The sequence below is a fragment of the Catenulispora sp. EB89 genome (genome assembly GCF_041261445.1).
Lineage (GTDB): Bacteria > Actinomycetota > Actinomycetes > Streptomycetales > Catenulisporaceae > Catenulispora.
Genome location: NZ_JBGCCU010000001.1, coordinates 507453 through 621929, shown reverse-complemented (window position 1 = coordinate 621929; position 114477 = coordinate 507453). Strand labels below are relative to the sequence as shown.

The 114477-nt window shown below is 70.7% G+C and carries 98 protein-coding genes and 1 tRNA gene (2 of these 99 running past the window's edge); 47 read left to right on the top strand and 52 right to left on the bottom strand.

What is annotated here, in order from left to right; all coding sequences use genetic code 11:
* Both ABH920_RS02875 and ABH920_RS02870 read left to right on the top strand, forming a co-directional pair.
* Positions 1 to 830, top strand: partial view of a cytochrome d ubiquinol oxidase subunit II gene (locus ABH920_RS02875; RefSeq protein WP_370346411.1) — the 3' portion only. The gene continues 187 nt to the left of window position 1, outside the view; the window shows 830 of its 1017 coding nt (coding positions 188–1017); the start codon falls outside the window, past its left edge; it ends in the stop codon at positions 828 to 830.
* Between the two features lie 154 nt (positions 831 to 984).
* On the top strand, positions 985 to 2541 hold the full coding sequence (locus ABH920_RS02870) for a cellulose binding domain-containing protein (protein ID WP_370346409.1): 1557 nt from the start codon (positions 985 to 987) through the stop codon (positions 2539 to 2541).
* A gap of 367 nt (positions 2542 to 2908) precedes the next feature.
* Here ABH920_RS02870 and bldC read toward each other — a convergent pair whose 3' ends face one another.
* Together bldC and ABH920_RS02860 are read right to left on the bottom strand one after the other, a co-directional pair.
* Positions 2909 to 3112, bottom strand: a complete 204-nt coding sequence (gene bldC / locus ABH920_RS02865) for a developmental transcriptional regulator BldC (RefSeq protein ID WP_012784549.1) — start codon at positions 3110 to 3112, stop codon at positions 2909 to 2911.
* Between the two features lie 429 nt (positions 3113 to 3541).
* A complete protein-coding gene (locus tag ABH920_RS02860; RefSeq protein ID WP_370346406.1) occupies positions 3542 to 4468 on the bottom strand; it encodes a hypothetical protein in 927 nt (308 codons plus the stop codon).
* A gap of 242 nt (positions 4469 to 4710) precedes the next feature.
* On the opposite strand from ABH920_RS02860, the gene ABH920_RS02855 reads away from it, so the two are divergent.
* Both ABH920_RS02855 and ABH920_RS02850 read left to right on the top strand, forming a co-directional pair.
* Positions 4711 to 5799, top strand: a complete 1089-nt coding sequence (locus tag ABH920_RS02855; protein ID WP_370346404.1) for a Glu/Leu/Phe/Val dehydrogenase — start codon at positions 4711 to 4713, stop codon at positions 5797 to 5799.
* A gap of 242 nt (positions 5800 to 6041) precedes the next feature.
* Entirely contained in the window at positions 6042 to 6314 is a 273-nt protein-coding gene (locus tag ABH920_RS02850) for a DUF3073 domain-containing protein (RefSeq protein ID WP_370346402.1), read from the top strand.
* Between the two features lie 198 nt (positions 6315 to 6512).
* On the opposite strand, the gene purM is transcribed toward ABH920_RS02850, so the two are convergent.
* The 3 genes from purM to ABH920_RS02835 form a co-directional block, all read right to left on the bottom strand.
* Positions 6513 to 7616 carry a phosphoribosylformylglycinamidine cyclo-ligase gene (gene purM, locus ABH920_RS02845; RefSeq protein ID WP_370346400.1) on the bottom strand — a complete coding sequence of 368 codons (1104 nt, stop codon included), beginning with the start codon at positions 7614 to 7616 and terminating at the stop codon, positions 6513 to 6515.
* Positions 7617 to 7657: 41 nt separating this feature from the next.
* Positions 7658 to 9175 carry an amidophosphoribosyltransferase gene (gene purF, locus ABH920_RS02840; RefSeq protein WP_370346398.1) on the bottom strand — a complete coding sequence of 506 codons (1518 nt, stop codon included), beginning with the start codon at positions 9173 to 9175 and terminating at the stop codon, positions 7658 to 7660.
* A gap of 160 nt (positions 9176 to 9335) precedes the next feature.
* Positions 9336 to 10103 (bottom strand): sterol carrier family protein, encoded by a 768-nt coding sequence (locus tag ABH920_RS02835; protein WP_370346396.1) that lies wholly within the window; start codon positions 10101 to 10103, stop codon positions 9336 to 9338.
* A 187-nt stretch (positions 10104 to 10290) separates the two neighbouring features.
* Here ABH920_RS02835 and ABH920_RS02830 point away from each other — a divergent pair, with 187 nt between their 5' ends.
* The 3 genes from ABH920_RS02830 (at position 10291) to ABH920_RS02820 (ending at position 12602) form a co-directional block, all read left to right on the top strand.
* Positions 10291 to 10818 carry a hypothetical protein gene (locus ABH920_RS02830; protein WP_370346394.1) on the top strand — a complete coding sequence of 176 codons (528 nt, stop codon included), beginning with the start codon at positions 10291 to 10293 and terminating at the stop codon, positions 10816 to 10818.
* A complete protein-coding gene (locus tag ABH920_RS02825) occupies positions 10815 to 11780 on the top strand; it encodes a hypothetical protein (RefSeq protein ID WP_370346392.1) in 966 nt (321 codons plus the stop codon). Before ABH920_RS02830 ends, ABH920_RS02825 begins: the two co-directional genes overlap by 4 nt.
* A 168-nt stretch (positions 11781 to 11948) precedes the next feature.
* Positions 11949 to 12602 carry a hypothetical protein gene (locus ABH920_RS02820; RefSeq protein WP_370346390.1) on the top strand — a complete coding sequence of 218 codons (654 nt, stop codon included), beginning with the start codon at positions 11949 to 11951 and terminating at the stop codon, positions 12600 to 12602.
* Between the two features lie 3 nt (positions 12603 to 12605).
* Here the strand turns inward: ABH920_RS02820 and ABH920_RS02815 are convergent, their stop codons facing one another.
* The 11 genes from ABH920_RS02815 to ABH920_RS02765 form a co-directional block, all read right to left on the bottom strand.
* A complete protein-coding gene (locus ABH920_RS02815; protein ID WP_370346388.1) occupies positions 12606 to 13637 on the bottom strand; it encodes a hypothetical protein in 1032 nt (343 codons plus the stop codon).
* A gap of 71 nt (positions 13638 to 13708) precedes the next feature.
* Positions 13709 to 16240, bottom strand: coding sequence for a cell wall-binding repeat-containing protein (locus ABH920_RS02810; protein WP_370346386.1), 2532 nt, complete (start codon positions 16238 to 16240; stop codon positions 13709 to 13711).
* 163 nt (positions 16241 to 16403) lie between these two features.
* Positions 16404 to 18767: a phosphoribosylformylglycinamidine synthase subunit PurL gene (gene purL / locus ABH920_RS02805; protein ID WP_370346384.1), complete on the bottom strand. Its 2364-nt coding sequence runs from the start codon at positions 18765 to 18767 to the stop codon at positions 16404 to 16406.
* The gene (gene purQ, locus ABH920_RS02800; RefSeq protein ID WP_370346382.1) at positions 18764 to 19468 is read right to left on the bottom strand and encodes a phosphoribosylformylglycinamidine synthase subunit PurQ; all 705 of its coding nucleotides are present in this window, start codon (positions 19466 to 19468) and stop codon (positions 18764 to 18766) included. Before purQ ends, purL begins: the two co-directional genes overlap by 4 nt.
* Complete coding sequence (gene purS, locus ABH920_RS02795; protein ID WP_370346380.1) at positions 19468 to 19740, bottom strand: phosphoribosylformylglycinamidine synthase subunit PurS; 273 nt, start codon at positions 19738 to 19740, stop codon at positions 19468 to 19470. The genes purQ and purS overlap by 1 nt, the downstream gene beginning before the upstream one ends.
* A 42-nt stretch (positions 19741 to 19782) precedes the next feature.
* Positions 19783 to 20967 (bottom strand): TDT family transporter, encoded by a 1185-nt coding sequence (locus tag ABH920_RS02790; RefSeq protein WP_370346378.1) that lies wholly within the window; start codon positions 20965 to 20967, stop codon positions 19783 to 19785.
* Between the two features lie 97 nt (positions 20968 to 21064).
* Positions 21065 to 21952: a phosphoribosylaminoimidazolesuccinocarboxamide synthase gene (locus tag ABH920_RS02785; RefSeq protein ID WP_370346376.1), complete on the bottom strand. Its 888-nt coding sequence runs from the start codon at positions 21950 to 21952 to the stop codon at positions 21065 to 21067.
* 20 nt (positions 21953 to 21972) lie between these two features.
* Positions 21973 to 22821: an ABC transporter permease gene (locus ABH920_RS02780; protein ID WP_370346374.1), complete on the bottom strand. Its 849-nt coding sequence runs from the start codon at positions 22819 to 22821 to the stop codon at positions 21973 to 21975.
* A 2-nt stretch (positions 22822 to 22823) separates the two neighbouring features.
* Complete coding sequence (locus ABH920_RS02775) at positions 22824 to 23822, bottom strand: ATP-binding cassette domain-containing protein (RefSeq protein WP_370346372.1); 999 nt, start codon at positions 23820 to 23822, stop codon at positions 22824 to 22826.
* Positions 23823 to 23827: 5 nt separating this feature from the next.
* Positions 23828 to 24718 (bottom strand): DUF4097 domain-containing protein, encoded by an 891-nt coding sequence (locus ABH920_RS02770; RefSeq protein WP_370346370.1) that lies wholly within the window; start codon positions 24716 to 24718, stop codon positions 23828 to 23830.
* A gap of 82 nt (positions 24719 to 24800) precedes the next feature.
* The gene (locus ABH920_RS02765) at positions 24801 to 25340 is read right to left on the bottom strand and encodes a DUF1778 domain-containing protein (protein WP_370346368.1); all 540 of its coding nucleotides are present in this window, start codon (positions 25338 to 25340) and stop codon (positions 24801 to 24803) included.
* 234 nt (positions 25341 to 25574) lie between these two features.
* On the opposite strand from ABH920_RS02765, the gene ABH920_RS02760 reads away from it, so the two are divergent.
* The gene (locus ABH920_RS02760; RefSeq protein WP_370346366.1) at positions 25575 to 27590 is read left to right on the top strand and encodes a cell wall-binding repeat-containing protein; all 2016 of its coding nucleotides are present in this window, start codon (positions 25575 to 25577) and stop codon (positions 27588 to 27590) included.
* A gap of 1230 nt (positions 27591 to 28820) precedes the next feature.
* Here ABH920_RS02760 and purB read toward each other — a convergent pair.
* From purB to purD, 4 genes are all read right to left on the bottom strand, one after another.
* Positions 28821 to 30131, bottom strand: coding sequence for an adenylosuccinate lyase (gene purB, locus ABH920_RS02755; RefSeq protein WP_370346364.1), 1311 nt, complete (start codon positions 30129 to 30131; stop codon positions 28821 to 28823).
* 177 nt (positions 30132 to 30308) lie between these two features.
* Complete coding sequence (locus tag ABH920_RS02750) at positions 30309 to 31985, bottom strand: hypothetical protein (RefSeq protein WP_370346362.1); 1677 nt, start codon at positions 31983 to 31985, stop codon at positions 30309 to 30311.
* Between the two features lie 182 nt (positions 31986 to 32167).
* Positions 32168 to 33565, bottom strand: coding sequence for a hypothetical protein (locus tag ABH920_RS02745; RefSeq protein WP_370346360.1), 1398 nt, complete (start codon positions 33563 to 33565; stop codon positions 32168 to 32170).
* Between the two features lie 178 nt (positions 33566 to 33743).
* Positions 33744 to 34997 (bottom strand): phosphoribosylamine--glycine ligase, encoded by a 1254-nt coding sequence (gene purD, locus ABH920_RS02740; RefSeq protein WP_370346358.1) that lies wholly within the window; start codon positions 34995 to 34997, stop codon positions 33744 to 33746.
* Between the two features lie 61 nt (positions 34998 to 35058).
* Between purD and ABH920_RS02735 the strand changes: the two genes are divergently transcribed.
* The 3 genes from ABH920_RS02735 to ABH920_RS02725 are packed head-to-tail and all read left to right on the top strand — an operon-like array spanning position 35059 to position 37580.
* On the top strand, positions 35059 to 35556 hold the full coding sequence (locus ABH920_RS02735) for a MarR family winged helix-turn-helix transcriptional regulator (protein ID WP_370346356.1): 498 nt from the start codon (positions 35059 to 35061) through the stop codon (positions 35554 to 35556).
* A complete protein-coding gene (locus tag ABH920_RS02730) occupies positions 35553 to 36971 on the top strand; it encodes an MFS transporter (protein WP_370346354.1) in 1419 nt (472 codons plus the stop codon). The genes ABH920_RS02735 and ABH920_RS02730 overlap by 4 nt, the downstream gene beginning before the upstream one ends.
* A gap of 12 nt (positions 36972 to 36983) precedes the next feature.
* On the top strand, positions 36984 to 37580 hold the full coding sequence (locus ABH920_RS02725) for an isochorismatase family protein (RefSeq protein ID WP_370346352.1): 597 nt from the start codon (positions 36984 to 36986) through the stop codon (positions 37578 to 37580).
* A gap of 8 nt (positions 37581 to 37588) precedes the next feature.
* On the opposite strand, the gene ABH920_RS02720 is transcribed toward ABH920_RS02725, so the two are convergent.
* The 11 genes from ABH920_RS02720 to ABH920_RS02670 form a co-directional block, all read right to left on the bottom strand.
* A complete protein-coding gene (locus tag ABH920_RS02720) occupies positions 37589 to 38164 on the bottom strand; it encodes a hypothetical protein (RefSeq protein WP_370346350.1) in 576 nt (191 codons plus the stop codon).
* Positions 38165 to 38198: 34 nt separating this feature from the next.
* Positions 38199 to 39824, bottom strand: a complete 1626-nt coding sequence (locus ABH920_RS02715) for a hypothetical protein (protein ID WP_370346348.1) — start codon at positions 39822 to 39824, stop codon at positions 38199 to 38201.
* Positions 39825 to 39998: 174 nt separating this feature from the next.
* Complete coding sequence (locus tag ABH920_RS02710; protein WP_370346346.1) at positions 39999 to 41372, bottom strand: aspartate aminotransferase family protein; 1374 nt, start codon at positions 41370 to 41372, stop codon at positions 39999 to 40001.
* Between the two features lie 96 nt (positions 41373 to 41468).
* Complete coding sequence (locus ABH920_RS02705; RefSeq protein ID WP_370346344.1) at positions 41469 to 42752, bottom strand: adenylosuccinate synthase; 1284 nt, start codon at positions 42750 to 42752, stop codon at positions 41469 to 41471.
* Between the two features lie 169 nt (positions 42753 to 42921).
* Positions 42922 to 44106: a hypothetical protein gene (locus tag ABH920_RS02700; protein WP_370346342.1), complete on the bottom strand. Its 1185-nt coding sequence runs from the start codon at positions 44104 to 44106 to the stop codon at positions 42922 to 42924.
* The gene (locus ABH920_RS02695; protein ID WP_370346340.1) at positions 44103 to 44630 is read right to left on the bottom strand and encodes a SigE family RNA polymerase sigma factor; all 528 of its coding nucleotides are present in this window, start codon (positions 44628 to 44630) and stop codon (positions 44103 to 44105) included. Before ABH920_RS02695 ends, ABH920_RS02700 begins: the two co-directional genes overlap by 4 nt.
* Positions 44631 to 44735: 105 nt before the next feature.
* Positions 44736 to 47813, bottom strand: coding sequence for a hypothetical protein (locus tag ABH920_RS02690; RefSeq protein WP_370346338.1), 3078 nt, complete (start codon positions 47811 to 47813; stop codon positions 44736 to 44738).
* 17 nt (positions 47814 to 47830) lie between these two features.
* Positions 47831 to 49828 carry an HSP90 family protein gene (locus ABH920_RS02685; protein WP_370346336.1) on the bottom strand — a complete coding sequence of 666 codons (1998 nt, stop codon included), beginning with the start codon at positions 49826 to 49828 and terminating at the stop codon, positions 47831 to 47833.
* 62 nt (positions 49829 to 49890) lie between these two features.
* On the bottom strand, positions 49891 to 50100 hold the full coding sequence (locus ABH920_RS02680; protein WP_370346334.1) for a DUF397 domain-containing protein: 210 nt from the start codon (positions 50098 to 50100) through the stop codon (positions 49891 to 49893).
* A 279-nt stretch (positions 50101 to 50379) separates the two neighbouring features.
* The gene (locus tag ABH920_RS02675) at positions 50380 to 50586 is read right to left on the bottom strand and encodes a DUF397 domain-containing protein (protein ID WP_370346332.1); all 207 of its coding nucleotides are present in this window, start codon (positions 50584 to 50586) and stop codon (positions 50380 to 50382) included.
* The gene (locus ABH920_RS02670; RefSeq protein ID WP_370346330.1) at positions 50583 to 51563 is read right to left on the bottom strand and encodes a helix-turn-helix domain-containing protein; all 981 of its coding nucleotides are present in this window, start codon (positions 51561 to 51563) and stop codon (positions 50583 to 50585) included. Before ABH920_RS02670 ends, ABH920_RS02675 begins: the two co-directional genes overlap by 4 nt.
* Before the next feature lie 267 nt (positions 51564 to 51830).
* On the opposite strand from ABH920_RS02670, the gene ABH920_RS02665 reads away from it, so the two are divergent.
* Positions 51831 to 52157: a hypothetical protein gene (locus ABH920_RS02665; RefSeq protein WP_370346328.1), complete on the top strand. Its 327-nt coding sequence runs from the start codon at positions 51831 to 51833 to the stop codon at positions 52155 to 52157.
* Between the two features lie 255 nt (positions 52158 to 52412).
* Here the strand turns inward: ABH920_RS02665 and ABH920_RS02660 are convergent, their stop codons facing one another.
* Together ABH920_RS02660 and ABH920_RS02655 are read right to left on the bottom strand one after the other, a co-directional pair.
* Entirely contained in the window at positions 52413 to 53393 is a 981-nt protein-coding gene (locus tag ABH920_RS02660) for a hypothetical protein (RefSeq protein ID WP_370346325.1), read from the bottom strand.
* A gap of 114 nt (positions 53394 to 53507) precedes the next feature.
* On the bottom strand, positions 53508 to 55736 hold the full coding sequence (locus ABH920_RS02655) for a (Fe-S)-binding protein (RefSeq protein WP_370346323.1): 2229 nt from the start codon (positions 55734 to 55736) through the stop codon (positions 53508 to 53510).
* A 219-nt stretch (positions 55737 to 55955) separates the two neighbouring features.
* Here ABH920_RS02655 and ABH920_RS02650 point away from each other — a divergent pair, with 219 nt between their 5' ends.
* The 3 genes from ABH920_RS02650 (at position 55956) to ABH920_RS02640 (ending at position 58785) form a co-directional block, all read left to right on the top strand.
* Positions 55956 to 56858 (top strand): MurR/RpiR family transcriptional regulator, encoded by a 903-nt coding sequence (locus ABH920_RS02650; protein ID WP_370346321.1) that lies wholly within the window; start codon positions 55956 to 55958, stop codon positions 56856 to 56858.
* A gap of 107 nt (positions 56859 to 56965) precedes the next feature.
* Positions 56966 to 57478, top strand: coding sequence for an ArsR/SmtB family transcription factor (locus tag ABH920_RS02645; RefSeq protein WP_370346319.1), 513 nt, complete (start codon positions 56966 to 56968; stop codon positions 57476 to 57478).
* Positions 57478 to 58785, top strand: coding sequence for an MFS transporter (locus ABH920_RS02640; RefSeq protein ID WP_370346317.1), 1308 nt, complete (start codon positions 57478 to 57480; stop codon positions 58783 to 58785). The genes ABH920_RS02645 and ABH920_RS02640 overlap by 1 nt, the downstream gene beginning before the upstream one ends.
* A gap of 20 nt (positions 58786 to 58805) precedes the next feature.
* Here the strand turns inward: ABH920_RS02640 and ABH920_RS02635 are convergent, their stop codons facing one another.
* Positions 58806 to 59228 (bottom strand): hypothetical protein, encoded by a 423-nt coding sequence (locus tag ABH920_RS02635; RefSeq protein WP_370346315.1) that lies wholly within the window; start codon positions 59226 to 59228, stop codon positions 58806 to 58808.
* Between the two features lie 154 nt (positions 59229 to 59382).
* Here ABH920_RS02635 and ABH920_RS02630 point away from each other — a divergent pair, with 154 nt between their 5' ends.
* The gene (locus ABH920_RS02630) at positions 59383 to 60129 is read left to right on the top strand and encodes a hypothetical protein (protein WP_370346313.1); all 747 of its coding nucleotides are present in this window, start codon (positions 59383 to 59385) and stop codon (positions 60127 to 60129) included.
* A gap of 78 nt (positions 60130 to 60207) precedes the next feature.
* Here the strand turns inward: ABH920_RS02630 and hutH are convergent, their stop codons facing one another.
* Complete coding sequence (hutH, locus tag ABH920_RS02625) at positions 60208 to 61761, bottom strand: histidine ammonia-lyase (RefSeq protein WP_370346311.1); 1554 nt, start codon at positions 61759 to 61761, stop codon at positions 60208 to 60210.
* 90 nt (positions 61762 to 61851) lie between these two features.
* Here hutH and hutU point away from each other — a divergent pair, with 90 nt between their 5' ends.
* The 4 genes from hutU to hutI all read left to right on the top strand — a co-directional run bounded on the left by hutU (position 61852) and on the right by hutI (position 67493).
* Complete coding sequence (gene hutU, locus ABH920_RS02620; protein WP_370346309.1) at positions 61852 to 63522, top strand: urocanate hydratase; 1671 nt, start codon at positions 61852 to 61854, stop codon at positions 63520 to 63522.
* Between the two features lie 65 nt (positions 63523 to 63587).
* A complete protein-coding gene (locus ABH920_RS02615; RefSeq protein ID WP_370346721.1) occupies positions 63588 to 64781 on the top strand; it encodes an allantoate amidohydrolase in 1194 nt (397 codons plus the stop codon).
* 2 nt (positions 64782 to 64783) lie between these two features.
* Positions 64784 to 66172 (top strand): formimidoylglutamate deiminase, encoded by a 1389-nt coding sequence (locus ABH920_RS02610; protein WP_370346719.1) that lies wholly within the window; start codon positions 64784 to 64786, stop codon positions 66170 to 66172.
* Between the two features lie 169 nt (positions 66173 to 66341).
* On the top strand, positions 66342 to 67493 hold the full coding sequence (hutI, locus tag ABH920_RS02605; RefSeq protein WP_370346307.1) for an imidazolonepropionase: 1152 nt from the start codon (positions 66342 to 66344) through the stop codon (positions 67491 to 67493).
* Positions 67494 to 67583: 90 nt separating this feature from the next.
* On the opposite strand, the gene ABH920_RS02600 is transcribed toward hutI, so the two are convergent.
* The gene (locus ABH920_RS02600) at positions 67584 to 68978 is read right to left on the bottom strand and encodes a cell wall-binding repeat-containing protein (RefSeq protein WP_370346305.1); all 1395 of its coding nucleotides are present in this window, start codon (positions 68976 to 68978) and stop codon (positions 67584 to 67586) included.
* A 328-nt stretch (positions 68979 to 69306) separates the two neighbouring features.
* Between ABH920_RS02600 and ABH920_RS02595 the strand changes: the two genes are divergently transcribed.
* From ABH920_RS02595 to ABH920_RS02585, 3 genes are all read left to right on the top strand, one after another.
* A complete protein-coding gene (locus tag ABH920_RS02595; protein WP_370346303.1) occupies positions 69307 to 69948 on the top strand; it encodes a hypothetical protein in 642 nt (213 codons plus the stop codon).
* 95 nt (positions 69949 to 70043) lie between these two features.
* Positions 70044 to 70604 carry a SigE family RNA polymerase sigma factor gene (locus tag ABH920_RS02590; RefSeq protein ID WP_370346301.1) on the top strand — a complete coding sequence of 187 codons (561 nt, stop codon included), beginning with the start codon at positions 70044 to 70046 and terminating at the stop codon, positions 70602 to 70604.
* On the top strand, positions 70594 to 71733 hold the full coding sequence (locus ABH920_RS02585) for a hypothetical protein (protein ID WP_370346299.1): 1140 nt from the start codon (positions 70594 to 70596) through the stop codon (positions 71731 to 71733). Before ABH920_RS02590 ends, ABH920_RS02585 begins: the two co-directional genes overlap by 11 nt.
* A 117-nt stretch (positions 71734 to 71850) precedes the next feature.
* On the opposite strand, the gene serS is transcribed toward ABH920_RS02585, so the two are convergent.
* Entirely contained in the window at positions 71851 to 73128 is a 1278-nt protein-coding gene (gene serS / locus ABH920_RS02580; protein WP_370346298.1) for a serine--tRNA ligase, read from the bottom strand.
* A 111-nt stretch (positions 73129 to 73239) separates the two neighbouring features.
* On the opposite strand from serS, the gene ABH920_RS02575 reads away from it, so the two are divergent.
* Positions 73240 to 73560, top strand: coding sequence for a rhodanese-like domain-containing protein (locus ABH920_RS02575; protein ID WP_370346717.1), 321 nt, complete (start codon positions 73240 to 73242; stop codon positions 73558 to 73560).
* On the opposite strand, the gene ABH920_RS02570 is transcribed toward ABH920_RS02575, so the two are convergent.
* The gene (locus ABH920_RS02570; protein WP_370346296.1) at positions 73526 to 74227 is read right to left on the bottom strand and encodes a glycosyltransferase; all 702 of its coding nucleotides are present in this window, start codon (positions 74225 to 74227) and stop codon (positions 73526 to 73528) included. The genes ABH920_RS02575 and ABH920_RS02570 overlap by 35 nt on opposite strands.
* 30 nt (positions 74228 to 74257) lie before the next feature.
* Here ABH920_RS02570 and ABH920_RS02565 point away from each other — a divergent pair, with 30 nt between their 5' ends.
* Both ABH920_RS02565 and ABH920_RS02560 read left to right on the top strand, forming a co-directional pair.
* The gene (locus ABH920_RS02565; RefSeq protein ID WP_370346294.1) at positions 74258 to 74863 is read left to right on the top strand and encodes a TetR/AcrR family transcriptional regulator; all 606 of its coding nucleotides are present in this window, start codon (positions 74258 to 74260) and stop codon (positions 74861 to 74863) included.
* 181 nt (positions 74864 to 75044) lie between these two features.
* The gene (locus ABH920_RS02560) at positions 75045 to 76220 is read left to right on the top strand and encodes a hypothetical protein (protein WP_370346292.1); all 1176 of its coding nucleotides are present in this window, start codon (positions 75045 to 75047) and stop codon (positions 76218 to 76220) included.
* A 147-nt stretch (positions 76221 to 76367) separates the two neighbouring features.
* Here ABH920_RS02560 and ABH920_RS02555 read toward each other — a convergent pair whose 3' ends face one another.
* Positions 76368 to 77351 carry a DUF5926 family protein gene (locus ABH920_RS02555; protein ID WP_370346290.1) on the bottom strand — a complete coding sequence of 328 codons (984 nt, stop codon included), beginning with the start codon at positions 77349 to 77351 and terminating at the stop codon, positions 76368 to 76370.
* 428 nt (positions 77352 to 77779) lie between these two features.
* Here ABH920_RS02555 and ABH920_RS02550 point away from each other — a divergent pair, with 428 nt between their 5' ends.
* A complete protein-coding gene (locus tag ABH920_RS02550; protein ID WP_370346288.1) occupies positions 77780 to 79531 on the top strand; it encodes an anthranilate synthase family protein in 1752 nt (583 codons plus the stop codon).
* Between the two features lie 453 nt (positions 79532 to 79984).
* Here ABH920_RS02550 and ABH920_RS02545 read toward each other — a convergent pair whose 3' ends face one another.
* Positions 79985 to 80761: an ATP-binding protein gene (locus ABH920_RS02545; RefSeq protein ID WP_370346286.1), complete on the bottom strand. Its 777-nt coding sequence runs from the start codon at positions 80759 to 80761 to the stop codon at positions 79985 to 79987.
* A gap of 175 nt (positions 80762 to 80936) precedes the next feature.
* Positions 80937 to 81791, bottom strand: a complete 855-nt coding sequence (locus tag ABH920_RS02540) for a glycerophosphodiester phosphodiesterase (RefSeq protein WP_370346715.1) — start codon at positions 81789 to 81791, stop codon at positions 80937 to 80939.
* A gap of 318 nt (positions 81792 to 82109) precedes the next feature.
* Between ABH920_RS02540 and ABH920_RS02535 the strand changes: the two genes are divergently transcribed.
* The 6 genes from ABH920_RS02535 to ABH920_RS02510 all read left to right on the top strand — a co-directional run bounded on the left by ABH920_RS02535 (position 82110) and on the right by ABH920_RS02510 (position 86110).
* Positions 82110 to 82538 carry a YbjQ family protein gene (locus ABH920_RS02535; protein WP_370346284.1) on the top strand — a complete coding sequence of 143 codons (429 nt, stop codon included), beginning with the start codon at positions 82110 to 82112 and terminating at the stop codon, positions 82536 to 82538.
* Positions 82539 to 82632: 94 nt separating this feature from the next.
* Positions 82633 to 82944, top strand: a complete 312-nt coding sequence (locus ABH920_RS02530; protein WP_370346282.1) for a hypothetical protein — start codon at positions 82633 to 82635, stop codon at positions 82942 to 82944.
* Between the two features lie 16 nt (positions 82945 to 82960).
* Positions 82961 to 83608 carry a thymidine kinase gene (locus ABH920_RS02525; protein ID WP_370346280.1) on the top strand — a complete coding sequence of 216 codons (648 nt, stop codon included), beginning with the start codon at positions 82961 to 82963 and terminating at the stop codon, positions 83606 to 83608.
* Positions 83609 to 83670: 62 nt separating this feature from the next.
* Positions 83671 to 83755: transfer RNA gene (locus tag ABH920_RS02520), tRNA-Ser, on the top strand.
* Between the two features lie 388 nt (positions 83756 to 84143).
* Positions 84144 to 85202, top strand: a complete 1059-nt coding sequence (locus ABH920_RS02515) for a serine hydrolase domain-containing protein (protein ID WP_370346278.1) — start codon at positions 84144 to 84146, stop codon at positions 85200 to 85202.
* Positions 85203 to 85333: 131 nt separating this feature from the next.
* Positions 85334 to 86110 (top strand): MBL fold metallo-hydrolase, encoded by a 777-nt coding sequence (locus tag ABH920_RS02510; protein ID WP_370346276.1) that lies wholly within the window; start codon positions 85334 to 85336, stop codon positions 86108 to 86110.
* 132 nt (positions 86111 to 86242) lie between these two features.
* Here the strand turns inward: ABH920_RS02510 and ABH920_RS02505 are convergent, their stop codons facing one another.
* Positions 86243 to 86917: a hypothetical protein gene (locus ABH920_RS02505; RefSeq protein WP_370346274.1), complete on the bottom strand. Its 675-nt coding sequence runs from the start codon at positions 86915 to 86917 to the stop codon at positions 86243 to 86245.
* A 155-nt stretch (positions 86918 to 87072) separates the two neighbouring features.
* Between ABH920_RS02505 and ABH920_RS02500 the strand changes: the two genes are divergently transcribed.
* From ABH920_RS02500 to ABH920_RS02475, 6 genes are all read left to right on the top strand, one after another.
* On the top strand, positions 87073 to 88737 hold the full coding sequence (locus ABH920_RS02500; protein WP_370346272.1) for an efflux RND transporter periplasmic adaptor subunit: 1665 nt from the start codon (positions 87073 to 87075) through the stop codon (positions 88735 to 88737).
* A gap of 5 nt (positions 88738 to 88742) precedes the next feature.
* Entirely contained in the window at positions 88743 to 89495 is a 753-nt protein-coding gene (locus ABH920_RS02495; protein ID WP_370346270.1) for an ABC transporter ATP-binding protein, read from the top strand.
* A complete protein-coding gene (locus tag ABH920_RS02490) occupies positions 89495 to 90724 on the top strand; it encodes an ABC transporter permease (RefSeq protein WP_370346268.1) in 1230 nt (409 codons plus the stop codon). Before ABH920_RS02495 ends, ABH920_RS02490 begins: the two co-directional genes overlap by 1 nt.
* A 52-nt stretch (positions 90725 to 90776) precedes the next feature.
* On the top strand, positions 90777 to 91424 hold the full coding sequence (locus ABH920_RS02485) for a hypothetical protein (protein WP_370346266.1): 648 nt from the start codon (positions 90777 to 90779) through the stop codon (positions 91422 to 91424).
* 11 nt (positions 91425 to 91435) lie between these two features.
* Positions 91436 to 92137, top strand: coding sequence for a response regulator transcription factor (locus ABH920_RS02480; protein ID WP_370346264.1), 702 nt, complete (start codon positions 91436 to 91438; stop codon positions 92135 to 92137).
* 113 nt (positions 92138 to 92250) lie between these two features.
* A complete protein-coding gene (locus ABH920_RS02475) occupies positions 92251 to 93804 on the top strand; it encodes a sensor histidine kinase (RefSeq protein WP_370346262.1) in 1554 nt (517 codons plus the stop codon).
* Between the two features lie 201 nt (positions 93805 to 94005).
* Here the strand turns inward: ABH920_RS02475 and ABH920_RS02470 are convergent, their stop codons facing one another.
* Positions 94006 to 95628: an AMP-binding protein gene (locus tag ABH920_RS02470; protein ID WP_370346260.1), complete on the bottom strand. Its 1623-nt coding sequence runs from the start codon at positions 95626 to 95628 to the stop codon at positions 94006 to 94008.
* Positions 95629 to 95681: 53 nt separating this feature from the next.
* On the opposite strand from ABH920_RS02470, the gene ABH920_RS02465 reads away from it, so the two are divergent.
* The 3 genes from ABH920_RS02465 (at position 95682) to ABH920_RS02455 (ending at position 98115) form a co-directional block, all read left to right on the top strand.
* A complete protein-coding gene (locus tag ABH920_RS02465) occupies positions 95682 to 95918 on the top strand; it encodes a hypothetical protein (protein ID WP_370346258.1) in 237 nt (78 codons plus the stop codon).
* 153 nt (positions 95919 to 96071) lie between these two features.
* Entirely contained in the window at positions 96072 to 97370 is a 1299-nt protein-coding gene (locus ABH920_RS02460; protein ID WP_370346256.1) for a sensor histidine kinase, read from the top strand.
* Between the two features lie 115 nt (positions 97371 to 97485).
* Positions 97486 to 98115, top strand: a complete 630-nt coding sequence (locus ABH920_RS02455) for a response regulator transcription factor (RefSeq protein ID WP_370346712.1) — start codon at positions 97486 to 97488, stop codon at positions 98113 to 98115.
* Between the two features lie 167 nt (positions 98116 to 98282).
* On the opposite strand, the gene ABH920_RS02450 is transcribed toward ABH920_RS02455, so the two are convergent.
* Together ABH920_RS02450 and eno are read right to left on the bottom strand one after the other, a co-directional pair.
* Positions 98283 to 98846 carry a septum formation initiator family protein gene (locus ABH920_RS02450; RefSeq protein WP_370346254.1) on the bottom strand — a complete coding sequence of 188 codons (564 nt, stop codon included), beginning with the start codon at positions 98844 to 98846 and terminating at the stop codon, positions 98283 to 98285.
* Between the two features lie 101 nt (positions 98847 to 98947).
* Entirely contained in the window at positions 98948 to 100234 is a 1287-nt protein-coding gene (gene eno, locus ABH920_RS02445) for a phosphopyruvate hydratase (protein ID WP_370346252.1), read from the bottom strand.
* Between the two features lie 271 nt (positions 100235 to 100505).
* Here eno and ABH920_RS02440 point away from each other — a divergent pair, with 271 nt between their 5' ends.
* Positions 100506 to 101864: a sensor histidine kinase gene (locus tag ABH920_RS02440; protein WP_370346250.1), complete on the top strand. Its 1359-nt coding sequence runs from the start codon at positions 100506 to 100508 to the stop codon at positions 101862 to 101864.
* The gene (locus tag ABH920_RS02435; RefSeq protein ID WP_370346248.1) at positions 101840 to 102496 is read left to right on the top strand and encodes a response regulator; all 657 of its coding nucleotides are present in this window, start codon (positions 101840 to 101842) and stop codon (positions 102494 to 102496) included. Before ABH920_RS02440 ends, ABH920_RS02435 begins: the two co-directional genes overlap by 25 nt.
* A gap of 26 nt (positions 102497 to 102522) precedes the next feature.
* Here ABH920_RS02435 and ABH920_RS02430 read toward each other — a convergent pair whose 3' ends face one another.
* Positions 102523 to 104241, bottom strand: a complete 1719-nt coding sequence (locus ABH920_RS02430; protein WP_370346246.1) for a DUF885 domain-containing protein — start codon at positions 104239 to 104241, stop codon at positions 102523 to 102525.
* Between the two features lie 82 nt (positions 104242 to 104323).
* Here ABH920_RS02430 and ABH920_RS02425 point away from each other — a divergent pair, with 82 nt between their 5' ends.
* Positions 104324 to 105400: a hypothetical protein gene (locus ABH920_RS02425; RefSeq protein ID WP_370346244.1), complete on the top strand. Its 1077-nt coding sequence runs from the start codon at positions 104324 to 104326 to the stop codon at positions 105398 to 105400.
* Positions 105401 to 105525: 125 nt separating this feature from the next.
* Here the strand turns inward: ABH920_RS02425 and tatA are convergent, their stop codons facing one another.
* The 3 genes from tatA to ABH920_RS02410 form a co-directional block, all read right to left on the bottom strand.
* Positions 105526 to 105792 carry a Sec-independent protein translocase subunit TatA gene (gene tatA / locus ABH920_RS02420; RefSeq protein WP_370346242.1) on the bottom strand — a complete coding sequence of 89 codons (267 nt, stop codon included), beginning with the start codon at positions 105790 to 105792 and terminating at the stop codon, positions 105526 to 105528.
* 90 nt (positions 105793 to 105882) lie between these two features.
* A complete protein-coding gene (locus tag ABH920_RS02415) occupies positions 105883 to 106929 on the bottom strand; it encodes a nucleoside triphosphate pyrophosphohydrolase (protein WP_370346240.1) in 1047 nt (348 codons plus the stop codon).
* Positions 106926 to 107573 carry a TetR/AcrR family transcriptional regulator gene (locus tag ABH920_RS02410; RefSeq protein WP_370346238.1) on the bottom strand — a complete coding sequence of 216 codons (648 nt, stop codon included), beginning with the start codon at positions 107571 to 107573 and terminating at the stop codon, positions 106926 to 106928. Before ABH920_RS02410 ends, ABH920_RS02415 begins: the two co-directional genes overlap by 4 nt.
* Positions 107574 to 107659: 86 nt before the next feature.
* Between ABH920_RS02410 and ABH920_RS02405 the strand changes: the two genes are divergently transcribed.
* Together ABH920_RS02405 and ABH920_RS02400 are read left to right on the top strand one after the other, a co-directional pair.
* Positions 107660 to 108487, top strand: coding sequence for a VC0807 family protein (locus tag ABH920_RS02405; protein ID WP_370346236.1), 828 nt, complete (start codon positions 107660 to 107662; stop codon positions 108485 to 108487).
* A 41-nt stretch (positions 108488 to 108528) separates the two neighbouring features.
* Positions 108529 to 109551 (top strand): hypothetical protein, encoded by a 1023-nt coding sequence (locus ABH920_RS02400; protein ID WP_370346234.1) that lies wholly within the window; start codon positions 108529 to 108531, stop codon positions 109549 to 109551.
* 42 nt (positions 109552 to 109593) lie between these two features.
* Here ABH920_RS02400 and ABH920_RS02395 read toward each other — a convergent pair whose 3' ends face one another.
* The 3 genes from ABH920_RS02395 to mfd form a co-directional block, all read right to left on the bottom strand.
* Positions 109594 to 110364, bottom strand: a complete 771-nt coding sequence (locus ABH920_RS02395; protein WP_370346232.1) for a hypothetical protein — start codon at positions 110362 to 110364, stop codon at positions 109594 to 109596.
* A 56-nt stretch (positions 110365 to 110420) separates the two neighbouring features.
* On the bottom strand, positions 110421 to 111716 hold the full coding sequence (locus ABH920_RS02390; RefSeq protein ID WP_370346230.1) for an MFS transporter: 1296 nt from the start codon (positions 111714 to 111716) through the stop codon (positions 110421 to 110423).
* A gap of 91 nt (positions 111717 to 111807) precedes the next feature.
* On the bottom strand, positions 111808 to 114477 hold the 3' portion of the coding sequence (gene mfd, locus ABH920_RS02385; RefSeq protein ID WP_370346228.1) for a transcription-repair coupling factor. 879 nt of this gene lie beyond the right edge of the window; only the last 2670 of its 3549 coding nucleotides appear in the window; the start codon falls outside the window, past its right edge; the stop codon is at positions 111808 to 111810.

Here is a 114477-nt window from a genome sequence, read left to right as displayed (position 1 = left end):
TCTTCGTGATCGTCGCGACGTTCAGCGGCTTCCCCTCCGCCTTCGGCATCATCGCGCGCGGCCTGGAACTGCCGCTGGCGCTGGCATTGGCCGGGATCGTGCTGCGCGGGGCGGCGTACGTCTACCGCGCCTACGGCGAAGGCGCCGCCGGACCCGACAGCCTGTGGAGCCGCGTCTTCGCGGTGGCCTCCTCGATCACCCCGTTCATGCTCGGCGTCAGCGGCGCGGCGCTGGCCACCGGCAAGATCACCCCGAGCTCCGGGCCCCTGACGCCCTTCGAGTCCCCGTTCACGCTGGTGGCCGGCGCGTTCGCGGTCGTCGTCACCGCGTTCCTGGCCGCCGTATATCTCTGCTACGACGCCGGCACCGACCCGGAAACCGAGGACCTGGTCCCCGCGTTCCGGCGCCGGGCCCTGGCCGCCGCCGCACTGGCCGGCGTGGTCAGCCTGGCCCTGCTCCCGCTGCTGTATCAGGACGCACCGACCGTCGCGCACCGCTTCACCGAGCGGTCGATCCCGTTCGTGGCCGTCGCAGTGGTCTGCGGTTTCGGCTCGATCGCGGTGATCTGGAAGCGGCACTACGTCCTGGCCCGCGCGACGGCGGCCACCGCCGTGATCGGCGTGCTGCTCGGCTGGGCGGCAGCTCAGTACCCGGATCTGGCCGTCGGCGCGGCGACCGCCCGCGACTCGGCCGCCGGATCCGCGAACCTGCACGCCCTGCTGATCGCGATGGCCTTCGGGATGGTGGTCATCCTGCCCGCTTTTTACATGCTTCTGAAGGTCTTCTCAGGGCCCGAAAGGGACGCGATCACTACAGAACCCGCAAACTAAGTAAAGGAGACACCAAGAACACCCGTGCGAGTGCCAAGACGGAGTCAAGATCCGGACCGGATCGTCCTAACCTCCTTCCGCCCCCGAACGTCCTTGCGGTTGGCTCGCTGTGCCACCACCTACTCGCACAACCGCAAGGAGACACCGCTCGATCATGGGACTGTCGAAGCGCGCCCGCGTCATAGGGATCTCACTAGCCACCGCTGCCGTCGTCGGCGCCGGATCCGTCGCCGCCTTCTCGGCCGGCGCCGCCGGAAGCAGCAGTGGAACCGTCACGGCCGCCTTCGCCAAGACCTCGGACTGGGGCACCGGTTTCCAGGGCCAGTACACGATCGCCAACGGCACCGGCCAGACGGTGCACGGCTGGACCGTCTCCTTCGACCTGCCGGCCGGGGAGCGCATCAGCTCCCTGTGGAACGGCACGATGACCGCCGCCGGGCAGCACATCACCGTCGCCAACCCGTCCTGGGCCGGGGACATCGCCACCGGGACGAGCGCCACGTTCGGCTTCGTGGTGGACGCCACCTCCGGGAGCGCCGAGCCGCTGAACTGTCTGGTCAACGGCGCCTCGTGCGGCGGCGGTCCCGGCGGCGGGACGTCCGGCGGCGGTCCGAGCTCGGCTCCCGGCAGCGGCCCCAGCACCGCGCCGGGCTCCAGCGCGTCTCCCAGCGGCGCGCCGTCGAGCAAGCCGAGCACCGTCCCGTCGTCGGGGCCGAGCAGCGCACCGTCCTCGGTGCCCTCCTCGGTGCCCTCCTCGGCCCCGTCGGTGCCGGCCCCGCCACCGTCCGGCGCGTCCTACACCTTCGCGCCCTACGTCGACACCAGCCAGCGCCAGGATCTCGGCGCGGTCGCGGCGGCGGCCGGCATGAAGTACGTCACCGCGGCGTTCATGCTGGCCGGGGGCAGCGGTTGCACCCCGGCGTGGAACGGCACCTCCGACCCGGCCTTCGAGGCGAGCCTGAAGGCCGGCCTGGCGGACCTGCGGTCCAAGGGCGGCGACGCCATCGCCTCCTTCGGCGGCGCCAACGGCACCGAGCTGGCCCGGGCCTGCACCGACGTGCCGAGCCTGAAGGCCGCGTACAAGTCGGTGATCGACGCTTACAACCTCAGCCACGTCGACTTCGACATCGAGGGCGCGGCGACCACCGATCAGGCCTCGATCACCCGCCGGGCGCAGGCGCTGGCCCAGCTCCAGTCCGACTACGCGGCGGCCGGCAAGACCCTGGACGTGTCGCTGACTTTGCCGGTCCTGCCCTCGGGCCTGACCCAGGACGGTGTGAACATCGTCACCGCGGCCGCCAAGAACAACCTGAAGGTCTCGGTCGTGAACGTGATGGCCATGGACTACGGCGACTGGGCCGCCCCGAGCCCGTCGGGGAAGATGGGCCAGTACGCCGACCAGTCGGCGCAGTCCGTGCACGACCAGCTCAGGACCGTCTACCCGAACGCCACCGACGCCCAGCTGTGGGCGATGGTCGGCATCACCCCGATGATCGGCGTCAACGACACCTCCGACGAGGTGTTCCAGGTCTCCGACGCCAAGGTCGTCGAACAGTTCGCCGCGCAGCACCACATCGGCCGGCTGGCCATGTGGTCCCTGACGCGGGACCAGGCGTGTGCGCAGCCGTCGTCGTGGGCCTCGCCCACCTGCTCCTCGGTCCAGCAGAACGCGTACGACTTCTCGCACACCTTCGAGGCCTTCACCGGCTGACCACCACCCCACCCCGGAGGGATGCCCCGGAGAAGGGACAGGTGCCGGTTCTGCCCACACAGGACCGGCACCTGTTCCGCCGTTCTCGTCCTGCTGTCTGCTCGTTCTCGCCGCGGTGGGGCCGTTCTCGATCTGTCGCGCGCACGACAACGCCCGCCTCCTGGGACATCGCCAGGTGGCGGGCGTTACGTTATTTCCCCACGTGGGCGCCAACGGGAGTTCGGGGCGGGGGCGCCGCATGCGGGTCGTGACCCGAGGTGGTGCACAGTCCGGGAGCTACTTAAGCGAAACGCTCCAAGGGGCCCGTCCCTTGGAGCGTCGCCGGTACGTCCCCCGTTGGGTACTGCGACGAGATTCCCTGGGCGGGTCAGCCCTCACGCTGCGGCGGGATGCCGTTCAGCAGAGCGCGGACCTCCTGCTCGCGGTAGCGGCGGTGGCCCCCCAGAGTGCGGATAGAGGTCAGCTTGCCGGCCTTGGCCCAGCGCGTGACCGTCTTGGGGTCGACGCGGAACATCGTGGCGACCTCGGCGGGCGTGAGCAGAGGCTCAGCGTCCGGCGTACGTGCGGTCATATGGACTCCTCCTGACGGAAACGGGCGCCCAGCGCGCCCGATTTCTCGTGGACCCTCCCCGATAGCCTCGCTTGCCCGGTCCCGGGAAGACCGTGCGGCCGTGTCGGTTATAGGACGAACGGCTTGTCGTTCACAGTACAAGTACACCATCCAACCGGGGCCGTGGGCGATATCTATGAAATCGATACACAAAACCCGCACCGGCCGACCGCGGACGTAGGGGCCGATATACGGACAGCTTCACCCCTGTAACGCTGTGTCGATCGAGGACGGCATCAGCTGGTTGCTTCACCCGCCATGCCCGGATTCGACCCCGGCGGGCGGGCGGCGAAACCGGTCCGGAACCGACCCGAGGGATGATCTTGCCACCGAGGACGGCCGGCGCGGAAGACCTCTGATCGTTGAACTGATCGTCAAACGCACTCGGCGCTAGTTGGCCCGCGCGAGCACCCGCACGGCATCCCACTTAGCGCGATAACGCAGATACGCAGCGGTCACCCCCGTATCGTCACCCTGAGCCAGGGCAGCGAGACCGTCCGCCACATACCGCACGGAACAATCCAGGACGACCCCGTCTACCCGCTCCTCGGCGCCCAACGCGCCCTGGGCCACCAGCAGCCCCATCAGGCCCCCGTAGTCGAGCTCGACGACCGACAGGGGGTGGAACTCCTCCAACCACATTCCCAGCGTCTCCACGGCCTCCACAAGGGGTCCCGCCCCGAGCGACCTCTTGAGGACTCGCAGCGCCCTGGCACAGCGCTTTCGCGCCTGGCTCATCGCGGTCCGGAACTGGAGCGTCACCGCCGCGACCTTCTCGTCGCCCTGGCCGCCGCCCCCACCGCTTCCGTTGCCGCCCTCGCTCCCGTCGCCGGGCACCGCGTCCTCCAGGCCGAACAGGACGAGCCAGCGGATCGGCACCTGCCAGGAAGCGGTCAGGATGTGCGGCAGGGCCTCCGGGTCCTCGGCCCACCACCGCTCGTACTCGGTGTCGGCGCGGTCGAGCACCGGCTGCGGCCAGAACAGCCGGACGCCGCCGTCGCCGTGGACCGCGCGCAGCTCGGTCAGCGCCAGCCAGGACCGCAGCCGCGACTGCCACGGGCACAGCAGCGGGTTCTCTCCGTTGTCCAGCACATAGGCGACCCGGGACTCGTTCTCCGGAACGGCGATCGGAGGGACCGCCACAAGGCCGCGCAGCGAGGTTCCCTGTTCCTCGGCGAGGGTCTTGGGCTCGGGGTTCCGCCGGAGCCAGGACTCCCACTCGGCGCGCTCTCCAGCCGGGAATGCGGCCAGCGGCTCATACACCCGCAGGTAGGCCATATAGGGCGCCGGAATCGCGCCGCCGGGGGATGCGCGCACGTAGTGATGCTCTCACCTATGGCGCCGCGGCGCGCCACGCATGTGCCCGAACGTTCGGTGAACCACCGATCCACGCCACTTATGCCCCACGCGCTCGTTCGCCGCCCACCGCGAATAGGCTTCCTCCATACTGCCTCCATCTTCAGGGGTTCAGACCGGGCGATCCCCGTGCGGCCCCGCCCGACGGAGGCCTCTACCACAGCAAGCCTCCCCGACCACCAGTCATCACCAGGAGCAACGCAGTGTCTGACAAGCCTGACAACGACGTCAGCGAGGTATTCGCCAACGACCACGAGCAGGTCGTGTACTGCCGCGACGAGGAGACCGGCCTGAAGGCCATCATCGCGGTCCACAACACCCTGCTCGGCCCCGGCCTCGGCGGTACCCGCTTCTTCCCCTACGCCAGCGAGCAGGACGCGCTGAAGGACGTCCTGCGCCTGTCCCGGGGCATGTCCTACAAGAACGCCCTCGCCGGTCTGGACCTCGGCGGCGGCAAGGCCGTCATCATCGGCGACCCGAACGAGATCAAGTCCGAGGCGCTGCTGCGCGCCTACGGCCGCTTCGTGCAGTCCCTCAACGGGCGCTACTACACCGCATGCGACGTCGGCACCTATGTGCAGGACATGGACGTCGTCTCCAGGGAGTCGACGTTCGTCACCGGCCGCTCGGTCGAGTCCGGCGGCGCCGGCGATTCCTCCGTGCTCACCGCGTACGGAGTGTTCCAGGGTATGCGCGCCTCCGCCGAATACCTGTGGGGCTCGTCCTCACTAGCCGGTAAGCGGGTCGGCATCTCCGGCGTCGGCAAGGTCGGGCGCTACCTGGTGGGGCACCTGATCGAGGACGGCGCGTCGATCGTGGCGACCGATCCCTACGAGGGCGCGATCCAGTGGCTGCGCGACAACTACGCGCAGGTTGAGATCGTCTCCACCACCGAGGAGCTCATCGCGGCAGACATAGACGTCTATGCCCCGTGCGCCCTCGGCGGGGCCCTGGACGACGCCACCGTCGCCGCACTGACCGCGAAGATCGTCTGCGGCGCCGCCAACAACCAGCTCGCGCACACCGGCGTGGAGAAGCAGCTGGAGGCGCGCGGCATCCTGTACGCGCCCGACTATCTGGTGAACTCCGGCGGTGTGATCCAGGTCGCAGACGAGATCCACGGCTTCGATTTCGAGCGTGCCAAGCGCCGTGCGTCGGGCATTTTCGACACCACGATGCGCATCTACTCCCTGGCGTCGGAGGAGGGTGTGCCCCCTTCGGTGGCCGCGGACCGGCTCGCCGAGCGGCGCATGCGCGACGTGGGTCGCTTGCGCGGCGTATACCTGCCGTAGGCCTCCCGATGGGACGCCTCGTCAGATACCCCCGGTGGCGCGTGGCATCGACGCGGGTATAAGCGCTATCGTGGGGTCGTGCCTGTGACACCCGAGTAACGCGGTCGGCTATGCCTGTTCGTGCCGATCAGCCGTATGGCTCGTACCGATCGGTTGGGGAAACAGGTACCGTGAATTCTCACGACTGACCGTATGACCGGAGCAGGGGCAGACCAGCCCCGATCGTTGAGGGGGTCGAGCCAATGGGGCGCGGCCGGGCCAAGGCCAAGCAGACGCGGGTCGCCCGAGACCTGAAGTATCGCGACGTGGGGACCGACCTGACGCAGCTCCAGCGTGAGCTGCAGCGGGACGGACACACGTCCAACGGGCATACCGCCGAGGCACCGTCGCAGCAGGACGACGACGACGCGGACGACGACGAGTTGTACGCGAAGTACGCCGATGATGACGGCGATGACGACTACGACAGCGCGGATGACGGCGGTTCGCACCGCAGTCACCACCGCCGCAGTTGAGGCTGGACCGGGCCGCCGAGCGCCGGTTGAGTAGGCCCGTCCCACTGGGACGGGCCTTCGTCACGCCCGAAACGGATTCGCACGCATGATGCGTGCGGGTCTCGTGGGACGCACGTAGCGCCCCAGCGGTCCGACCGCCGAGGCGCCTTTTTGGGTTTCCCGAAAATCGGGAAGCCCGACTTCCTGCTATCCCGCCTACTACCCGGCGTAGTCGCCGTGCAGGGACGCCGCGCCGTCGCCGCCCTTGGCGCCGCCGACGGTCGCCGCCCCCTCGGAAGCGACCACCTCGCCGCACACCCAGCTCGGCAGCCCTCGTTCGGCCAGCAGCGCCAGCGCCGGGTCGACCGCGGCCGGCGGCAGCACCGCGACCATCCCGACGCCCATGTTCAGCGTCTTCTCCAGCTCCAGCGTCGCCACCCCGCCGAGCCGCCCGACCGTGCCGAACACCGCCGGCGGGGTCCAGGTGCCGCGGTCCAGCCGGGCCTCCAGGCCCGCCGGGATGATCCGGGCGATGTTCGCCGCCACGCCGCCGCCGGTGATGTGCGAGAACGCGTGCACCTCGGCCCCGGCGATCAGGGCAAGGCAGTCCAGCGAGTAGATCCGGGTCGGCTCCAGCAGCTCCTCGCCGAGCGTGCGGCCGAACTCCGGCACGTCCCGGTCCAGCTCCCAGCCCGCGACCTCGAAGAACACGTGCCGCAGCAGCGAGTACCCGTTGGAGTGCGCGCCGGAGGAGGCCATCGCGACCAGCACGTCGCCCTCGCGGACCCGCTCGGCGCCGAGCACCTTGTCGGCCTCGACGACCCCGGTCCCGGCCCCGGCCACGTCGTACTCACCCGGCTTGAGCAGGCCCGGGTGCTCCGCGGTCTCGCCGCCGACCAGTGCGCAGCCGGCCAGCACGCAGCCCTCGGCGATGCCCTTGACGATCCCGGCGACCACCTCGGGCACCACCTTGCCGGTGGCGATGTAGTCGGTCATGAACAGCGGCTCGGCACCGCAGACCACCAGGTCGTCCACGACCATGCCGACCAGGTCGCGGCCGATGGAGTCGTGCTTGTCCATGCGCTGCGCGATCGCCACCTTGGTGCCCACGCCGTCGGTGGAGGTGGCCAGCAGCGGCCGCCGGTAGGCCTTCAGCGCGGAGGCGTCGAACAGACCGGCGAAGCCGCCGATGCCGCCGAGGACCTCCGGCCGGCGGGTCTTGGCGACCCACTCCTTCATCAGCTCGACCGCGCGGTCGCCGGCCTCGATGTCGACGCCGGCCGCGGCGTAGGTGGCTCCGGACGCGCCGGGGGCTCCAGACATGAGTGAAATTCCTTTGATGTCGGCGTCAGCCGCGCGCCGTTCTACGGCCGCGACAGGGCGTCGGTGTGGGCCAGCGGGTCGACCGCGATCTCCAGGAGGTGCTTGCCCAGCAGCTCCTCCTCGGGCAGCTCGATCGGGTACACCCCGTCGAAGCAGGCCCGGCACAGCCGGTCGGCCGGCTGGTGGGTGGCCTCGGTCATGCCGTCGAGGGTGATGTAGGCCAGCGAGTCGGCGCCTATCGACTTGGCGATCTCGTCGGTGCTCAGGCCGTTGGCGATCAGCTCGGCGCGGGTGGCGAAGTCGATGCCGTAGAAGCACGGCCACTTCACCGGCGGGGAGGAGATCCGCAGGTGGACCTCGGTGGCACCGGCCTCGCGCAGCATCTTGAGCACCGCGCGCTGGGTGTTGCCGCGCACGATCGAGTCGTCCACCACCACCAGGCGCTTGCCCTCGATGACCTCGCGCAGCGCGTTGAGCTTGAGCCGCACGCCGAGCTGGCGCAGGGTCTGGCTGGGCTGGATGAAGGTGCGGCCGACGTAGGCGTTCTTCACGAAGCCCTGGCCGAAGGGGATGCCGGACTCCTCGGCGAAGCCGATCGCGGCCGGGGTGCCGGACTCCGGCGTGGCGATCACCAGATCGGCCTCGACCGGCGCCTCGCGGGCCAGGGTGCGGCCCATCTCCACGCGCGCGGCGTGCACGTTGCGGCCGGCGATCGTGGCGTCCGGGCGGGCCAGGTAGACGTACTCGAAGACGCAGCCCTTGGGCTGGGGCTGGGCGAAGTGCCGGGAGCGCAGGCCATTCTCGTCGACCGCTATCAGCTCGCCGGGCTCAATCTCCCGGATGAAGCTGGCGCCGACGGTGTCCAGCGCGGCCTGCTCGGAGGCCACCACCCAGCCGCGGTCCAGGCGGCCGAGCATCAGCGGCCGCACACCCTGCGGGTCGCGCGCGGCGTAGAGCGTGGTCTCGTCCATGAACACCAGGGAGAAGGCCCCGCGCAGCTGCGGCAGCACCTCCACGGCCGCGTCCTCCAGGGAGCGGTCCGAGTAGGACGCCATCAGCTCGGTCATGAGCCCGGTGTCCGAGGTCATGGCGTGCTTGTCGGTGACGCCGGTCCTGGTCCGACGCTCGGCGGCCATGCGGCCCAGCTCGCCGGTGTTGGTCAGGTTGCCGTTGTGGCCCAGCGCCACGGCGCCGTGCGTGGTGGCGCGGAAGGTCGGCTGCGCGTTCTCCCACACCGAGGAGCCGGTGGTGGAGTAGCGGGCGTGGCCGATGGCCAGGTACCCCTGCAGGGACTGCAGGGTGGCCTCGTCGAAGACCTGGGAAACCAGGCCCATGTCCTTGTAGACCAGGATCTGCTTGCCGTTGGACACGGCGATGCCGGCGGATTCCTGGCCGCGGTGCTGCAGCGCGTACAGGCCGAAGTACGCGAGCTTCGCGACCTCTTCGCCGGGGGCCCAGACACCGAAGACTCCGCAGGCGTCCTGCGGGCCGGTGTCCTGGGGGTCGAGTTCGTGGGTGAGTCTGCCATCGCCGGGGCGGAAGCCGGAAGGGTGGATCACATGTCGAGTCTAAGCCACGGACTGTGATGATCCTCCCGGCCGATAGAGCCGCCTATCTGCATATGTGACGATCCGCGACCGCGACCGGCCCGACCCCGCCGCCCCCTCCGCGGCGGGGTGTCGCGACTCACATCGCGGCCGGGCACACCTTTCGTCCGCGTCATCCCATCAGCGGCAGGTACTCCTTCAGGTCCGCGCGCTGCCCCGAGGCCGAGACCAACGCCTGGTCCATCACCTCGTCCCACGTGCTCCGGCCGGCCGCGAGCCGGATCCAGGTCCGCGGCGCCATCTCGACCACGTTCGGCGGGGTGCCGCGGGTGTGGCGCGGCCCCGGGACGCACTGCACGGCGGCGAACGGCGGCACCCGCAGCTCCACGGAATTGCCCGGGACCTTGGCGGCCATCGCGTCGGCCAGCTGGCGGACCGTGATCGCCAGCGCCTCCCGGTCGTGCGGGAACTCGATGCCGGTGGAGCGCTCCAGGTCGTCGGCGTGCACGGTGGCCTCCACGATCCGCGAGACCAGGAAGTCGTCGAAGCGCATCGGCCCGAACCGCATCGCGATCAGGTCCTCGTCGCCGTAGCGCTCCATGAGCTTCTCGGCCTCGGCCACCTCGTCGGCCAGCACCACGCCGCCCTCGACCAGGTCCCGGGTGCCGGCGTCGACCGCGGCGCTGGCGGTCGGCGTCGAGGTCATCCAGTCGTAGACCTCGGCCTGCTCCCCGGCGACCGGCTCGGCGGCCCGCACCAGGACCGTGTGCACGGTGAAAGCCACGTGCCCGACCAGCGTCCGCACGTCCCAGCCGGTCAGCTTCGACGGCGCCGCGAGCTGCTCGGGCGTCAGGCGGGCGGCGTACTCGATGTGCGCCTGCCACTGGTTCACGACGGCTTGGCGGACCTTGGCGGGGGCGGGGCGGCGGGTCTTCGGCATGGCCGGAATATAACGGACCGTCGAGAGGGCCGGGCAGGGCCAATTCAGGTGCTTTGGCATGCGGAGGAGTTCTTGTGACGTCCTCCTTTCGGCGGCCCCGCGGACCTGAAGACAAACTCATCCATTGTGGTGAATCAGCGTCGTGTGTGCGGTGATCTGCCTGATTCGCGACTACCGTGCTGTCACCGTGATCACCGCCGAGAGCCCCGCCCCCGCACCCACCGACGCCGCCCCGACCCCCGAGCGCACCGCGCTGGCCGGTGCGATCGACGCGCAGGCGCGGCGGATGGACCAGCTGTCCGCGGCGATCGTGCGGGCCACGTCGCAGGTGACGTGGTCCGGGCGCGCCGCGGAGCGGTTCCGGGCCCGGGCGGCGGAGCGGTCGCGGGAGTGCTTGCAGCTGGCGGTGGCGCTGCGGGCTTCGGCCGAGCGGGTGCACGCGGCGGCTGTGGCGGCGGCGCAGGCGGCGCAGCAGGCGGCGCAAGCCGCGCAGCATGCTGCGGCCGGGCAACCCGGAGGCGCCGGTCGCGATGCCGAACCCGACGCCGGTCACGAGGGCAAGGGACACGCGGACATCGTCGGGACGATCAGCGGGATGGTCGGCGGCACCGTGAGTGGGCTGGCCAGCGGCGGCGCGGCGGGGTCGGCGGGTACATCTGGCGCGGCGGGCACGGCTCCGGGAGCCGGCGCCGGCACGCACGGACCGGCGCGATGAGCGCGGCGAGCCCTGAGGCGGCGTCGGCGGGCGCCAGCTTCTACGCGCTCGGGCCGGAGTTCGAGTGGCTGGCCGCCGCCTGGGACGGCTTCGCCCACGAGCTCGGCGAAGTCGGCAGCACGCTGCGGCACATCGTCGAGGCCGCCACGGCCGATCCCCAACTGGCGGCGGAGTCCTCGGGCCTCGCGGCGCTGGAGTCGGCGACCGAGCGGCTGGTCCGGGAACTGGTCGAGGACGCGGCCCGGATCCGCCACACGCAGACCACCTACGAGCAGGCCGACGCGGCGGTGCACGCGGCCGTGCCTCCGGGGCACTCTCCGTCGACGGTGTCGTCCGGGCACGGTTCCGCCGCCCCGAACACCCACGACATCCCCGTGTTCGGCGCCGGACAGGAGAACGTCACCGGATTGGCCGCGGCCGGGTCCTACGCCGGATCCGCAGATCTGGCCGGGCAGGGCGCGTCCGCATCCCCTCCGGCACCCGCATCCGCGCCCGACGGCTCAGGCCTCTGGCACCCGGCCGCCGCCGCCGGCCAGGACTTGTCCGAGACCGCGCTCGGCACCCTGAGCCGCATCCGCCGCCAGATGATCGCGCGCGCCGAGCGCTGGGTCGCGCAGCGCGTCCCCTACAACCAGGGGCTGTGGCACGAGGGCTATCGCACGGACTGCTCCGGCTTCATCTCCATGTGCTGGGGCCTGCGCGACTCCCTGGTGACGTCGACCATGCCGCACGTCGCGCACCGGATCGCCAAAGAGGACCTGCGCCCCGGCGACGTCCTGCTGAACACGGATGTCACCACCGGCCACGTCATCCTCTTCGACCGCTGGGCCGACTATGCGCACAACTCCTACGTGGGCTACGAGCTGTGTCCCCAGGGGACGCTGCACCACGTGATCCCGTATCCGTACTACAACGGATTCGGCGTATACGAGCCCTACCGCTACAACAATGCAGGTGACTGATCCGCGCCGCGCCCCTACCGTGGACGCACTATGGCCTGGTTCGTACATCTGACTCCGGAGAAGAACTCCGCGCGCGTCCGCCGCTCCGGCCTGTCGCCGGTGAGCCGTTCGCGCAGTGCCGACCCGCGCCCCGGCCTCTTCTGCACGCCACTCCTGGCGGATCACACGTTGACCTACCAGTGGTCCCGCGAGATCAAGCGCTGGAAGTCACCGCGCCTGGTCGGCGTCCACTTCCGGATACCTGACGACACCGCGGTGACCGTGGGCTACTACGGCGACATCCCGCAGGAAGTGACAGCGGCACAGGCAGTAGCGCGCTTCCTGTCGCTGTCTCCGGAAGAGATGCGCGGATACGAAGTCTTCCTCCCCCGCGGCGTCGACGCTAAGGAGATCAGACGCATCAGGTCTCTCCAGCGCCCCATCGGCTGGCGCTATAGGCCGAACGCACATGGCTTCAAGCCCTGCCCCTGCCCGGCGTGCATGAACTCCGGCGAGTACCGCATCTCCCGAATCCGCGACAAGTCCTCGTACTACGACCGGAGCTACATCCGACCCCGCCAAGAAGTCCTGGAGAAGCTCCGCACCGCACAGGACAGCACGGAGATCATCGACCTCCTCGACGAACTCCACGGCCGCGGCCAAGGCGACGCCTTCCGCATCGCCCACCTCGCCGACCACCCGGACCCAGCCGTCCGCGAAGCACTCGCCTACGCGCTCGACGGCTTCAACAAAAAGGTCGCTGCGGAGCTTCGGGAGAAGCTTCGCAGCGACCCGGTCAAGGACGTCCGCGAGGCCGCCGGAGCGGACGAGGACGCTGCCTAGACCTCAAGCCACCGGCTTGGATCCCGACATGACGAACGCCTCGCGCCGCAGCCTGATGAAGGCCACAACCTGATCCGCCTGGTACAGCCACGGCGAGACAGGGACCAGGCACCCGCCGAGGGCGAGCCAGACCTTGCACGCGTCGTCCCAGCGGTTCGCCAGCGTGAGTGCCCACGCGAGCCAGTTCCCGTCCACCACCGCCACTCCTCCGCCGGTGGGCACGGTCCCATCCCAGTGGTCGCCCAGTGCCTTGCGCAGTGCATCGCGACCTGAGCCCCGGCGGAAGTGCTCGGTCTGCCTGATCGTCCTCGCTGTAGGCAGCCAGATCTCCAGCTCGTTGCCGAGGCGGAGTTGGAGGGCGACCGCCGAACGCGGAGCCCGCGCGGCGGTGTCCTCGACGAAGCTCCGCGCCGCCGCCACCGACCCGAACCATTTCGGCTGCCAGTACTGGAGCGCCTGAATGTGGGCTCGCCGGTTCAGTGAGTCGCGAATCAGAAGTTCCTGCCAGATCCGCTCGAACTCGCTGTTGGAGAGTTGCAGGCCGCGAGCCGCCGTGACCATGGTCATCCACGGCGTCGGGTCCTCCGGCGCCAGCTCCGCGGCATTCATCGCCTCGTCGGCGCCTGTTCGCAGAAGCTCGTGGAAGCGCTGGAACTGCTGGCGAGTAGTGACCGCCGCGTATCCACCGCCTCGAGCGTTCCAAGCCTTCACCACCAGAGAGTGCGCGAAGACGACGGCGGCATCCGGCGAAGACGGTTCGGCGGCGCGCCACGAATGGAGCCACCTGGGACCAACCGCCGTCGTGCCACCGAGCGCCTGGACGTACAGGCCTCGCCGGTCCCAGTCCTTGCCGACCGCTGCGAGCGCGGCCTTTGCCGGCTTCCAATCGCCGACACGGCATGCTTCCAGCGCCGCGGCGAGGACGGGATCTGCGAGCGCGGCGTCCGATCTCACTTGGTCATCCGGCACGAGGCCGTATTTGGCGGGGTGAAAGGTCGCCGCCTTCAAAGGCTTCCGCAGGTTGTACTGGGCCATCGTTCTCGTCCTCTTCAGTGCGGCTCGTCCCTGCGGACCCGGAAGGCGGCGACCTCTGTCAGCTCGCGAGCTCAGCCCGCACGCGACACCGAAGACACCTCGCCGGCGTCCCCCACGCCGACCTTCGCCTCGCCGACCGCGTCACCCTTCGCGCCGCCCTGCGCCGCACCCTTCGCGTCGCTCTTCGCGCCGCTCTTCGCCCCGCCACCGAGCTCGGCAGCCGCCGCGAAGGCGCCGCCGATCCGGACGTGGCCGGGCAGCCCGATCACGCCGGCCGCCTGCTGGGCGATGCCGTTCGGCAGGGCCGCCGGGCCGCCCATCAGGAACAGGTCGTACAGGCTGGCCGACTGGCTGTTCAGGTAGGACAGCACCGCCGGGCTGATGCCGGTGGGCGCCGTGAGCAGCAGGGGGCCGCCGCGCAGGCCGATCATCGCGCCGCCGGAGAGGGCGTCCGGCCAGGTGCTGCCGGTGGCCAGGGCGATGTTGGTGTTGCCGCTGAAGTAGGTGCGGGCGACCAGCAGGGCCGTGGAGTAGCGGTCGGCGCCGGCCAGGACGCGGCGGCGGATCTCCGAGGGCCAGGACGGCATCTTGTACGCCTTGTACGCCGAGATCAGTGCCGCGTCGCCGGGGCCGCCGATGGTGACCAGTTCGGTGCCGCCGGAGGCCGGGTCCGGGTTCAGGGTGTTGAGGTAGGCCGCCGTCTCCTTCGGCATCGCGGCGCCGTCGGTCAGCAGGACCGGCTGGCCGGTCGCGCCGGCTGCCAGCGCGTCCGGGAACAGGGCTCCGGTCGCGATCATCACCGTGCTCGGGTGCGGGTTGACCGCCTTGGCGATGGCCACGGCGGTGCCGTAGCGGGTGTCGCCGGCCAGCCGCACGACGTGGTAGCGGGACAGCGCCGAGGCCACCGCCGGGGACAGCGCCTGCGTCCCGCCGAGCAGATAGACCGTTCCGCCGGGTGCGAGGACGCGGCCGATCTCGGTCTTCACCGCCGGGTTCAGCGCCGCCGAGCCGGTGATCAGCAGCGGCGCGTTCGTCCGCACCGCCAGCGCCGAGCCGCCGAGCGCGTCGGCGAAGGTGTCGCTGCGCGCCAGCACGACCGCGCCGGCCTGCGGCCGGGTCCGGTCGGCGGCGCCGTGGTCGGCGAAGTTCAGCTGCGAGGCCGCGACGGCGGTGCCGACGCGGTCGCTGCCGCCCTCTCGGACGATCTGCGAGTCCACGACCGGCGGGGTGAAGTCCGGGTCGTCGGCGTCGGGGATGCTGCCGACCGGCGCGCCGCCGCCCGAGGGGATCTCGAAGATCTCGTGGAACGTGGCGTTGGAGTACGCCAGGTACTTGCCATCCCCGGACCAGGCCGGCTTGCTCGCGCCGTTCCGGTCCTGCGACACCTGCGTGACGCCGCTGCCGTCGGCGTTCGCGGTGAAGATCTGCGCGATGCCGTGGCTGTCCGGCCGGACGAAGGCGATCTTCGTGCCGTCGTTGGAGAACGTGGGCTGCGCCGCGTTCGGGATCAACTGGGAAGAGCTGCCGCCGGCGAGCCGGTACGTCGCCGGGGCGCCGCCGTTGTCGCACTCGTAGATCAGCGACCCGTCGCCCCCGAAGCTCGGGCTGTGCTCCTGCTGGCAGGAGGCGCCGAGCGGGAGCCGGTAGGCGTCGCCGGCCATGGTCCCGTCGGTGTTCTCGGTGACCAGGTTGGCGATGCCCGCCCCGTCGCCCTGGACGAAAGCGACGACCGAACCGTCCCAGCTCTCGGCCGGCTCGGTGTCCTTCGGGCCCGCACCGGCCTTCTCGGTCAGCGGCGCGGCGCCGGTCCCGTCCGGGTGCACCGTGGACAGGCCGGGGTCGGAGCTGTAGAGCAGCCGTGTGCCCAGCGGGTTCCACGTGGTCCGGCCCTCAGACTCCGACGAGACGGTCGCCAGCGTCTGACCGTTCACCGCCCCGGTCGGCGCGGAGATGATCGCCGTGCCGCGCCGGAAGGTCAGCGGGGCGACCGTGCCCTGGCCGGCCGGCAGCGGCTGGCCCGTGGGCGCGCCGGGCGGGAGCGGGCCGGTGGCGTTGTACCTGATCACACCCTGGGACGCCAGGAGGCCGTTGCACGTCTCGGTGAAGACCGCTTCGAGCTGTGTCAGCGTACCGTTCGAGTAGGCAAGCTGATCAATGGTGAAACTGCCGCCGCTGGAATCGGGGCAGTCGTCCGTGGCACCCAACCCCCTGGTCGCCACATAAGGATCATCGGGATGACCGTTGTAGGTGTAGGTCTGGCCCGCAGCCAAGTCGACGCCGGGCGAAGACACCAACCAGCCCTGGAAATAGAGCCCGTTGGGACTGCTTACCGTCCCGGGCATTGTGGCCGTGAAGTAGATGCTCGTGCCGAGCGAAGGTGTTTGAGCGTGCTGGATACCCTGCGCCGTGATCGCCGACGGTGACGAGACGATGCCGGTGTACCCGGCGGTGGCAGCGTCGCCAGGCTGACCTTCAAGAATCAGCTCCGTCGCGGGCTCCGGCGTCGTGGCCGGTGCCGCCGCGGACATCGCAGCCGTAGCGGCCTGAGCCGGCACCGCCGTGTAAGGAACCGCCCCCAAGACGGCCAAGGCCCCCACAGCCATGACCGACAGTCTCTGCGCGCGCATAGGCGCACCCTCCCCGGATGAGAATGACGAGAAAACGCTCGAACGCTATAGCTAAAGGACCCCCGCTGAGCAGGGGTCCTTTGGCGTATCTTCCTACGTCAGACGTCTACCGTGAGAGGCCGACCGTCAGAGGTCTCCCTCAGGCGTCCACCACCGAGTGCCCGAACAGCTTCCGGAACGGCGCCTCGTGCGCCGCGCGCAGCTCGGCCATCGGCACCGTGAACTGCCCCTGCACCTCCAGGGTGTCGCCGTCCACGACGCCCACGCGCGCCACCGGCAGCCCGCGCGCCACGCACATGTCGGTGAACCGCAGCTCCTCGCTGCGCGGGACCGCGACCAGCGCGCGGCCGGCCGACTCGGAGAACAGCGCGACGAACGGGTCCAGCGCACCGCCGTCCGCGTCCGTCTCCGGCAGCACCAGGCGGGCGCCGTGGCCGCCGCGCAGGCAGCTCTCCACGACCGCCTGCGCCAGGCCGCCGTCGGACAGGTCGTGCGCCGCCGAGAGCATGCCGTCGCGCGAGCCGGCGATCAGCACCTCGCCGAGCACCTTCTCGCGGTTCAGGTCCAGGCGCGGGGGCAGGCCGCCGAGGTGGCCGTGGACCTCGTGCGCCCATTCCGAGCCGCCGAACTCGTCGCGGGTGTCGCCGAGCAGCAGCAGGATCTCGCCCTCGCGCTCGAAGGCGCTGCGGGTGCGGCGGTCGACGTCGTCGATGACGCCGAGCACGCCGACCACCGGGGTCGGGTGGATGTTCAGCTCGCCGGTCTGGTTGTAGAACGACACGTTGCCGCCGGTGACCGGGGTCCCCAGCTCCAGGCAGGCGTCGGCCAGGCCGCGGCAGGCCTCGGCGAACTGCCACATGACGTCCGGGTCCTCCGGCGAGCCGAAGTTCAGGCAGTCGGTGACGGCCAGCGGCTTGGCGCCGGTGGCGGCCACGTTGCGGTAGGCCTCGGCCAGCGCCAGCTGCGCGCCCTGGTACGGGTCGAGCTTGGTGAAGCGGCCGTTGCCGTCCGTGGACAGCGCCACGCCGAGCGAGGTGCCCGGCAGCGCGGCGTCCAGCCGGACCATCCCGGAGTCCTCGCCGTGCCCGAGGACGGTGTTGCCCTGGACGCGGTGGTCGTACTGCTCCACAGCCCAGGTCTTGTCGGCCAGGTTCGGCGAGCCGACCAGGCGCAGCAGCGTCTCGCGCAGTTCGGCCGCGTTCCCCGGCCGCTTCAGCCGAGAAGCGGTCGGCACGTCGGCCTGGAGCGCGTCCTGCCACTCCGGCCGCGCGAACGGCCGGTTGTACACCGGGCCCTCGTGCGCCAGGGTCCGCGGCGGCACGTCCACGATGATCTCGCCGTGCCACCACATGCGCAGCCGGCCGGTGTCGGTGACCTCGCCGAGCGCGGTCGCGGTGACGTCCCACTTCTCGCAGACCGCCAGGAACGCCTCGACCTTGGCCGGCTCGACCACGGCCATCATCCGCTCCTGCGACTCCGACATGAGGACTTCCTCAGGGGTCAGCGTCGAGTCGCGCAGCGGAGCCAGGTCCAGCCGCACGTCCATGCCGCCGGTGCCGGCCGCGGCCAGCTCGGTGGTGGAGCAGGTGAGCCCGGCCGCGCCCAGGTCCTGGATGCCCACGACCAGGTCGGCCGCGAAGATCTCCAGGCAGCACTCGATGAGCACCTTCTCCATGAACGGGTCGCCGACCTGGACGGAGGGCCGCTTGGCCGGCCCGTCCTCGTCGAAGGTGGCGCTGGCCAGCACCGAGGCGCCGCCGATGCCGTCGCCGCCGGTGCGGGCGCCGAACAGGATCACCTGGTTGCCCGGGCCCGGGGCCTTGGCGAGCTTGATCTCGTCGGCCCGCATGACGCCCACGCACAGCGCGTTCACCAGCGGGTTGCCCAGGTAGCAGGGGTCGAAGACGATCTCGCCGCCGATGTTCGGCACGCCCAGGCAGTTGCCGTAGCCGCCGATGCCGGCCACCACGCCGGGCAGCACCCGCGCGGTGTCCGGGGCGTCGGCGGGGCCGAAGCGCAGCGGGTCCATGACGCCGATCGGGCGGGCGCCCATGGTGAGGATGTCGCGCACGATGCCGCCGACCCCGGTCGCCGCGCCCTGGTAGGGCTCGACGTAGGAGGGGTGGTTGTGCGACTCCACCTTGAAGGTGACGGCCAGGCCCTCGCCGACGTCCACGACGCCGGCGTTCTCGCCCGGGCCGACCAGCAGCGCGGCGGTCTTCGGGGCCTTCTCGCCGAACTGCTTCAGGTGCACCCGGGAGGACTTGTAGGAACAGTGCTCGGACCACATGACCGAGTACATGGCCAGCTCCGAGGAGCTGGGGCGGCGGCCCAGGATCTCGCGGACGCGCAGGTACTCGTCCTCGGTCATGCCGAGCTCGCGGAACGGCTGCTTCACGTCGGGGGTCTCGGCGGCCTTGGCGACGGTGTCGAACGCGACCGCAGTGTCCACGAACACGTCAGTCGTGTCGAAGACGTTCTCGGAGGAGTTGCCGGTGCTCATGCGGAAACCAAGCTCTTGAGGATCGAGGTGAAGAACGGCAGGCCGTCGGTGCCCGGGACCCTGCGATTCTCAATGAACCCAGCGGGGCCGGTCAGGTCGTCGATGGCGTACTCGGGGTGCGGCATCAGGCCGACCACGTTCCCGGCGGCGTTGGTGATGCCGGCGATGTCCCGCGCGGCGCCGTTGGGGTTCGCCACATAGCGCGCCAGCACGCGGCCCTCGGCCTCCAGCGCGTCGAGGGTGTGCGCGTCGGCGACGAAGCGGCCGTCCACGTTCTTGATCGGGATGACGGCCTCGGCGCCGACCTCGTAGTCCGAGGTCCACGCCGTGCGGTTGTTCTCGATCCGCAGGGTCACGTCGCGGTTGATGAAGTGCAGGTCGCCGTTGCGGATCATCGCGCCTTCCAGCAGGTGCGCCTCGCACAGCACCTGGAAGCCGTTGCAGATGCCCAGGACCGGCAGCCCACCGCGGGCCGCGTCGATGATCGTGTCCATCACCGGGGAGAACCGGGCGATGGCGCCGGCGCGCAGGTAGTCGCCGTAGGAGAAGCCACCGGGAAGCACGACCGCGTCGACCTGGTGCAGGTTCTGCTCCTTGTGCCAGAGCGCCACCGGCTCGGCCCCGACCGCCGCGGCGGCGCGCAGCGCCTGCTGGTCGTCCAGGGTGCCGGGGAAGGTGACGACGCCGATGCGGGCGGGCATCAGGCGCTCTCGCCGGTCTCGCCGGCCTCGTCCAGCACGGTGACGTGGAAGTCCTCGATCACGGTGTTGGCGAGCAGCTTCTCGGCCATCTGCTCGGCGGTGGCCCGCAGGGTGGCCGGGTCGGCGTCGGCGAGGTCGAGCACGAAGCGCTTGCCCTGGCGGACGTTGGTGACGGAGTCGAAGCCCATGCGAGGAAGTGCGCGCTGCACCGCCTGGCCCTGGGGGTCGAGGATCTCGGGCTTGAGCATGACGTCGACGAGGACGCGGGCCACAGGTACTCCCATTGCTTCAGCCGCGGCACGTCCGCGCCGGGGCTATTGGATGGCGGTGATCCCGATTCTACCGGGGGTTATGCGTGCCTCCGGCCGCTTGAGCAGAAGCTCACCCGACACGGCCCCGCGCAGCGTACGTGCCGCGATCACGCCCCACGCGGCGACGAGCAGCGCATAGAGCCCGCAGGCCAGCCACGCGTAGGCGGCCAGACCGGTGTGGTGCCACAGCCCCGTGGCTCCGGTCACACAGGTGCCGATCGGGAAGGTGAACGCCCACCAGGTCAGCGCGAACGGCAGGCCGTCGCGCCGGGCTTCGAGGACCACCAGCAGGGCCAGCACCAGCCAGATCATCGCGAAGCCGAGCACCGGCACGCCGTAGAGCACCGCGAACGGCTTCAGGGCCGCGGCCAGTTGCGGGCTCACGACGCCCTGCCCGGCGTCGGCGAGGTTGTTCACCGCGGTCACCGACTGGCCCAGCGGGCCCAGCACCAGGAACAGGCCGGGCGCGGCCACGCTCCACCGGGGCTTGTGGTGCACCAGCCGGGAAACGACCACCGGCAGGATGATCATGGTGGCCAGCAGGCTGATGCCGAACATCGCATAGCAGCCGAGCAGCATCGTCTCGCGGAGCTGGCCGGCCGCGACGTGCGGGATCAGCTGCGGGCCGGTGGCGGCCGAGACCATCGGCGCGACGATCGGCAGCAGCCAGACCGGGGTGGCGCTGCCCTCGGCGATCTCGTGCCGGGTCATCATCAGGTACGGCACCACGGCCGTCGTGGCCAGCCCGATCAGCGTGCCGACCAGCCACAGCGTCCAGGCCAGACCGAGCGCCGCGCCGGTGCCGAGCCAGGCCCGGCCGACGATCATCGTCCCGGCCGAGACCGCGGTCAGCGCCATCGACAGGCAGCCGTAGAACGGCGCGACCGCCGGGTCGAGGAGGTCGCGGCGGGCCTGGTCGGCGTGCCAGCGCCAGTGCGCGGCGCGGGCCAGGAGGACCACCGCGAGCCAGAGGAGCGCCGCGGCCCAGACCACGGTCACGGCCACGCGCGGCCCGCCGCGCTCGAAGCCCGGGAGTCCGGCGCCGGCGTTGGCGATGATCGCCGTGCCCATCACCGAGGCGTACCAGTTCGGGCCGATGTGGCGGAACACGTCGCGCGCCGCCACGCCGGACCATCGAGAACTCGCCGAGACCGCGGGACTCACTGGAAGCTGGATCGTGTTCGCCATGGCTCCAGCCTCGCCCGCGAAGCCCGGCGCCACTAGACCCCGATTGGACATGAGGTCATAGAGGTCCTCTATGACCCAGCCTCGTGAGCTGCGGCTCCTAGTCGAACTTCACGCCGGTGAGCCGCTCGTAGGCCTCGACATAGCGGGCCCGGGTGGCCTGCACGACCTCCGGCGGCAGCAGCGGCGGCGGGGTGTCGGACGCCGGGTTCCAGCCGGAGGCCGGGGAGGTCAGCCAGTCGCGGACGTACTGCTTGTCGAAGGACGACTGCGTACGGCCCGGCTTCCACTCGTCAGCCGGCCAGAACCGGGAGGAGTCCGGGGTCAGCGCCTCGTCGGCCAGGACCAGGGTCCCGCCGCGCAGCCGCCCGAACTCGAACTTCGTGTCGGCCAGGATGATCCCGCGCTCCTCGGCGATCTCCCGGGCCCGCGAGTAGACCGCCAGCGTCAGGTCCTTGAGGTGCGCGGCCAGCTCCGGGTCGGCGATCCGCTCGGCCATCTCGTCGAAGGTGACGTTCTCGTCGTGTTCGCCGAGCTCGGCCTTCATCGCCGGAGTGAAGATCGGCCGGTCCAGCCGGGAGCCGTCGACCAGCCCGGGCGGCAGCGTCACGCCGTTCGCGGTGCGGGTCTTCTCGTACTCCGCCAGCCCGGAGCCGGTCAGGTAGCCGCGCGCCACGCACTCCACCGGCACCATGGCGAGCTTGCGGCAGAGCATCGAGCGCCCCCGCAGCTCCTCCTTGTAGGGCTGCAGCTCGGCCGGGAACTCCTCGACGTCGGCGCTGATCACGTGGTTCGGCACCAGGTCCGCGAGCTGCTTGAACCACCACATGGACAGCTGGGTCAGGATCCGGCCCTTGTCCGGGATCTCGGACTCCAGGACGTAGTCGAAGGCCGAGATCTTGTCCGAGGCGACCAGGAGCAGGTCGTCGCCGACCGCGTAGAGGTCACGGATCTTGCCGCTGGCGAGGTGGTTCAGGCCGGTGATCACGCGCTCAGAATACCGGCGGTTCAGCTCGCCTTCGGCTCCCGCTCATACAGCCGCCTCGACCAGGCGTACGACAGCACCGCCACGCCGAGGCACCAGGCGAGCGTGATCACCAGGTTGTCGCCGATCTTCGTACCGGTCAGCAGGCCGCGCAGCGTCTCGTTGACCGGGGTGAAGGGCTCGTACTGCGAGAACCAGCGCATCCCGGTGGGCAGCGAGGCGGTCGGGACGAAGCCGCTGCTCAGGAACGGCAGGAGCATGAGGAACATCGGCGAGTTGCTGGCGGTCTCCACGCTCTTGGCCGAGAGCCCGAGGCCCACGCACAGCCAGGTGACGGCGAAGGTGAGCAGGAGGACCACGCCGACGGCGGCGAACCACTCGGCGACGTTCGCGTGCGGTCGGAAGCCGACGGCGATGGCGGCCAGCGTCACGACGGTGACGCTCACCATGGTCTGGATCGCGGCGCCGACGACGTGTCCGGTCAGCACCGAGGAGCGGGCCACGGCCATGGTCCGGAACCGGGCGATGATGCCCTCGGTCATGTCCTGGGCCACCGCGATCGCCGTGCCCTGCGCGGCGGCGGCGACCGCCATCACGATGATCGCCGGGGCGACGTAGGCGGCGTACGCCTGACGGCCGCCGTGCATGCCGACCGGGGTGCCGCCGCCGAGTCCGGAGCCGAGGGTCCCGCCGAAGACGTAGACGAACATGAGCAGGAAAACCAGCGGCATCATGGTGACCATGAGGGTCAGCGACGGGTAGCGCAGCATGTGGCGCAGGTTGCGGCGCAGCATGATGCGGGCGTGGACCCAGGCGTGGGTCCGGGTGTCGAGGCCGCCGGGGCCGACGTCGGCCACTGTCAGAACGCTCATCATCAGGCCCTTTCCTGGTCGATCTTGGCGGCCTTATCTGCCTTGTCGGTCGTGCCGGTCAGCGCGAAGAACACGTCGTCGAGGTCGGGGGTGTGCACGGCCAGCGCCTCGACCTCGACCGAGGCGTCGTCCAGCCGCTGGAGCAGGGTCCGCAGGGTGCTGACCCGGCCGTCGCCGGCCAGCTGGAGCGTGAGCGCGTCGTCGTCGCGGCCGGTCGGGGCGAGCACCAGCGCGGCGGCGTCGAGTTCGGCGCGGTCGGCGAAGGTCAGCTCGATGTGCCCGCCGGAGATGCGCGTCTTGAGCTCGGCCGGCGTCCCCTCGGCGACCACGCGCCCGCCGTCGAGTACCGCGACCCGGTGCGCGAGTTGGTCGGCCTCGTCCAGGTACTGCGTCGTCAGCAGGATGGTCGTCCCCTCCGCGACCAGCCCGCGGATGATGTCCCACATGACCCGGCGGCTGCGCGGGTCCAGGCCCGTGGTCGGCTCGTCGAGGAAGATCACCTTCGGGTTCCCGACCAGCGTCATCGCCAGGTCGAGCTTGCGCTTCATCCCCCCGGAGTACGTCGCCGCCGTCTTGTCGGCCGCCTCGGTCAGCTCGAAGCGCGCCAGCAGGTCCTCGGCCCGCCGCCGCCCCTCCGCCCTCGGCAGCAGGTGCAGGTCGGCCATCAGCATCAGGTTCTCCCGACCCGTGAGATAGCCGTCGACCGCGGAGAACTGGCCGGTGACGCCGATCGCGCGGCGCACCGCCTGCGGATCCTTCGCCGGATCGTGGCCGGCGATCCGGATGTCGCCGGCGTCCGGCCGCAGGTAGGTGGTCAGCAGGTGCACGGCGGTGGTCTTGCCGGCCCCGTTCGGGCCGAGCAGCGCCAGGATCGTCCCGGCCGGCACGCTCAGGTCGATGCCGTCGAGCACGGTCTTCGCGCCGAAGGACTTGCGGAGGCCGCGGGCCGAGATCGCAGGGGCGGACTCGGCGGCGGCGCGGCGGGCACCGGGAACCGTCACGGCGATCACTCCTCGTCCAGGCGCGGCGCCCGGCGGACGGCGACCTCGCCGAGCTTGGTGCTGGCGTGGATCTCCACCTTGTCGACCGGCTCCCCGGCCGCCGGCTCGTCGGCGGCGTCGAGCTCGTTGTGGACCCGGCCGACGCCGGCGTTCAGGTCCAGCCAGGCGGCGCTGCCCTCGCGGACGCCGACCTCGACGTAGCCGTTCTTGGAGGTGGCGGTCACCTTGCCGCGCACGACCTCGCCGATCCGCACCTCGCCGTTGGAGGTGGTGGCGGTGAGGTCGGACAGCGCGCGGTCGACGTGGACGTCGCCGTTGGCAGAGCGGACCGTCGCCGCCCCGGTCACCACACCGACGATCGCCTTGCCGTTGCTGTTGGACACCTCGGCGACGCCGTCCACGGCACCGATCCGGATGACTCCGGAACCGCACGTCACCTCGGCCGCGCCGCTGACCTCCTCGACGGTGATCTCGCCGACGCCGGTGCGCACATTGACCGGCCCGGTCTGCGCCAGCCGCACACCGCCGATCTCGGTCTTGAGCGCGACGGTGCCGAGCACGCCGACGGACTGGAACTCGCCGATCACCGCCTCGGCCCGCAGGTCGGAGTCGGTCGGCACCTCGATGAGCAGGTCGATGGACTCCGGGCGCTTGCTGCTGAAGTTGACGAAACGGTTGCGCGGCCTACGGGTGACGACGGTCAGCGACCGCGTGGCCTCGTCGTACTCGACGCGCGTGTTCTCGGCGGCCTTGACGTCGGCGGCCTTGCCCGGGTCGCTGGGCCGCACCTCGACCACGGTGTCGGCGCGGTCGGAGGCGGCGATCCGGACGTCGGCGACGTAGAGGTCGAGGGTGACGGTGATCGCGGTCGGGGTGCTGAAAGTCGATGGAGACATGACGGATCCTTCGGTCGGCTTGGCCTGCAATGGGTTGCTCTGAACGGGTTGCGCTGAATCGCTGTGAACCGAGGCTGGGAAGTCAGCGGGCCCAGCCGGTGTAGCTCTCGCCGACAATCCGGTCGGACTTCGGCGACGATCCGGACCGCCCGGAGCGCCGACCCTCGTTGGCCAGCCCGGCGGCTGCGGCCCGGACGATCCAGGCATTGACGGACAGCCCGGACCCCGCGGCGGCGTCCTCGATCATGGCCTTGAGGCTGGACGACAGCCGCAGGTTGATCCGCACCATGGTGGCGTCGTCGCCCTCCCCGACCGGGAAGCGCACATCCCCGGGCGCGGAGCTGGAGCCGAAGCCGTCGTCGGCGGGAGGCGCCGGAGCGGGCGGCGGCGTCACGACGAACTTGGCGTCCCCGCCGCGCAGCCGCACGTCCACGGAACCCGGAGCAAGCTCCGCGGAGATCTCGTCGGCCGCCGCCGACAGCGCCTCCAACAGGGTGAGCCGCACCGCCGCATCAAGCGGGGGCAGCAGCCGGTCGGCGAGAGCCCGGGCTGCGTCGCCACCGACCTCGGCCGCGGTCGTCAGCTCCCGGCGGAGGGCTTCGACGTAGGGGGTGAGTTCCATGGCTCTACTTTGGCACCAAAGTGGTGCCATCGCAAGCCATCTTGGCTCACTCTTAGCGCTCTCGCTGGTCAGCAGTGGTGCCACGCGGCGGCTCGTGGCACCACACGACGTCATCCGGAGCCAAAGACGTAGATCGTCTGCGCTTGGAACGTGGCAGAATATGGATCACCCGCGCTTAGCATCAGTCCTCTGTCGGGTTCAGTGCCTGGGTGTACTCAGGGGAGGGGCGCGGAAATGACCCGTGTCTACAGAAGGTCTGCACGACGGCTGTCCATGGCGGCGGTTCTGACTGTCGGCACGCTCGCGCCGCTCGGCGCGGCGGTGGGCGCCGCCGGCCCGGTGCACGCCACGACCGCCGTCGCTGCGGCCACGGCGAGCAGCACGCCGGTGAACGGGCCGATCATCTTCAATGAGCGGCCCATGGGGTTCGGCGGCCGGGCCACCACTATGGCCGTCAACCAGGACGGCTCGGGGGATCGCCAGTTCGCCGACTGGCACGCCTGCGGCGACTCAATGGTCTATGAAGCCCCCGCAGTCGTCGTCTACTCCCCGGACGGGACGCAGGCCGCCCTCGGATGTGACTCCGACTTCTTGCGGATCGGCACCGCCGACCTTTCACGGACCCGGATCATCGCGCATGGCCCCAGCGCTGTGACCTACCCGGTCGGATGGTCGCCGGACGGCAGGACCCTCTACTTCAACCAGCGGTCGAAGGCCGGCGCGCAGCCGACGGCGTGGAGCGTCCGCGCCGACGGCTCGGGACGGGCTCCCGTGACCGGCATTCCCGCCGGATACAGCCTTCTCGCGGTAGCCTCGACCGGCACGCTGCTGCTGGGTTCCGGCGAAGGTCCGACCGCCTCGGTCTCCACCCTCGCTTCGGGATCGGCGACGCCGCGCCTGCTCTCCGACCACAACGCCAGCGCCGACGAAGCGGCCTTCTCCGCGGACGGCACCAAAGTCGTCGTTACGGAAGACAGCGGCACCGGCCGCAACCTCGTGGTCTACAACGCCGACGCGTCCGGGACGCCGCGGATCCTGGTCCCGGTGCCGACCCAGCAAGGCTCGCTCGGCGGCGCCGCGTGGTCGCCGGACGGCCGGGACGTCGCCTACGACCTGCTGGCCCAGACCGCGCCGAACTGGGCGGCCGCGCGCGGCCAGATCTGGACCGTCGCCGCCGACGGCAGCGCCGCGCCGGTCAAGATCGTCGACAGCCCCGACGGCCTGTCGGTCTCCGCTTGGCACGCGGCGCCGATCCCCCAGACCCCGCGCGGGGTCGTCCTCCGGCTGGCCGGGGCCGACCGCGTCGGGACCGCGGTGGCCGCCGCCGACGCCGCGTACAACCCGGGTCGGGCCGGGACCAGCCAGGCGCGGGTCGCGGTGATCTCCCGTGCCGACGCCTTCGCCGATGCCCTGCCCGGCAACGCCCTCGCCGCCGAGAAGCACGGTCCGCTGCTGCTCACCGGCACCGCCGCGCTCGACCCGGCCGTCGCGCACGAGCTCAAGGCGATCCTCGCCCCCGGCTCGACCGTCTATGTGCTGGGCGGTCCGCAGGCACTGTCGCCGCAGGTCGAGGCCGGCATCCGGGCCCTGGGCCTGACGCCTAAGCGGCTGGCCGGGGCGGACCGGTTCGGGACCGCGACCGCGATCGCCGGCGCCGTCTCCCCGCACCCGCACACCGTCCTGGTGGCGACCGGCGAGAACTACCCCGACGCACTGGCCGCCGGGGCCGCGGCGGCCGGCGACCCGAACGGGGGTGTGGTACTGCTGTCGGACGACAGGACCCTTTCCACCGCCACCCGGACCTATCTGGCCGGCGTGAACCCGGCCGCGACCGCCGTCTACGGCGTCGGCGTCCAGGGCGTCGCCGCCCTGAACACGATGCCCGGCCTCGCGGGCCGCTTCACCCCGCTGGCCGGCGCCGACCGCTACGCCACCGACATGGCGATCGCGAACAACGCGACGCTGTTCCCGACCGCCACCGCCGCCGGTATCGCCATCGGCGGGAACTGGCCGGACGCGCTCTCCGGCGGCGCCTACATCGGTGCGATGAAGGGCCCGTTGCTGCTCACCGGGGACGGCCTGGGCACCGGCTCGCACGATACGGACATCCCCATCGCCACCTGGTTCGGGGCACACTTCCTGACCGTGAACCAGGTGGCGGTGTTCGGCGGACACGCGGTGATCAGCGATGTCGAGGCCGAGGGGTTCGGATACGACGCGTTCGGCGCCGACGATTTCGACCTGCGCTGACCGGACGGACCTGGAACCCGTAGCGATGTTTCACGCGAAACATCTCTAACAAAATGGGCGCTGCTGACCTATGTGTGGGTGCTGGTGGCGGGTGCGGTTTGTTTGTGGGTTGACAGTCAAGGGCTTTTTTGACGGCTTCGCCTAAGGTTTGGTGACCTCGCTGGGGGACGCAGTTCGGTGGTGCCCCGCGGGTTGCGTTGGCGGCTGGCGGTTGTTCGTGTGCACGACCGCGCGCGGGTCCGAGTCACTGCGCATGCGTTGCGTTGGCGGCGATCGTGGGGCGTGGTGGGTGCCTGAGATCAAGAGCAGGCGCCTCCGGCGGGGGCCTCGAGACTCTGAGGGATCCCAACCCCCCGCCTCGGCGGCGGTCCGAATGTTGGTCGCCGTGTCCCGGATCCCTCGTCGCTGTCGTCGCCCGGAGGGAACCATCCCGGCCTGGCGGTGTCCAGCCGGATCGCACGCTGCTGTGGTCGGGTTGCGTTCGGCTGGACACCGCCAGTCCGGGCTGGTTGTGCAAGCACCGCCGACAGCGACGAGGGATCCGGGACAACCCCGCCTGTGGTGTGGACGGGGTCCACTCGGGGGGCACAGGTGTCGGTGAGTTGTCGTGCCGGGGGTGGGGGACCCGTTCCCACAGGCCGGGGTTGTCCCGGGTTCCCCGTCGCGTCGGCGGGCGCAGCCAAGCTGACCGGGCCGGTGGTGTCCAGCCGGACGAGACCGGACCACAGCAGCGTGTGATGCGGCTGGACACCACCGGACCGGTCTGCTTCCATCAGGCGACGACGCGACGGGGAACCCGGGACACAGGCGACCACAAGCAACGACCGGCAGCAGACAGCGCGGCCCCCCATCCCCGGAGCGAGGCCGCTCGCCGCGCAGGCGCCGCCGGAGGCCCTGCCCTTGACTTCAGGTGCCCACCAAACGCGGCCGCCACCCGCCTACCTAACGCGTGCGCAGTGACTCGGACCGGTGCGCGGTCGTGCACACGAACAACCGCCAGCCGCCAACGCGTCCCCAGGCACACCACCGAACTGCGCCACCCAGCGAGGTCACCAAACCTTAGGCGAAGCCGTAAAAAGCTCTTAAAACCCACCAACAAACCGCACCCACACATCAAGCAGGGGCGCCACAAAATGCCGAAGCGGCCGCCGGACCTCAGTCCGACGGCCGCTTCGGTCGCTTCGGCCGGTAAGCAGATGCCCCGCAGGTGTCCCCGCGGTCAGGTCAAGCTCAGCTCAGCTTCGCCAGCTTCTCGAACATCCCGTCCAGCCGCTCCACGAACCGCTCCGGCCGGGTGGCCTCGTCCAGCCGCGCCTCGTCGATGGCCAGCCCGGCGGCATCGGCCTCCGCGCGCAGCGTCTCGCGGAACGGCCGGCCGGTCTCCCAGGTCTTCATCGACGCGCGCTGGGTCAGCGGGTAGGCCTGGGTGTCGCGCTCCAGGCCCATCTCGACCAGTTCCAGCAGCACCGTGGAGCTGTAGACCAGACCGCCGGTGGAGTCCAGGTTGGCGCGCATGCGGTCGGCGTTGACCACCAGTCCGCTCATCAGACGAATGGTCAGGTTGAGCATGTAGTCCAGTGCGATCGAGGCGTCCGGCAGTGCGATGCGCTCGGTGGACGAGTGCGAGATGTCGCGCTCGTGCCACAGCGGGATGCCCTCCATCACCGGCACGATCTGCGCGCGGACGATGCGCGCCATCCCGGCCAGCCGCTCGGACATGATCGGGTTCTTCTTGTGGGGCATCGCCGAGGAGCCCTTCTGCCCCTTGCCGAACGGCTCCCACAGTTCGCGGACCTCGGTGCGCTGGCCGTGCCGCACCTCCAGCGCGATGGCCTCCAGCACCGTGGCCATGATCGCCAGCGCCGACACCCACTCGGAGACGCCGTCGCGCAGGATCACCTGGGTGGAGACGTCGGCGGCCCGCAGGCCCAGCTTGTCCGCGACGAAGGCCTCGATCGCCGGGTCGATGTTGGAGTAGGTGCCGACCGCGCCGGAGATCGCGATGACGCCGACCGCCTCGCGCGCCTGCCGCAGCCGGTCGCGCGAGCGGGCCACGCCGAAAGCGAAGTCGGCGACCCGGTGGCCCCAGACGTCCGGCTCGCCGTGGATCCCGTGGGTGCGGCCGACGCGCAGCGTGGCGCGGTGCGCCAGCGCGTGGTCGCGCAGCACCGCGACCAGCTTGTCCGCCTTCTCCAGCAGGATGTCGGTGGCCTCGGTGAGCTGCAGCGCGAGCGCGGTGTCCAGCAGGTCCGAGGAGGTCATCCCGAAGTGCACGTAGGCAGCGGCCTCGCGCGGCTCGGTGTTGTCGGCCCACGCGGACAGGAACGCGATCACGTCGTGCTGCGTGACGGCCTCGATCGCCTCCACGGCCTCCGGGGTCGGCGGCGCGGCGTTGCGCACCGGCTCCACCGCGGACTCCGGGATCGTCCCGGCCGCCGCGTGCGCCTCCACGACCAGCGTCTCGACCTTCGCCCACAACTCGTACTTGTGGGCCTCGGACCAGACACGGCCCATCTCGGGCAGGGTGTAGCGCTCGATCATGACGGCGGCCTTCCTGTGTGAGGTCCTGACACCCGATTCTCCCAGGAGGCGGCCGCCCTTTCTAACCGCCGCAGCTCAGCGCCGGTGTGATCTGGCTCCCAGCGCGGCGGATCGCGCCGGCGCCGGCCCGGCCGCCACACCCCGCCACACCCCGTCACACCGCGGCGGCCAGGACAGCTAGTGCAGAGCCAGCGGTTCACCGACCTCCAGCCGGTCCGAGCAGTCGCCGTCCGGCGTGCGCTGCTCGAACCGGGCCTGAGCGGGCAGCGCGGTGTCCGCGAAGGCCCGCAGCTTGGCCAGGTCCGAGGGGTCCTTGAGCGCCGACTTCCGGACCCAGTCGCTGCTGCCCCACGGAGACGCCGGAATCGGGCTCCGCGGGTAGATCTGGGCGTAGTCCCGGAGCATCCGCGGATCGAACCCGGAGCCGGCCATCAGGGTCGGCGACCAGTCGCCGTGGGTCTGGATGAAGGTCGGCTGCATCACGTCGAAGATGTAGTCCCGCAGCCCGTTCATGTCCTTGGCGTGCAGGTAGTCCGCGACCTTCGCGTCGACCAGCCCGGCCGTGTCCCGCAGCCGCAGCCGGCTGGTCAGCGCCGTCCCGCCGAGGTCGGGCAGCAGCAGGCTGCCGTTCTCGATGCCGGCCACGTCGGCGAAGGAGTTGAACAACTCGCCGTTCTCGTCGGCCACCACGCACAGCGGCACCACCGGCTGCGACACGCTGTCCCCGGGCATCGGCCCGGTGATCCCCTGCGCCAGATACACGGCCCCGGCGAGCGAGCCGAGCAGTCCGATCCGGCGCCGCAGCCCGGGCTTGACGACCAGCCGCGCCGCGCAGATCACCGTGACCAGCACGGCCAGCGGCCAGACCGGCGTGGAGAACCGCAGCTGCCCCATCCAGTCCGGGTTCAGCACGCAGTACGCGACCAGCGCCAGCGCGAGCGGCACGAGCAGCGCGGTCAGCGGACGCCGCAGCGCCGGCACGGCCACCACCGCGGCGACCACGACGCCGATCGCGACCAGCGAGATCACCAGGCCCGGATACTGCAGCACGTCGGAGATCCGGTTCAGGTCGCTCGCCGACGGACTGGCCTGGGCCTTGGCCACCGCGGTGTTCGGCAGCCAGCGTCCGAACTCGAAGCGGCGCCAGAGCACGTACAAGCCGTAGAGGCCGAACGCGGGCGCCGCGAAGAAGCCGACCGGACGGAGCGCGTCCCGGACCCGCCGCCGGTCCACCACCAGCAGCACGACGGCCGGATAGGCGGCGAAGTAGATCAGGCCGTCCGGCCTGGTGAGCGCGGCCAGCGCGACCAGTACGCCGGCGATGACCGCGGTCCGGCGGGACAACAACCGGTCGGTGCTGTCGGCCACCGAACGCACCAACAGAACCGCGACAGCGGTGACCAGCAACGCATAGAGCGAGTTCTCCAAGCCGGAGAACGTCCACAGGACGAACGTCGGCACGAAGGCCAGCGCCGTCCCGGCCACCGCGGTGACCCCCGCGGCCACCGCGCGGCTCGGCAGCACGGCCAGGCAGGCGGCATAGAAGCAGCCCAGGATGCCGATAACGCACAGCAGCCCCAAGGCCTTCGGATACAGGACGTAGTCCGGGACTCCGAACCACGCGCCGTGGTCGAAGAGACCGAGCAGCCTCCCGACCGCCAGGAGCCCGACCCACGTGGGGTCCGAGTAGCCCTCCACCGGGGGAGCCCCCGCCTGCACCACCGGGCCGTGGCCCTCGGCGATGTTCCTCGCGTACGCGAAGCTGATTCCGGCGTCGTCGACGATCCACCGCCCCAGCCGTGCCCCCTGGACGGCCACGACGAGCGCGGACCAGATGATCGCTGCGATGCCCAACCAGTGGGCTCGAACCTCGGCGGCGCCGTGTCGGCGCCACCCCCCAAATTTTTTCACGTGCGTGGACCCTCAAGAGGGTCCTGAGGTTCGTTCTGACGCAGGAAAGTTTTCGAATACTGCGTTCATGCTTCGAATACAGCGTTATCCCGCGTCCTGCTTGGAGCAGGTGACGTACCCGGGATTCAGCGAGTGATGTGCGCGAGCCAGTCCGAGAGCCGGGACACGTCGCCGGCGTCCGCGAGCGCCGCGGCCATGTCGTGGATCGGCACCGTGTCCCCGACGCGGTCGCGCAGGACCGGGCCGTCCAGCCAGTCCAGGCCCCAGGACGCCAGGCGCGCCTCGACGAGGCGGACCGCGAGGTAGGCGGCGAGGCTGTCGATGTCGGGCTCCGCGACGTCGCCGGACGGCATGTCGTCCGCTTCCCCCAGACGCGGGCCGGGGATCACCGCGCCCTGCAGACCGTCGCCACCCCGGGCCTCGGTCTCGCCGCGCCGCGCGCCGGGCACCCCGGCGTCGGCGATCAGGGTGCGTATCCGCTTCGCCGCCGGGTGCTCCTCCGGCACCGACTCGGCACGCCGCACCAGCTCCGGCTCGGTGACGGCGGTGACGTACCGCTCCCAGGTCACCGTCCGCTCGATCCGGCGGCCCTCGAACAGCTCCGCGGCCATCCGCGACGCGTGCGCGTCCACGTCGCCGGGCCGCTCCAGCAGGTCGCACGCCGGCCGCTCGCTCAGCCGGGTGGCCAGCGAGCCGGCCATCCGGTCCCGGCGGCCCAGCGAGGTCAGCGCGCCGACCAGCGCCACGTTCAGCCCCACCGGGCAGTAGCCCGACTCCCACGCCGGGTGGGCCAGCCGGGTCAGGACCCGGTCCCAGCCGGCGGCGGCCATGTTGATCTGTTCGTGCGCGTAGGCCCGGGCCGCGGGCTCGATCATCCGCGAGGCCGCCACCGCCTCCCAGGCCACGACCCGTTCCAGCGCCTCGGCGCGGGCCTCGAAGTAGCCGGCGACCCGGAGCCGGCAGCCGGGGAACACCCGGAGGGTCCGGCCCGGACGGCCGTGCAGCGCGCCGATGCTCCGGTTGGCGAAGGCCCGGGCCCGCACGATCCGCTCGTCCCCGGCCGCGGCCATCCCGGCGACCAGCGGCGCCAGCAGTCCCCGCAGCTCGCTGACCCGCAGCCACCACAGGAACGGCGCCCCGATGACCAGCACCGGGCCCCCGGGACGCGGATCGAGCCAGGCGTCGCAGTCCGGGGACAGCTCGATCCCGGCCGGGGTCGGCACCTGGAGTTGCAGCGCGAGCTGCCGGACCAGCAGTTCCAGTTCGGGGGCGGCCTCGCCACCGAGCGGGACGGTCTTCGGCGGTGCCACGGCGCTGCGGTGCAGCCGGACCGCGGGCAGTGCCCACAGCACGCAGACCACGGCGGCCGCCACGACCGCCACCTCGGGCCCGGCACCGTCCCAGCCGCGCACCCGCGCCAGGCCGATCAGGCCCGCGCTCGCCGCCGCAGCGCTGAGGGCGTAGGCCGCTATCACCCACGCGCGGACGCGCAGTAGCGCGCGGGCCGCCCTGTGGGCGCTCACCCGCGCCGTCGTCGCAGTCACCGTGCTGATGGATCCCCCAAGCGTCCAGGCCGCTTACGAGCCTGTTGCGAAGGCTAGCGCGAAACACCCACAGCGGTTAGCGGCCGTGGCGTGAATACACACTTTCGGATGGCGGGGTAAGGGATCCGTGCCTCACGGTGACTTGTCAGCCGGCGTATCAGCCAGCTGTTTTCGCGGCCTCCGCGGCGATGTCGGTGCGGTGCTGCTCGCCGTCGAAACCGACCACCGCGACGCCCTCGTACGCCTTGGCGCGCGCGGCACCGAGGCCGTCCGCCACGGCGGTCACCGCCAGCACCCGGCCGCCCGCGGTGACCAGGTCGCCGTCCGCGTTCCGCTGGGTCCCGGCCTGGTTCACCACGGTGCCCAGCTGCTCGGCGGCCGCGATCCCGGTGATCACGTCGCCGCCGCGCGGCGTGCCCGGATAGCCAGCGGCGGCCATCACGACGGTGACCGACGCGCCGTCCCGCCAGCGCGGCCCGGGCGCCTCGGCGAGGGTGCCGGTCGCAGCCGGATACAGCAGCTCGGACAGCGGGGACTCGAGCATGGCCAGCACACTCTGCGTCTCGGGGTCGCCGAAACGCGCGTTGAACTCCACGACGCGCAGGCCCTTGGAGGTCAGGGCGAGGCCGGCGTAGACCAGCCCGGCGAACGGGGTGCCGCGGCGGTGCATCTCGTCGACGAGCGGCTGCAGGACCGTCGCGACGACTTCGTCGGTCAGCCCCTCCGGCGCCCACGGCAGCGGGCAGTAGGCGCCCATCCCGCCGGTGTTGGGGCCGGCGTCGCCGTCGCCGATCCGCTTGAAGTCCTGCGAGGGCATCATCGGGATGACGGTGGTGCCGTCGGTGACGCCGAACAGCGAGACCTCGGGGCCGTCGAGGTACTCCTCGATGACGACGCGGCCGCAGGCGCGCGCGTGCTCCAGTGCGGCGGTGCGGTCCTCAGTGACGACGACGCCCTTGCCTGCGGCGAGCGCGTCGTCCTTCACCACGTAGGGGAAGCCGGCGAACTCGTCGAGCGCCTTGACGTACTCGGCCTCGCTCTCGCAGACGTAGGCCTTGGCGGTCGGGATGCCGGCGGCGGCCATGACCTCCTTGGCGAACGCCTTGGAGCCCTCCAGCAACGCGGCGGCCTTCGACGGCCCGAACACCGCGATCCCCGCTTCCCGCACCGGATCGGCGACCCCGGCCACCAGCGGCGCCTCCGGCCCCACGACGACCAGGTCCACGCCGAGCGCGACGGCCAGGTCCCGCACCGCCGCCGGGTCCTGCGCGTCGACCGGGCGCAGCTCGGCGATCTCCGCGATGCCGGGGTTGCCGGGCGCGCAGTAGAGCGCGGTGACGGCGGGGTCGGTGCTGAGGGCGCGGGCGAGGGCGTGCTCGCGGCCGCCGGTGCCGATGACGAGGACCTTCATGGTCGTTAGGGTACCGGCGAGGGAGATAGACAGTCTGGACTGCACAGTTTAGACTGAAGGTATGGCTGCTGGGATCGGGATGGATCGGCAGGGCAGCGGCGGCGCTGGCGGTAGCGGCAGCGAAGCCGGCGGCACCGCCACGGACGCCGCACGCGCGGCCCGCGAACTGCGCGTGCTGGTCGGCCGCCTGCGCCGCCGGCTGCGCGAGGTGGACGACGTCCACGAACTGACCGCCTCGCAGCTGGCGGTCCTGGGCCGCCTGGACCGCGACGGCCCGGCCTCGACCAGCGACCTGGCGAAGGCCGAGCGCGTGCGCCCGCAGTCGATGGCCACCACCGTGGCGGTGCTGGAGGAGCGCGGCATGATCGCCCGCCGCCAGGACCCGGACGACGGCCGCCGCCAGCTCATCGAGCTGACGCAGACGGCCGACCGGACGGTGAGCGGATCGCGGCGGGCCCGCGACGAATGGCTGGAGCAGGCGCTACGGGAGCGGTTCTCGGCGGACGAACTCGCGACGGTGGTCGAGGCCTTGGGGCTGTTGGAGCGGTTGAGCGAATGACGGCTACAGACACACCCCCGCAGACCTCCGCTCCGGCCGAGGTTCCGGACGCGGCACCGGCCCCCGCCTTCAACCGGCGCCTCACCGTCCCGCTCCTCCTCGGCGCGACCCTCAACCCGATCAACTCCTCGATGATCGCGATCGCGCTGGTGCCGATCGGCACGGCCTTCGGCGCCTCGCCGGCGGCGACGGCGTGGCTCGTGTCGGCGCTCTACCTCGCGACCGCTATAGGCCAGCCGGTGATCGGCCGGCTTGTGGACCGCTTCGGGGCGCGTCCGCTCTTCCTCGCCGGGGCCGGGATGGTCGGCATCGCCGGAGTGATCGGTGCTATAGCACCATCACTCGGGGTGTTGATCGTGGCGCGCGTGTTGTTGGGCTTCGGGACCAGCGCGCAGTTCCCCGCAGCGATGCACACGGTGCGCGGCGAGGCACAGCGCACCGGTATGAAGACGCCCAGCGGAATCCTCACAGCGCTCTCCATATCGGCGCAGAGCACGATGGTCATCGGCCCCACGCTCGGTGGCGCACTCATCGGCGTCGGCGGATGGCGCCTGGTGTTCGCCGTCAACATCCCTCTGGCGCTGGTCTGTATAACGCTCGGCGCGCGCAGGCTCCCCAAGAGCGCTCCAATAGGGACCGAGAGCCGCATCGATCTGGTGGGCATGGGCCTGTTCGCCGCGATGCTGACCAGCCTGCTGCTCTTCCTCATGGACCTGAGCGTCGGCCACCTCTACCTGCTCGTCATCGCAGCTGCGATTGCCATGGCGTTCGCTCGTGTAGAGCTCCGCATAGGGGAGCCCTTCATTGATCTGCGCATCTTCGGCGGGAACACTCCGCTGCTGATCACCTATCTGCGCCAGACACTCACCTACATCCTCACCTACTGTTTCATCTACGGATTCACGCAGTGGCTGGAAGAAGGACGCGGCCTCAGCGCCTCCGCAGCCGGTCTCGTCGTCCTGCCGACCTCGCTCACCGCGATCGTCGTGGCCTGGTTCACCGGACGGCGCAACGGGATCCGCAGCAAGCTCTTCGTCGGAACCGTGTCGATGATCGCGGCGTCTACAGCGCTGCTCGCCCTTAACCGGGGAACCGCTATATGGATCCTCATAGCCGTGGGCCTTCTGGCGGGCACCACGCAGGGCATGAACGGTCTCGCCAACCAGAACGCCCTGTTCCGTCAGGCGGATGCTTCACGCATGGGGACCGCCTCGGGACTGTTGCGCACGTTCCAGTACCTCGGCGCCATCCTGTCGTCGGCCGCGGTGGCGATCGTCTTCCGCACCGGGGCGTCTTCAGGCGGCCTCCATTCGCTCGCCGTCGTTATGATCGGCTGCGGTCTGCTGCTGCTCGCGGTGGTGCTCGTCGACCGCTCGCAGTCCCTTCGGACCGCGCAAGGCGAACAGAACGGATAAGGAACCCGCGACATGGCGCTGACCACGCTCGACCCGAAGACCGCGCTCGTCCTCATCGACCTCCAGCACGGCATCGTCGCCCCTCCCGCAGTTCCCTATAGCGGTACCGAGGTAGTGGCACGCGGCAAGGAACTGGCCGACGCCTTCCGCGCCCACGGTCTCCCGGTCGTCCTGGTGAACGTCTCCTTCTCCCCCGACTTCGCCGACGCCCCGAAGGGCCGGGACGACGAAGAGCCGGACGAGGACGGCGACGACGAGGGGATGCCCGCGGACTTCGCCGTCATCGTCGACGAGCTCGGCGCGCAGAGCACCGACATCCGGGTCACCAAGCACCAGTGGGGCGCCTTCCACGGCACCGACCTCGACACCCAGCTGCGCCGGCGCGGCGTCACGCAGATCGTCCTGGCCGGCCTGGTCACCAGCCGCGGCGTCGACACCACGGCGCGCGAGGCGTACGCGCACAACTACAGCGTGGCCTTCGCCACCGACGCCATGGCCGACCGCGGTATCGAAGTGCATGAGAACGCCGTCGAGCGCATCTTCCCGCAGATCGGCCAGCGCGCCTCAACTGCGGAGATCCTGCAGCTGCTCGCTAAGACGCACGGCTAGAAAGCGTTCTAAGCGGGTCCGTCCAGAGGCTCCGACACTTCCTGCAGAAGCCCGTAAACGAACCGGGCCCGGCGCCGCGCGACGACGCCGTGCCCGTCGTCGTACCCGTATTCACTGTGCCAGCGCGTCGGAGCGTCCTCGGGAAGGTGCCGCACCCGCGGATACATCCGCTCCAGGTCGCCGACCACGTACTCCCACGGCTCCAGCGCCTGATCCTCCGGCGCCGCCGGCGGCTTCGTCCCGGGCGCCCGCACCAGCCACTCCTGCCAGACCTGCCCGCCCGGCCCGACCACGATCTCGAAGCGCAGCTCCGGCCACAACGGCAGCACCCAGTGATAGAGCCGGCTGACCAGATCCCCGGTCCGCATGTCCATCTCGTTGTCCGGCGGACCGAGCACCGCTCTGAAGCGCTCCGGCCCGCGCGGTGAGGAGCGCGACCGCACATAGCGTTGCCACCAGGCGTTCGCTTCACGCATCTCAGTGATGGTGAAGCCGAGGCCCTGCCGAGCCTGTTCCACGAGGGCCGGTTGGTAGTCGGCCATCCGACGCAGGAGGACCAGCTGGAATTCCGAGCGCGAGATCATCACGGCAGAGCTTAGTGCGCAACTCCCATGCGCCCTAGAAGTCCGGAGGCTGGAAAGGCTCCTCACGCTGCGGCGGGCGCCGCGGCGGCGGCTCTCCGGTCCCCCACGGCTCGTCGCGCTGCGAAGCCCGACCGCCTTGTGGCGGCTGCCCCGAACGCGGCGCGCGACCGGGATCGGCGGGAGCACTCCCGCGCGGCTCCGGGCGGCGAGGATCGGAAGGCACGCCACCACGCGGCTCCGGACGCCCCGGACGCGGCACCCACTCGCTTCCAGGCGGCGCACCGTCCCGTTGGGGGTTCCGCGACCGCTGGGCCTGCTCAGCCTCCGCGCGCTCGCGGCGCGAGGCCTTTCTGGGTTCCGGCGCGCGTCCGGAGCGCTGCGCCTGCTCGGCCTCCGCACGTTCGCGGCGCGAGACCTTTCTGGGCTCCGCTGCTCTTCCGGATCGTTGTGTCTGCTCGGCCTCACGCTCGCCACGCCGAGGCACCCGGCTGATGTCTGCCGCGTCGCGTGGCCGTTGCACCCGCTCTGCGTCGGAAGGCTCCCGGCGCGGCGCCTTCCGAGGCTCGGCCACTCTCCCAGGCTGCTGCACCCGGCCCGAATCAGAGGGCTCACCTCGACGCGGCGCCTTCCCCGACCGCTGCGGCTGTTCGCCCCGCGCCGGTTTCCCGCGCCGGAACCAGCCCGAGCCGGCTATCGGACCCGAATCAGCAGCCTGCCGCGCCTCCGCGCCCTCACGCCGCCGCTCCGCGCCTTCGCGCCGCGCGGACGGTGTTCCCGCTCCGGGGACGTCGTCCCGAGCCGGCTTGCCGTCTCGCCGTATCCGGCCAGGATTCGCCGCCTGCCGCGGTCCCGGGGCCGGTCCCCGACCCGGCGTCCCGGCCGGCCGCAGCCGCCGCGCGTCGGTGGGCCCGACCGCATCGGCTCCCGAGCCCGCGCCGGACCCGCCTCCGGGCCGGACATCAGGGTTCTTCGGGCGCGGCCCCCTGCCGACCGCGTCATCGGTACGTCCTTGCGCCCCCGCCGGCCGCAGCCGTCGGGGATCCGTCGGCCGGCCCGCATCCGCCACGGGACGCGCGCCCGCCTCGCCGGCCCGCGCACCGCCGTCCGCAGCGCTTGAACCGGCCGCCGAGGGCCCCGCCGCCAACTCGCGCCGCGTCGCGCTCCGTCCGGTCGGCAGCGCGTGTCCGACCGGCACCGGGCCGCGCGCCTGCGTCTGTTCCAGCGCCCGCTCACGGCCGCGCAGGTATCCGGCGACGAACTTCTCCAGGCCCATCTCGGCCAGCGGCATGCGCTGCTGCGGGTCGTACGCCGCCAGGCCGGTGTCCGACTCCACCGCGTGCGCGAAGCGGAACGCCATCGTCGCCGCCATCCGGGCGACCGGGCCGTCGTACCAGTAGGGCAGCGCGATGACGCCGTCCTCGCCGAAGAACGTGAACCGCAGCCGGGTCACCGGATGCACCAGTTCACGCTGGCCCCGGCCGCGGAACTCCTCGATCTGGCCCAGGATCTGCGCGGCGTGGAGCACGAGGTCGGGCCACGGCTCCAGGCGCGCGGCCACTATCCTCGGGTCCTCCTCGCGGGCCGCCGTGCGCGCGGCGGCCAAGGCCTGGCCCCACGTCTGGCCCAGGATGTGCGGGAGGAAGACCACCTCGTGGCTCATGTGGCAACTTTAGTCGTGTTCGGACCTTGATCGATCTCAGGACGCGAACGCGACAGTCCCAAAAAAACGTGCGGTGACGCAGTTCCTTGAGGAGCGGGGAGATATCAGCAGATGACGCGCGCTGCCGGTCGGCAGCGCGCGTCGTCATCGTGTGCTTCCACCGCCGTGCGGACGTCAGCTCGCGTAGGCGTCCACGACGTCCAGCGCCTCGTCCAGCGCCGCCAGACCCTTGCGCGCGTCCTCCTCGGAGATGGTGCACGGCGGCACCACGTGCAGCCGGTTGAAGTTGATGAACGGCCACACGCCGCGCGCCTTCATCGCCGCCGCGAGCTCGTTCATCGGCGCCGCGTCCGCGCCGGCCGCGTTGTAGGGCACGAGCATCTCGCGCGTCTCCTTGGAGCGGACCAGGTCCAGCGCCCAGAACGCGCCGACGCCGCGCACCTCGCCGACGCTCGGGTGCTTCTCCGCGATCGCGCGCAGCTCCGGTCCGAAGACCTCCTCGCCGAGCCGCGCCGCGTGCTCGATGATGCCCTCCTCCTTCATCGCGTTGATGGTCGCGACGATGGAGGCGCACGCCAGTGGGTGCCCGGAGTAGGTCAGGCCGCCGGGGTAGACGCGGTCCTTGAAGGTCTCGCGGATCTTCTCGGAGATGATCACACCACCGACCGGGACGTAGCCGGAGTTGGAGCCCTTGGCGAAGGCGATCAGGTCCGGGGTGACGCCCCAGTGGTCGACGGCGAACCACGCGCCGGAGCGCGCGAAGCCGGCCATCACCTCGTCGGCGATGTAGACGATCCCGTACTTGTCGCACAGCTCCCGCACGCCCGCCAGGTAGCCGGCCGGCGGCAGCAGCACGCCGGCGGTGCCGACGATGCTCTCCAGGATGACCGCGGCGATCGTCGCCGGGCCCTCGTACTGGATGGTCTCCTCGAGGTGCTGGAGCGCGCGCTGGCACTCCTCGGCCTCGGTCGTGGCGTGGAAGTGCGAGCGGTACAGGTGCGGGCCGAAGAAGTGCACGGCGCCGCCGGTGGACTGGCCCACGGCATCGTTGGCCCAGCGGCGCGGGTCGCCGGTGAGGGAGATGGCCGTCGAGGTGGAGCCGTGGTAGCTGCGGTAGGTGGAGAGCACCTTGCTGCGGCCGGTGTGCAACCGCGCCATGCGGACCGCGTTCTCGACCGCCTCGGCGCCGCCGTTGGTGAAGAAGACGTAGTTCAGGTCGCCCGGAGCCAGCTCGGCGATCAGCCGCGCGGCCTCGCCGCGCACGTCGTTGGCGAACGACGGCGCGATGGTGCACAGCTTGCCGGCCTGCTCCTGGATCGCCGCGACGACCTTGGGGTGCTGGTGGCCGATGTTGGTGTTCACCAGCTGGGAGGAGAAGTCCAGGTAGCGGTTGCCGTCGTAGTCCCAGAAGTAGGAACCCTCCGCGCCGGCGACCGGGAGCGGGCTGATCGCCCCCTGCGCCGACCAGGAGTGGAACACGTGGGCGCGGTCGTTCGCGAAGACCTGCGCGCCAGCCGCCTTCAGGTCGTCGGAGGAGATGTCAGTCATAACCCCGAACGTACATGTTGCGGCCCCCCGCTCGGGAGGCCGCAACGTGTCAAGGAATCGTCCGGAGGCCCTTACACAGGGGGCCTACAGGGGGACCTACAGGAACGAGCGCAGCTGGATCGTGGCGTTGCGCTCCGGGCCGACGCCGATCGCCGAGATCGGGGCCCCGGACATCTCCTCCAGCGCCTTCACGTACGACTTCGCGTTCGCCGGCAGGTCCTCGAAGGACTTGCAGCCCGAGATGTCCTCGGTCCAGCCGGGGAACTCCTCGTAGATCGGGGTCGCGTGGTGGAAGTCGGTCTGGGTCATCGGGATCTCGTCGTGCCGGACGCCGTCCACGTCGTAGGCCACACAGACCGGGATCCGCTCGAAGCCGGTCAGCACGTCCAGCTTGGTGAGGAAGAAGTCGGTCAGGCCGTTCACCCGGGAGGCGTAACGCGCCACCGGCGCGTCGAACCAGCCGCAGCGCCGGTCCCGGCCGGTGGTGACGCCGTACTCGTGGCCGATGCTGCGCAGCGCCTCGCCGTTCTCGTCGAACAGCTCGGTCGGGAACGGGCCGGCGCCGACGCGGGTCGCGTACGCCTTCAGGATGCCGATGCTGCGGGTGATGCGGGTCGGGCCGATGCCGGCGCCGGTGCACGCCCCGCCGGTGGTCGGGTTCGAGGAGGTGACGAACGGATAGGTGCCGTGGTCCACGTCCAGCAGCGTGCCCTGGCCGCCCTCCAGCAGCACCACCTTGCCCTCGTCCAGGGCCTTGTTCACCACCAGCGAGGTATCGGCGACCATCGGCCGCAGCCGCTCGGCGTACCCCAGGTACTCCTCGACCACCGCCTCGGCGCTCAGCGCGCGCCGGTTGTACACCTTCACCAGCATCTGGTTCCGGTCGCGCAGCGCGCCCTCGACCTTCTGCAGCAGGATCGAGGGGTCGAACAGGTCCTGGACCCGCACCCCGATCCGGTTGATCTTGTCCGCGTAGGTCGGCCCGATGCCGCGCCCGGTGGTGCCGATCTTGTTCTTGCCCAGGAACCGCTCGCTGACCTTGTCCATGGTCCGGTGGTAGGGCGTGATCAGGTGCGCGTTGGCCGAGATCAGCAGGTGCGAGGTGTCGACCCCGCGCTGGTCCAGGCCGTCGAGCTCGGCGAACAGTACGGCCGGGTCGATGACCACGCCGTTGCCGATGACCGGCACGCAGCCGGGCGAGAGGATGCCAGAGGGCAGCAGGTGCAGGGCGTACTTCTGGTCGCCGATGACGACGGTGTGGCCGGCATTGTTGCCGCCCTGGTAGCGGACGACGTAGTCGACCGAGCCGCCGAGCAGGTCCGTGGCCTTACCCTTGCCTTCGTCGCCCCACTGGGCGCCGACGAGCACGAGAGCGGGCATGGGAGATGCCTTTCCAACGCTAGACGCCTACTAGCTGCCAGTAGGTCCCTCTAGGGCGACGCGTCTTTGTGTTAACGACGGAAGCCCCGGTCGCAAGCGGCGACAGGGGCTCTTGCGGCAAGAGTTTACCGCGTCGTGTCCGGGGATGGCCATTTCTGTTCGACGTTCGTCACCACGCCGCCTTCATCGGGGGAAGGGCCTTGCCCGCGGAGTCGAAGGCCGTGACCGCGCGCAAAGCCTTTTTGTCCGTCTCGAAGTAGGCGTAGAAACGGTAACCGCCGAGGCTCTTGATAGCCACGGGGCTCTTGGTGCCGTCGGTGAAGTCGAGCTCCATACGAGCGACGTTCGAACCGACGAGGCCGAAGCCCGAGCTCAGAGGGGACCTGGCGCCCCCGCCCGCATTGCCGTTCTCCATCGTCTCCGACCCCTTCGTCGCAGAGAGCCCGCAATTCGGGTCGGGATGTTGTTCCGCCTTCGTGCCCTGCTGGTACACCAGGCACGGCCCCGCCGCTCCTGCGTAAGCGGTGTAGATCGCCTCTTCGCCGGGAGCGAACTCGATGCGCGCCACTTCCACCGAGCCGGCATCCTTCGCCGGCGTCTCGCCGGGCTTGTACCAATGCCCTGCGGTACTCGCGGATCCCTTCACATTGAACGGCATCGTAAATGCGATCTGCGCGCCATGGGCATCGAAGAGCTCGATCTTACTGACCCCGAGACCGAACGGCAGAGCGAACAGGACCACGGGAACTCCCACGGTGGGCACCGCGTCCAGCTTCAGGACTTCTCCGTCCTGAAGGGTGATCGTGGCCGAGGCCACGTCCGATCTCAAGAACAGGGAGTAGTCGTCGGGCTGGCCCTGCAGTCCCCAACTGGAGTTGTAGGTCAGGCTGGCGTACTGGTCCCACGGATTCAGCTTGGTGAAGCCGCACGACCACTGAATGTAGTAGCAGTTCACGTTGTCGAAGTCGACGCTCCATTTCTTGCCGTCGATCGTGCCCGAGAAGAGTCCCTTGCCGCGGGTGAGCTGCACCGGGTTCACGTGGACGCGCCCTCCGGTGCTGGTCGCCCCGTAGACCCCGCTCGGACCGGTCGCGGCACCCCCGCCCCCGCCCCCGCCGGAGATCGCGACCGGCACGCCGACCGACAGCGCCGCCGCGATCGCGAGCGCCCCGCTCCCGACCGCGCGCCGCCGGGCCCGGATCGCCCAGCCGCGCCGCACCACCGCGGCCACCGGGATCGCTCCGGTCGTGAAGCGGCCCAGGTCGGCGAACATCTCCTGGTAGGCGTCGGTGTCGACGCCGGGGTCCGCACCGCCGGAGCCGTCCGGGCCCGGTTCGAACTGGTCGCCGTTCATGAGGTCAGACTCCTGTCCTGAAGCTGTGTGCTGGTGCGGAGCTTGGCCAGGGCCCGCGAGGCCTGGCTCTTCACGGTGCCGACCGAGCAGCCGAGCACCGTGGCGGCCTGGGTCTCCGTCAGGCCGTCCCAGTAGCGGAGCACGACGACCGCGCGTTGCTTCGGCGGCAGCTCCATGAGCGCCGCCACCAGCGCGTCGCGCTGGTCGAGGGCCGCGGTGCCGTCGCCGACGGCGGGCTCGGCCGAGGCCTCACCGTGGTGCTCGACGACCCGGCGCTTGCGGAACCGGTGGTTGTTGGTGTTGATCAGGATCCTGCGGACGTAGGCGTCCGGGTCCTGTGCGCGCCGCACCTTCGGCCATGACGCGAAGGCCTTCGCCAGCGCGGTCTGCGCCAGGTCCTCGGCGTGGCCGCGGTCGCCGGTCAGCCCGTAGGCGAACCGGACCAGGCCGCCCCACCGGCTGACCATGAACTCACCGAACTCTGCTTCTTGTTCCGCGCGGCTTTCAACTCTGTCACCCCGCATCCGTCCACTTCTGTCGCCCCGCATCCGTCCCCCTCTCTCGTGCTCTTGTCGCAGAAGAGGGCCGACTGCGCGCGGATCGTTGCACGCGCGCGAGAAAACGGGGTCTCAGTCCGAGAGCTGCTCCAGGAACGCCACGCAGCGCACCGCCTCGACCCCGGCCTCGGTGCACGCCGCGATCGCCTCGCGCAGCCGCTCGACGGCGGCGTCGCGGCTGCCGTACCGGTCCAGCAGCCAGGCCACCATCTGCTCGGAGAAGTCGTAGTCCATCGCGCTGTGCGGCAGCAGCGCCCGGAAGCCGGAGGCGGCGCGCTCGGCGTACGGCATCGCCTTGTCGGAGAGGTCGGCGTTCAGGTGCAGGCGGGCCAGCTGGTCGTCGGTCTCGGCCAGCTCGTAGGCGATGACCTGGGCGTCGCGTTCGTGCGCGCCGGAGCTCTCGGCCGCCTCCAGGACCTGCGCGGCCTCCGCGAACAGGAGCAGCACCTGGTCCAGGACGTCCTCGCGCTCGCTGTCGTGCGCCGTCTCCTCCGACTCGCCGAACGTCACCCAGGCCAGGGCCCTGAGGGTCTTGGCGAGGTTGATCGGGTCCGGCAGGGCCCGCAGCAGGATCACGGCGCGGTCGAACGCGCGCCGGGCCTCGTCGGCGAGCCCGGCGGCGCGCAGCGCGTGCCCGGCGGAGGCCGCGAGCATGGCGTGCCCGCCCTGCTGCGGGAAGTGCTCAGCGATAGCAGCGGCCAGCAGGTACTGCTCGGCGGCGCCCCGGTAGTCCTCCAGGCGGCCCAGGCAGCGGGCCAGCGCCCAGCGGGCGTTGACCACGGTCGGGTCGTCGAGGTGCTCGACGATCTCCGGCAGCGCGGACTCCAGGATGGCGGCGGCGTCGGCGTCGCGGCCCAGCTGCTCGTAGGCGAACGCGAGGCTGTGGCGGGCGCTGGCGGCCAGGTCAGGAACGCCGTGCCGGTCGGCCCACTCGACGGCTTCCAGGGCGTGCTCGGCGCTGTCGTCGTAGCGGCCCAGGCCGCCGGTGGCGTTGGCCAGCACCTGCCGGGTGTAGCCAGCCGGGAACCGCTGCTCGGGCCAGCGCCCGGCGATGTCGAGGGCGGCCAGGCCGGCCTGTTCGGCGTCGGCGTCGCGGTCGGCGGCGAGGTAGGCCTGGGCGAGGAGCATGTTCGGGTGCAGATTCGCCCAGGGGCGCTCGGCACGGTCGTACAGCGTTATGGCCGCCAGCAGTTCCGGTACCGATTCCTCGGGGCGGCCGCGGCGCTGCGCGATCTCGGCCCGCATGGTGTGCGCGGCGGCGGCGCGGGCCGGGACGTCGAACTCGATGGCGTCGGCGAGGAGGGCTTCGACGCTTTCCGCGAAGGCGTCGAAGGCTGATTCGCGGTCGATGCGGGGCTCGGGGTCGGAGCCGGGTTCGGCACTGGCTTCGGTATCGGCTTCGGCACTGGTGTCGGCGTCGGCGTCGGCGTCGGCGTCGGAATACGGGCCGACCTCGGTCGTCCGGCGCGCTTCGAAAGCCTGCGCGCGGCGGACGGTCAGGACGTCCTCGGGCGCGGCCTGGCCACGGGACAGCAGCACTCGGGCGGTCGCGTAGAGCTCGACCAGCGCGTGGTCCGGGATCGGCTCGTAGTTCTTCTTCCGCAGCGCCTCGGCCAGCAGCTTGCGCGCCCGCACGGCGACGGCCCGCCCTTGCAGCCCGCCTGCCTCATAGCGCTCGACGGCCTCGCCGAGCAGCCGGACGGCCCGCTCCATGTCCTCGCAGTCCAGCGCGTCGGCGGCGCGCTCCTCGGCGAGCTGCGCCTGCGCCTCCAGATCCAGCGCGATCCCGCGGCGAGACGCCACCGACGCGACCCGTTCCCACATCCTGATCGCTCCCGGATGGGCCACGTCGAACAGCCGGCGGGCCTCCGCGAGGAGGTCGTCGAAGTCGGTGTCCGCGTCCGGGTCGGGCAGGTCGGGGAGGGGCTCGGGGACCGGCTCGCGCTGGATCGGCGGCGCTGTCTCCGACTCTCGCTCCGGCAGCTGCGGCGGTGCGGCCGGACGCGGGACCGGGACGACGACCAGCGGCAGCTCGGCCACCAGCGGCGTCTGACCGATCGTGGCGGCGATGCGCGAACTCACCGCGGTGTTGCCGTTGCGGGCGTCGAAGCGGCGGGTGAGATCGTCGATCTCTGATCGCACCCGGCGCAGCAGCTCGGCGATCGGCCAGTCCCGTCCTTCGGGTCCGGCGACCGCCTCGTCCTTCCCGGCGGCAGTGCGGGCGCGCAACAGCAGCGCGACGCAGGACAGGAATTCGAGGTAGTCCGACGGTTCGAAGGGCGGGTCGAACAGGCGGCGGTTCTCCGTCAGGATCTCCAGGGCCCGCTCGTCGTTGCCCGACAGCACGCAGAACTCGATGTGGCGTCCGAAGGCGCTGCGCTGCTCGACGTGTCCTTGGAGCAGGCGGTAGCCACGCAGGTGGTTCGCACGTGCCTCGTCGAGTCGGCCCAGGCGCAGCAGCGGCTTCAGCGACGCGGCGAGGGTGCTGGAGGGCTCGTCCAGGCACGCCATCTCGTTGTCGACGGTCGGCCGCCACAGGCGCAGCGCGGCGAGATCGTCGCCGCGTTCCGCACGCCACATGCCCTGCGCCAGGTGCTCGCAGGCGCGGCAGTCGCTCATCTGGTCGCGCTCGGCCGCGAGCCAGCGTCCGAAGTGCGTCTCGGCTTCGGCGGCGTCTCCGAGGTGCTGCGCTATCCGGAAGCGCTGGGCGTGGACGGCGCGCATGCCGTATCCGGCCAGGCGGTAGCGGCGTTCCATCTCGCCGACGAAGCCGTGGACCGTCGCCAGCGGGACCTCGGGGACCGAGAGCAGGTCGGCGGTCATCCACTTGAACACCCAGTGCGTCTCGTACTCGAGGCGGCTCGCGTCGCGCAGGGTCTTGCCGTGGCGGTCCCACAGGCGCAATAGGCGCGAGAACAGCACCGGCGAGCGGAAGCTCTCCCCGCCCCGTTCGTAGGCCTCGATCACCGTGTGCAGCGCGCAGATCTGGGTCTCGGGGTCGCCGAGCTTGTCCGCGGCGGCGAGCAGCGCCTCGGCCCGCACGGACCGGGCCCGGCCCGGCGGCTCGTCCTCGTTCGCCACCAGGGCCGCGCGCAGTTCGTCGGGGGTCCAGGTCTGACGCTGGAACGCCGGCTCGCTCGTGCTGGGCATGACGGACATCGGCCGGCTCAGTCCTCTTCTTCGGTCCCGGGCTCCTGCCGTCGCCCGACGGCGAATCCCAGCAGGCCCAGGAAGGCCCGGTTGAGCAGTGCCGACTCGCTGGACCGGATCGGCCGTTTGGACAGCAGGAGCGCCTGGCCGTAGACGGCTTCGACGCCGGTGGCGGCCAGTTCGGCGTCGTCCAGCTCGGCCAGGCCCTGGATCAGCGGACTGCGATGGTTCAGCACCAGCCGCGCCCGCGGCCCCACGGTCCGCAGCGCGCCGAGGATGCCGGCCCACAGGTCGTCGCCGTCGGCCGCGGCCTCCGCCTCGGCGTCGGCCCGGGCCCGCTCGTGCCGGGCCTCGCGGCCGTCCAGGAGCAGCGCGGGGACGGTGACCGGGTGGTAGGCGCGCAGGGCCACGTCGCAGTCGAGGGCGTCCAGGACCCGGCGGGCGGTGGCCAGCAGCGGTCCGGCAGCCGCCTCCTCGGCGCCGTCGACGGTGTCGAGGTGCGCGGCGATGGTCTCGGGGTCCAGGTCGAGCACGGTCACGCCGGGCAGCGCCCGCGGCAGCTTGCGGACCAGGTCGGCGTCGTAGGTGTAGCCGCCGTTCACCACACCGAGGCCGACCGCCGCGGCGATCTGCGAGACCTGCTGGAACTCCTCGTCCCCGGCCGTCAGGTGGATGACGCGGTGCTGATCGGCGAAAGCCGTCAGCGGCAGCCGGCCGGCCGTGGTCTCGAAGGGGAGCCAGGGCAGCGTCAGCGCGAACAGGTCGTCGTCGAAGCGCGCCAGGGCCTTGACCCCGAGGTAGTGCACGGCCAGCAGCCGGTTGAGGCGCGGCGGATCGGTCGCGGCCAGCCCGGCGAGCCAGTCGCGCACCCGGTTGCCGAGCGCCTCGCGCACGGCGGCGAGCCGGTCGTCCTCGTACAGCGCCTCACGGGAGGCGGTGGGCCGCAGCGCGTCGGTGTCGATGACGCAGCGGACGAAGAAAGCCCAGTCCGGCAGCAGCCCGCGCGCCTGGTCGGTGAGCAGCATGCCCTTGATGTGGACCCGGTGCCCGCCCTGCTCGGAGGTGGTGGCCGCGGTGGGCAGGATGTAGGCGGCGCCCTTGATCCCGAGCAGCGGAATGTTGAGCTCGATCATGTCCAACGGCGCGAAGCCGAGGGTGTCCTGGCAGTAGGCGGCCAACGCCTCGAAGCGGGTACCCGGCGAGGGGTACTCGCGGTCCCAGACCGCCGGGGTCTCGGTGATGCGGTAGGTGTAGCCGGCCTCGTCTTCGAGCACTGTCTCGTACGGCAGCAGGCTGCCGAAGTCCCGCGCCAGCTCGACGACCCGCGTCGCCTGGAACCAGAACTCCTGGCCGTGCCGCGGCTTCAGGGTGACGATCGTCCCGGGCTCCGCGGGCGACTCCTCAGGAGCCAGAATCCTGATGTCGTAGTGACCGTCGGCGGCACCCCGCCATTCGACGGCCGGCGCATCGGCGTCCACAGCGGACTTGGTGACCACACAGATCTCATCGGCGACCACGAAGCACGCCAGCAACCCGATCCCGAAACGGCCGAGGAAGTCCCCCCGACCGAGCTCCAGCACACTTTCGGCATCACCGAACCCGCCGCCGAAGCCCTCAGCCCCCGTCACCTCCGGCACGCCTCGCATACCCGGCACACCCGGCCCGCTCCGCACCCCGCGCTTCGAACTCCGCCCGATGGTGGCCAGAAACCGATGCACCTCGTCCTCGGTCAGACCGATCCCACTGTCCCGCACCTGCACCCGCGCCCCATCCGCGAGAATCCGCACCACCGCAGGGGAACCGGAATCCACAGCCCGCCGAGCGGTGATCGCATCCACCGCATTCTGCAGAAGTTCGCGCACGAACACCCGCGGACTGGAGTACAGGTGGTGCGAAAGGAGATCGACGATCCCCCGCAGATCCACTTGGAAGGCATGCACAGACGGAAGACCACGCCCACCGGCATCAGTGGCGGCGGACGCGGACTCGGAGACCAGCGGCTTCTCGGACGACACGCGCTCGATGCTACGCACCCGCGGCGACACCCGACGCCGGAATGGCCGCAACCGCGACGGTTTTAGACGATCGCGTCGAACTCTCCGGCCTTCACACCTGCGACGAACGCGATCCATTCGGCTTTTGTGAAGGCGAGGACGGGACCTTGCGGGTCCCGGCTGTTGCGGACGAGGATCTCGTCCGTACGGACGCTGGTCGTCTCGACACAGGACCCGTTGCCGTTGGATGCACTGGACTTGACCCAGCGCGCCTCACTTTGATCGATTTGCATGGACTGCCCTCCCGAATTGACGCGCCGTACCGGGAGTAATTCCTACCCGCTGGTACTTGGGGCAATCGCCGCAAGTCTCCCATGACCAAGTCTTTGCCGAGGTGACGGACGCGAACGGCTTCGCGCATCGCACCGCGTGCCCGCTTTCACGCCCCGAACCGCCTCACGCCGCGAGTTCCTGCGAACGCCCCGAGCCTTGTGGGCGTGGAGCGCTCGTCCACACCTTGGACCCGATCGGCTGCAGGTGGGCTGAAAATCCTCGGTGATCGACGCCGCCGGTCAGGCCAGGTCGTCGAACTCCCCGCGCTTGGCACCGTCCACGAACGCGGCGATCTCCGTGCGTGTGAACATCAGAACCGGTCCTTGCGGGTCCTTCGAATCCCTGAGGTACACGGCCTCGCTTCCCCCCGGCGCCAGCTCAACGCAAGCGCCGTTCCCCGTACTGGCGGCGGCTTTGCGCCATTGCAGGCCGTCGGTGTCGATCATGACATGGCTACCTTTCCTTGTTCCCGCGGCCCCTCTGACCGCGAGGACGACCAGTGTTGATACGTGCCGCGCAGCAGTCGCATCAGGAATTTGCGAGTGTCGGCAGGGGAAAGGGCGACCTTGGCCATGGCCTCGAACTTCGCCCCGATGGTCGCGATCTCGCCGTGACCGCGGACGAAGAGTTCCATGAACATGCCCTCGAGGTAGCACGTGCTGCTGACCCGCGGACCCTCGTCGAGGTTCAACAGGAGGATCGTCGACCCCTCCATGCCCCGGTAGAAGCCCGCGGAGTACGGCATGACCTGCAACGTCACGTTGTCGAGCCGGGTCGCCCGGATCAGCAGATCGATCTGCTCCTCACGGATCGCACGGGTCTCTCTGTCAACCCCGGCAGGCCGCCACAGGACGTTCTCGTCGATGACGAAATGTGCCTTCAGGAGGTCGTCGCCGCCGCCCCACACGCGCTGCTGACGGTCCAGGCGGACCCGCACACGCGCCTCCACGTCCTCGCTCTGGAGTCCCTCGTCACCGTTCTGAGTGATGACCGCGCGCGAATAGCGCTCTGTCTGCAGCAGGCCCGGGATGAAGGTGGCCTCGTAGTTACGCAGGCTCCTCGCCTGCGTCTCCAGAGCCACATAGGTGGAGTACTTTCCGGCGATTGTCGAGCTGGCGCCCTGATCAGCCGCCAGCGCTTCCCGGCTCAACGTCATCAACTGGTCACGCCGCTGCGCCGGCACCCCGTACAGTTTGCACAGGTCGCGCACGTCCCGCGCGACGGCTCCACGCTGGCCATTCTCCATCCGGCTTATCTTCGCGTCCGAACACTCCAAGTGCCTCGCAGCGTCCGCGATGCTCTTGCCCGCAGCCAACCGGAGCGAACGCAGCTCCTGCCCGAGCTCCCAGCGCAGAACGTTGATCCCCGCGACCGGCTGGTTCCGCTGGTTCACTCGCACTTGGGCCTCCTGGCCGTCAGGCATGTTCCGTACGCAAGTTCAGTGGGCATCTACATGGTGCAACCACCATACGGCAGATGCCTGTTGCAGATTCAGGAAGAAAGTGCGCGTGGCAATTGACAGCTCCTCCGGACGAGGAGCATCGTACAACTAAGACAGGGGTACGCGACAGGGTTCTGCTTGAAGAGCCACCCACCTGGACCAACGAAAGCCGGGCCGACGTAGTGCGGCGTCGACCCGGCGAGGAAAGGCCCCAAACCGACATCACTCGAAGAGACGGGAAGAGACCTCATGGAGATACCTACCCCTACGCCCCGCGAACAATCGTCAGCAGGTCTGGAGGACTGCCCGCGCTGCGTGCAGGGCCGGATCGGCAAGGCACGGTTGACATGCACTTTGTGCTTCGGCGCCGCCATGGTGCAGCCCTGGGTCGCCGACCAGGAGCGGGCCCAGCAGGCCAGTTGGGCGGCCTACCTGGCGGCCCGGAGGGAGACGGCGCCCGACGGGGCGGACCCGGACCTGGGCGAGTGCGCCCGGTGCTGGCCGTCCCGGTGCCCGCAATGCCCGTGGACGCCCCCGGCCGATCCCGGGGCCGGCCCGCTCGGGCTCGCGGCCTGAACCGGTGGGAGGTGAGGATCCCATGGAAGTACTGATCATCTTCGGTGTCGTATACGCGGCGTTCTTGATCGGACGCCTTCTGCAGTACCTCGCGGACGCCAAGCGCGTTCTCGGACGGGGTGCCGACAGGAACGGGAAGCGGTAGAGACCGCTCCCGGCTAGCAGTGTCTGGGAAAGCAGCGCGCCTCCGGCAATGGAGCCCGGGAGGCGCGCCTCGACGTTTCCGGGGCTGGTGCACCAGCCCCGACAACCGGCTCAGTCCGCCTGGATCTTCGCAGTGTTCTGAACCACATTCACCTGAATGTTGTGCGTCGAGTTCTGATCCTCGTGCACCTGACTCGTCAGATCCTGCGTGATGTCCCCGTTGGCCCCGGTGCAGTGCCCGGCCGGCACGCACGAGAACCGGTAGCCGCCGGCCGGCACGGTCAGCGTCACCTCGGCCGGCTGTCCGGCCGTTACGCGGATGTTCTGGATGTTCGCGATGTCGCCCGCCACCTGCAGGTTTATCTTGTCGCCTATGGGTGCGAACACGTCCAGGTTCGCCGCGCTCACGTCCGTGGCCTGGACCTGTCCGTTGGCTGTCACGCTCACGTCCGATGTGGTCGCCAGGTGGTTGATCGTGACGTTTCCGCGGCCGGTGAACAGCTTCACCGCCGCGTCCAGTCCGGTGGCCGTGATGTCCGCCTGGTCGCTGGAGTGGTCCATCATCGCCTCGACCGACATCGAGCGCGGGACTTGGATGTCGTACTTCGAGGAGCACTCGCTGTTCGGGCAGTGCACGCTGACCAGCAGGTAGCCGCCGGCGCTGATGATCTGGCGCTCCACCGGTTCCAGCAGGGTGGCCTTGTCGGTGGACTTGATGGTCACCTCGTCGGTGTCCGAGCCGGTGACGTTGATCGAGCCGTTGCCGTCGACGGCTATCAGCATCTGCTGCACGTTGTTGTACGTGTACGTGTGCTTGCTCGTGCGCGGGTAGTGGTTGATCAGCACGTTGCCGACGGCTCCCAGCCCCACCAGCACCAGCACCGTGATCGCCAGCGTCCGGGTGAAGCGCCAGGCCCGGCCGGCGCGCTGCCGCCACTCCGACGGCGGCTCCGGCGGGAGCACCGGACGGCTGCGGGTCGGGAGCGGCGCGGTCGGTTCGTTCTCCGAGTCGTCGAAGTCGTTGTCGTACTCGGTGTCCGGCAGCCCGGGAGCCGGGTAGCGCAGCCCGTCGTCCGGCTCGTCGAAAGACACTGAAGCCCCACCTTCCGCGGTATCCCATACCCTGCGGAGGCGAGGCTAGCAGCGTCGAACTGTTGATCGTCTGCTGGTCGGGGTTCTTTGTGACCCTTTTACCGGCCGGTCATCTCAGGCGTTCGCAGGAGCCGGCACCGGCTTGACCGAAGTCAGCAGCAACTGCGCGACGTCGACCACTTCCATGGACTCCGGGACCTCACCCGCCTGCTTCCGGGCGGTGATCGAGTCGCCGAGCATCACCAGGCAGTACGGGCACGCCGTGGAGATGACGTCCGGGTTCGTCGACAGTGCCTCGTCGACGCGCTCGACGTTGATGCGCTTGCCAAGGCGCTCCTCCATCCACATCCGCGCGCCGCCGGCGCCGCAGCAGAAGCCCTTCTCCTTGCAGCGGTGCATCTCGGTGTTCTTCAGACCCGGGACCTTCGCGATGATCTCGCGCGGCGGGGTGTACACCTTGTTGTGACGGCCCAGGTAGCAGGGGTCGTGGTAGGTGATGTTCTGGTTGATCGGGGTCACCGGCGTCAGCTTGCCCTCGGACACCAGGGTGTCCAGCAGCTGCGTGTGGTGGATGACGTCGTATTCGCCGCCGAGCTGGGGGTACTCGTTCGCCAGCGAGTTGAAGCAGTGCGGGCAGGTCGCCACGATCTTGCGCTTCTCGCGCGGCGTGTCCTCGCCGAAGACCTCGTTCAGCATCTCCACGTTGCCCTGCCCCAGCATCTGGAACAGGAACTCGTTGCCCAGGCGGCGCGCCGGGTCGCCGGTGCAGGCCTCCATGCCGCCTAGGACGGCGAACTTCACGCCGGCGATGTGCAGCAGTTCGGCGAACGCCTTCGTGGTCTTCTTCGCGCGGTCCTCCAGGGAGCCGGCGCAGCCGACCCAGTAGAGGTACTCGACCTCGGAGATGTCCTCCAGCGTCTCGCCGAACACCGGCACCTCGAAGTCCAGCTCGGCGATCCACTCGGTGCGCTTCTTGGGCTGCATGCCCCAGGGGTTCTGCGCCTTCTCCAGGTTCTTCAGCATCGTCCCGGCCTCGGACGGGAACGAGGACTCGATCATCACCTGGTAGCGGCGCATGTCGACGATGTGGTCCACGTGCTCGATGTCCACCGGGCACTGCTCGACGCAGGCGCCGCAGGTGGTGCAGGACCACAGGATGTCGGGGTCGATGACGCCGTTGTCGTCGGCGGAGCCGATCAGCGGCCGCTCGGCCTCGGCGCGGACCATGTCCGGCAGCGAGAGCCACTTCTCCTCGGCCAGCTTCTCGTTGCCCTCCAGGTCCTTGCCGCCGCCGGCGAACAGGTAGGGCGCCTTGGCCGCGGAGTGGTCGCGCAGGGCCAGCATCAGCAGCTTCGGCGAGAGCGGCTTGTCGGTGTTCCAGGCCGGGCACTGGTCCTGGCAGCGGCCGCACTCGGTGCAGGTCGAGAAGTCCAGCAGGCCCTTCCAGGTGAAGTCCTCGACCGCGCCGACGCCGAACTTGGCGTCCTCGGCCGGGTCCTCGAAGTCGATCGGCACGCCGCCGGAGGCCATCGGGGACAGCGCGCCGAGCGCGGTGCCGCCGTCGGCCTTCTTCTTGAACCAGATGTTGGGGAACGCCAGGAAGCGGTGCCAGGCCACGCTCATCGTGGAGTTCAGGCCGATGGTGATGGCCCAGATCATCGAGATCACGATCTTGACCATCGCGACCGCGTAGATCCCGTTCTCCAGCGCGCCGCGCGACATGCCGTCGAAGGCGTGGATCAGCGGGTAGCTGACCGGGTAGTGCAGGCTGTAGGAGAGGTGGTGGCCCAGCGCGCCCTCGAAGCCGCGCAGCAGCATGATGCACAGGCCGATGGTGAGGATGACCCACTCGACGAAGTAGCCCTGCCACATCGTGGAGCCGAAGAACCGCGAGCGCTTGCCCTTGTCCTTGGAGCCGGCGCCCGAGGGGCGGTTGCGCAGCCGGACGCCCATCAGCCCGAGGATCGCCAGGATCATCACGAAGCTGATCACTTCGGTGACGAACTCGAACGGCCACCAGCGGCCGATCAGCGGGATCGCGAAGTCCGCGGAGAACAGCTGGCCGTAGGCGGTGACCAGGGTGAAGAACAGCAGGCCGAAGCCGACCATGACCACCCAGTGCATGGCGCCGATCCAGCGCTTGCCCTTGCGGGCCAGCCGAGTGTGGCCGAGGAACTCCCGGAAGAGGTTCCTGGTCCGCTCCAGCGGCTCGTTGGTGCGCGCACCGGGCGCGACCGACTGGCCGAGCTTCACGAACTGGTAGATGTAGACAGCGGTCCGGCCCAGCAGACCGAAGCCGATGACCGAGATCACCAGCGAGACGACGATGGCTGCGAGCTGCATAGCCTCGGTCTCCTCCTACGCGTGCGTATCGACGGACACATCCCGATCACCGTCCGTACGGAGGGTACGGTAGTCGAGGCCCCAGATTATCCTACTGACGAGTAACTTCTGGCGCGCCACAAGTGATGGTGGCAGCACCGACAGGGAGGAGGGAAGGCTGTGACGGCCCCTGAGCCTGTGACTCCTACTACATCGGTCGACAATGCTGCGCCCTCCGCTGTGACTCCCGCTACATCCGCGGTCGCGATGTCCGCCGCGCGGCCGGCCCCCTCGCTGCCACCTGCGGACGAGCTGCTGGCGCTGCTCGACGGACGGCGCCTGTCGCCGGCTCAGAGACGGATAGCGCACTACCTTCTGGAGAACCTTCCCGAGGTCGCTTTCCTGTCGAGCATGGAACTCGCCGAACGCGTCGGGGTGAGCCAGCCGTCGGTGACCAGGTTCGCGGCGGCGTTGGGCTTCTCGGGCTACCCGGAACTGCGCGCCGCGTTGCGTCCGATCGCACTCAGAGTCCCTGAGACGGGTATCCACAGCGAACGCATAGCGGGGAACGAACTGCACTCCGCCCTGGAGAGCGACCAGGCGAACCTGGAGGCGCTGCACAAGTACGCCGCCGATCCGTCCCGGCTGGCCCGGCTGGGCACCGACCTCGCCGCCTCGGAACCGCTCTCCGTGATCGGCCTGAGGATGTCCGCGCCTGTCGCGTCCTACTTCGCCTATGGAGCGGCACGCATTCACCCGGACGTCCGCGTGATCGACACCCCGGGTTCCCCGGCCCACGAGGCACTGCTGCGAGCGAAGTCCGCCGGCGGTACGTGGCTCGTGGCGTTTGTGTTGCCGCGCTATTCGGCGGAGTCCGTGGTCATGCTGCGCAGCGCTAGAGAGCTTGGACTCAAGACAGCTGTAGTGACGGACGTTCCGCTGGTGCCGTTCGCTCATTTGGCGGACGTGCTCCTGCCGGTCGGTGTCGGGTCCCGGTCCGTCTTCGACTCCCACGCGGCACCCATGGCGTTCGCCGCGCTGTTGCTCCAGTCCCTCGCAGACGCCGCTCCAGAGCGGACGCAGGAGCGGCTGGAAGCGTACGAAGCCCTCGCGGAGACCCGCGGGTTCTACGTCGACAAGTGACGTAGCCCGACAAACACCTCCATCGCACCCCCCCAACTCCAGCTTTCGCGCACCCAGTTGGTCAAGAACTCTTGACCAACGGTCAAGACTCCTTGACCATAGAGCTCGTGACCACCGAAGACGCCGACAGCGTCCACATCCAGACCGACGAGCAGCTGCGCGCGGTCGCCAGCCACACCCGGCACCGGATCCTGCGCGTCCTGCGCGACGGACCGGCGACCATCACGCAGATCGCCGAACGGCTGGGGATCGCCAAAGGCAGCTCCAACCACCACGTGAAGGTGCTGGCGAAGGCCGGCCTGGTCGCGGTCGTGGAGACACGCAAGGTCGGCGGCGTCACCGAGCAGTACTACGCGATGACCGGACGGCGCATCGAGCTGCCGGAGCCCGGAGCCGGACAGCCCGAGACGCTGATGCGGCACGCGTTGGCCGATGTCGAGGACGCACCGCCGAACGAGCAGAAGACCATCGCCCTGAACCACGCACGGCTCAGCCCGGAGGCGTGGGAGGAGTTCAACAAGCGCGTCCACGCGCTGATGGCGGAGCTCAAGGAGCTCTCGGACCCCACGCAGCCCGCCGCCGATCTGTTCATTGCGTTCTACCGACCGAAGGACGTCTGATGGCCGCCAAGCTTCCCGCGCGCTTCTACCGCATATGGACCGCCTCCGCGGTCTCCGCCCTCGGCGACGGCGTCTACTTCGCGGCCGTCCCGCTGCTCGCGTTGACCATGACGCACAGCCCGATCCTGCTCGGCGCGATGGAGGCGTGCTCGCTGCTGCCCTGGCTGTTCTTCGGCATGATCGGCGGAGCGCTGGTCGACCGGTGGGACCGGCGGCGGACGATGGTGATCGCCGACATGTGCCGGTTCCTGTTGCTGGTGTTCGTGACGGCGCTGATCGCGGCCGGTGCCGCGAACATTTACGTGCTGTTCGTCGTGGTGTTCCTGCTGGGGATCGGGCAGGTGTTCTTCGACACCGCGTCGATCGCCTTCCTGCCGGAGGTGCTGCCGCGGGACCTGGAGACGTTGCAGGTCGCCAACTCGCGCCTGCAGGGAGCCCAGCAGGCCCTCGGCGGTTTCGTCGGGCCGCCGACCGGGTCGTTGCTGTTCGCCCTGGGGCGGGCGGTGCCGATCCTCGGCGACGCCGTGTCGTTCCTGGTCAGCTCCCTGACGATCTGGTCGCTGCCCAAGTCGGCGCCGAAGCCGGCTCAGCCGCGGGGATCGCTGCTGCGCGAGGCGCGGGCGGGGGCGGCGTACCTGTTCGGGAACCGGTTGCTGGTGGGGATGGCCCTGCGGCCGGCGGTCGGGAACTTCGCGTTCATGGGAGCGAGCGCCGTGCTGGTGCTGTTCGTGAAGCAGACCCTGCATCTCGGGACCACGGCCTTCGGCCTCTACCTGACGGCGAACGCGATCGGGGCGCTGGTCGGGGCGTCGCTCGCGCCGCGGCTGGCGGGCAGGCTCGGCACCGGCGGGACGCTGACGCTGACCGCGTTCGTGGAGGCCGTGTCGCTGCTGGGGATCGGCCTCTCGCCGAACGCGTGGGTCGCGGGGGTCGGCGAGATGGTGCTCGGCGCCGCGATGGGCACCACGATGGCGCTGGGACCGGCCATCCGGCAGGCGATCGTGCCGGACCACCTTATGGGGCGGGTCGCGGCGACGGGACGGTTGATCAACTTCAGCGCCGGTCCGCTCGGCGCGGTGTGCGGCGGATGGCTGGCGGACGTCGCGGGGCTGCGGGCGCCGTTCATCGTCGGGGCCGGGGTCCTGGCCGCGATGGCCGTGGTCGCGGCGCGGATGACCAGCAACAAGCGGATCGAGGCGGCGCTGGCCGAGGCGGCCGAGCGACGGGAGCGGGAAGCCGCGGAGAACGCCTCCGCCGAGACGTCCCGCGCCGCGGGCGAACCGGCCACCGCTGTCGCAATGGCCTGATCACGACCCGCCGTACCGCCTCACACGTCGTACCAGCGAGCGGTCTGCCGCGCGATCCCCGCACAGGCCGCCGCCAGCGGTATCTCGAACAGCACCGCCAGGATCAGCGCCTGCACGAAGTCGCCGCCCCGGGAGAGCATCACGTCGAACCAGGCGTCCATGCCGAACAGCGTCGCGGCCACGGTCGCGGCGGTGCGGGCCCGGTGGTCGTGCCGGACCAGCAGGATGCCGAGGGTGGCCAGTGCCAGCGCCTCCATGGTGTCCAGGCCGATCCACACCGTCGACCAATGGCTCACCACGGCCTTGCCGTGCAGCGTGTTCGCCAGGAACACCATCCAGCCGACCAGCACGATCGCCGATCCGACGAACGCGATCGCCATCTTGTGGCGGGCCGCCTGGGACGCCATCAGGGTCCTCGTCCACACCGAGAATCTCAGCCGCATGGCCATCATGATCTACGGCGGACCGGGTACCGCGCCATGACGGCCGCCCCAGGCCGTGGGTGGTGCCAGCCCTACCCCGGACGGTCTGGCAACCAACACGTAGGGTGACACGTCCTCCTTGCACACAACGCTCTCAAGCCGGACGGGGAATTCGATGAGTGGGACAGCAAGGATCCGCACAACAGCCGTCGCCGCAGGATGCGCGATAGCACTGGGTTCGATGCTCGGCGCGTGTGGGAGCGGCAGCTCCACGAGCGCGCCGCCGAAGGGCGGCATCACCGGGACGACCGCCGCCCCCAGTACGCCGATCCCGAGTACGCCGATCGCGAGTACGCCGACCGAGACGACGACGGCACCGGGCGTCCTGGCCGGCACCCACACGCCGGCGAAACCGCCGAGCAGCCCTTCCACCCCGGCCGGAGGCCAGGCCTCGACACCGGCGCCGGTGGTGTCCGAGTTCCTGACCGCGGATCAGCTCCCTGCCGGGAAGACCTACGGCTGGACCCGGGAGTACATCACGCCGGTCCACGTCGAGGAACCGTTGGTAGCCACCTGCCCCGCTCTGGGAGGAACCGAGCTCAACACCGACGTCTGGGACGCGCTCTACCCGTCGTCGGACCACCAGAGTTCCGCCGAAGAAGTGGTCCACACCTACGCCTCGGCGTCCTACGCGGCATCACGCGTGGCAGCCTTCTTCCCCAAATGTGCCGGCATCACAGCGCAGACCAGCACCGGCTTCGCCTGGCGAAGCACCGGCTCTGAAGGCACCAGCCACACCCTCTACGCCCGATGGGACAACAAGGTCGCGACGCTCGTCATTCGGATGCACGAAGGCGACTACGACCCCTCACTCGACGCCAAGCTTCTGGCGACGATGACCCAGCGCCTCGAAAACTCGTAGACCACACAAAGCGGCGCGCGCCAACGGGATTGCAACCCACGGGCGCGCGCCGGTCTGGGGTGAGGCCGGCCGAAGGCCTCAGTTCAGCGCCCCCACGGCCGTCTCCACGGCCGCGACCACAGCGCCGGACTTCAGCGCATCCTCGGCGGCGCGCAGCTCCGGCGACAGGAAGCGGTCCGGGCCGGGGCCGCCGACGCCGGCGTCCCGCAGGGCGCGCACGGCCGCGCCGGTGCCGGCCGCGGGCTGCAACGGCGCCCGCAGTTCCAGCGCCCGCGCCGCGGTGACCAGCTCGACGGCCAGGATGCGCCGCAGGTTGTCGACGGCGGTGCGCAGCTTGCGCGCGGCGGACCAGCCCATGGAGACGTGGTCCTCCTGCATCGCCGAGGAGGGGATGGAGTCCACGGAGGCCGGGACCGCCAGCCGCTTGTTCTCACTGACCAGCGCGGCCTGCGTGTACTGCGCGATCATCAGGCCGCTGTCGACGCCCGGGTCGTCGGCGAGGAACGGCGGCAGGCCGTGCGAGCGCGCGACGTCGAGCATCCGGTCGGTGCGGCGTTCGGCGATGGAGCCGAGGTCGGCGGCGGCGATGGCGAGGAAGTCCAGGACCATGGCGACCGGGGCGCCGTGGAAGTTGCCGTTGGACTCCACGCGGCCGTCGGCCAGCAGCACCACCGGGTTGTCGACGATCGAGGCGAGCTCGCGCTCGGCGACGGTCGCGGCGTGCGCCATGGTGTCGCGGGTGGCGCCGGCGACCTGCGGGGCGCAGCGCAGCGAGTAGGCGTCCTGCACGCGGGTGCACTCGTTGGGCTCGCGGTGCGACTCCATGATCGCCGAGCCGTGCAGCACCTTCAGCAGGTTCGCCGCAGAGGCGGCCTGGCCCGGATGCGGTCGGATGGCGTGCAGTTCGGGGCGGAACACCTTGTCGGTGCCCAACAACGCCTCGACCGACATCGCCGCCGAGATGTCGGCGATCTTCACCAGCTCGGACAGGTCGCCCAGGGCCAGGATCAGCATGCCGAGCATGCCGTCGGTGCCGTTGATGAGGGCCAGGCCCTCCTTGGGTGCCAGTTCCAGCGGCTCGATGCCGGCCTCGGCCAGGGCCGGTGCGGCCTCGACCGCGGAAACCCCGTCCGCCCCGATGACTTCGCCCTCGCCCATCAGCACCAAAGCGACGTGCGACAGCGGCGCCAGGTCCCCGGAACAGCCCAGCGAGCCGAACTCGCGCACCGCCGGCGTGATCCCGGAGTTCAGCAGCGCGGCCATGGTCTCGGCGACCACGGGACGCACGCCGGTGTGGCCGGTGGCCAGCGTCTTGAGCCGCATCAGGGTGAGTGCGCGGATCACTTCGGGCTCGACCAGCGGGCCCATGCCGGCGGCGTGCGAACGGATCAGGGAGCGCTGCAGCTGCGCGCGCATCTCCGGATCGATGTGCCGGGTGGCCAACGCCCCGAAGCCAGTGGAGATGCCGTAGGCCGGGGTCGGGGCCGCGGCCAGCCGGTCCACCAGGGCCCGGCCCTCGGCCAGCGCTTTCAGCGCGGTCGCGGACAGCTCGACCCGGGCGCCCCCGCGGGCCACGGCGACCACCTCGCCGAATGTGAGGTCCCCGTCACCGATAACCACAGTCGCGCTCATCCGTCACCTGCTCCCTTGTGCGGTGTCGACTTCGTCTGAATGAATGAGATCATACGGTCGATCGCCCGCATGAATGAGAGGGGTCCAGGAATGACCGCGACCAGTGGTCCGCGCCCGGTCCGCGCCGCCCGAGGCACGAGCATCACCGCACAGGGCTGGCAGCAGGAAGCCGCCATGCGCATGTTGATGAACAACCTCGACCCGGAGGTCGCCGAGCACCCCGACGAGCTGGTCGTCTACGGCGGCACCGGCAAGGCGGCGCGCAACTGGGCGTCCTTCGACGCGATGGTGCGCACGCTCCAGACGCTGAAGAACGACGAGACCATGCTGGTGCAGTCCGGCAAGCCGGTCGGCGTCATGCAGACCCACGAGTGGGCGCCGCGCGTCCTGCTCGCGAACTCCAACCTGGTCGGCGACTGGGCGAACTGGGAGGAGTTCCGGCGCCTGGAGGCCCTGGGCCTCACCATGTACGGCCAGATGACCGCCGGTTCCTGGATCTACATCGGCACGCAGGGCATCCTGCAGGGCACCTACGAGACGTTCGCGGCGGTCGCCGCCAAGAAGTTCAACGACACCCTGGCCGGGACCATCACCCTGACCGCGGGTCTGGGCGGCATGGGCGGCGCGCAGCCGCTGGCCGTCACGATGAACGGCGGCGTGGCGATCTGTATCGACTGCGACGAGCGCTCGATCGACCGCCGCGTCGAACACCGCTACCTGGACGTGAAGGCGAACTCGCTGGACCACGCGCTCCAGCTCGCCACCGAGGCCCGCGACAAGCGCGAGCCGCTGTCGATCGGCGTGCTGGGCAACGCCGCCGAGCTGGTCCCGCAGCTGCTGGCGATGGACGCGCCGATCGACATCGTCACCGACCAGACCTCGGCGCACGACCCGCTGGCCTACCTGCCGCTCGGCGTGGACTTCCACGACATGAAGCAGTACGCGAAGGACAAGCCGGCCGAGTTCACGCAGCGCGCCCGCGAGTCGATGGCCAAGCACGTCGAGGCGATGGTCGGCTTCCAGGACAAGGGCACCGAGGTCTTCGACTACGGCAACTCGATCCGCGGCGAGGCGCAGCTGGCCGGGTACACCCGGGCCTTCGACTTCCCCGGCTTCGTCCCGGCCTACATCCGTCCGCTGTTCTGCGAGGGCAAGGGCCCGTTCCGCTGGGCCGCGCTCTCGGGCGAGGCGAGCGACATCGCCAAGACCGACAAGGCGATCCTGGAGCTGTTCCCGGAGAACGAGTCGCTGGCCCGCTGGATCAAGATGGCGGGCGAGCGCGTCCACTTCCAGGGCCTGCCGGCGCGCATCTGCTGGCTCGGCTACGGCGAGCGCGACCGGGCCGGCGAGCGGTTCAACGACATGGTCGCCGCCGGCGAGCTGGTCGCGCCGATCGTCATCGGCCGCGACCACCTGGACGCCGGTTCGGTGGCCTCGCCGTACCGGGAGACCGAGGCGATGGCCGACGGCTCCGACGCGATCGCGGACTGGCCGCTGCTGAACGCGATGGTGAACGTGGCCTCGGGCGCGTCGTGGGTGTCGATCCACCACGGCGGCGGCGTCGGCATGGGCCGCTCGATCCACGCCGGGCAGGTCACGGTCGCCGACGGCACGAAGCTGGCCGGCGAGAAGGTGCGCCGGGTGCTGACCAACGACCCGGGCATGGGGGTCATCCGGCACGTCGACGCCGGGTACGACCGCGCGGACGAGGTCGCCGCGGAGCGCGGAGTGCGCGTGCCGATGCGTGAGGGTGACGCGTAACAGTGTCCTTGCCAAACGCTATCCACAGGGCTGTGGATGAAGCGGAAGCGAGCCGCTACACCGACATGTGGCGCTCGCTTCTGCCCCTCGGCCTGAACTCCGACACCGGCGGCTACCGCCGTTTCGCTTGGAACACCGCGGATCTGGCCTGCCGTGAATGGTTCCGCTCCGAGGCCGCCGCGCGCGGCTTGGAGGTGGAGACCGACCGCAACGGCAACCTGTGGGCGTGGTGGGGGCCGAAGGGCCCCGGCGCCGTCGTCACCGGGTCGCATCTGGACTCGGTGCCGGACGGCGGCGCGTTCGACGGGCCGCTGGGCGTCGTGTCGTCGTTCGCGGCGGTCGACGTGCTGCGGGCCCGCGGCTTCGCGCCGGCCAAGCCGTTCGCAGTGGCCTGTTTCTCCGACGAGGAGGGGGCGCGGTTCGGCATCGCCTGCGCCGGATCCCGGCTGATGACCGGCGCGCTGTCCGCTGAGAAGGCGCGCGGCCTGTGCGACCTGAACGGCACGACGATGGCTGCCGCGATGGAGCAGGCGGGACAGGATCCTGCGACGCTCGGCCGCGACGACGAGCGCCTGGACGGCATCGCCGCGTACGTCGAGCTGCACGTCGAGCAGGGCAAGGCGCTGGCGTTCACCGAGTCGCCGGTCGCGGTGGCCTCGGCGATCTGGCCGCACAGCCGCTGGCGTTTCGAGTTCGCCGGCGAGGCGAACCACGCCGGCACCACCCGGTTGGAGGACCGGCGCGACCCGATGCTCACTTATGCGAACGCCGTGCTGGCGGCCCGCAAGAAGGCCAAGCTCGGCGGCGCGGTGGCGACGTTCGGGCGACTGGTGGTCGAGCCCAACGGCACGAACGCCATCCCTTCGCGGGTCCGCGCCTGGCTGGACGTCCGGGCCCCGGGCGATGAGATCCTGGCGGCCGTGACCGAGGAGATCATCAAGGCCGCGGACGAGCGAGCCGGCCGCGACGGCACCGTCCTGAGCACCGAACGGGAGTCCCACACTCCGATCGTCGAATTCGACGACGTTTTGCGGAACCGTCTGGCGGGCAGTCTTCGTCAAACGTTCGGCGCCGTTCCCGTGCTGCCGACTGGCGCGGGGCACGACGCCGGGATCCTGGCGGCGGCCGTACCGACCGCGATGCTGTACGTCCGCAACCCGACCGGCGTGTCCCACGCGCCCGGCGAGCACGCGGACGACCGCGACTGCCTGGCCGGGGTGACCGCACTCGCCGACGTGTTGCAGGAGCTGTGCCAGTGACTTTGCCCGAGAAGCCGCAGACCCCGACCGGTTCACCCACCCCGTCCACCACGTCGTTCTGGTGCGAGCTGGCCTGGATCGGCGGCGAGATCAAGAGCAAGGTCCTCATCGAGGTGGCGCAGGGGCGCATCTCCTCGGTCACCTGCGGGGTGAAACCCCGCCCGGACAACGCCGAGAAGCTGTCCGGCCTGACCGTCCCGGGCCTGGCGAACGTGCACTCACACGCCTTCCACCGCGCGCTGCGCGGCCGCACCCAGGTCGAGTCCGGCACGTTCTGGACCTGGCGCGAGCGCATGTACGAGGCCGCCGCGCACCTGGACCCGGACTCCTACCGGGAGCTGGCCACGGCGGTCTTCGCCGAGATGGCCCTGGCCGGCATCACCGCGGTCGGCGAGTTCCACTACCTGCACCACTCGCCCAAGGGCGGCCTGTATCACGACCCGAACGCCATGGGCCACGCCATGGCCGAGGCCGCCGAGGCGGCGGGGATCCGCATCACGCTGCTGGACACCTGCTACCTGTCCGGCGGCTTCGACACCGAGCTGAACGAGGTCCAGCGGCGCTTCTCCGACGGCGACGCCGCACGCTGGGCCGACCGGGTCGAGGCCCTGCGCAAGGCGTACGCGGGCTCTGACACGGTACGGATCGGCGCGGCGGTGCACAGCGTGCGCGCGGTCCCGGTGGACCAGCTCTCACCGGTGGTGGCCTTCGCGGCGGAGAACGAGATGCCGCTGCACGTCCACCTGTCCGAGCAGCGCGCGGAGAACGACGCCTGCCTGGTCCGCCACCACAAGACGCCGACGGAACTCCTGCACGCCCACGGCGCCCTCGGCCCCCGCACCACGGCGGTACACGCCACGCACCTGTCGCAGATGGACATCGACCTGCTGGGCACCTCCGGCACGGCGGTCTGCATGTGCCCCACGACCGAACGCGACCTCGCGGACGGCATCGGCCCGGCGCACGCCTGCCACCTGGCGGGCTCCCCGGTGAACCTGGGCTCGGACTCCCACGCGGTCATCGACCTCTTCGAAGAGGCCCGCGCGGTGGAACTCGACGAGCGCCTGCGCACCGAACGCCGAGGCCACTGGCTCGCCGCGGAACTACTCCAAGCGGCGACGGCGGCAGGCCACGCCTCGCTCGGCTGGCCGTCATCAGGACGCCTGGAAGCCGGGGCGCTGGCGGACTTCACGACGATCGCCCTGGACACAGTGCGCCTGGCAGGAGTCCAGCCGGCACACGCCGCCGAATCGGTGGTCTTCGCGGCGACAGCGGCGGACGTCCGGCATGTCGTGGTCGGCGGCCGCTTCACGGTGCGCGATCATCAGCACGCGCTGGTGGACGACGTGCCGGGGCGGCTGAAGCGCTCGATCGGGGCGATTTTCAAGTAGGGGCGGCGGCACCGGCTCGATGGCTGGGCGGGTCGCGCGGCCCGGCCGAGCGCCGGACCTGCGGCGGTCGGCCGTCAGTGGCCGAAAGGCGGCTGGCTGCAGGCGGCTGTCAGTGGCCTTCGCGATACTCATAAAAGGGGCGAATCCCCCATAACACAATGGAAGCACCGTGACCACCACCCTCCTCACCAACATCGCCGAACTCACCACCCACGCCGCCCCCGGCACCCTCACCGGCGCGGCCCTCGTCGTCGCCGACGGCCGTGTCGCCTGGACCGGCCCGGCGGCGCAGGCGCCCGATGCCGACGAGCGCGTGGATCTCGGCGGGCGCGCGGTGATCCCCGGTTTCGTCGACAGCCACGCGCATCTCGTCTTCGCCGGAGATCGGTCGCAGGAGTTCGCCGCGCGGATGACCGGGACGCCCTACAGTGCCGGCGGCATCCGGACCACCGTCGCCGCCACCCGTGCCGCGTCCGACGAGGACCTGCGCGCCAACCTGAAGCGCCTCACCGGCGAGATGCTGCGGCAGGGCACGACCACCGTCGAGTGCAAGTCCGGCTACGGCCTCACCGTCGAGGACGAGGCACGGGCCCTGCGCCTCGCGCGCGAGCAGGTCGAAGCGGTCACGTACCTCGGTGCGCACGTGGTCCCCGCCGAGTACAAGGACCGGCCCGAGGAGTACGTCGACCTCGTCAAGGGCCCGATGCTCGACGCCTGCGCGCCCTACGCCGACTACGCCGACGTCTTCTGCGAGCGCGGCGCCTTCGACGCGGAGCAGACCCGCGAGATCCTGACCGCCGCCAAAGCCAAGGGCCTGGACCTGCGCCTGCACGCCAACCAGCTCGGCAACGGGCCCGGCGTGCAACTCGCCGTCGAGTTCGGCGCGGCCTCCGCCGACCACTGCACGTTCCTGGACGACAAGGACATCGCGGCGCTCGCGGGATCGCAGACTGTCGCGACGCTGCTGCCCGGCGTGGAGTTCTCGACGCGCTCGCCCTACCCGGACGCCCGGCGCCTGCTGGAAGCCGGCGCGACCGTCGCCATCGCCACTGACTGCAACCCAGGGTCCTGCTACACCAACTCGATGCCGTTCTGCATCGCGGTGGCGGTGCGCGACATGCACATGTCGCCCGCCGAGGCGCTGTGGGCCGCGACCGTCGGCGGCGCCAAGGCCCTGCGCCGTGAGGACGTCGGCCATCTCGGCGTCGGCGCCCGCGCGGACTTCGCCGTGCTGGACGCCCCGAGCCACCTTCACCTCGCCTACCGGCCGGGCGTCCCGCTTGTCCACAGGGTGTGGAAAAACGGGACGCCCGTCAGCTGACGCCTCACGCCAAGCGTCTAGCGCTTAGCGTCTAGCAACTAGCCACTGGAAACACCGGCCATCACGGACCGACGAACACAGCAGAAAACCTCACGGGTTGTACTGCCCCGTGTGAGCAGCATCGGTGATCTGCGTGTACACGTTGTCCGTGATCGCCTTCGGCCCGCCGAACACGTCGACATAAGCCACCCCGGGCTGCTTGCCCATCGCGTCGAAGTACCCGCCGATCGCGTCGGGCAGGCTGTTCGGGTCCGTCAGCAGCAGCGGCTGCTGCACGTTCGCCACGTACGCCGCGCCGGTCAGCGCGTCCGCGAACGTCGCGCCGCTGGCCACGCCGACCAGGTAGGTCTGCGGGAACTCGCCGAACACCTTCGCCGAGGTCTCGTACCGGTTCGCGCCGTACAGCTCGCTGTGGCACTGCCCGCCGGCCAGCGCGCTCAGCGCGTGCACCGCCGCGCCGCCGACGGCGGTGACCGCGTTGCAGTTCGAGGTGCCCAGCTTGCTCTTGACGTACGCCGAAGTGGTCGGGTCGAAGAAGTTCGAGCCGTCGGTCAGGATGATCGCGGCCGGCTGCGGCTCCTGCCCGGCGACCGAGGTGGCCCGGGGACCGGCGGCCAGCGGGCCGGCCGACAGCGCGTCCGGGAAGTCCTTGCCGGTGGCCACGACCACGTTCGCCGGGTCGCCGAGGCCGAACTTCGCGACCTGCAGCGCGGTGTCGAAGCGGGTCTGGCCGGCGAAGCGCTGGACCTTGTAGCCCTCGTTGATCAGCCGCTGGTCGACCGACGCCGGGACCGCGGCGTAGCCGCCGAGGATGAAGACGGTGCGACCCTTGGGCACCACGCGGTTGATCTCGTCGTTCGCCGGACCGTAGAGCCCGGCGTTCGGCGGCGTCAGCAGCAGCGGACCGCGCTTGTAGAACGCCAGCGGCCCGCCGGCGAGAGCGTCCGGGAACGTGCCGGAGGTCGCGATGACCGCGGTCTCGGCCTGGCCCCAGCTGCTCTTCGGGTCCACCGCGAGCCATTGCTTCTGCGAGATCTTCACCGCGGTGTCCAGCCGGTCCGCGCCGGCGATCCGGGTGACCTGCGCCTGCCCGGCGGCACCCCCCACCAGCAGGTGGGCGCTTTCCAGAGCCGGGGAGTAGCCCGGCCACTGGAGCGTCAGGGTCACGCGGTAGTCGCCGGGGTTCTGGTAGGTGTGCGCGACGTCGACGTCGGTCGACAACGACGCCTGCTGGCCGTCGCCGAAGTCCAGGACGGCCTTGCAGCCGTCGGCCGGGTCGATGGTGTTGCCGGCGACCCGGATCATGATGTTCGCGGGCGCCACCGCGGCCGGCGGATTGAAGCTGATCGGGGCCTGCTTCTCCAACCCCGAGGCGCAGGTCCCGGAGTCGGTCGCGGCATGCGCCGGCGCGACGGCCAGCGCCGAGGCGGCCGCCCCCGAGACCAGCGCGACGGCGGTGAGCAAGCTGGATGTTCTGCGTTTCATTGGCGAGAAGCCCCCTAGTACCCGTGGGACGGTGACGTCAGGAGCTTCGCCTAGTTCGCGTCCGTCATCAAAGCTCAGACTACGTATAGACAGTCGATAAAACGCTGTGGGTAAATGTGCCGGGGGGACATGCTTTGAAGACGATTATCAACCGGGACTTCACGCGGCTCTGGTACGGCCAGGCGGTCTCAAAAGTCGGCGACTACGTCTTCAATACGACGCTGGTCCTGTGGATCGCGACGAAACTGGGGAGCGGGAAGAGCTGGGCACCGGTCGCGGTGTCCGGCGTGCTGTTGTCAGAGCGGCGTCCTTCCTTGCGATCAGGCCGGTGCCGATACCGGACAACACCAGACACACCACCGCCAAGGCCGGATCCGGGTTCTGGGCCGAGTTCAAAGCCGGGCTCGTCTTCTTCGCCACCCGGAACCTGCACGCCGCACCCAAGCTCTACGGCCTGCTCGGCATGGCACTCGGCGCCGGGGCCATCGTCGGGGCCCTGCTCGCCACCCGAGTGGTGCTGCGGATCGGCATGGTGAACGCGGTGTGGGCGACGGTCGGAACGGCCGGCCTGCTGATCGTGGCCTACTCCCGGCAGACCTCGATATGGGCCGCGATCCTGGTCATCTTCCTGGCCTCGCTCCCGATCGCGATGGTCAACACCGCCATCGAACCGCTGCTCGTCCAGGTCACCCCGCGGGCCATGCTGGGCCGGGTGATCTCCGTGATCACGCCGGTCATGAGCGCCGTCCAGCTCAGCTCGACCATCCTGTTCGGCTGGCTGATCAGCACCGTCATGCTGCACTTCCACGCCGACGTCGGCGGACTCCACCTGGGCCCGATCGACACCATCTTCAGCGTCACCGGCCTGTTGTTCGTCGCCGCCGCGGTCTACGCCTACCTCATGCTGCCGCGCGACGGCGTGGTGGCCGCGGCGGAATCGCCGGACGAGGCGGAGCCTGCGGCCGTCTGAGAACCCGCCTGAGAGTCCTTTGCAACCATCTCGGCGCGTCAGCACTCTGAAGCGGCTGTCATGAACGACAGCACACCACAGAGGGCGGGGATCAGGTGCTGGGCAAGCTCAATCAAGAAGAGCTCGCGGACTTCACCGAGTTCGCCCGGGCGCGACAGCGGCACCTGATGCGGACGGCGTTCCTGCTGAGCGGGAACGGCCAGGCCGCGCAGGACCTGACCCAGACGGCGCTGCTGGAGCTGTGCCGGGCCTGGCGCCGGGTGCGGCGGGTCGACGACGTCGACGCGTACGCGCACCGCGTCCTCATCAACGCCTACCGGACCGCGGCCCGCAAAGCGGACCGGGAGCGGAAAGCGTTGTGGCACAAGGCCTGGGAGTCCGGCATCGCCGACGGCGGCGCCGCCCCGGACCAGACCGTCGGCACGCGCCTGTCGCTGCTCGCGGCGCTGGACCGGCTGCCGCCGAAGGCGCGGGCCGTGGTCGTGCTGCGGTACTGGGAGGACCTGAGCGTGGAGGCGACGGCCGCCGCGCTCGGGTGCTCGACCGGCACCGTCAAGAGCCAGTCGTCGCGGGCCCTGGCCAGGCTGCGCACGCTGCTCGGCGACGGGTTCGCCACCTCCGATTCCGAGCTCTGGGAGAACTCCTATGGGAACTGAACACCCCGACACCGAAGGGATGCACCGGCTGTTCGGCGACGCGTTGGACGACGTCGACCTGACCGGCGACGTCGTCCCCGCGGTCCTGACCGGCTACCGGCGCAGGGTCAAGACGCGGCGCTACCAGAGCGCCGGCGTGGCGCTGGCGGTACTGGCGACGGCCGGGGCCGCGGTCAGCACACTGCCACGCGGCGACGACGCCGTGAAGGTGACCCCCGCGACGGCTCCGGCGAACCAGAACACGAACTACTGCGGGCACCGCCAGTGGGCCGACGTGAGCCCGCTCAGCCCCACCACGACCCGCCCACTGGCCGCGGACCCGAGGGTCGCGGCCGACCAGGCGAACTGCGAGGCTTTCCAGACGGCCGTGCGGGCCGTGTTCCCCGCCGCCCGGATCGTGCCGGTGTTCACCGCCGACCTCGGCCTCGACCCGCGCGTCGACCAGGCCCTGCTGAAGAAGGTCGACGCGGACGAGTACACCGATGCCGACCAGTGGTCCGCCGACATCGCGAAACACTTCGGGTCCGAGCTGAAGTACCTGGCCGTCCATCCCGAGGATCCGGCCAACGTCTACATGCCCGACGCCTACGAGCTCGTCACGGCCGCCGGCCGGGAGCTCGTCGACGCCGGCATCGTGGCCCCCCTGGCGGTCGGCCATCCCGAGCCGATCATGGGGTTGATCGATTCCCACGACTGCGCGAACGTCCCCAACGCCCTGGCCGGAAAGTCCCATTGCACGCCCGTCGGAGCCGGCGGCGGCTGGCACGGAGCGCTGTGGAACGTTCCGGCCGACGGCCCGTTCCCTCCGAGGCTGACGGGCGTCATGGTCGACAGCCGAGGGAGGAACGTCGGGTTCTGGGGCGGCGGATACGACTACCAGGCCTGGTATCACGACGGGACGTATGACAAGGGGACCGGATGGCCCCTCCCCGGCGACACCTGGATCAACCGCTGGACGGGTCAGACGTTCCACGGCAACAACCCGCCGGTCGTGCACGCCCTGACCGAGGCCCAGTGGAAGCAGCTCCTCGACTCGCCAGCGTTCCAGACGTTCGCCGACGGCTACCTCGCCTACGTCGACAAGCAATCGCCCAAGGACCCGGCGTCGAGCTCGACCCACAGTCACTGACCAAGCGGGCGCTGACACAAAGCGGCTGCCAATCGAATCCAAGTCGATTGGCAGCCGCTGTCGCATTCTGTCAGCCGGAGCCGGGCGAAGCCCGTCCCCGACCGCTCAACCTCAACCTCAACCCGCGACCAGCTCCAGCGTCTCGCGCCCGCCGAGGTACGGCCGCAGCGCCGCCGGGACCGTCACCGAACCGTCCGCGTTCTGGTGGTTCTCCAGGATCGCGACGATCATCCGGGTCATGGCGCACAGCGTGCCGTTCAGCGTGGCCAGCGGCCGTACACCGTCCGCGCCGCGCATCCGGATCTGCAGGCGGCGGGCCTGGAACTCGGTGCAGTTCGAGGTCGAGGTGACCTCGCGGTACTTGCCCTGGGTCGGGATCCAGGCCTCGCAGTCGTACTTGCGGGCCGCCGAGCTGCCCAGGTCGCCGGCCGCGACGTCGATCACCCGGAACGGGATCTCCAGCGCGGTGATGAACTCCTTCTCCCAGCCCAGCAGGCGCAGGTGCTCTTCCTCGGCGTCCTCGGGCAGGACGTAGGAGAACATCTCGACCTTCTCGAACTGGTGCACCCGGATGATGCCGCGGGTGTCCTTGCCGTAGCTGCCGGCCTCGCGGCGGTAGCAGGACGAGTAGCCGGCGTAGCGCAGCGGCAGCTTGCCGGCGTCCAGGATCTCGTCCATGTGGTAGGCCGCCAGCGGCACCTCCGAGGTGCCGACCAGGTACATGTCGTCCTCGGTGAGGTGGTAGACGTTCTCCGCGGCCTGGCCGAGGAAGCCGGTGCCGGCCATCGCCTCCGGCTTGACCAGCGACGGGGTGATCATCGGGGTGAAGCCGTACTTGGTCGCCTGGGCCATCGCCATGTTCAGCAGCGCGATCTCCAGCAGCGCGCCGACGCCGGTCAGGTAGTACTGCCGCGCGCCGCCGACCTTGACGCCGCGCTCCAGGTCGATGGCGCCGAGCAGCTTGCCGAGCTCGACGTGGTCGCGCGGTTCGAAGCCCTCGGCCGCGAAGTCGCGCGGGGTGCCGACGGTCTCGCGCAGGACGAAGTCGTCCTCGCCGCCCTCGGGCACGCCGTCGATGACCACGTTGGACAGCGACAGCTGCAGGCCGCGCAGGACGCCGTCGGCCTCGTGCTGGTCGGCCTCGGCCGCCTTCACGTCGTCGGCGAGCTTCTTGGCCTGCTCCAGGAGCGCGGCCTTCTCCTCGCCCGCGGCCTTGGGGATCTGCTTGCCGAGCAGTTTCTGCTCGTTGCGCAGGGTGTCGAAGCGGGAGACAGCCGCGCGGCGCGCCTCGTCCGCGGACAGCAGCGCGTCGACGAGGGTCGGATCTTCACCTCGGGCGCGCTGCGAGGCGCGGACACGCTCCGGGTCTGTGCGCAGGAGTCGCAGGTCAATCATGGACCCAGGCTAGCCGGTCCGGGTGGCCCCGCCGTAATGCTTTGATGGATGTCCCAAGCCAGAACGAGCAATCCCGAGCCATACCGGCTGCGGACCGAGGAGTACACCATGCTGGCCACGACCGACGTGAACTCGCTGCCCGAGGGCGGCCTGCTGCTCGACGTCCGCGAGGACGACGAGTGGGCGGCCGGACACGCGCCGACCGCGAAGCACATCCCGATGTCGGAGTTCGTGGCGCGCAAGGAGGAGCTCGGCGCGCCCGAGGGTCCGGTTTATGTGATCTGCCGCGCCGGCGGCCGTTCGGCGCAGGTGGCGCAGTACCTCGCCGAGAACGGCGTGGAGGCGGTCAACGTGACCGGCGGCATGCAGGCGTGGGAGGCCGCCGGCAAGGCGGTCGTCACGGACTCCGGAGCGGCAGGGACCGTGATCTGAGGGCCAGCAGCACGTCGCGGTACTGGCGGGCCCGGTGGATCTGGGACCGCCAGTCCTCGCCGGTGACCCGGTGCCGCAGGTCCGCGGGGACCTCGGCGACCTGGAAGCCGGCGCGGAGCAGGTCGATGGTCAGGCCCACCTCGACGCCGAAACGGGACGCGTAGCGGACCGCTCCGGCGGCCTCGCGCGTCAGGCAGCGCTGCCCGGACAGCGGCGCGGCGGCCTCGAAGCCGGTCAGCCTTTTGATTCCCTCGCGCGCCAGGCCGACCACGAGGCCGTGGCCGCCGCCGGGCTGCGGCGGCGGGAGCGCGATCGCCATGCCGCAGGTCCCGGACCGGACGGCTTCGACCAGCGGGCCCGCGTTGGCCGCGGAGTCCTCGAGGTCTGCGTCCAGGAAGAGGACGTAGCGGGCCCGGTCGGGAAGCGCTGCGACGCCGGCGGCCATCGCCGCGCCCTTGCCCAGGTTGGTGCGGTTCGTCAGCACCCGGGCACCGGCGCGGCGCGCCCGGCGGGTCGTGGCGTCCCGGGACCCGTCGTCCATGACCAGGACGGTTCCCAGCGTGGCGGCGGCGTGCACCGTGGCGGCGATCCGCTCTTCCTCGTTCCATGCCGGGATGATGACGAAGACGTCACTCGATGTGACCTCTGTGACAGGTTCCGCCTCCATGCCCCGAGCCTAGAGGTAGCGTGACGGGCAATGGACCGCAGCCGACACAGTGACGACAAGATCCTGGACGCCGCCCAGAGCGCACTGCTGGACCTGGGACTGCGCAACACCACACTGGCCGAGGTGGCCCGGCGGGCCGGGGCGTCCCGGATGACCTTGTACCGGCGCTATCCGGACATCGACGCGCTGCTGACCGAGGTGCTCGGGCGGCAGCTGATCAGGGTGGTGCGGCGCAACGCCGGCCTGCAGGAGGCGGCCGGCGGCGACCGGTGCGCGCGCGATCTGCTGGTCACCGGGACCGTCGAGGTGGTGCGGGCCTTCCACGGCGATCTGCTGATGCACAAGATCCTGGAGTCCGACGCCGAGTTCCTGCTGCCGTATCTGACCCGCGATTTCGGCCCGCTCCAGCACTACGCGCTGGACCTGCTGTCGGTGCGGCTGGAACAAGGGCACGAGGACGGGTCGATCCGGCCCGGGTCGGTGGCGTTGCAGGCGCGGACGGTGCTGCTGACGGCGCAGTCGTTCGTGGTGTCGGCGCGAGCGGCGGTGCCGGTGCCGATGGACCGGCTTCTGGAAGAGCTCAGCGAGATGCTTGACGCCTATCTGCGACCGGGCCTCAGCGATTCCGCTGGGTAATAGGCGCAGAGCTCACGGTACCTAGACGCCCGGGCGCTGGCGACGGGGGATGCACCAGCGACCGGGCTGGAAGCACAGTACCCACGCCGATGGTTCGACGCAAAACAAGAATGTTCGAGACGCGAATCGGTGAAGGGCGAAATGCCGGATCCGCCGCTGTTCGTGCGATTTCATGTCCGGCATGGCACTTTCACGCACGGTCCCGCCGCGCGCCCTGGCCCTCGTCTCGGCCGCCGCCGTGGGCGGGACGGCGCTGGTCGGCGGGGGTCTGGCGGCCCACGCGGCGACCGCTCAGAGCGTCTCGCGGACCGCCTCTGTCGCGACTGCGACCGCTGCCGCTGCCGGCACGCACGCGGCGGCGAGCACGTTGATCACGGTGACCGTGGACAGCGTTCCGGCACTGTCGGTCAACGCGTTCCAGGGCTCGTACGCGACCAGCACCGTCGCGCAGAACGGCGGCGACGACTCCGCCGACGGCACGCAGGACCCCACAGGGGTGCTCGACCGGATCACGCTGGACCAGCCGGCACAGTCCAAGTCGCACTCCGATCCGGCGAAGAACTGGGCCGACACACAGCCCGCCGTGGAGTACACGCTGCATGGGAAGAAGCTCTATGCGATCTCCTCAGTAGAGACCCATGCCGAGTGCGTGCCGTCGTCATCACAGGGGGCGAACACGTATGTCCACACGGCTCCGGATTCGGTGACCGTGCTCGGTACGAAGGTCGGGACCGGAAAGACCACGGTGCCGGTGACCGGAGCTCAGCTCGGGGTCACGAGTGTGGATCACGGAAGCCTTGAGGTTACCTACGCCACTACCGCTATGCAGGGGCAACAGACGGATGCGACCTCTGCGCACGCGCACCTGGACCTGAGTATCAGTGGGGTCTTCTACGACAGCGCAGGCAAGCAGCTCTATAGCGGACCTCTGCAGAAGCTTCGCCTCGGCGATGTGCAGGTGGCGTGTCAGAGCTCGGGGACGGTGACGACACCGATGCCGACCCCGACACCCACCACAGGATCGTCCGCGCCGGGCAGCTCTCCGGTAAACGTCGGCGATCCGCAGACGCCGGGTCCTGCGGCACCCTCAACGATGCGGGACGCCCGGAACCCGGCGGCTTATGTCACGCCCTCACACTCGGCACGTCATGGCAAGCATTCGAAGGGCGGTGCTAAGGGCGAACCCGGTCCTGCCGCTCCGGAGAACGGCCCTGCGCTTCCCGCCGCGAACGTCGCCAAGGCAACGGCTTCGGACGGCGGCGACGGGTCGCTCTGGTGGGCGCTGCTGTCGGTGCTCGGGCTCGGCGGCGGGGCGGGGTTGTATGTCGCGACGCGGAGACGTGGGCGGCACCAGTAGTGCGTAGTGCGCTGCGCGCAGCGCGCAGCGCGTACGACAACGGAGAAGCGCGAGAGTCCTGAGGGCTCCCGCGCTTCTGCGCTCTATAGCGTTTGCCGCGCTATAGGGGACGCTTCCTGTAGCGCCCGCCTATAGCGAATGCGGCCCTTAGCGCAGTGTCACCTGGCGGCTCACCAGACCGGCCCGCGCACGACGCTCCTCGTTCGTCAGCGGGCTGTCGTCGGCGAGCGCCTTGGCCAGCCGCTCGGCGAACTCGGCGGCCGGCTTCTCGATCTCCGCGGCCTCCATCTCCTTGGGGAGGTCCCACACCGGGACGACCAGGCCGCAGGCCCGGAAGGCGCCGACGTAGCGGGTGTTCTCGCCGAGGTTGGACTGCTTGGCCGCGTGCAGGCGCGCCAGCGCGTCCATCAGCTTCTCCTCCTCGTACGGCATCACCCAGCGGAGGTGGCCCTTCTCGCGGATGCGCGTCCAGTACGCCGAGGGGACGGACTCCAGCTTCTTGGTCGGGTACGCGGCGGCGTTGGCGTGCTCCAGCGAGAGCTGCGCCTCGGCCGACACGTCCGCGCCCTCGATGATCCAGAAGGAGAAGTCCTCGTGGACGGTGATGTCCAGGCCGTCCCCGCTGGTGTCCAGCAGGTCCTTCAGGCGCGGCCCCTCGGCCGCCGGCGCCGCGGAGTCCACGACGGTGCCCGGCTCGCTGTCCAGGGCGCGCAGCAGGGCGTCGGCCAGGTCGCGGTCCGGGTCGCCGGAGGTGGCCAGCGTCTGGAGGGCCAGCATGATCTCGCCGGTGTCCCGGTGCACCGCCGGAGCGGCCATCGGCAGCACGGTGGCGAGGGTGACGGTGCGGCCGGCGTGCTCGCCGGCCAGCTTCAGCGGCGCGGTGGCGGCCGGGACCAGCTCGCGCATGGCCACGATGTCGGTCTCGCCGGGCAGGCCCTCGAACGGCCGCTTGTTGACCGTCGCCTCGCCGGCCTGCTGGTGCGCAGCGGCGGCCGCTTCGCGTCCGTGACAGGCCTTGTACCGGCGGCCGGAACCGCAGGGGCACGCCTCGCGGGCCCCGACGACGGGGATCTCGCCGTCCACGACCTTGACCGGCCCGGCTTTCACGGTCCTGCTCGACTTCTTGCCCATGCGTGCCGGCCCTTCCTTGCTGGGGTGATTGCTTCCGGGTCAGCCTAGTAGGCCCGGAGGGTGAGACGAGCCCACACGGCGAGTGACACCCTGCTACTGTCTGGTCATGCGCTCTTTCCCACAACAGTGGTGGTGGTCCGTCTCAGGCGGACCCCGGTAAAGCGCATCCACGCTCCCCAACCGGCCGCCTCACGAGGCGGCCGGTTTCGGTTTCTCTGAGAACTTCCTGGAGAACCCCGGTGGGCCTCACGGAGCGGCCTCTCCAGAGAGGCACCGCCATGGCACACCAGGAATCCCCAGGCTCTTTCCAGAGCTCCCTGCCAGACTTCCCGAGCCGTCTTCCGGACGGTCCGTTCGCGCTGATTCGGCGCGGCGCAGAGGCGGAGGTAGAGCTCCTCACCGGGCGTGTCTTTGAGCAGTTCCCCGCTTTGGCGGATCTCCCTACAGAGGACGCCGACGCGCTTCTCGTGCTCGTCCCCTATAGGCAGCTCGTGGAGCGCGGGGACGAGTGCCATGACGATCATGCGCCGTTGCTCGCCATGCGGATCACCGAACGTCGCCGATGCGCGGTCTCGCAGTTGCCGGCGGCGACAGCGCCGGTGCTGCGGGACGGGGCGTTCGATGTGGACGACGAGGCGTATGGCGCGTCGGTGAAGCGTGTGCTGGACGAGGAGATCGGTGCGGGCGAGGGGTCGAACTTCGTCCTGCGGCGGACGTTCGTCGGACACTGCGACTCCGCGCGGGAGACGGCGTATGGAGCGTTCTGCGCATTGCTGGAGAAGGAGCGGAACGCGTACTGGACGTTCCTCATCGACACCGGCGAGGGGCTGATGGTCGGCGCGACGCCGGAGCGGCACGTGTCGCTCGCCGACGGCGTCGCGGTGATGAACCCCATCAGCGGGACTCTGCGCGAGGTCCCCGCGACGGCCGCGCGGGAGCGCGTGGTGGCGTTCCTGGAGGACGCCAAGGAGCGCGACGAACTGGCGATGGTCGTGGACGAAGAGCTGAAGATGCTCGCCGAGGTGGGGAACATCGGCGGCCGGGTACGCGGGCCGTTCCTCAAGGAGATGGCGAACCTCGCGCACACGGAGTACTACATCGAGGCGCGCACGACGATGGACCCGCGCCTGATCCTGCGGACCACGATGTTCGCGCCGACCGCCACCGGCTCCCCGATCCGCAACGCGTTCCGCGTGATCAAGCGACACGAGCGCGGCGGCCGCGGCTACTACGCGGGGGTCGCGGCGCTGATCGAGCGCGACGCGGCGGGGGCGGCGTCGATGGACGCGCCGCTGCTGCTGCGGGTGGCGTACGTGGGAAACGACGGGACGGTGCGGGTGCCGGTCGGGGCGACGCTGGTGCGGGGGTCGGACCCGTACGAGGAGGTGCGGGAGACGTATGCGAAGGCCGCGGGGGTGCTGCGGGCTTTCGGGGTGAGCTTCGGGGCGCAGCTCGGCCTGGGCCAGGCCGCGCCGGCGGCCGGGGCAGGTGCTGGGTCGGCACGGACGGAGCCGTGGTCTGCGGACCCTGAGATCGCCGCGATCCTGGCGTCACGCAACGAGCACCTGTCGGCGTTCTGGCTGAACGAGCACGAGCCCGCGGACCTCGTCGACCCGGTCCTGGCCGGTCGCAAGGTACTGATCGTCGACAACGAGGACGCGTTCACGTCGATGCTGGCGGTGGAGCTGCGCGCCCTCGGCCTGGAGACCACCCGCGTAGCCCACGACGAGGTCCCGGACCACAGCGCCTACGACCTGATCCTGCTCGGCCCGGGGCCGGGCGACCCCCGCGACGCGACCTCACCCCGCATGACCAGCGTCCGCAACCTGGCCAAACTCCTCATCGACCACCGCACCCCCACCCTCGGCCTGTGCCTGGGCCACGAGGCCCTGGCCGCCGCCCTCGGCCTGGAACTGATCCGCCTGCCGACCCCGATGCAGGGCACGCAGGTGGAACTGGACCTGTTCGGCAGCAACGAGCGCGTCGCCTTCTACAACTCCTACGCGGCCCGCATGCCGGAATTCCTGGTCCTGGAGACAGTGGCCATCCCCGGCACGAACCTGACGGCGGCCCTGCGCGGCCCCTCGTTCACCGGCCTGCAGTTCCACCCCGAATCCGTGCTGACGACCGACGGCCTCGGCATCCTCGGGCGCGAGATCCGGCGGCTGCTCGACCGTTGAAGGACGCACGGGACAGTCGGGGACGGCGCGGTCGGTCGGGGGGCCGGTCGCGCCACCGCGCACGCATGAGCACACCTGCGAACGCACCAGCCCTCGCCCCGCATCCGAAGCACCACCGGTCATGGCGGCGCAACCGCACTGCGCCGCGTCGCCTGCGAAGCGAGTCAGCCCCCGCCCACAGCCGCCGCAGCCCGCACCGACTCAACCAGCCTGTGCCACAGATCCCGGCTGCGCCGCGTCGCTGCCAGCACTAGTGATCGCTCAACGCGCCGCGCCGCCTGCGAGGCAAGTCAGCCCTCGCCCCGAAGCCGCCGCCAGCCCGCGCCGCGTCACCAACCCGCGCTACCCCGCCCGCACCGCGCCGCCGCCCAGGCGAGTCAGCCCTCGCCCCGCGCCGGCGCGCCGCGTCCGGTCCCGCTCACATCTCCAGCCCTGCGCTGCTCCTCGCGCCCCTCAGGCCGCCGCCGTGCACCCCACTCGCGCTTCGGGGTACCGGGGCACCCACGCCGTATCCGAGCCCACCGTGTCCCCGTCGGGTCCGCCGCGGGCCTCGCCGAGGCGGGAGCCGCCCAGGCGGGTGGCTCGGCCGCGGATGCGGCCGGTGCCGGGCAGGTGCGTGGTCAGGGCCACGCGCATGCGGCGCCACCAGCGGCGGTCGTGGTCTTCCGGGGGTGGGGGCGCGGCGTGGCGGGCGTGGAGGCGGACTGCTGCCCAGACCGTTTTCGGGGCGCTGGGGTCCGTCGGGTCGAGCGGGGCTGCCGGGCCCGCTCCTGTGCGGTCCATTCCTGCCGCGTCGCGCAGGTATGGGGTGCTCGCCTCCGTCTCCGGCGCGTACCAGGGTTCCACGCCCCAGGCGTCCGCCAGGAGCCCCACAATGCCGAGTCCGCGGCCGTCCACCGCGGACTCGTCTACGTCGTCCAGGTCTGCCGCCACCAGATCCAGGCCCTCCAGACCCGGTTCCGGGGGTGGCGCGTGCCCCGGCTGCTGGCGGCCGCCGTCCGTCACGGCGATGCGCAGGACCTTGTCGTCCGCCATCCACCAGGCCACTCGGATGGTGCCGCCGGCCAGCGGCAGGGCGTGCCGCAGGGCGTTGCTCACCAGTTCCGAGAGGATCAGGACCGCGTCGTCCGCGGCCGGGGGTGCCACGCGCATCCGCTGGAGTGCGTCGGCCAGCGCGTGGCGGGCCGTACCGACGCTTTCGGGTGTGTACGGGAACTCGATCCCGCCCATGCCGCCCGCGGGTCTGGGCGCCGGGGCGCGCGTGACCGTTTGAGACGGACGTATTGATACCGATTCCCGGGGACTCTCCGGTTGCACCGACATGACGACCCCCACGGCTCCCTCCCTGCCGACGAGGAGCTACTCGCGGTAGATGCCCGGTTCGTCCTTGCGGAAAACGACAAAGTCAGGGTGAATCAGGGTTCAGCTCGATGACGCCATGGCGCGCCGTGGCCGGGGGCGCCGTGCCGTCGCGCCCCAGCCTGGCCAGGACCGCCTTGGGGCGGTTGGAGATGATCGCGTCCACTCCGAGTTCGACGCACAGGTCGATGTCCGAGGGCTGATCCACTGTCCAGACATGAACGCGATTTCCCATGGAGTGCACACGTTCCACGTATTCGGGATGGATTCGCAGAATATGGATTCCCGGTCCCGCGATCCGCACTCCGCGCGGCAATGACCCGTCGCGCAACCTCAACGGAACCCGGTCCAGAAGCAGCACGGTGTCCAGCGACGGCGCCAGCCGCCGGATCCGCCGCACCGACATCGCCGAGAACGACATCACCCGCACCGGCGAGCGCTCCCCCAGCCGGGGGTGCGCCAGCCCGAACCGGTCCAGCAGCGCCACCAGGTGCTCCTCGACCAGCCCGGCGTAGCGGGTCGGGTGCTTGGTCTCGATCGCCATCTCCACCCGGTTCGGGTGCCCCGTCACCAGCTCCAGCAGCCGCTCCAGGGTCAGCACCCGGTGCGCGCCCTCGCGCCGCAGGTCCGGGTACTCGGCGAACTCCTCGTCGGAGGCCGGCTGCTTCCAGGAGCCGAAGTCCAGCTGCCGCAGCTGCGCCAGCTCCAGCGTGGACACCACGCCGCGGCCGTTGGAGGTGCGGTTCACCCGGCGGTCGTGCACGCAGACCAGCTGCATGTCCGCGGTGAGGCGCACGTCACACTCCACGCCGTCCGCACCCTGCAGGAGCGCGGCCTCGTACGCGGCCAGCGTGTGCTCCGGCACGTCCTCGGAGGCGCCGCGGTGCGCGATCACCGGGATCTCCGCGGCGGTGCGGCGGGGGAGCGCCGGCCCGGAGGCACCGGCCCCGAGCGCGATGTGGGGCCGGGCCGCCGACACCGGCTCGGAGCGGCGCCGATCGGACGGACGGGGCTCTGGGCGGCGCAAAGATTGCACGTCTGGAATCTTTCCAGATGACCCCCGGAACCGCGCACCGGAGCCGTTCGGAAAAGGCAGGTGTTCAAATCGCTTTCACCGCGCCTTCAAACGACGGACATACTGGCTCACCAGACAGGGGGTCCCTTGTCGTATCGTCGTAGCGACGGACCATCCACCGATCGCCCATCATCAGGGGGACATATGAGCCAGCAGCCGTACGGACAGCCCGGTTACCAGCAGGGACCGCCGCCGCAGCAGCAACAGCAGTACGCGCCGCCGCCGCAGCAGCAGGGGTTCCAGCAGAACTTCCTGTGCGTGACCACGAACGACATACCGGGCTACCGCATCGACGCCGTCTACGGCGAGGTCTTCGGCCTCACCGTGCGCAGCCGCAACGCCTTCAGCCAGATGGGCGCGGGCCTGAAGTCGATGTTCGGCGGCGAGCTCAAGGGCATGACCAAGGCCCTGATGGACAGCCGCAACGACGTCATGCAGCGGATGATCCAGGAGGCGATGAACCGCGGCGCGAACGCGATCGTCGGCATGCGCTTCGACACCTCGGAGATGGGCGACGTCTGGACCGAGATCTGCGCCTACGGCACCGCGGTGACCATCAGCCGCCAGGCCTGATCCACCCCGGCGTCCCGCGGGCGCGGTCCCCGCTGCCGGGGCCCGCGCCCGACGCGTTTGCCCCAGGCGGCGCCGCGGTGGATATCGTGAGGCGGTGATCCGACGCTCGCTCACCGCGCTGGCCGCTGCCGCGGCCGCGGAGCTGTGCTGCGTCGCGGGCAGCTTCCTGCACGCGATACGCCTGGTCGGGCACGTCGAGGGCGTCTCGCTGCCGACCGTCCTGAGCTCGCGCCGGAACATGGCGCTCACCGCCTGGCGGGCCTCGCTGACCGCCGGCGACCGGCTGCTGTTCGCCGCCGTGGCGGTGCTGGCCGCGGCCCTGGTCCTCGCCGGGCCCTACCTGAAGCCGACATTCGGGCGGATCCGCACGCGAATCACCGGTGTTAGCAGGCAGCCCCGTGCATAGGAGATAATCTGCGACCATGGCCGAGCTCGTCTTCTTCACCGGAACCATGGACAGCGGCAAGTCGACCCTCGCCTTGCAACTCGACCACAACCACAACGCCCGGGGCCGGGCCGGGCTGATCTTCACCCGGGACGACCGCGCCGGGAGCGCCACCATCTCCAGCCGGCTGGGCCTGAAGGCCGCGGCGGTCGAGGTCGAGAACGGCACCGACCTGCTCAACCACGTGGTGCAGATGATGTCCTCCGGCGGCAAGGTGGACTACGTGGTCGCCGACGAGGCGCAGTTCTACACCGAGGACCACATCGAACAACTGGCGCGCATGGTCGACGAGCTGAGCATCGACGTCTACGCCTTCGGCATCACCACCGACTTCCGCACCCGCCTGTTCCCGGGCAGCAAGCGCCTGATCGAACTCGCCGACCGCATCGAGGTGCTCCAGGTCCAGACCCTGTGCTGGTGCGGCGCCCGGGCTACCCACAACGCCCGCACCGTCGGCGGCGAGATGGTCGTCGAGGGCGAGCAGGTGGTGGTCGGCGACACCGCGGTCGAGGACGAGATCGGGTACGAGGTCCTGTGCCGCCGGCACCATCGCCGCCGGCTGACCGCCTCGCGCTCGGGAGCGGCCTCGTTGAGCCCGGACACGCTGCCGTTCGGCACCGCCTGAGGCCCCCGAGCCGCTCGTGGGTTGTGAGAGACTTTCTGTTCACGAGCGCCAGGGGTGCTCCAGGAGGATTTGCCTAGTGGCCTAAGGCGTTGGTCTTGAAAACCAAAGTGGCGAGAGTCACCGTGGGTTCGAATCCCACATCCTCCGCTTGAAACAGGCTTTCGACCTGTGCTCTTACTCTTGGTAAGAAATGGCTTCGCGGAACGGACCGGCTCAGCGGTCCGGGCGGAAGCACAGGGGGACCGGATCCCGGGACCCCGCCCGCGGCATCGCGCACTGCACCCCCGCCACAAATCGGTTCCCCGCACCAGGATTCCGGCCGGTACGGTGCGAAGGGTGTTCTCTGAGGCCGTGGTTTCTCGCAGGCCTCTGACACCGTTCCGCCGACCGGAAGTGAGTGGCAGATGACCGACCGTACGACCTCCTGGCCTGATCGCCTCGCCGACCTTGCGCGGGAGCATGGCGTCGTCGGTGCTTCGCTGGCCGTCCTGCACCGCGACGAGATCGTCGTCGAGGCGGCGGGTCGATCACCAAGGTGTGGGTCGCGACCGTGGTCATGGCCCTGGTCGACGAGGGAGTCCTCGATCTGGACGCGCCGGTGGTCTCCCTACTGCCCGGGTTGCGGCTGCAGACCGACGAGCTGACCGCGGGCGTCACGATCCGCCACCTGCTGACCCACACCAGCGGAATCGACGGTGACCTGTTCGTCGACACCGGCCGGGGCGACGACTGCCTGGAGAAGTACGTGGCGCTCCTGGCCGATGCCGCGGCGGTGCACCCGCTCGGGCTGACGCACACGGTCACGCTGCCTGAGGAGGCGCTGCTCTTCCGGACCGCCGTCGGGCACGAGAGCCAGCACGGCGAAGCGCTCAAGGTGGTGCCGCGCTGGGGCCCGATGCGCTCGTCCGGCCCGGCCGGGCTGATCTGCTCGACGCCGCGCGAGGTGCTGACCTTCGCCAAACTGCACCTGGACGGCGGGGCGACCGCCGAGGGCGTCAAGATCCTGTCGCCGGAGAGCGCCGCCGCGATGCAGCGCCGCCAGATCGAGCTGCCGGGCCGGTACGGTGCCACCGGCTGGGGCCTGGGCTGGATGCTGGACGAGTGGGACGGCACGCCGGTCGTCGGCCACAACGGCGCGACGATAGGACAGAACGCCTTCCTGTCCATCCTTCCGGAGCACGGGCTCGCGATCTGCCTGGTGACCAACGGTGGCGACGTGCACGCGTTCCGCGGTGCCGTCTTCGGCGCGATCGCCGAGGAACTGGCCGGCGTCGCGATGAAGGCGGCGCCGATGCCGGCCGCCGAGCCGCTGCCCTTCGATCCAGCGGACTTCGTAGGCGTCTACGAGAAGGCCGGGGACCGCATCGAGATCGGCGACAACGAAGGCGTCCTGTCCGCGGTCTTCACCTCCACCGGCGAACTCGCCGACCTGTCACCCGAACCCGAGATCTGCGAAATGCGGCCCCTCGGGCCTGACGCCTTCGTCATCCAGTGGCCCGGGGAGTCCAACTGGGTGCCGATGACCTTCTATCAGCTCCCGAATGGGACGTCGTACCTCTATTGCTCGGCGCGGTCGATACCGAAGGTCGGTTGAAACCGCCGGAAACCACACGACCGGCGGCCCAAATGGCATACTTCATCGAGTCGAATCGCTGACCTGGTACCGGGAAAGCAAAATCTTGAGCTCGATGCCCCACCCTCCGCCGGAGCAGCAAGGTGCCAATGATGACGAAGCAGTTCCGTGAGGAAGACGTCGTCCAGGTCGAGGACGGCGTCCACGCCGTCTACGGCAGCGACGTCACGTGGGTGGTCGTGCGGTCCGGTGACAGCGCCACCCTGATCGACACCGGCTACCCGGCCGACCGTGCGAACCTGCTCGCTTCGCTGGAGCTGCTGAAGGTGGCGCCGGAGGCGCTGAGCGCGGTTCTGATCACGCACGCGCACAACGACCATCTCGGCTCGGCGGAGTGGCTGCGCGCCACCTACGGCGTTCCGGTCCTGATGCACCCCGAGGAGGTGCCGCACGCGCGGCGCGACTTCCTGGACCAGGTGTCCGTCGGGAAGGTGGCCGCGAACGCGTGGCGGCCGGGGGTGGTGCCGTGGGCGCTGCGGGCGCTGGGCAACGGCGGTACGGCGGACGTCGCGGTCGCCGAGCCGCAGGCCTTCCCGGCACCCGGCGCGTCCGGCGCACCCGGCACGCTCGACTTGCCCGGCTCGCCGGTGCCGCTGCACATCCCCGGCCACACCGCGGGGCACTGCGCGTATCTGTTGCCGGACAGCGGGATCGTGGTCGGCGGCGACGCCATCGCTACCGGGCATCCGACGTCCCGCCTCAAGGGCCCGCAGCTGCTGCCCACCATGTTCCACAAGGACCGGGAGCGTGCGCTGGCGGGATTGAGCGCGCTGGAGGAGACCGACGCCGAGGTGCTGGTTCCCGGGCACGGACCGGTGTACCGCGGCTCGGTACGTGAGGCTGTCAGGCTGGTGCGGGAACGCGGATAGTGCGGATAGTGCGTCGCCACAGCGATGTGGGAGATGATCCACAGCGACGTCGGGACGGCGGTGCTACTCGACAACCTGGTGGGGCTCGGGCTTAGGGAGAATCCCGTATAACCGGCCGGCTCCAGCTCCGACTCAGAGCGAGGCGACGGCCGTCCTGGCCGTCGCAAGATCCTGAGTCACCGTCGCCGCCGCCGCGTCGAGGGTCGCCTGCGGGGCCGCTCCCTGCTGGTACTGCACCGCGGTGGCGATCCACTTGCCGAGGTCGGACTTGGCATTCGCCATGTCGTCCGTCCACTTGTCGAAGGTGCCGCCGTGGTCGCCGCCGTAGGTTGCGGCGGCTTGGCGCGCGGCGTCCAAATACGTCGTGTCGCCCTCGGGATTCGGCGTCGTGCGGAACTTCACGAACAGCGCCGCCGGCGAGTTCGGGTCGCCGAAGGCTTGTCCGTATGCTGCGATGCCCGGGTAGCGGGTGTGGCCCACGATCTTCTGGCCGGACGTCAGCAGGTCCGCGTAGTGCTGGACCGACGCCAGCAGGATCTGGGTGCTCTTCGACGAATCCTTGGGAACCGCCGGGGCGGTGCCTCCGCCCGAGCCGCCAGAGTTCGTGTTCGCCCCACCGTCCGTCCCCGCGGCCGACTTCGGGCTGGAGCCGCCGAAGGCGCCGCACGAGGCCGCCAGCGCCAATATGACGACCACCGCGGCTATCCCGTACATCACCAACAGGCCCTGTTGCTGCCCCATGCCGAGCACCCGGCGCAACGGCCGGCCACGCCGGCCCCGGCCCGGATTCCAGTCAATCTTCGGCACGGGGAAAACCTATCGCCGGACAGCGGTTATTCACCAGGGAGTCAATACTCCGGACACCTCGGAGATGCGTGAAGAAGAGCCGATTATGAGAGTCAGATGAGACTGAACGTACCCCTTCACCTTCGCTTCAGTTACGAGCGACAATCTCTGGCGCCATGACCGATAGCCCGCGACTCCAAAAAGGAGTCTGGATAAACACCTCGCTCGCCGTGGTGGTAGCCGCCGGTGGAGCGGGCGCCTGGGCGCTGCTCGGCTCGTCGAACTCCGGCAAGTCCACCACCGGCCGTACCGTCGCCGTGCAACGCGGCAACGTGACCGCCCAGGTCTCGGCCTCCGGCAACGTCACCCTGCCGACCGAGTTGGACCTCGCGTTCACCGCCTCGGGCACGGTGACCGAGATCGACGTGAAGCCCGGCGACGTGGTGAAGGCCGGCCAGGTGCTGGCGAAGATCGACACCACGCAGGCCAACCAGCAGCTGACCTCGGCGCAGGCCCAGCTGACGACCGCGCAGGCCCAGCTGACCAAACTGCAGCAGGGCCAGACGCCGCAGCAGGCGGCGCTGGGCCAGCAGCAGCTGACCACGGCCGCGGACTCGCTGAGCGCCGCCAAGACCTCGTACTCCGACGCGCAGAACAGCATCTCCATCGACGCGCAGACACTGGCCTCGGCCGTGACGACGGCGCAGAACAACCTGTCCGCGGACCAGACGCTCCAGACCTCGGACTGCGCAGGCGGGACGGCCAAGGCCACCGCCTGTACCCAGGACACCAACAAGGTCGCGCAGGACACCAACGCGGTCACGACCGCCGAGAACGCCCAGAAGTCCGGCGCGCAGAAGGACACCCAGTCCCTGCACCAGGCGCAGGCTTCGCTGACGCAGGCTCAGAACTCCTACAACACGGCGGTGGACCAGCAGGCGGTCTCGGCCGCGCCGGCCACCCCGGACCAGATAGCCGCGGCCAACCAGTCCGTGGTCAACGCGCAGAACGCGCTCGCCACCGCCCAGAAGGGCGTCGCCGGCACCGTCATCACCGCGCCGCAGGCCGGGACGGTCCTGTCGGTCGGTGGCTCGGTGGGCGACACGGTGAGCGCCGGATCCACCTCGTCGACCTCGGCGGCGTCCTCGTCCAGCGGATCTACTGGGGGTTCCTCTGGGGGTTCGGCGAGCGGTTCCTCGGGATCGTCGAGCTCGTCCTCCTCCAGCGGCGCCAAGTCCGGCAGCAGCTTCGTGGTGCTCGGCAACATGAGCAGCCTGACGGTGCGCGCCGAGTTCGCCGAGACCGACGCCTCCAAGCTCAAGCCCGGCGAGAACGCGCAGGTCGCGATCAACGCGATCCCGGGCTCCTCGCTCACCGCGACCGTGCAGTCCGTGGACCCGACCTCGACCGTGGTGTCGAACGTCGTGGAGTACGGAGTCACGCTCCAGTTCACCTCCGGCCAGCAGGACCTGACGTCCCTGAAGCCGGGCCAGACCGCGTCGGTCTCGGTGGTCACCGACAACGTGACCAACGTGCTGTACGTGCCGTCCTCCTCGGTCACCACGCTCGCCGGCCAGAGCTTCGTGACGGTGGTCAGCGGCAAGACCCAGACGCAGACGCCGGTCCAGGTCGGCGTGGTCGGCGACACCACCACCGAGATCACCTCCGGGGTGAACGAGGGCGACCAGGTGCTGCTGTCCTCGCGCACCGGCAGCAGCAGCACCACCGGCACCCGGGGCGGCGGCCTGACCGGCGGCGGCTTCGGCGGCGGCGCGGGCGGCACGGGCGGGGCCGGCGGCGGCGGTCTGGGCGCCGGCGGCGGCGGACGGTTCGGAGGGTGACCGACATGAGCGGTTCGAACGGCCCGAAGCCGGTCATCGAGCTCGCCGACATCCGCAAGACCTACGGCATGGACGGCACCGCCGTCCATGCCCTGCGCGGCGTCAGCCTGACCGTCCCGACCGGCGACTACGTCGCGATCATGGGCGCCTCGGGCTCGGGCAAGTCGACGATGATGAACATCATCGGCTGCCTGGACGTTCCCACCTCCGGCCGCTACCTGCTGGACGGCATCGAGGTCGAGCACCTGTCGGACCGCCAGCTGGCGCTGGTCCGGAACCGCAAGATCGGCTTCGTCTTCCAGTCCTTCAACCTGCTGCCGCGCACCACCGCGCTGGACAACGTGGAGCTGCCGCTGGTGTACGCCGGCGTCGGCACCGCCGAGCGGCGCCAGCGGGCCCGCGCGGCGCTGGAGCTGGTCGGCCTCGGCGAGCGCCTGAACCACAAGCCGCAGGAGCTCTCCGGCGGCCAGCAGCAGCGGGTGGCCGTGGCCCGGGCGCTGGTCACCGCGCCCAGCCTGATCCTGGCCGACGAGCCCACCGGCAACCTGGACAGCACCTCCTCGGCCGACGTGATGGCCCTGTTCGACCGGTTGCACCGGGCCGGGCGCACCATCGTCCTGATCACCCACGAGCACGACATCGCCGAGCACGCCGAGCGCGCGATCCGGCTGATGGACGGGCAGATCGTCTCCGACGAGCGCAACGGCGAGCGCGGCTGGATCTCCGAACAGCACCGAGTGCAGCACGGGAGCGTCTGATGAGAATCCGCGAAGTCTTCCGGTTCGCCTTCGCCGGGTTGAAGGCCAACAAGCTGCGCTCGGCGCTGACCACGCTCGGCATCCTGATCGGGGTCGGCGCGGTCATCCTGCTGGTCGCGGTCGGCAAGGGCTCCGGCGCGCAGGTGCAGGCGAACATCGACAAGCTGGGCACGAACCTGCTGGAGGTCTCCCGGCAGGCCGGCGGCTTCGGCGCGCGCGCGTCCCGCAACACCGGGACGCAGAGCACTGTCTCGGCGCTCACCCTGGCCGACGCGCAGGCGCTGGTGGACCCGGTGAACGCCCCGGACGTGCTGGACGAGGCCCCGGTGGTGACCGCCTCGCCGACGGCGACCTACCAGGGCGCCACGCACCCGATCGCGCAGCTGGTCGGCACCTACCCGGCGTACCTGACGGCCACCAACTGGCAGATCGCCGAGGGCTCGTCGATCACCGACGACGACGTGAGCCAGGCCCGCAAGGTGATCGTGATCGGGCAGACGGTGGCCACCGACCTGTTCGGCACCGCGGACCCGGTGGGCCAGCAGGTGATGATCAACAGCGTCCCGTACAGCGTCGAGGGCGTGCTGCAGGCCAAGGGCTCCAGCGGCCTGCAGGACGCGGACGACTTCGCGATCGCGCCGCTGACCACCGTGCAGGACTCGCTGAGCGGCTTCGGGTCGCTGAGCCAGATCGTGGTGCAGGCCAAGTCGGCCGGCGCGACCACCGCGGCGCAGGACGAGATCACCTCGATCCTCACGGCGCGGCACCACCTGTCGGCCACCGCCTCGCCGGACTTCCGGGTCCTGAACCAGCAGTCGCTGCTGGCCACCTCCAGCTCCACCACGCACACCTTCACGGTGCTGCTGGGCGCGGTCGCGGCCATCTCGCTGCTGGTCGGCGGGATCGGGATCACCAACATCATGCTGGTCACGGTGACCGAGCGGACCCGGGAGATCGGCATCCGCAAGGCGCTGGGCGCCCCGCGCGCGGCGATCCTGGGCCAGTTCCTCATCGAGGCGGTGATGCTGTCGCTGATCGGCGGGGCGCTGGGGGTGGCCGCCGGGCTGATCGGCACCAGGTTCACGGTGGCCGGGGTGAAACCGGTGATCGTGCCGGCCTCGATCGCGCTGGCCTTCGCGGTGTCGGCGCTGATCGGGCTGTTCTTCGGATCGTTCCCGGCCAACCGCGCGGCCAAGCTGCACCCCATCCAGGCCCTGCGGCACGAGTAAGCCCCTCCTCCCGAGCCAGAAGTCCACGAACAGGAAGATTCGGAAGTCACTGATGTCTGAGAACCCCGGCGGCCAGCCCGCCAACAACAACGCAGAGTTCGAACTCCTTTCGCAGGCGCCGTCCGCACCGGACATCAGCGGACAGCTCAAGCCGGCCCGCAGCGGTGGCGGCGGCGGGATCCCGAAGGTGACGCTGGGCCTGATCGGCGCGGTGCTGCTGGCCGGCGGGTTCGTCGGCGGGATCGCGGTGGGCAAGCACAACAGCTCCTCGTCCTCCACGAACACCGCCGCCGGCACGAACCGGACCCGCACCGGCGGGTACGGCGGCGGCTTCGGGACCGGCGGCGCGACCGGCGGGACCGGAGGCACCGGAGGCACTGGGACCGGCGGCGCCCGGGGCGGGGCCGTCACCGGCACCGTCAGCGCGGTCAGCGGCACGACCATCACGATCACCGACAGCACCGGCAAGTCGGTGACGGTGGACACCAGCCCGCAGACCACCGTGACGATCGGCAAGACCGGCACGGTCGCGGACCTGACGACCGGGTCTCAGGTGACGGTGCTGGGCACTCCGGACAGTAGCGGGACCATCACGGCGCGTTCGGTTGTGAGCGGTATCACAGGCCTCGGCTTCGGCGGACGCGGCGGAAACCGTACTCCGGGTGGCACGCCGTCTTCGCCGGGTGGGTCAAACGGGTGATACTGGACGGGATGGACACCCGAGAATCCCGCAGCCTGCTGGTCGTCGACGACGACACCGAGATCCGTGACGCGATCGCCCGGGCCTTCCGCCTGCAGGGCTATCGCGTGCGCACCGCCGCCGGCGGCCTGGCCGCCCTGGAGCAGATCGCGGCCGACCCGCCGGACGCGATCGTGCTCGACGTGATGATGCCGGAGCTCGACGGGGTGGAGGTGTGCCGGCGCCTGCGCGGCGTCGGCGACCACACCCCGGTGCTGCTGCTGACCGCGCGCGACGCGGTCGGGGACCGGGTGGCCGGGCTCGACGCCGGCGCCGACGACTACCTGGTGAAGCCGTTCGCGCTGGCCGAGCTGCACGCCCGGATGCGGGCGCTGCTGCGGCGCGCCGAGTACGAGCCGGTGCCGGAGTCGGAGCGGCTGGTGTTCGAGGACCTGGAGCTGGACCCGGAGTCCCGGCTGGCGTACCGGAGCGGGCGCACGATCGAGCTCACGCGGACCGAGTTCGCGCTGCTGGAGCTGCTGATGCGCAACGCCGGGCGGGTGTTGCCGCGCGAGGTGATCTCCGACCGGATCTGGGGCTACGAGCTCGGGCCGGAGTCGAACTCGCTGGAGGTGTTCGTGTCCTGCATCCGGCGCAAGACGGAGGCGGGCGGCGAGGCGCGGCTGGTGCAGACCGTGCGGGGGTTCGGGTACACGTTGCGGGTGTCGGGGTGAAGTGGGGACGGCTTCGTCGGGGGAAGGGTTCCGGGGCTGAGGCCGGCGCCGGGGCCCGGTTCGCGGGTGCGGGTGTCGGTGCGAGCGGGGATACGTTCGCCTACACGGGGGTGGTGGGTGTCCCGGTCGCGGACCGCCGCGATCAGGGCTCTGAGAACGCCTCTGGTGTCGAGCCCGTTGAGAACGCCGAGAGCGGCTCTGCCGGGAAGCCTCAGCGCCGCTCCCCCTTGGCCGTCTGGCGCCGCACTCCGCTGCGGGCGCGGCTGGCCCTGGCCGCCACGATCGCGGTGGCGGCGGGCGTCGGCGGCGGCGTGGGGTTCGCTTATGTGGCCGTGCGGCACTCGCTGATCCAGCAGATCGACGACGGTTTGCAGGACCAGGGCACGGGTGCACAGAAGACGCTGCTCAACCGCCACTTCCCGCGCTACGACGTGGTCCGGAGCCGGAAGTTCGGCGACATCGAGACGAACGTCCAGTTCATCGACTCCACCGGACAACCGCTGCAGCCGAAGCTGCTGCCGCCGGCGGCGCCGCGCCAGCCTCCGCAGGTCGTGCTCACGCCCGCCCCGTCGGCCATGGTGCCGATCTCGGCGCAGGACGTCCAGGTCGCCGCCCAGACGATGGACAGCAACCTGTACTCCGGGACCATGAACGGCCAGCGTGTCCGGGTTCTGACGCTGTCCATCGGCAAGGGGCAGGCGATCCAGATCGACGCCCCGCTGACCGCGATGGACAAGCAGCTGTCGGCGCTCGGCTGGCAGCTGTTCGGCGCCGGCGCGGCGGGCATCGTGCTGGCCGCGGGCCTGGGCTGGCTGGTGACGCGCACCGCGCTGCGTCCGGTGGCCGAGCTGACCAGCACCGCCGAGCGCATCGCCGCCACCCACGACCTGGCGCACCGCATCCCGATAGACGGAGCGCCCGGCGAGCCCCGCGACGAGCTCGGCCGGCTGGCCGCGACCTTCAACAGCATGCTCGACGCGGTCCAGGAGGCCACCGACCGGCAGCGCCAGCTGGTCGCCGACGCCTCGCACGAGCTGCGCACCCCCCTCACCTCGCTGCGCACCAACGTCGAGGTGCTGGCGTACGCGCACCGGCTGGGCGAGGAGGACCGCGAGGCGCTGGTGTCCGGCATCATGTCCGGCCTGGACGACCTGACCACCCTGGTCAGCGACACGGTCGAACTGGCCCGCGGCGAGGAGCAGGCCGCGCTGTTCGAGGAGCTGCGCCTCGACCTGCTGGTCCAGCGCTGCGTGGACCGCGCCGCCGCGCACTGGCCGAAGGCGGTGTTCAAGCCGGAGCTGGACGAGAGCGTGGTGGTGGGCGTCACCGACCGCCTGGCCAAGGCGGTCCGCAACCTGCTGGACAACGCCGCGAAGTTCTCCCACGACGGTGGGCTGGTCGAGGTCCGCACCGCCGCCGGCGGCGACGGCACGGTCACCCTGACCGTCCGCGACCACGGCCCCGGCATCCCCGAGGCGGACCTCCCGCACGTCTTCGACCGCTTCTACCGCGCCGCCAGCGCCCGCGACCTGCCCGGCTCCGGCCTGGGACTGGCGATAGTGGCGCAGGTGGCCGTCGGCCACGGCGGCGGCGTGACGGCCGCCGGGGCGCAGGGCGGGGGCGCGGAGTTCCGGCTGACGCTGCCGGTGGCGGCGGCTTGGCGGTAGAGCAGCGGCTTGGCGGTAGGGCGGCTGCTGCGGGCGGTAGGGCAGCGGCTTAGCGGTAGGGCAGCGGCTGCGGGCGGCAGGACAGCGGCTTGGGCTTGGCGGTAGGGCAGCGGCTTGGCGGTAGGGCAGCTGCGGGCGCGGTACGGCACTGCGAGCCGGACTTTGGCGACGGCCCGAGGTAAATGGTGCGGCGGTGCGGTGCTACTGGTCCCGGTCAAGCAACTCGTAGCCGGTCCCCCGCGCCCGCCGTGCCCACACCGCGTCGCCGCCGACCTCCCACCATCCCTGCTCCCGCAGCGTGTAGCGCGACACCTTCTCGGTGGCCGTGGTCGTCAGGGCCTCGGTAATGCGGATGAAGCGCGGGGCCATCTTCGTGCCCAGATCCGCTTGCCCGGCAAGGAAATCCGCGAACTTCGCCGGGTCGAAGACCGCACCCTGCCTCAGCACCAGCGCGCACATCACCGCGTCGCCGGTGACCTCGTCGGGGACCGCGTAGGCCGCGACCGCCTCGACCGGGGCCCAGCGGGCGAGGATCGCCTCCAGGAGCGCCACGGAGATGTTCTCGCCGTCCACGCGCATACGGTCGGCTTTGCGGGCCGCGAAGTAGAGCCAGCCGTCGGTGTCGGCGTAGAACAGGTCGCCGCTGCGGTAGCGGCCTTCGGAATAGCGTTCGGCATCGGCGGCGGGGTTGTTCCAGTAGCCGGTGAAGCCGCCGGGGCCGGTGCCGACGAGTTCGCCGATCGCGGCGGCCCCGTTCAGGAGGCGGCCCGCGGCGTCGAACTCGGCCGGCGGGCAGGGGTCGCCGGTTTCCAGGTTCACGATCGACAGCGTCTCGTCGGTGCGGCCGACGGCGGCGCCGCGGGCCAGGACCGCGGCTGGGAAGGTGCGCGGGGCGACGACGTTGATGCCGCCCTCGGACGCCCCGTAGCCCTCCGACAGGTGGCAGCCGAAGCGCCGTTCGAAGCGTTCGCGGTCCAGGGGGCCGGCCTCGGTGCCGAAGCCGGCACGCAGCGGGTTGTCGGCGTCGTCGGGGTGCTCCGGGGTGGCCAGGATGTAGGAGATCGCGCGGCCGACGTAGGTGAAGTACGTGGCCTGGTACTCGCGCACGTCGGGCAGGAAGCCGGAGGCCGAGAAGCGCTCGCGCAGTGCCACGGCCGCCCCGGCGACCAGTGCCGGGCCCCAGTTCGCCAGGATCGCGTTGCCGTGGAACATCGGCATCGGGATGTAGCAGACGTCGGACGCCGTCAGGTCGTAGCGCTCGGCCATCGCCTTCCCGGACGCCGCGACGCGCCCCTGCACGCACGTCACCGCCTTCGGCGCGCCGGTCGAGCCGGAGGTGAAGTACAGCAGCAGCCGGGTGTCCTCGGCGACCGGGGCGACCGGCTTGACGTCCGCGACGGTCACGCCCCGGTACGGCTCCAGCGCCGCGCGGTAGTCGGGCTCGTCCACGACCAGCAGCGGCAGCGCCTCCAGGCCCAGCCCCGCCAACAGCGGCAGGTGCGAGCGCGACGTCACCAGCAGCTCACACTCCGCGTGCCGGACGTCCCGCGCCAGCTCGGCGCCACGCCGCGTGGGGTTCACGCCGACCAGCGCCGCCCCGGCGAGCGCGGCGGCGGAGAGCCAGAACGCGAACTCGTCGGTGTTGCCCAGCAGCACTCCGATATGCGGCTGCATACCCGGCCGATGCCGGTCGCCGAACAGCGCGGCCCTGGTGGCGGCCTGCGCCGCGATCTCCGCGTGCTGATACCGCAGACCGTCCGGGCCGAGCAGCCCGACACCGCCGTGCTGGGACTGAACGCCGATCAACTCCGCGACCGTGGCCATGCCGCGTATAGAAGGCCATCCCGCGTGAGGCCGCAAGAGGTTACCCTGAGTGTGTGGACGTGAACGTATCGGCAACGGTCAAAGTCCGGGTCACGGTCGATGCCGAGAAATGGGCGGCGGCCAGCGGGGTGGAGGCGGTACAGGCCAGCGCGTCGCTGGCCACCGCGCTCAGCGAGGCGCTGGAACGCTTCTCCGATCTGGTGCCCGAGGTGGACGAGGTCGGCGGGCAGACCTGGGTCGAGAAGCTGACCTGGACGGCTTCCACCACCAGCCCCGCGCTCCCCTCCTGAACCGGTCGCCCCGCGCCGCCCGGAGCCGCGCCGCCCGGAACCGTCCCGCGCCGCGCCACCCACCGGCCGGGCGATGATGGTAGGGATAACCGGGGGTTGAAGTTCCGTGGCCGCACCGTGGGCGGCCGAGTCATGATCGGCGAAGCTTTTCCCATGAAGCGTTTCCTGTTGAGCCCGGTGTCGGCGCGCACCGCCCGCCAGTACCTGTACGCCCTGGTGTGCTCCCCGCTCGGGATCGCGGGCTTCGTCTACGTGGTGGTCACGCTGGCCGTCGGCGGCGCGTTGTCCTTCACGTTCGTCGGCCTGCCCCTGATCGCCACCGCGATCTACCTGGCCAAGAAGTACGGCGGGTTCCAGCGCGGCCTGGCGCGCAAGCTGCTCGGCGTCGAGATCGAGGCGCCGCGCCCGAACGCCCGCTGGCACACCGCGCACGGGCTGCTGGCCAAGCTTGGCGCGGCCCTGGGCGACCTGGCGGCCTGGCGTTCGCAGGTCTACCTGCTGCTGCGCGCGCCGCTGGGCGTCGCGTACATCATGACGCTGGGGCTGGGCCTGGTCGAGGGCGTGGTCCTGGTCACCTATCCGATCTGGTGGGCGCTGTTCGACCCGAAGAACACGGACAGCCACGGCGTCGTGCACCACGCGGCCATGCAGATCGGCGACGGCTTCTACATCGAGACCTGGCCGCGGGCCCTGCTGGTCACGGCAGTCGGCCTGGTGTGGATCCTCGCCGCGGTCTGGATCCTCAAGTTCTGGATCTGGCTGGACACCCTGCTGATGGCGGCGCTGCTCGGCCCGACGAGCAGCGAGCGCCGGGTCGAGGAGCTGACCGTGAGCCGCGCGCACGCCGTGGACGACTCCGCGGCGCGGCTGCGCCGGATCGAACGCGACCTGCACGACGGCGCGCAGGCCCAGCTGGTCGCGCTGGCGATGCAGCTCGGCGAGGCGAAGGAGAACCTGGACGCCGGCGGCGGCGACGTGGACCTGGTCGAGACCCGGGCCCTGATCGACACCGCGCACCGCAACGCCAAGCAGGCCATCAACGAACTGCGCGACCTGGCCCGCGGCATCCACCCGGCGGCGCTGGACAACGGCCTGCGGGACGCGCTGGGCACGCTGGCGGCGCGCTCGGCGATGCCGGTGACGGTGAACGTCGCGCTGGGCGAGCGGCCGGACCGGGCGATCGAGACCATCGCCTACTTCTGCGCCGCGGAGCTGCTGACGAACGCCGCCAAGCACGGCGCACCGACCCGCGCCGCGCTGTCGGTGGTGCAGGAGGACGGCAGGCTGACGCTCACCGTCGAGGACGACGGCCGGGGCGGCGCGCAGGTCGGCTACGGCGGCGGGCTGGCCGGGCTGCTGGACCGGGTGCGCACGGTGGACGGCTCGCTGGCCGTGGACAGCCCGGTCGGCGGTCCGACGCTGGTGATCGTGAAGCTGCCGATGCACGTGTAGCGCGCGTGTGAGGCGCGGCGGCCGGGCCTGGCGCGGCCCGGCCGCCGCCGCACGCTTCGGCTATCTTCGGGGTGGTCCAGGACCACCGCCGAAGGAGAAGACCCCCGTGCGCATCATGATCGCCGAAGACTCCGCAATCCTGCGGGACGGCCTGGTCCAGATCCTCACCAAGCGCGGCCACGACGTCCCGGCCGCCGTCCCGAACGCCGACGAGCTGCTGGCCGCGGTCGCCACCGACGTCCCGGACGCGGTCGTCATGGACATCCGGATGCCGCCGACGCACACCGACGAAGGCCTGCGCGCCGCGCTGGAGCTGCGCAAGAGCCACCCGAAGGTCGGCGTGCTGCTGTTCTCGCAGTACGTGGAGACCCGCTACGCCCGCGACCTGTTCGGCGGCAAGGTCTCCGGCGTCGGATACCTGCTCAAGGAGCGCGTCGCCGACGTCAGCGAGTTCGTCGAGGCACTGACCAAGATCGCGGCCGGCGGCACGGTCCTGGACCCGGAGGTCGTGGTCCAGCTCCTCGGCTCCCGGCCCACCGACGCCCTGACCGCCCGCGAGCGCGAGGTGCTGGGCCTGATGGCCGAGGGCCGGTCGAACGCCGCGATCGGCAAGCAGCTGGTGCTCGCCGACAGCTCGGTGGAGAAGCACATCAGCAACATCTTCACGAAGCTGGGGCTGCCGCCGGCGGACGAGGACCACCGGCGGGTGCTGGCGGTGCTGACGTATCTGGGGGTTACGCGGTAGCGACGGTGGCGGCAGCGGCTGGCCGCTCGCTGATCGGCACGCCAGTTTCATTGTGTTATGAGGCATTCGCCCCTGATCCGAGTATCGGCGAGCCCTCTGACAGCCGGATGCGGGGTCGCGGTCGGCCTGGCGCCGACACAGTGCCCGTTCGTTCAGTGCCCGTTCGTTCAGTGCCCGTTCGTCGCGGACGACGTGGGCCCCGCCGTCACCGAAGGAGCCGATGACGGCACCGGCGCCCCACTCGCAGCTGTCACCGAACTCCACAGCTGGGCGTACCACGCGCTGGAACCCTCCGACGGCCCCAGCGTCCCGTCCGGGCCGCCGGTCGCCGCGTCGCCCGCGCCGAGCAGCCGCAGGCCGGTCTCACCGGGGAACACGTAGTGCAGCCGGAGGCGGGCCTGGATCTTGACGTAGTCCGGGTCCTGCCACTGCGCCAGCTGCTGCCGCAGCTGCTCGACCCCGGCGCGCTTCTCCGAGTTCTGCTGCTTGAGCTGGTCGATCTGCGAACCCTGCGAGAAGTACTGCTGCAACGGGTACGCCAGCGCCAGGACCAGTGCGCAGAGCACGAGCATCAGGATCGCCGCGCGCGCCGTGTAGCGCGTGCGCTTCTTGCCGGCGCCGCCAGAGCCTCCATCGCCGGAGGAACGCGAAGATCCCGACGCAGCATCCTGCCGCTGCGTCGGGACCGCGCTCAGGCGCCGAGGCGCCGGCTCTGAGCCTGCCGACTTCATGCCTGCGACGATACCGCCTGCCGGTCAGGGCGGGTGGTACCGGCGGGCGGTCCGGGTGTTGGCCCGCCCGGGCCCGGGCCCCGGCTCAGCTGTCAGCCCTGTCAGCCCTCGTGCGTGAACCGCGGGAAGGCCGAGCGGCCCGCGTAGCGCGCGGCGTCGTCCAGCTCCTCCTCGATGCGCAGCAGCTGGTTGTACTTGGCGACGCGGTCCGAGCGGGCCGGGGCGCCGGTCTTGATCTGGCCGCAGTCCACCGCGACGGCCAGGTCGGCGATCGTGGTGTCCTCGGTCTCGCCGGAGCGGTGCGACATCATGCAGCGGTAGCCGTTGCGGTGCGCCAGCTGCACGGCGTCGAAGGTCTCGGTCAGGGTGCCGATCTGGTTCACCTTCACCAGCAGCGCGTTGGCCTGGCCGCCGGCGATGCCGCGGGCCAGCCGCTCGGGGTTGGTGACGAACAGGTCGTCGCCGACGATCTGGACCTTGGCGCCCAGGCGGTCGGTGAGGATCTTCCAGCCCTCCCAGTCGTCCTCGAACAGCGGGTCCTCGATGGACACCAGCGGGTAGGCGTCGACCAGCTCGGCGTAGTACTCGGTCATCTCCGTGGCGGTGCGGGTCTTGCCCTCGAACTGGTAGGCACCGTCCTTGTAGAACTCCGACGCCGCGACGTCCAGCGCCAGCGCGATGTCCCGGCCGGGGACGTAGCCGGCCTTCTCGATCGCCACCTTGATCAGGTCCAGCGCGTCGCGGTTGGACGGCAGGTTCGGCGCGAAGCCGCCCTCGTCGCCCAGGCCCGTGGCCAGACCCTGCTCCTTCAGCACCGACTTCAGCGCGTGGTAGACCTCCGCGCCCCAGCGCAGCGCCTCGCGGAAGCTGCCCGCGCCGATCGGCGCGATCATGAACTCCTGGATGTCCACGTTGGAGTCCGCGTGCGCGCCGCCGTTGAGGATGTTCATCATCGGCACCGGCAGCGTGTGCGCGTTCGGACCGCCGAGGTAGCGGAACAGCGGCAGCTCGGCAGACTCCGCGGCGGCCTTGGCGACCGCCAGCGAGACGCCGAGGATCGCGTTGGCGCCCAGGCGGGCCTTGTTCGGCGTGGCGTCCAGGTCGATCATGGCCTGGTCGATCAGCCGCTGGTCGGAGGCGTCCTCGCCGACCACGGCGGGGTAGATCTCGTCCAGCACTCCCTGCACGGCCCGCTCGACGCCCTTGCCGCCGTAGCGGGCCGGGTCGCCGTCGCGCAGCTCGACGGCCTCGAACGCGCCGGTGGAGGCACCCGAGGGGACCGCCGCGCGGGCGAAGCTGCCGTCTTCGAGAAGCACCTCGACCTCGACGGTCGGGTTGCCGCGCGAGTCCAGGATCTCCCGCGCGTTGATGGCTTCGATGGACGCCACGTCGCATCTCTCCTTCAGCTCTGATGGTTTCGCCTCCAGAGCCTATCCCTCGGCAGGCAGAGGTCCTTGCTCCGCAGGGTCAAGGAGTGAGACGGAGCCCACACGGCACCCAGCGTTCGCTGGATTTTCCCCTGGCTGGTACCCAACAGACGTGCTCGCGGCGCGCGTACCGCACAGACGTGCTGAAGCCGGCATTCACTCGGGCCACCATCCGCCCGACAGTAGGGTCACCCCCATCGGAATCCCGGACCGGTTCCCCGATGCTGGACCTATGATCACGACTGTGGGAGCCCAGGTCGCCAGCCGACGCGATGACGACCCCGCGCCGCTACTCGGCCCCGGGGAACTGCTGAAAGGCCCGTTCACCGGGCGCGCCCTGCGCCAGCAGGGCTACCTGCTCGGCTCGTTCGGCGTCGCCTTCTTCCAGGTGCTGTGGATGACCGTGGCGCTGACCGTCGGCGGCCCGCTGGTCCTGGTCTTCATCGGCCTGCCGCTGCTGCTGGCCGCGGTGGCGGGCCTGCGCCGGGCCAGCCGCAAGGAGCGGCAGCGGATCCTGAACCTCACCGGCGAGCACGTGCCGACGCCGTACCGGGAGCCCGGCCCGACCGGCAACGTGCTGCAGCGGCTGCTGGGCCACGTCTCGGACCCGGCGACCTGGCGCGACCTGGTCCACCTGCTGGTCTCGGCGACGCTCGGCGCCGGCTGGTTCACCGTCGTCGTGACCACCTGGACGATGATCCTCGGCGGCCTGTCCCTGCCCTTCTGGTACACCGCCCTGCCGCACCACCGCATCCCGCTGATGCACGTCAACGGCAGCGAGTACTACATCAGCACCCTGCCGGCCGTCGTCACCTTCGCCGCCATCGCGGTGGTCTTCGCCTGGTTCGTCGGCCCGACCCTGCTGGAGCTCGGGACCCGCACGCAGACCGGTCTGGGCCGCGCGCTGCTCGGCCTGAGCCGCCCCGAGCTGGACCGCCGGGAGGCGGCCCTGCGCACCACCCGCAGCCAGGCCGTCAGCGCCGCCGAGGCCGAGCGCCGCCGCATCGAGCGCGATCTGCACGACGGCGCCCAGCAGCGCCTGGTCGCCCTGGCGATGGACCTGGGCCGCGCCAAGTCGAAGCTGAAGACCGGCGACGAGGCCGACTCCGCGGCCGCCGCGCAGCTCGTCGCCGAGGCGCACGAAGGCGTGAAGCTGGCCCTGAGCGAACTGCGCGACCTGGCCCGCGGCATCCACCCCGCGGTGCTGACCGACCGCGGCCTGGACGCGGCGCTGTCCGCGCTGGCCGGCCGCTCCCCGATCCCGGTCGAGGTGGACGCCGCCCTGCCGTGGCGCCCCAGCCCGGAAGTGGAGTCCGCGGCCTACTTCGTCGCCTCCGAGGCCCTGGCCAACATGGCCAAGCACGCCCACGCCACCCGCGCCTGGATCGACCTGGACGTGCGCGACGGCCGCCTCCGGATGAGCATCGGCGACAACGGCGTCGGCGGCGCCGAGGCCCAGCCCGGCGGCGGGCTGGCCGGTCTGTCCGACCGCATCGCGCCTCTTGATGGCATCCTGTCGGTGAGCAGCCCGATCGGCGGACCGACACAGATCATCATGGAGATGCCATGCCCGAAGCCATCCGCGTCCTGATCGCCGAAGACGCGGTCCTGCTCCGCGAGGGCCTGGCCAGGCTCCTCGCGGATTCGGGGTTCGACGTCGTGGCCAAGGTCGACGACGGCAAGGGCATGGTCGAGGCCGCCGACGCCCTGAAGCCGGACGTGATCGTCGCCGACGTCCGCATGCCCCCGAGCTTCACCGACGAGGGCCTGCGCGCGGCGGTGGAGGTCCGGGCCAAGTACCCCGACATGGCCGTGCTGGTCTTCAGCCAGGCCGTCGAGGCCGCCTACGCCCAGGAGCTGTTCTCCAGCAGCGCCAACGGTCTCGGCTACCTCCTGAAGGAACGCGTGGCCGAGGTCGAGGAGTTCGTGGACGCCCTCAAGCGCGTCGCGGCCGGCGGCACGGCCCTGGACCCGGAGGTCGTGGCGCAGCTCCTCGGCCGCCGCAAGAAGAACGACCCGCTGGAGACGCTCACGCCGCGCGAGCGCGAGGTGCTGGGGCTGATGGCCGAGGGCCGTTCCAACTCGGCGATCGCGGCCGGGCTGTTCGTCACCGAGAAGGCCGTGGAGAAGCACACCTCGAGCATCTTCACCAAGCTCGACCTCACCCCGGCGGCGGAGGACCACCGCCGGGTGATGGCGGTCCTCCGCTACCTGAACGTCTAGGACGGATCCCGGGGGAAGCCAGCCGGCTACGCCGCGATCAGCTCCCTGAGATACCTCGCGGCGGGCGAGCCGTGCCCCAGCACCGCGTCGTGCAGCTCCCGCTCCGACCATTCTGGATGCTCCGCGCGCAGATCGCGGACCAGGTCGGAGACCTCGACGTAGCCCACGTAGTAGGTGGACAGCTGCGAGCTGGTCAGCAGGGCCCGGCGCCACTTGCCCGCGGCCTCGCCGTCCTCCTGGAACCCGCGCTCCGTCATCAGCTTCATGGCCTCGTCCTCGGTCATGCCGTGGCAGTGGACGCGGCCGTCGAGGATCGTGTTGATGATCATCCGCAGCTGCATCTTCAGCTGCTGCATCCGCACCGCGCGCGGATCGCCGTCGCCGGGATAGCCGTGACGCGCCATCAGTTCTTCGGCGTAGACGGCCCAGCCCTCGACGAACGACCCGGACCACAGCGCCGCGCGCACCGGGGTCGGCGCCTGCTGGCGCCGCGAGTGCTGCAGCTGCAACAGGTGCCCCGGCATGGCCTCGTGGACCATCAGGTTGTGCAGCATGTGCAGGTTGTACTCGCGGAAGAACGAGTCGACGCGCTCCTGCGTCCAGTCCGCGGGCGTCGGCGAGATCGCCAGGATCGTCTGCACGTCCGCCTGCTCCAGCGGCCCGGGCGGATCGCAGTAGGCCACCGCCACGCCGCGCTGCACTTCCGGCATCGCGGCGACTTCATAAGGGTCCGAATACACGGTGACCAGCTCGTGCTCCCGTACGAAGTCGAACTGCTTCAGCAGCGCCTGCCGGCTGTATTCGAGGATGGTCTCGTTGTCCGGCGCGGCTTCGGCGAGGCGGTTCAGCACGCGCCGCACCAACGCCGAGCGTTCGGCGTCGTCTGAGGGCGCTGCGACGCCCTCATAGTCCGCCGCGGCCTCGACGATCTCCGCGGAGACCCGGTCGAGATCGGCCTCGGCCCGGGCCAGGATCGCGGCCGCGTCCGACTCCGCGTCGAGGCTCAGCGACAGCTTGCGGGCGAACAGTTCGGCGCCGATGCGCGGATCGCGGAACTCTTCCTTCCCGGCATCGCCGGCCGCCAGCCGTTCCTTCAGCCACGCGATGTGCTCCCCGAGCGCCGCCAACGCGGCCGGCCGCACGGCGTCGATCGCCGCCCGCGCCTCGGAAACGTCCCCCGAGGCCGCCTCGATCGCCGCGTCCAGCTCGCCGCCGATCAGATCGACGGTGCCCTGGAACTGCCCGATCGCCAGCTCCACGTGGATCCGCGACAACTGCTTGCCCGCGAGCAGAGAACGGTTGTCGGCGAGCGTCGAGGCCACCTGCTCCAGCCGGCTCGCGAAAGCCGCCAGCCGCTGCGCCGCCGGCGCGTAGTCGCGCGCGAGCAGCGTGTACAACGCGACGCCGGGGTTGGCCGCGGCCGGCTTCCACTCGTCCTCGCGCAGCTCGTCGATCAGAAACCGTTGCGCCGCCACGTGATTGGCCAGGATCGCGGCGTCCACCCGGTTCGCCGCCGACAGCCCGGATCCGTCCCGCTCGACCTGCTCGACCAGCTCAGCCAGGTCCGCGGCCCGGCCGGCCAGCCACGCCGACTCGGCCGCCAGCCCGCCGGCGGACCGGTCGGGCAACTCCGCGTCGTACTCGTGCAGGCCTAGGCTTCCGGCCCAGTCCGGATTCCGGCGGCACAGCCCGTCCAGGATGTCGGCGGCCAGTGCCTCGAAGCGTGCGTCAGGGGTATCTGCCATTCTCCGACGATAGAGGACCGTTCACTTTTGAGATCGGCGCAGAGTCTGCACGTCTGTCATCAGTACTGCATATGCTGTGACCATGTCTTCTCAGCCGCCTTGGGAGACCCAGATCCAGCCGGGCTGGGGATCCCAGCCTCAGCCGCCGGAGCAGCCGCAGCAAGCGCCGCAGCAGCCCCAGCAGGGCGGTGGCTGGAACCAGGGTCCTTACGTGCCGCCGCCGCAGCAGCCGATGCCGCAGCAGGGCCCGCCGCCGCAGCAGGTGCCGCAGCCGGGTCCCGGCCAGTATCCGCAGTTCACGATGCAGCCGCCGCCCCCGCAGTTCACGCCGCCGCAGCTGCCCGGCGTGCCGTTCCCGGGCGACGCGCCGCCGCCGAAGAAGAACCCCGCTGTCCGGGTCGTCGCGATCGTCCTCGGGGTAATCCTGCTCGTCGGCGGCGCCGGCGGCATCTACCTGATGACCAAGGGCGGCAAGAGCACCCCCAAGGCGCAGACCACCCCGACCGCGGTGGACACCACCGCGTCGACCCCGACGACTCCCGCGACGACGGGCTCCTCGTCGTTCCCGGACAACAGCTACACCGGCTCGGCGGCCCCGCCGGCCTCGGCCTCCTCGCCGGCCGGCGGCGCGAGCCTGGACAGCGCGGCCACCGACAAGACCCCGTTCACCGCGGACGCGCTGGTGGCCAAGTCGTTCACCGACGACAAGAACGTGACCTACGCGCTCAAGTTCGCCCAGCCGCAGCCGTGCGCCAAGATCGGCGACGCGGTGGTGGCGACCATCGTGCGCTCCGTGGACTGCACGGACTTCATGGCCGCGTCCTGGATCGACCCGGCCAACAACCGGATCGTCGTCAGCGCGATGGTGATCCCGTACCCGGACGCCGCCACGGCCGCGGCGATCTACAAGAAGCTGAGCGCCACGCACACCGGCGACTACGCGCAGTGGTGCCCGCCGGCCGGCCAGCCCGGCGCCGACACCTGCACGAAGCTCGCCAAGGGCGGGACCTTCACCCGCGAGGGCAAGTTCGGCAGCTTCCACCGTTACGTGCTGATCACCACGGCGGTCTACGCCGACCTGCGCAACGACAACAGCCAGAAGGACTGGCTGACGTCCGCCGCGCACGGCGCGTTCCAGAACACCCTGCCGGGGCAGTGATCCCGCGCGACCGACTCGACCGATTCGACCGACTCGGGGCGCGCTACCGGAAGCAGGCAGCACTGAAGGGCCTCTCGCGTACCGCGGGAGGCCCCAGGTCTTTCAGGCGGCGCGCTGCGGACCGCTCAGCTGGCGTTGGCCTGCTTGTGAGTCTCGTCGGCGACGGAGGACGGGCTGCCGACGTTCTCGACCGCGGGCGTGACGCGCGCGGCCTCGCTGGCCTGCTTGGCAACCTCCTCGGTCTCCTTCTGGCTCTGCCGCATCTCGGACTTGAAGATCCGCAGCGACTGGCCGACCGAGCGGGCCATGTCCGGCATCTTCTTCGCCCCGAACAGCAGGAACAGAATTACGAGCAGCACAATCACGTGCCACGGCTGGAGTTCACCGAACATGGTGGATTCTCTTCTCCCTGTTAGCTACCGGTCATGAGGAGAAGTCGGCCGGTCCGCTTCGCCTACCACGTTCAGACTAACCCGGCACCCCTACCCCCTGGCTAGCTCCGCCTCGGCCGTAATGATGCGGTCACGGTACCTTCGCGCAGCCGTACGCAGAGCTTCTTCCGGATCCCAGCCCGCCGAAACCGCCTCGACCGCCGTCGCCAACAGCAGTTCGCCCAGTTCGTCGGCGGTTTCCGGGAGCTCCGGCGGGGCGCCGACCGGGACCGCGAGGCCGGATTTGCGGACCCGGCCGGCCAGCTTCGCGGCGAGCGCCAGCGCCGGCTGGGACATCGGAACACCCTCGGTCACCGAGTCGCGCTGCTTCTCCTCGGCCTTGTTCCGCTCCCAGTTCGCCGCGACCTCCTCGGCGCCGGAGACCTCGGCGTCGCCGAAGACGTGGGGGTGGCGGCGGATCATCTTGGCGACGATGCCGTCGGCGACGTCGTCGACCGAGAACGGATCCGCCTCGTGTTCCTCGGCGATCCTCGAGTGGAACACCACCTGCAGCAGGACGTCGCCGAGTTCCTCGCGCAGCGCGTCACGGCCGGGGCCCGGCGTCAGGGGGTCGCCGTCCTCGATCGTCTCGACGGTCTCGTAGGCCTCTTCCAGGAGGTACTTCTTGAGCGAGGCGTGGGTCTGTTCGGCGTCCCAGGGGCAGCCGCCCGGGGAGCGCAGCCGGTTCATGACGTCCACGAGGTCGAGCAGATGCGCGCCGGGCAGGTCGTAGGAGCCGGGCAGGACCTCGAGATCGGGCAGCGCGGCGGACGGCGCCTGCACCAGACGGTTCCCGAGCGCCACCGCCATCTCCTCGTCGAACTCCTCGTCCTCGGCGAGCCAGACGACCGTGCGGGCCGGTGTGGCGGCCTCCAGCAGGCGTTCGGCGGCCATCGCCGGGCTGTGGTCCGGGAGTGCCACCACGGCGCCGGTGGCCTGTTCCACGTACGGGATGTGCGGGTGGTCGGCGTCGCCGGCGAAGACCACGTCCGCCTCGCGCAGCACCTCCCACGCCGGCCAGGACAGCAGGCCGAGCGCGACGCGCGGGGAGGTGGCGAGGAAGACGATGCGGCCGGCCGGCGGCGGGGCTTCGGTCATGGAGTAGATCGTAGGCGGGGCCGCGGGTCGAAGCCGCTGAGATCGGTCTCGAGGAGGGCGAAGGCGCGCTGCGCGGCGGCGCCGAGTGTTTCGACCATCTCCAGGCCCTCCAAGCCGTCCAGCAACAGCTTCCGGGCCGTGAAGTACAGGATCCGGTAGACGCCGGAGATCTGTGCGGCCACCACGCGCGCCGTGAGTTCTTCGCCGGGCTCGACGAGCGCCACGAGTTCGTCGGCCAGCACCTGCTCCGCCTCGACCTGGATCTGCCGCTCCCGGGCGGAGAGCGCCGGGCTGTCCAGGACCATGCGCGCGAAGCGGACCCCGAGGTGCCCGAGCGTCGGGTCGTGCGCGGCCAGGCGCTGGGCGTAGTCGCGCCGGGCCGCGGCGAGGACGGATTCGCCCTCGGGACGGGTGACCAGCGTGGTGGGGAGTTCGCGGATGATGCGCTCCGCGCGGTCGAAGACGAGGTCTTCCTTGAGCGGGAAGTGGTTTGTGACGGTCATCTTCGCCACGCCCACGGCCCGGGCGACCTCGGCGATGGTCACGTTCTCGAAGCCGCGGTCGGCGAACATCGCCGTCGCGACGTTGGCGATCTCCTCGCGCGTCTGCTGCTTCTTGCGCTCACGCAGTCCCTGCTTCTCCATACCTCCATCTTAGGCTTGACCTAACGAATAGGTCCAGCCTAAAGTTGGGTCAGACCTAAGCAGTCCGTTCGGGGAGAGGACCCGCGATGACCATCGCGACAGCGAGCACCGGCACAGCGAGCACTGTCACAGCGACCGCCGCCGCCACGCCGACCACGCCGGCCACGACCGCCATATCCACCGCCGCATCCACGGGGAGCACCGCCGCCATGACCAGCGCCGAGCAGGCCCATCCGCTCAAGCAGGCCCTGGCGCCGCTGGCCATCGACATCGCGGTCCCGCTCGGCGGCTACTACGTCCTGCACTCCGCGTTCGGCCTCGGCACCGCCGCCGCGCTCGGCCTGTCCAGCGTGCTGCCGGCGGCGCGCTCGATCTTCGCCGCGGTGGTCAAGCGCGAGGCTAACGCGCTGGCGCTGCTGATGCTGACGGTGAACGTCGTCGCCATCGCGCTGACCTTCGTCTCCGGGAACGCCCGGCTGATGCTCGCCAAGGACTCCGCGGTGAGCAGCACGATCGCGCTGGGGATCCTGTGGTCGGTGCGCGGCGGCAAGCCGATGATGACCGCCGGGCTGAAGCCGTTCGTCACCAAGGGGGACGCGGCGCGGACCGCTGCGTGGGACGCGCTTCGGGCGGAGAGCACCAAGTTCCGCGCCAAGGAGAACCTGTTCAGCGTCATCTGGGGCGCGTGGCTGCTGGCCGAGTGTGTGGCCCGGCTGGTCGGGGCGTTCGCGCTGCCGGTGTCCACGATGGCCTGGCTCGGCACCGTGATCCTGATCGTCGCGATCGCCGGGGCCTGCGTCACCGGCGGGGCCGCCGTCGAGCCCCTGGAGAAGCTGATCGAGGCGCACGTCGAGGCGCACGCGGGGGCACACACCGAGGCGCGCGACAGCGCCGCCGTCAACGAAGCCCGCTGATACGTTATATCGCGTCTTGCGCATCCGCGCGGACGCGGCACATGGGAGGGGACGGCGCTATGCGCGGCAAGGGCATCAACTACGACACCGGATTCTTCCCCGGCGGCAAGGACTCGCGGCCGGACTTCGACCCGGAGACGGCGCGGCGCGAACTGCGCGTCATCGCCGACGACCTGCACTGCACGGCGGTCCGGATCTCCGGGGCGCTGCCGGACCGGCTGGAGGCGGCGGCGCGGGCCGCGGCGGACGCCGGACTGGAGGTCTGGTTCGCGCCGTTCCCGTGCGAGGCGTCGCGGGAGGACCTGCTGGCGCTGCTGGCCGACTGCGCGCAGCGGGCCGAGCAGATCCGCGCGGCCGGCACCGAGGTGGTGTTCGTGGCGGGCTGCGAGACCTCGCTGTTCTGCCCCGGCTACTTCGACGGCGACGACTCCTATGCCCGCATCGCGACGCTGGGCGGCGGCGGGATGGAGCTGTGGAGCCGGCTCGGGGAGATCATGGGCGAGTTCAACGGTTATCTGGCCGAGGCCGCCGCGACGGTGCGCTCGCACTTCGGGGGGAAGGTGACGTACGCCGCCGGGCCGTGGGAGTTCATCGACTGGCAGCCGTTCGACTTCGTGTCCGTGGACGCCTACCGCTCGGCGGAGAACCGGGACAAGTTCGCCGAGGAGATCCGCGAGCACTTCAAGCACGGCAAGCCGGTGGTGGCGACCGAGTTCGGCTGCACGCCGTACGTCGGGTCCGGCGACCGGGGCGGGATGGCGTGGGCGATCCTCGACCACTCGGTCGAGCCGCCGGTCGTCGCCGGCGACTACCTCCGCAGCGAGGACGAGCAGACGGCGTACTTCACAGAGCTCTACGACGTCTTCGAGGAGGCCGGGGTCGACTCGGCGTTCTGGTTCACGTTCGCGACGTTCCAGGCCCTGCACCACGCCACGGACCCGCGCCGGGACCTGGACCTGGCCGCGTACGGCACGGTGAAGATGACCGGGCCGGACTCCCCGGAGCTGAACTGGGAGCCCAAGAAGGTGTTCCACACCATCGCCGAGCGGTACGCGGCGTCCTGAGCCTGAGCCTCCGGGCCGGCGCGGACCGGCCCGGGGCTTGGTCTACTGCTGCGGCTGTTGCTGCTGCTGGGCGGCCGCCGCGGCCGCGAGCTGGGCCGCGGTCGGCCGGATCCACGAGGCCTGCGCCGCGACGATCTGCCGGGTGGCCGGGTCGAAGCTGCCGTAGCGCGGCGAGATCTTGACGTTGATCTCGGTGGAGGCCTTGGAGAGCATCGGCAGGATCGCGGCCTGCAGGGCTGGCAGGCTGTTCTGGTCGTTCGGGTCCACGTGCAGCTTGCCGGCGGTGTCGTTGACGACCGCGGTGATCAGGGCCTGGATGTGCGTGTAGATCGGCACGGTGCTGGGCGACAGGCCCGTGGAGCTCTGCGACTCGGCGTCGGCCAGCGCCACCGCCTCGTCGTCGCTGCCGGTGAACGGCGCGCCGCCGGCCGAGGCCTGGGCCTGCTCGATCGAGGTCCGGGCCTGCTGGACCAGGCTGGTGTGCTCCTTGGCGTCGTCGGCCGCGCTCACGGTGACGCCGTGGTCGTCGGCGACCCGCTGCCACACCGCCTGCTGCACCAGCAGGTTGATCTGGGCCTTGGCCAGCGAGGCGCGCTGGGCGTCGGTGATGTCGCCCTGCTGCAGGTTGTTGTGCTGCACCAGCGAGACGATCGAGGCGACCTGGTCCTGCACGGTGGCGTCGGTGGTCCGCTGGCCCTGCACCACCGCCGCGGCCCCGGCCTGCATCGGACCACCGCACGCGGAGGTGGCGAGGGCTACGGCCCCGCCGAGGACGATGACGGCGGCGAGTCGGACGGAGCGAGCGTGGATCATGGCGCTGAACCTTCCTGGCGACACAGACAGAGCTTCATCAGCGGATGCGGATCAACTCAGATCGACACCGCATCGTAGCGTTCCGCCACGGCCTTTGTGGAGTGGATCACACCAAGATCCCTTACCGCACCCCGCACCCGCCGCACGACCCACGGCTGACCGACCGCCATCGCCGAGCACACCACGGCACTCGCACCCCACAGCAGACCGGGCCCGGAGACGCCGATCAACCAGGTCACCACAAGCGGAGCGAGCAACGTGGCGACGCCCCAACTGCTGCCGTAGACCGCGAGATAGCGAGCGGAGGCCGCAGCCGGAGCCAGCTCACTGACGAGGGCGAACGAGCGCCCCATCACGAGCACATTGCCGAGGCTGTAGAGCGCGGTCGGCACGAGGAGGGTGGGCAGGGCGTGCGCCAGGGCGTAGCCGCCGAAACCCGCGGCCATCAGGACGTAGCCGAGGACGAAGGTGGCGGCGTGCGGCAGACCCGCGACCCGGCGGTCGCGCAGCACCGGACGCGCGAGGACGAGGGTGGCGGTGGAGGCGGCCATGATCAGGCCGGCGGCGGCGGGGTTCAGGCCGAGGGCGGCGAGCGAGAGCGGGAGGCCGGTGAGCATGAGCATGGAGACGAGGGCGAAGACGGTGCCCGCGAGGGTGACGAGGAGGAGGGATCGGTCGCGCCAGGGGGAGATGGTTGGCGGGGCGGCGATTGCTGATGGCCGGTCAGCAGGCGGCGCGCTTTCTGCCGCGGCGGCGTGATCCGGCTCGGATGCCTGATCGGTCGACCGCAGGTGATCCGGCGCCAAAGCCAGCCACACGATCACCGCGCAGACCAACCCGGTCCCGGCGTCGACCACGAACAGCCAGCGCAGACTCCACCGCCCGACCACGTCGGCGATCAGCCCGGCGGCCAGGCTCCCGGCGGCCAGCGCCGTGGCGAACAGTTCGAAGGCCGAGGCGCGGCCGGCCGGCGGCACCGCGTCGGCGATGGCCGCCTGGCTCGGCGGCTCGAACAGCTCGAAGGCCAGGCCGAGCAGCACCGCGCACACCGTAGCGGCCACCATGCCCGGCGCCGCCGCGAGTCCCAGCTGCGCCACCGCGCAGCCGACCAGGCCGGCCACGATGGTCCGCCGTCGGCCCCAACGGTCGGCCAGCCGTCCGCCGGCGAGCCGGCTCGGGATCGTCGCCAGGCCGAACGCCGCCGACACGATGCCCGCGGCGGTCAGGCTCGCGCCGAAGCTCCGCGTCAGCAGCACCGTCAGGAACGCCAGCGAGAACCCGCCCAGCTGGTTCACCGCGCGCGCCACGAGCAGTGCCCTGATCTGCTTCGGCAGCGCTGACGCCGCACTCATCCGAGCCCCCTGTCGCCGGCCTGGTTTGCGAAGGACTAGCAGTTGCGAATGGTTCGCAAATAGCTAACCAGGGCCCACTGACAGTCAGCTGCTACATCTTCAGCACCGCGTCGATCAGGTCCCGAGCCCACCCCAGCAGCTCCTGGTCGCGCAGCGGCTGCCCGCCGACCCGCGCCGTCATCGGCTTGGGCACCAGCATCGTGTCCGTCGCCGCCTTCACCAGCGTCTTCGGGTACAACCGCAGTAGCCGCAGCTCCTGCGACTCACGCAGCTTCACCGGGCCGAACTTCACGAAGTTGCCCTGGATCGCGACTTCCGCGAGCCCCGCCGCGCGGGCGTCGATGCGGAACGCCGCCACCGCGAGAAGGTTTTCCACAGGCTGTGGAAAACGTCCGTAGCGGTCGACGAGCTCCTGGCGGACCTCGGCCAGGTCCTCGTGGCCCGTGGCGCCGGCGATGCGCTTGTACGCCTCCAGGCGCAGGCGTTCGCCGGGGATGTAGTCGTGCGGGAGGTGGGCGTCGACCGGGAGGTCGACGCGGATCTCCACCTGCTCCTCGATCTCGCGTCCCTCGGCCTGCGCCCGGTACTGCTCGACCGCCTCGCCGACCATGCGGATGTAGAGGTCGAAGCCGACGCCCTCGATGTGGCCGGACTGCTCGCCGCCGAGCAGGTTGCCGGCGCCGCGGATCTCCAGGTCCTTCATCGCCACGTACATGCCGGCGCCGAGGTCGGTGTGCTGGGCGATGGTCGCCAGGCGTTCGTGCGCGGTCTCGGTCAGCGGCTTCTCCGGCGGGTACGTGAAGTACGAGTACGCGCGCTCGCGGCCGCGTCCCACCCGGCCGCGCAGCTGGTGCAGCTGGGACAGGCCGAAGTTGTCGGCGCGCTCCACGATCAGCGTGTTGGCGTTGGTGACGTCGATGCCGGACTCCACGATCGTCGTGCAGACCAGCACGTCGTACTCCTTGTTCCAGAAGTCGACGATCAGCTTCTCCAGCACGTGCTCGTTCATCTGGCCGTGCGCGGTCGCGATGCGCGCCTCGGGCACCAGCGCGCGCAGCCGCGAGGCCGCGCGGTCGATGGACTCCACCCGGTTGTGGATGTAGAACGCCTGCCCCTCGCGCAGCAGTTCGCGGCGGATCGCGGCCCCGATCTGCTTCTCCTCGTACGGCCCGACGAAGGTCAGCACCGGATGCCGCTCCTCCGGCGGGGTCTGGATCGTCGACATCTCGCGGATGCCGGTGACCGCCATCTCCAGGGTGCGCGGGATCGGGGTGGCGGACATGGTGAGCACGTCCACGTTGGCCCGCGCCTGCTTCAGCTGCTCCTTGTGCTCGACGCCGAAGCGCTGCTCCTCGTCCACGATCACCAGGCCCAGGCGCTTGAACCGCACCGAGTTCGCCAGCAGCCGGTGGGTGCCGATGACCACGTCGACCGAGCCGTCGGCGACGCCGCGCAGCACCTCCTCGGCCTCCTTGTCGGTCTGGAACCGGGACAGGGCCTTGAGCGTCACCGGGAACTGCGAGTACCGCTCGGCGAAGGTCGAGAAGTGCTGCTGCACCAGCAGCGTGGTCGGCACCAGCACCGCCACCTGCTTGCCGTCCTGCACCGCCTTGAACGCCGCGCGCACCGCGATCTCGGTCTTGCCGTAGCCGACGTCGCCGCAGATCAGCCGGTCCATCGGGACCGGCTTCTCCATGTCCGTCTTCACCTCGTCGATGCACGCCAGCTGGTCGGGCGTCTCCACGTAGGGGAACGCGTCCTCCAGCTCCCGCTGCCACGGCGTGTCGGGGGCGAACGCGTGCCCCGGCGCGGCCATCCGCGCGCTGTACAGCTTCACCAGGTCCCCGGCGATCTCCCGGACCGCCTTGCGGGCCCGGGACTTCGCCTTCTGCCAGTCCGCGCCGCCGAGCCGGTGCAGCGAGGGGGCCTCGCCACCGACGTACTTGGTCACCTGGTCCAGCTGGTCGGTGGGGACGAACAGCCGGTCGCCGGGCTGGCCGCGCTTGGCCGCCGCGTACTCGATCACCAGGTACTCGCGGGTGGCGCCGGCGACGGTGCGCTGCGCCATCTCCACGTAGCGGCCCACGCCGTGCTGCTCGTGCACGACCGGGTCGCCGGCCTTGAGCTGCAGCGGGTCGATGACGTTGCGGCGCCGCGAGGGCATGCGGGACATGTCCTTGGTCGTCACCCGCTGACCCGAGACGTCCTGCTCGGTGATCACCCAGAGCCGCTGCTCCGGGGCGACGAAGCCGTGTTCGATGGTCGAGGTGGCGACCGTGGCCAGCGCCGGCTCCGGGACGCCGTCCAGCTCCGGGACGTAGCGGGCGCCGATGTCCGCGCCCTTCAACACCTCGACCAGGCGCTCGGCCGAGCCGTGGCCCTGGGTCACCAGCACCACCCGCCAGCCCTCGGAGATCCGGGCCCTGACGTCGGCCAGCGCGCGGCCGGTGTCGCCGCCGTACTGCTCGGCGTCGTGGATCTGGCTGACCTCGGTGGCGTCCTCCTCCGGCAGCAGCTCCAGGTCCGGGGCGAAGGGCGTCAGCGACCACCACGGCAGGCCCAGGGTGATGGCGTGCTCGCGGACGGACGCCAGGTCCTTCAGCGAGGCGGCGCCGAGGTCGATCGGGGACTTGCCGCCGCCGGCCGTGGCGGCCCAGGACGCGTCCAGGAACTCCGCCGAGGTGGCGGCCAGGTCGGAGGCGCGGGTGCGCACGCGCTCCGGGTCGCACAGCACGATCGGCGAGCCGGCCGGCAGCAGGTC

What these genes read in the sequence shown, in the direction of transcription:
- ABH920_RS02500 (WP_370346272.1), top strand. Translation starts at nt 87,073, where the DNA reads ATGACCGATAGCCCGCGACTCCAAAAAGGAGTCTGGATAAACACCTCG.
- ABH920_RS02770 (WP_370346370.1), bottom strand. Translation starts at nt 24,718, where the DNA reads ATGTCTCCATCGACTTTCAGCACCCCGACCGCGATCACCGTCACCCTC.
- ABH920_RS02535 (WP_370346284.1), top strand. Translation starts at nt 82,110, where the DNA reads ATGAGCCAGCAGCCGTACGGACAGCCCGGTTACCAGCAGGGACCGCCG.
- ABH920_RS02790 (WP_370346378.1), bottom strand. Translation starts at nt 20,967, where the DNA reads ATGGCGAACACGATCCAGCTTCCAGTGAGTCCCGCGGTCTCGGCGAGT.
- serS (WP_370346298.1), bottom strand. Translation starts at nt 73,128, where the DNA reads ATGATTGACCTGCGACTCCTGCGCACAGACCCGGAGCGTGTCCGCGCC.
- ABH920_RS02480 (WP_370346264.1), top strand. Translation starts at nt 91,436, where the DNA reads ATGGACACCCGAGAATCCCGCAGCCTGCTGGTCGTCGACGACGACACC.
- ABH920_RS02810 (WP_370346386.1), bottom strand. Translation starts at nt 16,240, where the DNA reads ATGGCTGTGGGGGCCTTGGCCGTCTTGGGGGCGGTTCCTTACACGGCG.
- ABH920_RS02700 (WP_370346342.1), bottom strand. Translation starts at nt 44,106, where the DNA reads ATGAACGGCGACCAGTTCGAACCGGGCCCGGACGGCTCCGGCGGTGCG.
- ABH920_RS02570 (WP_370346296.1), bottom strand. Translation starts at nt 74,227, where the DNA reads ATGGAGGCGGAACCTGTCACAGAGGTCACATCGAGTGACGTCTTCGTC.
- ABH920_RS02415 (WP_370346240.1), bottom strand. Translation starts at nt 106,929, where the DNA reads ATGACCGAAGCCCCGCCGCCGGCCGGCCGCATCGTCTTCCTCGCCACC.
- ABH920_RS02675 (WP_370346332.1), bottom strand. Translation starts at nt 50,586, where the DNA reads ATGATCGACACCGACGGCCTGCAATGGCGCAAAGCCGCCGCCAGTACG.
- hutH (WP_370346311.1), bottom strand. Translation starts at nt 61,761, where the DNA reads ATGAGCGCGACTGTGGTTATCGGTGACGGGGACCTCACATTCGGCGAG.
- ABH920_RS02760 (WP_370346366.1), top strand. Translation starts at nt 25,575, where the DNA reads ATGACCCGTGTCTACAGAAGGTCTGCACGACGGCTGTCCATGGCGGCG.
- ABH920_RS02425 (WP_370346244.1), top strand. Translation starts at nt 104,324, where the DNA reads ATGTCTTCTCAGCCGCCTTGGGAGACCCAGATCCAGCCGGGCTGGGGA.
- ABH920_RS02725 (WP_370346352.1), top strand. Translation starts at nt 36,984, where the DNA reads ATGGCGCTGACCACGCTCGACCCGAAGACCGCGCTCGTCCTCATCGAC.
- ABH920_RS02680 (WP_370346334.1), bottom strand. Translation starts at nt 50,100, where the DNA reads ATGCAAATCGATCAAAGTGAGGCGCGCTGGGTCAAGTCCAGTGCATCC.
- ABH920_RS02565 (WP_370346294.1), top strand. Translation starts at nt 74,258, where the DNA reads ATGGACCGCAGCCGACACAGTGACGACAAGATCCTGGACGCCGCCCAG.
- ABH920_RS02735 (WP_370346356.1), top strand. Translation starts at nt 35,059, where the DNA reads ATGGCTGCTGGGATCGGGATGGATCGGCAGGGCAGCGGCGGCGCTGGC.
- purM (WP_370346400.1), bottom strand. Translation starts at nt 7,616, where the DNA reads ATGTCTGGAGCCCCCGGCGCGTCCGGAGCCACCTACGCCGCGGCCGGC.
- ABH920_RS02470 (WP_370346260.1), bottom strand. Translation starts at nt 95,628, where the DNA reads ATGGCCACGGTCGCGGAGTTGATCGGCGTTCAGTCCCAGCACGGCGGT.
- ABH920_RS02440 (WP_370346250.1), top strand. Translation starts at nt 100,506, where the DNA reads ATGATCACGACTGTGGGAGCCCAGGTCGCCAGCCGACGCGATGACGAC.
- ABH920_RS02600 (WP_370346305.1), bottom strand. Translation starts at nt 68,978, where the DNA reads ATGAAACGCAGAACATCCAGCTTGCTCACCGCCGTCGCGCTGGTCTCG.
- bldC (WP_012784549.1), bottom strand. Translation starts at nt 3,112, where the DNA reads ATGACCGCACGTACGCCGGACGCTGAGCCTCTGCTCACGCCCGCCGAG.
- ABH920_RS02450 (WP_370346254.1), bottom strand. Translation starts at nt 98,846, where the DNA reads ATGAAGTCGGCAGGCTCAGAGCCGGCGCCTCGGCGCCTGAGCGCGGTC.
- ABH920_RS02495 (WP_370346270.1), top strand. Translation starts at nt 88,743, where the DNA reads ATGAGCGGTTCGAACGGCCCGAAGCCGGTCATCGAGCTCGCCGACATC.
- ABH920_RS02715 (WP_370346348.1), bottom strand. Translation starts at nt 39,824, where the DNA reads ATGAGCCACGAGGTGGTCTTCCTCCCGCACATCCTGGGCCAGACGTGG.
- ABH920_RS02630 (WP_370346313.1), top strand. Translation starts at nt 59,383, where the DNA reads ATGAGTGGGACAGCAAGGATCCGCACAACAGCCGTCGCCGCAGGATGC.
- hutU (WP_370346309.1), top strand. Translation starts at nt 61,852, where the DNA reads ATGACCGCGACCAGTGGTCCGCGCCCGGTCCGCGCCGCCCGAGGCACG.
- ABH920_RS02705 (WP_370346344.1), bottom strand. Translation starts at nt 42,752, where the DNA reads ATGCCCGCTCTCGTGCTCGTCGGCGCCCAGTGGGGCGACGAAGGCAAG.
- ABH920_RS02815 (WP_370346388.1), bottom strand. Translation starts at nt 13,637, where the DNA reads ATGGCCCAGTACAACCTGCGGAAGCCTTTGAAGGCGGCGACCTTTCAC.
- ABH920_RS02455 (WP_370346712.1), top strand. Translation starts at nt 97,486, where the DNA reads ATGATCGCCGAAGACTCCGCAATCCTGCGGGACGGCCTGGTCCAGATC.
- ABH920_RS02400 (WP_370346234.1), top strand. Translation starts at nt 108,529, where the DNA reads ATGGGAGGGGACGGCGCTATGCGCGGCAAGGGCATCAACTACGACACC.
- ABH920_RS02405 (WP_370346236.1), top strand. Translation starts at nt 107,660, where the DNA reads ATGACCATCGCGACAGCGAGCACCGGCACAGCGAGCACTGTCACAGCG.
- ABH920_RS02435 (WP_370346248.1), top strand. Translation starts at nt 101,840, where the DNA reads ATGCCCGAAGCCATCCGCGTCCTGATCGCCGAAGACGCGGTCCTGCTC.
- ABH920_RS02640 (WP_370346317.1), top strand. Translation starts at nt 57,478, where the DNA reads ATGGCCGCCAAGCTTCCCGCGCGCTTCTACCGCATATGGACCGCCTCC.
- ABH920_RS02655 (WP_370346323.1), bottom strand. Translation starts at nt 55,736, where the DNA reads ATGCAGCTCGCAGCCATCGTCGTCTCGCTGGTGATCTCGGTCATCGGC.
- ABH920_RS02765 (WP_370346368.1), bottom strand. Translation starts at nt 25,340, where the DNA reads ATGGAACTCACCCCCTACGTCGAAGCCCTCCGCCGGGAGCTGACGACC.
- ABH920_RS02490 (WP_370346268.1), top strand. Translation starts at nt 89,495, where the DNA reads ATGAGAATCCGCGAAGTCTTCCGGTTCGCCTTCGCCGGGTTGAAGGCC.
- tatA (WP_370346242.1), bottom strand. Translation starts at nt 105,792, where the DNA reads ATGTTCGGTGAACTCCAGCCGTGGCACGTGATTGTGCTGCTCGTAATT.
- ABH920_RS02430 (WP_370346246.1), bottom strand. Translation starts at nt 104,241, where the DNA reads ATGGCAGATACCCCTGACGCACGCTTCGAGGCACTGGCCGCCGACATC.
- purD (WP_370346358.1), bottom strand. Translation starts at nt 34,997, where the DNA reads ATGAAGGTCCTCGTCATCGGCACCGGCGGCCGCGAGCACGCCCTCGCC.
- ABH920_RS02410 (WP_370346238.1), bottom strand. Translation starts at nt 107,573, where the DNA reads ATGGAGAAGCAGGGACTGCGTGAGCGCAAGAAGCAGCAGACGCGCGAG.
- ABH920_RS02510 (WP_370346276.1), top strand. Translation starts at nt 85,334, where the DNA reads ATGACGAAGCAGTTCCGTGAGGAAGACGTCGTCCAGGTCGAGGACGGC.
- ABH920_RS02560 (WP_370346292.1), top strand. Translation starts at nt 75,045, where the DNA reads ATGGCACTTTCACGCACGGTCCCGCCGCGCGCCCTGGCCCTCGTCTCG.
- ABH920_RS02485 (WP_370346266.1), top strand. Translation starts at nt 90,777, where the DNA reads ATGTCTGAGAACCCCGGCGGCCAGCCCGCCAACAACAACGCAGAGTTC.
- ABH920_RS02395 (WP_370346232.1), bottom strand. Translation starts at nt 110,364, where the DNA reads ATGATCCACGCTCGCTCCGTCCGACTCGCCGCCGTCATCGTCCTCGGC.
- ABH920_RS02525 (WP_370346280.1), top strand. Translation starts at nt 82,961, where the DNA reads ATGGCCGAGCTCGTCTTCTTCACCGGAACCATGGACAGCGGCAAGTCG.
- purB (WP_370346364.1), bottom strand. Translation starts at nt 30,131, where the DNA reads ATGATCGAGCGCTACACCCTGCCCGAGATGGGCCGTGTCTGGTCCGAG.
- ABH920_RS02780 (WP_370346374.1), bottom strand. Translation starts at nt 22,821, where the DNA reads ATGAGCGTTCTGACAGTGGCCGACGTCGGCCCCGGCGGCCTCGACACC.
- ABH920_RS02850 (WP_370346402.1), top strand. Translation starts at nt 6,042, where the DNA reads ATGGGGCGCGGCCGGGCCAAGGCCAAGCAGACGCGGGTCGCCCGAGAC.
- ABH920_RS02670 (WP_370346330.1), bottom strand. Translation starts at nt 51,563, where the DNA reads ATGCCTGACGGCCAGGAGGCCCAAGTGCGAGTGAACCAGCGGAACCAG.
- ABH920_RS02665 (WP_370346328.1), top strand. Translation starts at nt 51,831, where the DNA reads ATGGAGATACCTACCCCTACGCCCCGCGAACAATCGTCAGCAGGTCTG.
- ABH920_RS02615 (WP_370346721.1), top strand. Translation starts at nt 63,588, where the DNA reads ATGTGGCGCTCGCTTCTGCCCCTCGGCCTGAACTCCGACACCGGCGGC.
- ABH920_RS02710 (WP_370346346.1), bottom strand. Translation starts at nt 41,372, where the DNA reads ATGACTGACATCTCCTCCGACGACCTGAAGGCGGCTGGCGCGCAGGTC.
- ABH920_RS02825 (WP_370346392.1), top strand. Translation starts at nt 10,815, where the DNA reads ATGAGCGCGGCGAGCCCTGAGGCGGCGTCGGCGGGCGCCAGCTTCTAC.
- ABH920_RS02460 (WP_370346256.1), top strand. Translation starts at nt 96,072, where the DNA reads ATGAAGCGTTTCCTGTTGAGCCCGGTGTCGGCGCGCACCGCCCGCCAG.
- ABH920_RS02545 (WP_370346286.1), bottom strand. Translation starts at nt 80,761, where the DNA reads ATGGGCGGGATCGAGTTCCCGTACACACCCGAAAGCGTCGGTACGGCC.
- ABH920_RS02730 (WP_370346354.1), top strand. Translation starts at nt 35,553, where the DNA reads ATGACGGCTACAGACACACCCCCGCAGACCTCCGCTCCGGCCGAGGTT.
- ABH920_RS02555 (WP_370346290.1), bottom strand. Translation starts at nt 77,351, where the DNA reads ATGGGCAAGAAGTCGAGCAGGACCGTGAAAGCCGGGCCGGTCAAGGTC.
- ABH920_RS02695 (WP_370346340.1), bottom strand. Translation starts at nt 44,630, where the DNA reads ATGCGGGGTGACAGAGTTGAAAGCCGCGCGGAACAAGAAGCAGAGTTC.
- ABH920_RS02870 (WP_370346409.1), top strand. Translation starts at nt 985, where the DNA reads ATGGGACTGTCGAAGCGCGCCCGCGTCATAGGGATCTCACTAGCCACC.
- ABH920_RS02635 (WP_370346315.1), bottom strand. Translation starts at nt 59,228, where the DNA reads ATGCGGCTGAGATTCTCGGTGTGGACGAGGACCCTGATGGCGTCCCAG.
- purQ (WP_370346382.1), bottom strand. Translation starts at nt 19,468, where the DNA reads ATGCCCGCCCGCATCGGCGTCGTCACCTTCCCCGGCACCCTGGACGAC.
- ABH920_RS02585 (WP_370346299.1), top strand. Translation starts at nt 70,594, where the DNA reads ATGGGAACTGAACACCCCGACACCGAAGGGATGCACCGGCTGTTCGGC.
- ABH920_RS02835 (WP_370346396.1), bottom strand. Translation starts at nt 10,103, where the DNA reads ATGCCGAAGACCCGCCGCCCCGCCCCCGCCAAGGTCCGCCAAGCCGTC.
- ABH920_RS02720 (WP_370346350.1), bottom strand. Translation starts at nt 38,164, where the DNA reads ATGATCTCGCGCTCGGAATTCCAGCTGGTCCTCCTGCGTCGGATGGCC.
- ABH920_RS02390 (WP_370346230.1), bottom strand. Translation starts at nt 111,716, where the DNA reads ATGAGTGCGGCGTCAGCGCTGCCGAAGCAGATCAGGGCACTGCTCGTG.
- purL (WP_370346384.1), bottom strand. Translation starts at nt 18,767, where the DNA reads ATGAGCACCGGCAACTCCTCCGAGAACGTCTTCGACACGACTGACGTG.
- ABH920_RS02690 (WP_370346338.1), bottom strand. Translation starts at nt 47,813, where the DNA reads ATGCCCAGCACGAGCGAGCCGGCGTTCCAGCGTCAGACCTGGACCCCC.